General features: G+C 46.3%; 125 protein-coding genes, 1 rRNA gene and 1 pseudogene (1 of these 127 running past the window's edge). 78 read left to right on the forward strand and 49 right to left on the reverse strand.

Going from position 1 to position 112,655, the window contains the following annotated elements; all coding sequences use genetic code 11:
- Nucleotides 1-231 (reverse strand): 16S ribosomal RNA (locus L5L91_RS19060); the annotation flags it as partial.
- 563 nt (nt 232-794) lie between these two features.
- On the opposite strand from L5L91_RS19060, the gene L5L91_RS19065 reads away from it, so the two are divergent.
- A complete protein-coding gene (locus L5L91_RS19065) occupies nt 795-1,343 on the forward strand; it encodes a gamma carbonic anhydrase family protein (RefSeq protein ID WP_263237447.1) in 549 nt (182 codons plus the stop codon).
- 134 nt (nt 1,344-1,477) lie between these two features.
- Here the strand turns inward: L5L91_RS19065 and L5L91_RS19070 are convergent, their stop codons facing one another.
- Together L5L91_RS19070 and aroE are read right to left on the reverse strand one after the other, a co-directional pair.
- Nucleotides 1,478-1,753, reverse strand: coding sequence for a DUF1488 domain-containing protein (locus L5L91_RS19070; RefSeq protein WP_263237448.1), 276 nt, complete (start codon nt 1,751-1,753; stop codon nt 1,478-1,480).
- Between the two features lie 5 nt (nt 1,754-1,758).
- On the reverse strand, nt 1,759-2,607 hold the full coding sequence (aroE, locus tag L5L91_RS19075; RefSeq protein ID WP_263237475.1) for a shikimate dehydrogenase: 849 nt from the start codon (nt 2,605-2,607) through the stop codon (nt 1,759-1,761).
- Nucleotides 2,608-2,760: 153 nt separating this feature from the next.
- On the opposite strand from aroE, the gene L5L91_RS19080 reads away from it, so the two are divergent.
- A complete protein-coding gene (locus L5L91_RS19080) occupies nt 2,761-3,198 on the forward strand; it encodes a group II truncated hemoglobin (RefSeq protein ID WP_173248522.1) in 438 nt (145 codons plus the stop codon).
- A gap of 34 nt (nt 3,199-3,232) precedes the next feature.
- Here the strand turns inward: L5L91_RS19080 and hemF are convergent, their stop codons facing one another.
- The 10 genes from hemF to L5L91_RS19130 all read right to left on the reverse strand — a co-directional run bounded on the left by hemF (nt 3,233) and on the right by L5L91_RS19130 (nt 9,156).
- Entirely contained in the window at nt 3,233-4,141 is a 909-nt protein-coding gene (gene hemF / locus L5L91_RS19085; RefSeq protein WP_263201695.1) for an oxygen-dependent coproporphyrinogen oxidase, read from the reverse strand.
- 25 nt (nt 4,142-4,166) lie between these two features.
- Nucleotides 4,167-4,733 carry an L-threonylcarbamoyladenylate synthase gene (locus L5L91_RS19090; protein ID WP_263237449.1) on the reverse strand — a complete coding sequence of 189 codons (567 nt, stop codon included), beginning with the start codon at nt 4,731-4,733 and terminating at the stop codon, nt 4,167-4,169.
- Nucleotides 4,734-4,880: 147 nt separating this feature from the next.
- Nucleotides 4,881-5,444 carry a type I DNA topoisomerase gene (locus L5L91_RS19095; protein WP_263183825.1) on the reverse strand — a complete coding sequence of 188 codons (564 nt, stop codon included), beginning with the start codon at nt 5,442-5,444 and terminating at the stop codon, nt 4,881-4,883.
- Between the two features lie 241 nt (nt 5,445-5,685).
- Nucleotides 5,686-6,642, reverse strand: coding sequence for a tyrosine-type recombinase/integrase (locus L5L91_RS19100; RefSeq protein ID WP_263203912.1), 957 nt, complete (start codon nt 6,640-6,642; stop codon nt 5,686-5,688).
- A 35-nt stretch (nt 6,643-6,677) separates the two neighbouring features.
- A complete protein-coding gene (locus tag L5L91_RS19105; RefSeq protein WP_263203911.1) occupies nt 6,678-7,448 on the reverse strand; it encodes a DUF4875 domain-containing protein in 771 nt (256 codons plus the stop codon).
- Between the two features lie 61 nt (nt 7,449-7,509).
- Nucleotides 7,510-7,719 carry a hypothetical protein gene (locus L5L91_RS19110; RefSeq protein WP_263203909.1) on the reverse strand — a complete coding sequence of 70 codons (210 nt, stop codon included), beginning with the start codon at nt 7,717-7,719 and terminating at the stop codon, nt 7,510-7,512.
- Nucleotides 7,720-7,768: 49 nt separating this feature from the next.
- On the reverse strand, nt 7,769-7,945 hold the full coding sequence (locus L5L91_RS19115; RefSeq protein WP_317630184.1) for a S24 family peptidase: 177 nt from the start codon (nt 7,943-7,945) through the stop codon (nt 7,769-7,771).
- Complete coding sequence (locus tag L5L91_RS19120; RefSeq protein ID WP_263203908.1) at nt 7,938-8,228, reverse strand: hypothetical protein; 291 nt, start codon at nt 8,226-8,228, stop codon at nt 7,938-7,940. Before L5L91_RS19120 ends, L5L91_RS19115 begins: the two co-directional genes overlap by 8 nt.
- Nucleotide 8,229: 1 nt before the next feature.
- Nucleotides 8,230-8,526, reverse strand: a complete 297-nt coding sequence (locus L5L91_RS19125; RefSeq protein ID WP_263203907.1) for a hypothetical protein — start codon at nt 8,524-8,526, stop codon at nt 8,230-8,232.
- Between the two features lie 15 nt (nt 8,527-8,541).
- Nucleotides 8,542-9,156 (reverse strand): LexA family protein, encoded by a 615-nt coding sequence (locus L5L91_RS19130; RefSeq protein ID WP_263203905.1) that lies wholly within the window; start codon nt 9,154-9,156, stop codon nt 8,542-8,544.
- A 145-nt stretch (nt 9,157-9,301) separates the two neighbouring features.
- On the opposite strand from L5L91_RS19130, the gene L5L91_RS19135 reads away from it, so the two are divergent.
- The 11 genes from L5L91_RS19135 (at nt 9,302) to L5L91_RS19185 (ending at nt 14,708) form a co-directional block, all read left to right on the forward strand.
- Nucleotides 9,302-9,526: a helix-turn-helix domain-containing protein gene (locus L5L91_RS19135; protein WP_259579183.1), complete on the forward strand. Its 225-nt coding sequence runs from the start codon at nt 9,302-9,304 to the stop codon at nt 9,524-9,526.
- Nucleotides 9,523-9,768 carry a hypothetical protein gene (locus L5L91_RS19140; RefSeq protein WP_012197351.1) on the forward strand — a complete coding sequence of 82 codons (246 nt, stop codon included), beginning with the start codon at nt 9,523-9,525 and terminating at the stop codon, nt 9,766-9,768. The genes L5L91_RS19135 and L5L91_RS19140 overlap by 4 nt, the downstream gene beginning before the upstream one ends.
- Before the next feature lie 35 nt (nt 9,769-9,803).
- Entirely contained in the window at nt 9,804-9,971 is a 168-nt protein-coding gene (locus L5L91_RS19145; RefSeq protein WP_263203902.1) for a hypothetical protein, read from the forward strand.
- Nucleotides 9,972-10,052: 81 nt separating this feature from the next.
- A complete protein-coding gene (locus L5L91_RS19150) occupies nt 10,053-10,421 on the forward strand; it encodes a hypothetical protein (RefSeq protein ID WP_263203901.1) in 369 nt (122 codons plus the stop codon).
- 13 nt (nt 10,422-10,434) lie between these two features.
- Nucleotides 10,435-10,674, forward strand: a complete 240-nt coding sequence (locus L5L91_RS19155) for a hypothetical protein (protein ID WP_115407001.1) — start codon at nt 10,435-10,437, stop codon at nt 10,672-10,674.
- A gap of 2 nt (nt 10,675-10,676) precedes the next feature.
- Nucleotides 10,677-10,946 carry a hypothetical protein gene (locus L5L91_RS19160; RefSeq protein WP_115407002.1) on the forward strand — a complete coding sequence of 90 codons (270 nt, stop codon included), beginning with the start codon at nt 10,677-10,679 and terminating at the stop codon, nt 10,944-10,946.
- Nucleotides 10,943-11,170: a hypothetical protein gene (locus L5L91_RS19165; protein ID WP_263203899.1), complete on the forward strand. Its 228-nt coding sequence runs from the start codon at nt 10,943-10,945 to the stop codon at nt 11,168-11,170. The genes L5L91_RS19160 and L5L91_RS19165 overlap by 4 nt, the downstream gene beginning before the upstream one ends.
- Complete coding sequence (locus L5L91_RS19170; RefSeq protein WP_263203897.1) at nt 11,167-11,772, forward strand: 3'-5' exonuclease; 606 nt, start codon at nt 11,167-11,169, stop codon at nt 11,770-11,772. Before L5L91_RS19165 ends, L5L91_RS19170 begins: the two co-directional genes overlap by 4 nt.
- Nucleotides 11,772-12,053, forward strand: a complete 282-nt coding sequence (locus L5L91_RS19175) for a hypothetical protein (RefSeq protein ID WP_263203895.1) — start codon at nt 11,772-11,774, stop codon at nt 12,051-12,053. The genes L5L91_RS19170 and L5L91_RS19175 overlap by 1 nt, the downstream gene beginning before the upstream one ends.
- A 19-nt stretch (nt 12,054-12,072) precedes the next feature.
- Nucleotides 12,073-14,361 carry a replication endonuclease gene (locus L5L91_RS19180; RefSeq protein WP_263203892.1) on the forward strand — a complete coding sequence of 763 codons (2,289 nt, stop codon included), beginning with the start codon at nt 12,073-12,075 and terminating at the stop codon, nt 14,359-14,361.
- Nucleotides 14,358-14,708 (forward strand): adhesin biosynthesis transcription regulatory family protein, encoded by a 351-nt coding sequence (locus L5L91_RS19185; RefSeq protein WP_263203891.1) that lies wholly within the window; start codon nt 14,358-14,360, stop codon nt 14,706-14,708. Before L5L91_RS19180 ends, L5L91_RS19185 begins: the two co-directional genes overlap by 4 nt.
- Before the next feature lie 335 nt (nt 14,709-15,043).
- Here the strand turns inward: L5L91_RS19185 and L5L91_RS19190 are convergent, their stop codons facing one another.
- Nucleotides 15,044-16,090 carry a phage portal protein gene (locus tag L5L91_RS19190; protein WP_263203889.1) on the reverse strand — a complete coding sequence of 349 codons (1,047 nt, stop codon included), beginning with the start codon at nt 16,088-16,090 and terminating at the stop codon, nt 15,044-15,046.
- Complete coding sequence (locus L5L91_RS19195; RefSeq protein WP_411569180.1) at nt 16,090-17,859, reverse strand: terminase ATPase subunit family protein; 1,770 nt, start codon at nt 17,857-17,859, stop codon at nt 16,090-16,092. The genes L5L91_RS19190 and L5L91_RS19195 overlap by 1 nt, the downstream gene beginning before the upstream one ends.
- Nucleotides 17,860-18,012: 153 nt before the next feature.
- Between L5L91_RS19195 and L5L91_RS19200 the strand changes: the two genes are divergently transcribed.
- The 29 genes and pseudogenes from L5L91_RS19200 to L5L91_RS19335 all read left to right on the forward strand — a co-directional run bounded on the left by L5L91_RS19200 (nt 18,013) and on the right by L5L91_RS19335 (nt 38,589).
- The gene (locus tag L5L91_RS19200; protein WP_263203887.1) at nt 18,013-18,822 is read left to right on the forward strand and encodes a GPO family capsid scaffolding protein; all 810 of its coding nucleotides are present in this window, start codon (nt 18,013-18,015) and stop codon (nt 18,820-18,822) included.
- A gap of 9 nt (nt 18,823-18,831) precedes the next feature.
- The gene (locus L5L91_RS19205) at nt 18,832-19,836 is read left to right on the forward strand and encodes a phage major capsid protein, P2 family (protein WP_263203886.1); all 1,005 of its coding nucleotides are present in this window, start codon (nt 18,832-18,834) and stop codon (nt 19,834-19,836) included.
- 2 nt (nt 19,837-19,838) lie between these two features.
- Nucleotides 19,839-20,543, forward strand: coding sequence for a phage terminase small subunit (gene gpM / locus L5L91_RS19210; RefSeq protein WP_263203885.1), 705 nt, complete (start codon nt 19,839-19,841; stop codon nt 20,541-20,543).
- Between the two features lie 101 nt (nt 20,544-20,644).
- Nucleotides 20,645-21,106, forward strand: coding sequence for a head completion/stabilization protein (locus L5L91_RS19215; RefSeq protein ID WP_263203884.1), 462 nt, complete (start codon nt 20,645-20,647; stop codon nt 21,104-21,106).
- Nucleotides 21,106-21,324 carry a tail protein X gene (locus L5L91_RS19220; protein WP_263203883.1) on the forward strand — a complete coding sequence of 73 codons (219 nt, stop codon included), beginning with the start codon at nt 21,106-21,108 and terminating at the stop codon, nt 21,322-21,324. The genes L5L91_RS19215 and L5L91_RS19220 overlap by 1 nt, the downstream gene beginning before the upstream one ends.
- Nucleotides 21,325-21,326: 2 nt before the next feature.
- A complete protein-coding gene (locus L5L91_RS19225) occupies nt 21,327-21,704 on the forward strand; it encodes a putative holin (protein WP_012197334.1) in 378 nt (125 codons plus the stop codon).
- The gene (locus tag L5L91_RS19230) at nt 21,704-22,024 is read left to right on the forward strand and encodes a phage holin family protein (protein ID WP_263203882.1); all 321 of its coding nucleotides are present in this window, start codon (nt 21,704-21,706) and stop codon (nt 22,022-22,024) included. The genes L5L91_RS19225 and L5L91_RS19230 overlap by 1 nt, the downstream gene beginning before the upstream one ends.
- A gap of 5 nt (nt 22,025-22,029) precedes the next feature.
- Nucleotides 22,030-22,851 (forward strand): N-acetylmuramidase family protein, encoded by an 822-nt coding sequence (locus L5L91_RS19235; protein ID WP_263203881.1) that lies wholly within the window; start codon nt 22,030-22,032, stop codon nt 22,849-22,851.
- Entirely contained in the window at nt 22,835-23,305 is a 471-nt protein-coding gene (gene lysB, locus L5L91_RS19240; RefSeq protein ID WP_263203880.1) for an Rz-like lysis system protein LysB, read from the forward strand. Before L5L91_RS19235 ends, lysB begins: the two co-directional genes overlap by 17 nt.
- Nucleotides 23,205-23,438, forward strand: a pseudogene (gene lysC / locus L5L91_RS22755) (Rz1-like lysis system protein LysC); the annotation flags it as partial. The gene lysB and the pseudogene lysC, both read left to right, overlap by 101 nt.
- On the forward strand, nt 23,431-23,904 hold the full coding sequence (locus L5L91_RS19245; RefSeq protein ID WP_014358033.1) for a phage tail protein: 474 nt from the start codon (nt 23,431-23,433) through the stop codon (nt 23,902-23,904). The pseudogene lysC and the gene L5L91_RS19245, both read left to right, overlap by 8 nt.
- The gene (locus L5L91_RS19250) at nt 23,886-24,344 is read left to right on the forward strand and encodes a phage virion morphogenesis protein (protein ID WP_263203879.1); all 459 of its coding nucleotides are present in this window, start codon (nt 23,886-23,888) and stop codon (nt 24,342-24,344) included. The genes L5L91_RS19245 and L5L91_RS19250 overlap by 19 nt, the downstream gene beginning before the upstream one ends.
- A gap of 59 nt (nt 24,345-24,403) precedes the next feature.
- Nucleotides 24,404-25,030 carry a phage baseplate assembly protein V gene (locus L5L91_RS19255; RefSeq protein WP_263203877.1) on the forward strand — a complete coding sequence of 209 codons (627 nt, stop codon included), beginning with the start codon at nt 24,404-24,406 and terminating at the stop codon, nt 25,028-25,030.
- Nucleotides 25,027-25,383 (forward strand): GPW/gp25 family protein, encoded by a 357-nt coding sequence (locus L5L91_RS19260; protein ID WP_012197325.1) that lies wholly within the window; start codon nt 25,027-25,029, stop codon nt 25,381-25,383. Before L5L91_RS19255 ends, L5L91_RS19260 begins: the two co-directional genes overlap by 4 nt.
- Nucleotides 25,376-26,305 carry a baseplate J/gp47 family protein gene (locus tag L5L91_RS19265; RefSeq protein ID WP_259590708.1) on the forward strand — a complete coding sequence of 310 codons (930 nt, stop codon included), beginning with the start codon at nt 25,376-25,378 and terminating at the stop codon, nt 26,303-26,305. The genes L5L91_RS19260 and L5L91_RS19265 overlap by 8 nt, the downstream gene beginning before the upstream one ends.
- Complete coding sequence (locus L5L91_RS19270) at nt 26,298-27,050, forward strand: phage tail protein I (protein ID WP_263203875.1); 753 nt, start codon at nt 26,298-26,300, stop codon at nt 27,048-27,050. The genes L5L91_RS19265 and L5L91_RS19270 overlap by 8 nt, the downstream gene beginning before the upstream one ends.
- Nucleotides 27,050-27,580 (forward strand): hypothetical protein, encoded by a 531-nt coding sequence (locus L5L91_RS19275; RefSeq protein ID WP_263203873.1) that lies wholly within the window; start codon nt 27,050-27,052, stop codon nt 27,578-27,580. Before L5L91_RS19270 ends, L5L91_RS19275 begins: the two co-directional genes overlap by 1 nt.
- Nucleotides 27,581-27,582: 2 nt before the next feature.
- Nucleotides 27,583-28,815, forward strand: a complete 1,233-nt coding sequence (locus tag L5L91_RS19280) for a formylglycine-generating enzyme family protein (protein WP_263203871.1) — start codon at nt 27,583-27,585, stop codon at nt 28,813-28,815.
- Nucleotides 28,816-28,877: 62 nt separating this feature from the next.
- Nucleotides 28,878-29,234: a diversity-generating retroelement protein Avd gene (gene avd / locus L5L91_RS19285; RefSeq protein WP_263192448.1), complete on the forward strand. Its 357-nt coding sequence runs from the start codon at nt 28,878-28,880 to the stop codon at nt 29,232-29,234.
- On the forward strand, nt 29,231-30,508 hold the full coding sequence (locus L5L91_RS19290) for an RNA-directed DNA polymerase (protein WP_263203870.1): 1,278 nt from the start codon (nt 29,231-29,233) through the stop codon (nt 30,506-30,508). Before avd ends, L5L91_RS19290 begins: the two co-directional genes overlap by 4 nt.
- Nucleotides 30,501-30,785, forward strand: coding sequence for a hypothetical protein (locus L5L91_RS19295; protein WP_263203869.1), 285 nt, complete (start codon nt 30,501-30,503; stop codon nt 30,783-30,785). Before L5L91_RS19290 ends, L5L91_RS19295 begins: the two co-directional genes overlap by 8 nt.
- Nucleotides 30,786-30,900: 115 nt before the next feature.
- Nucleotides 30,901-32,073 (forward strand): phage tail sheath protein, encoded by a 1,173-nt coding sequence (locus L5L91_RS19300; RefSeq protein ID WP_263203919.1) that lies wholly within the window; start codon nt 30,901-30,903, stop codon nt 32,071-32,073.
- Nucleotides 32,074-32,082: 9 nt separating this feature from the next.
- A complete protein-coding gene (locus tag L5L91_RS19305) occupies nt 32,083-32,598 on the forward strand; it encodes a phage major tail tube protein (RefSeq protein WP_014358024.1) in 516 nt (171 codons plus the stop codon).
- Between the two features lie 136 nt (nt 32,599-32,734).
- Complete coding sequence (locus L5L91_RS19310) at nt 32,735-33,016, forward strand: phage tail assembly protein (RefSeq protein WP_012197317.1); 282 nt, start codon at nt 32,735-32,737, stop codon at nt 33,014-33,016.
- A gap of 26 nt (nt 33,017-33,042) precedes the next feature.
- The gene (locus tag L5L91_RS19315) at nt 33,043-33,171 is read left to right on the forward strand and encodes a GpE family phage tail protein (protein ID WP_012197316.1); all 129 of its coding nucleotides are present in this window, start codon (nt 33,043-33,045) and stop codon (nt 33,169-33,171) included.
- 8 nt (nt 33,172-33,179) lie between these two features.
- Entirely contained in the window at nt 33,180-36,536 is a 3,357-nt protein-coding gene (locus L5L91_RS19320) for a phage tail tape measure protein (protein WP_263203867.1), read from the forward strand.
- A 21-nt stretch (nt 36,537-36,557) separates the two neighbouring features.
- Nucleotides 36,558-37,001: a phage tail protein gene (locus L5L91_RS19325; RefSeq protein WP_263237476.1), complete on the forward strand. Its 444-nt coding sequence runs from the start codon at nt 36,558-36,560 to the stop codon at nt 36,999-37,001.
- Nucleotides 36,998-38,125, forward strand: a complete 1,128-nt coding sequence (locus L5L91_RS19330; RefSeq protein ID WP_263203863.1) for a phage late control D family protein — start codon at nt 36,998-37,000, stop codon at nt 38,123-38,125. Before L5L91_RS19325 ends, L5L91_RS19330 begins: the two co-directional genes overlap by 4 nt.
- Nucleotides 38,126-38,322: 197 nt before the next feature.
- Nucleotides 38,323-38,589 (forward strand): ogr/Delta-like zinc finger family protein, encoded by a 267-nt coding sequence (locus L5L91_RS19335; protein ID WP_263203861.1) that lies wholly within the window; start codon nt 38,323-38,325, stop codon nt 38,587-38,589.
- A gap of 172 nt (nt 38,590-38,761) precedes the next feature.
- Here L5L91_RS19335 and L5L91_RS19340 read toward each other — a convergent pair whose 3' ends face one another.
- The 3 genes from L5L91_RS19340 to L5L91_RS19350 form a co-directional block, all read right to left on the reverse strand.
- Nucleotides 38,762-39,235 carry a DUF494 family protein gene (locus tag L5L91_RS19340; protein ID WP_006083793.1) on the reverse strand — a complete coding sequence of 158 codons (474 nt, stop codon included), beginning with the start codon at nt 39,233-39,235 and terminating at the stop codon, nt 38,762-38,764.
- Between the two features lie 2 nt (nt 39,236-39,237).
- On the reverse strand, nt 39,238-40,254 hold the full coding sequence (dprA, locus tag L5L91_RS19345) for a DNA-processing protein DprA (RefSeq protein WP_212601774.1): 1,017 nt from the start codon (nt 40,252-40,254) through the stop codon (nt 39,238-39,240).
- Between the two features lie 83 nt (nt 40,255-40,337).
- The gene (locus tag L5L91_RS19350) at nt 40,338-41,468 is read right to left on the reverse strand and encodes a LysM peptidoglycan-binding domain-containing protein (RefSeq protein ID WP_131524499.1); all 1,131 of its coding nucleotides are present in this window, start codon (nt 41,466-41,468) and stop codon (nt 40,338-40,340) included.
- 125 nt (nt 41,469-41,593) lie between these two features.
- Between L5L91_RS19350 and def the strand changes: the two genes are divergently transcribed.
- From def to L5L91_RS19375, 5 genes are read left to right on the forward strand one after another with little or no spacing between them, the layout of a single operon-like run.
- Complete coding sequence (gene def, locus L5L91_RS19355) at nt 41,594-42,106, forward strand: peptide deformylase (RefSeq protein ID WP_217363072.1); 513 nt, start codon at nt 41,594-41,596, stop codon at nt 42,104-42,106.
- Nucleotides 42,107-42,114: 8 nt separating this feature from the next.
- On the forward strand, nt 42,115-43,071 hold the full coding sequence (gene fmt / locus L5L91_RS19360; protein ID WP_263183821.1) for a methionyl-tRNA formyltransferase: 957 nt from the start codon (nt 42,115-42,117) through the stop codon (nt 43,069-43,071).
- 2 nt (nt 43,072-43,073) lie between these two features.
- Entirely contained in the window at nt 43,074-44,360 is a 1,287-nt protein-coding gene (gene rsmB / locus L5L91_RS19365; protein WP_263183819.1) for a 16S rRNA (cytosine(967)-C(5))-methyltransferase RsmB, read from the forward strand.
- A 15-nt stretch (nt 44,361-44,375) separates the two neighbouring features.
- On the forward strand, nt 44,376-45,785 hold the full coding sequence (trkA, locus tag L5L91_RS19370) for a Trk system potassium transporter TrkA (protein ID WP_105250826.1): 1,410 nt from the start codon (nt 44,376-44,378) through the stop codon (nt 45,783-45,785).
- A 20-nt stretch (nt 45,786-45,805) separates the two neighbouring features.
- The gene (locus L5L91_RS19375; protein WP_263237450.1) at nt 45,806-47,248 is read left to right on the forward strand and encodes a TrkH family potassium uptake protein; all 1,443 of its coding nucleotides are present in this window, start codon (nt 45,806-45,808) and stop codon (nt 47,246-47,248) included.
- Between the two features lie 54 nt (nt 47,249-47,302).
- Here the strand turns inward: L5L91_RS19375 and hemG (L5L91_RS19380) are convergent, their stop codons facing one another.
- A complete protein-coding gene (gene hemG, locus L5L91_RS19380; RefSeq protein ID WP_105250824.1) occupies nt 47,303-47,857 on the reverse strand; it encodes a menaquinone-dependent protoporphyrinogen IX dehydrogenase in 555 nt (184 codons plus the stop codon).
- Between the two features lie 199 nt (nt 47,858-48,056).
- On the opposite strand from hemG (L5L91_RS19380), the gene L5L91_RS19385 reads away from it, so the two are divergent.
- A complete protein-coding gene (locus tag L5L91_RS19385) occupies nt 48,057-48,365 on the forward strand; it encodes an ArsR/SmtB family transcription factor (RefSeq protein ID WP_105250823.1) in 309 nt (102 codons plus the stop codon).
- 63 nt (nt 48,366-48,428) lie between these two features.
- Here the strand turns inward: L5L91_RS19385 and hemG (L5L91_RS19390) are convergent, their stop codons facing one another.
- The 4 genes from hemG (L5L91_RS19390) to pepQ all read right to left on the reverse strand — a co-directional run bounded on the left by hemG (L5L91_RS19390) (nt 48,429) and on the right by pepQ (nt 52,455).
- The gene (gene hemG, locus L5L91_RS19390; RefSeq protein WP_263164802.1) at nt 48,429-48,953 is read right to left on the reverse strand and encodes a menaquinone-dependent protoporphyrinogen IX dehydrogenase; all 525 of its coding nucleotides are present in this window, start codon (nt 48,951-48,953) and stop codon (nt 48,429-48,431) included.
- A 2-nt stretch (nt 48,954-48,955) separates the two neighbouring features.
- The gene (locus tag L5L91_RS19395) at nt 48,956-50,413 is read right to left on the reverse strand and encodes a TrkH family potassium uptake protein (RefSeq protein WP_105250821.1); all 1,458 of its coding nucleotides are present in this window, start codon (nt 50,411-50,413) and stop codon (nt 48,956-48,958) included.
- Nucleotides 50,414-50,490: 77 nt separating this feature from the next.
- Nucleotides 50,491-51,105 (reverse strand): YigZ family protein, encoded by a 615-nt coding sequence (locus tag L5L91_RS19400; RefSeq protein ID WP_263164804.1) that lies wholly within the window; start codon nt 51,103-51,105, stop codon nt 50,491-50,493.
- Between the two features lie 27 nt (nt 51,106-51,132).
- On the reverse strand, nt 51,133-52,455 hold the full coding sequence (gene pepQ, locus L5L91_RS19405) for a Xaa-Pro dipeptidase (RefSeq protein ID WP_131524504.1): 1,323 nt from the start codon (nt 52,453-52,455) through the stop codon (nt 51,133-51,135).
- A 477-nt stretch (nt 52,456-52,932) separates the two neighbouring features.
- Here pepQ and fadB point away from each other — a divergent pair, with 477 nt between their 5' ends.
- The 6 genes from fadB (at nt 52,933) to L5L91_RS19435 (ending at nt 62,029) form a co-directional block, all read left to right on the forward strand.
- Entirely contained in the window at nt 52,933-55,083 is a 2,151-nt protein-coding gene (fadB, locus tag L5L91_RS19410; RefSeq protein WP_263148664.1) for a fatty acid oxidation complex subunit alpha FadB, read from the forward strand.
- A 22-nt stretch (nt 55,084-55,105) separates the two neighbouring features.
- On the forward strand, nt 55,106-56,269 hold the full coding sequence (gene fadA / locus L5L91_RS19415; protein WP_006083808.1) for an acetyl-CoA C-acyltransferase FadA: 1,164 nt from the start codon (nt 55,106-55,108) through the stop codon (nt 56,267-56,269).
- 244 nt (nt 56,270-56,513) lie between these two features.
- Nucleotides 56,514-57,680: a diguanylate cyclase domain-containing protein gene (locus tag L5L91_RS19420; RefSeq protein ID WP_105250818.1), complete on the forward strand. Its 1,167-nt coding sequence runs from the start codon at nt 56,514-56,516 to the stop codon at nt 57,678-57,680.
- A 175-nt stretch (nt 57,681-57,855) separates the two neighbouring features.
- Nucleotides 57,856-58,101: a sulfurtransferase TusA gene (gene tusA, locus L5L91_RS19425; protein WP_168827595.1), complete on the forward strand. Its 246-nt coding sequence runs from the start codon at nt 57,856-57,858 to the stop codon at nt 58,099-58,101.
- A 48-nt stretch (nt 58,102-58,149) separates the two neighbouring features.
- On the forward strand, nt 58,150-58,596 hold the full coding sequence (locus tag L5L91_RS19430) for an MOSC domain-containing protein (RefSeq protein ID WP_263237451.1): 447 nt from the start codon (nt 58,150-58,152) through the stop codon (nt 58,594-58,596).
- A 244-nt stretch (nt 58,597-58,840) separates the two neighbouring features.
- Entirely contained in the window at nt 58,841-62,029 is a 3,189-nt protein-coding gene (locus L5L91_RS19435; RefSeq protein ID WP_263237453.1) for an amidohydrolase family protein, read from the forward strand.
- Nucleotides 62,030-62,199: 170 nt separating this feature from the next.
- Here the strand turns inward: L5L91_RS19435 and L5L91_RS19440 are convergent, their stop codons facing one another.
- A complete protein-coding gene (locus tag L5L91_RS19440) occupies nt 62,200-62,790 on the reverse strand; it encodes a DNA-3-methyladenine glycosylase I (RefSeq protein ID WP_263164809.1) in 591 nt (196 codons plus the stop codon).
- 117 nt (nt 62,791-62,907) lie between these two features.
- Between L5L91_RS19440 and glyQ the strand changes: the two genes are divergently transcribed.
- Together glyQ and glyS are read left to right on the forward strand one after the other, a co-directional pair.
- Nucleotides 62,908-63,813, forward strand: coding sequence for a glycine--tRNA ligase subunit alpha (glyQ, locus tag L5L91_RS19445; protein ID WP_219235734.1), 906 nt, complete (start codon nt 62,908-62,910; stop codon nt 63,811-63,813).
- 10 nt (nt 63,814-63,823) lie between these two features.
- Nucleotides 63,824-65,893: a glycine--tRNA ligase subunit beta gene (glyS, locus tag L5L91_RS19450; RefSeq protein ID WP_263196937.1), complete on the forward strand. Its 2,070-nt coding sequence runs from the start codon at nt 63,824-63,826 to the stop codon at nt 65,891-65,893.
- A 101-nt stretch (nt 65,894-65,994) separates the two neighbouring features.
- Here glyS and L5L91_RS19455 read toward each other — a convergent pair whose 3' ends face one another.
- Nucleotides 65,995-67,035, reverse strand: coding sequence for an HDOD domain-containing protein (locus L5L91_RS19455; RefSeq protein ID WP_263237455.1), 1,041 nt, complete (start codon nt 67,033-67,035; stop codon nt 65,995-65,997).
- Between the two features lie 333 nt (nt 67,036-67,368).
- On the opposite strand from L5L91_RS19455, the gene L5L91_RS19460 reads away from it, so the two are divergent.
- Nucleotides 67,369-68,289, forward strand: a complete 921-nt coding sequence (locus tag L5L91_RS19460) for a biotin-dependent carboxyltransferase family protein (RefSeq protein WP_263164813.1) — start codon at nt 67,369-67,371, stop codon at nt 68,287-68,289.
- 93 nt (nt 68,290-68,382) lie between these two features.
- On the opposite strand, the gene L5L91_RS19465 is transcribed toward L5L91_RS19460, so the two are convergent.
- The 4 genes from L5L91_RS19465 to L5L91_RS19480 are packed head-to-tail and all read right to left on the reverse strand — an operon-like array spanning nt 68,383 to nt 70,628.
- Complete coding sequence (locus L5L91_RS19465; protein ID WP_263164815.1) at nt 68,383-68,718, reverse strand: c-type cytochrome; 336 nt, start codon at nt 68,716-68,718, stop codon at nt 68,383-68,385.
- Nucleotides 68,715-69,098, reverse strand: a complete 384-nt coding sequence (locus L5L91_RS19470; RefSeq protein ID WP_263237456.1) for a cytochrome C — start codon at nt 69,096-69,098, stop codon at nt 68,715-68,717. The genes L5L91_RS19465 and L5L91_RS19470 overlap by 4 nt, the downstream gene beginning before the upstream one ends.
- Nucleotides 69,098-70,324, reverse strand: a complete 1,227-nt coding sequence (locus tag L5L91_RS19475) for a sulfite oxidase (protein WP_263237457.1) — start codon at nt 70,322-70,324, stop codon at nt 69,098-69,100. Before L5L91_RS19475 ends, L5L91_RS19470 begins: the two co-directional genes overlap by 1 nt.
- 1 nt (nt 70,325) lies before the next feature.
- Nucleotides 70,326-70,628: a c-type cytochrome gene (locus L5L91_RS19480; protein ID WP_006083821.1), complete on the reverse strand. Its 303-nt coding sequence runs from the start codon at nt 70,626-70,628 to the stop codon at nt 70,326-70,328.
- A 240-nt stretch (nt 70,629-70,868) separates the two neighbouring features.
- Between L5L91_RS19480 and L5L91_RS19485 the strand changes: the two genes are divergently transcribed.
- Complete coding sequence (locus L5L91_RS19485) at nt 70,869-71,531, forward strand: glutathione S-transferase family protein (protein WP_105250806.1); 663 nt, start codon at nt 70,869-70,871, stop codon at nt 71,529-71,531.
- A gap of 110 nt (nt 71,532-71,641) precedes the next feature.
- On the opposite strand, the gene gyrB is transcribed toward L5L91_RS19485, so the two are convergent.
- From gyrB to dnaA, 5 genes are read right to left on the reverse strand one after another with little or no spacing between them, the layout of a single operon-like run.
- Nucleotides 71,642-74,059, reverse strand: a complete 2,418-nt coding sequence (gene gyrB / locus L5L91_RS19490; RefSeq protein WP_105250805.1) for a DNA topoisomerase (ATP-hydrolyzing) subunit B — start codon at nt 74,057-74,059, stop codon at nt 71,642-71,644.
- Between the two features lie 16 nt (nt 74,060-74,075).
- Complete coding sequence (gene recF, locus L5L91_RS19495; protein ID WP_263237459.1) at nt 74,076-75,158, reverse strand: DNA replication/repair protein RecF; 1,083 nt, start codon at nt 75,156-75,158, stop codon at nt 74,076-74,078.
- Nucleotides 75,155-75,385: a hypothetical protein gene (locus L5L91_RS19500; RefSeq protein ID WP_147250508.1), complete on the reverse strand. Its 231-nt coding sequence runs from the start codon at nt 75,383-75,385 to the stop codon at nt 75,155-75,157. Before L5L91_RS19500 ends, recF begins: the two co-directional genes overlap by 4 nt.
- On the reverse strand, nt 75,360-76,460 hold the full coding sequence (dnaN, locus tag L5L91_RS19505) for a DNA polymerase III subunit beta (RefSeq protein WP_105250803.1): 1,101 nt from the start codon (nt 76,458-76,460) through the stop codon (nt 75,360-75,362). The genes L5L91_RS19500 and dnaN overlap by 26 nt, the downstream gene beginning before the upstream one ends.
- A 19-nt stretch (nt 76,461-76,479) precedes the next feature.
- Nucleotides 76,480-77,868: a chromosomal replication initiator protein DnaA gene (gene dnaA, locus L5L91_RS19510; RefSeq protein ID WP_006083826.1), complete on the reverse strand. Its 1,389-nt coding sequence runs from the start codon at nt 77,866-77,868 to the stop codon at nt 76,480-76,482.
- A gap of 445 nt (nt 77,869-78,313) precedes the next feature.
- Here dnaA and rpmH point away from each other — a divergent pair, with 445 nt between their 5' ends.
- From rpmH to L5L91_RS19540, 6 genes are all read left to right on the forward strand, one after another.
- Nucleotides 78,314-78,451 carry a 50S ribosomal protein L34 gene (gene rpmH / locus L5L91_RS19515; protein ID WP_006083827.1) on the forward strand — a complete coding sequence of 46 codons (138 nt, stop codon included), beginning with the start codon at nt 78,314-78,316 and terminating at the stop codon, nt 78,449-78,451.
- Nucleotides 78,452-78,466: 15 nt separating this feature from the next.
- A complete protein-coding gene (gene rnpA, locus L5L91_RS19520) occupies nt 78,467-78,823 on the forward strand; it encodes a ribonuclease P protein component (protein ID WP_105250802.1) in 357 nt (118 codons plus the stop codon).
- Entirely contained in the window at nt 78,790-79,044 is a 255-nt protein-coding gene (gene yidD / locus L5L91_RS19525) for a membrane protein insertion efficiency factor YidD (RefSeq protein ID WP_006083829.1), read from the forward strand. Before rnpA ends, yidD begins: the two co-directional genes overlap by 34 nt.
- Nucleotides 79,045-79,047: 3 nt before the next feature.
- Nucleotides 79,048-80,676, forward strand: coding sequence for a membrane protein insertase YidC (gene yidC, locus L5L91_RS19530; protein ID WP_105250801.1), 1,629 nt, complete (start codon nt 79,048-79,050; stop codon nt 80,674-80,676).
- Nucleotides 80,677-80,782: 106 nt separating this feature from the next.
- Entirely contained in the window at nt 80,783-82,144 is a 1,362-nt protein-coding gene (mnmE, locus tag L5L91_RS19535; protein ID WP_263164821.1) for a tRNA uridine-5-carboxymethylaminomethyl(34) synthesis GTPase MnmE, read from the forward strand.
- Between the two features lie 163 nt (nt 82,145-82,307).
- A complete protein-coding gene (locus L5L91_RS19540; RefSeq protein WP_052939453.1) occupies nt 82,308-83,477 on the forward strand; it encodes a site-specific integrase in 1,170 nt (389 codons plus the stop codon).
- Between the two features lie 84 nt (nt 83,478-83,561).
- On the opposite strand, the gene L5L91_RS19545 is transcribed toward L5L91_RS19540, so the two are convergent.
- The 4 genes from L5L91_RS19545 to L5L91_RS19560 form a co-directional block, all read right to left on the reverse strand.
- Nucleotides 83,562-83,711, reverse strand: a complete 150-nt coding sequence (locus L5L91_RS19545) for a hypothetical protein (RefSeq protein ID WP_023205121.1) — start codon at nt 83,709-83,711, stop codon at nt 83,562-83,564.
- A 178-nt stretch (nt 83,712-83,889) separates the two neighbouring features.
- Nucleotides 83,890-84,234 carry a helix-turn-helix transcriptional regulator gene (locus tag L5L91_RS19550; protein ID WP_000136520.1) on the reverse strand — a complete coding sequence of 115 codons (345 nt, stop codon included), beginning with the start codon at nt 84,232-84,234 and terminating at the stop codon, nt 83,890-83,892.
- A 57-nt stretch (nt 84,235-84,291) separates the two neighbouring features.
- Nucleotides 84,292-85,962, reverse strand: coding sequence for a DUF927 domain-containing protein (locus L5L91_RS19555; RefSeq protein WP_023205120.1), 1,671 nt, complete (start codon nt 85,960-85,962; stop codon nt 84,292-84,294).
- Between the two features lie 8 nt (nt 85,963-85,970).
- The gene (locus tag L5L91_RS19560; RefSeq protein WP_024146390.1) at nt 85,971-86,168 is read right to left on the reverse strand and encodes a helix-turn-helix transcriptional regulator; all 198 of its coding nucleotides are present in this window, start codon (nt 86,166-86,168) and stop codon (nt 85,971-85,973) included.
- 521 nt (nt 86,169-86,689) lie between these two features.
- Between L5L91_RS19560 and mobI the strand changes: the two genes are divergently transcribed.
- Nucleotides 86,690-87,274 (forward strand): conjugative transfer protein MobI(A/C), encoded by a 585-nt coding sequence (mobI, locus tag L5L91_RS19565; protein ID WP_023205119.1) that lies wholly within the window; start codon nt 86,690-86,692, stop codon nt 87,272-87,274.
- Between the two features lie 57 nt (nt 87,275-87,331).
- On the opposite strand, the gene L5L91_RS19570 is transcribed toward mobI, so the two are convergent.
- From L5L91_RS19570 to L5L91_RS19620, 11 genes are all read right to left on the reverse strand, one after another.
- Nucleotides 87,332-88,366, reverse strand: a complete 1,035-nt coding sequence (locus L5L91_RS19570) for a virulence RhuM family protein (protein WP_126493401.1) — start codon at nt 88,364-88,366, stop codon at nt 87,332-87,334.
- A 51-nt stretch (nt 88,367-88,417) separates the two neighbouring features.
- Nucleotides 88,418-91,480: a type I restriction endonuclease subunit R gene (locus tag L5L91_RS19575; RefSeq protein WP_263237462.1), complete on the reverse strand. Its 3,063-nt coding sequence runs from the start codon at nt 91,478-91,480 to the stop codon at nt 88,418-88,420.
- 15 nt (nt 91,481-91,495) lie between these two features.
- Entirely contained in the window at nt 91,496-92,602 is a 1,107-nt protein-coding gene (locus tag L5L91_RS19580) for a restriction endonuclease subunit S (RefSeq protein WP_263237463.1), read from the reverse strand.
- Nucleotides 92,599-94,101: a class I SAM-dependent DNA methyltransferase gene (locus tag L5L91_RS19585; RefSeq protein ID WP_248952846.1), complete on the reverse strand. Its 1,503-nt coding sequence runs from the start codon at nt 94,099-94,101 to the stop codon at nt 92,599-92,601. The genes L5L91_RS19580 and L5L91_RS19585 overlap by 4 nt, the downstream gene beginning before the upstream one ends.
- On the reverse strand, nt 94,098-95,597 hold the full coding sequence (locus L5L91_RS19590) for a class I SAM-dependent DNA methyltransferase (protein WP_248952847.1): 1,500 nt from the start codon (nt 95,595-95,597) through the stop codon (nt 94,098-94,100). Before L5L91_RS19590 ends, L5L91_RS19585 begins: the two co-directional genes overlap by 4 nt.
- 3 nt (nt 95,598-95,600) lie before the next feature.
- Complete coding sequence (locus L5L91_RS19595; protein WP_115164826.1) at nt 95,601-95,822, reverse strand: helix-turn-helix domain-containing protein; 222 nt, start codon at nt 95,820-95,822, stop codon at nt 95,601-95,603.
- A gap of 255 nt (nt 95,823-96,077) precedes the next feature.
- A complete protein-coding gene (locus L5L91_RS19600; RefSeq protein ID WP_259484064.1) occupies nt 96,078-96,704 on the reverse strand; it encodes a recombinase family protein in 627 nt (208 codons plus the stop codon).
- A 133-nt stretch (nt 96,705-96,837) separates the two neighbouring features.
- Complete coding sequence (locus L5L91_RS19605; protein ID WP_263237466.1) at nt 96,838-97,287, reverse strand: hypothetical protein; 450 nt, start codon at nt 97,285-97,287, stop codon at nt 96,838-96,840.
- A 125-nt stretch (nt 97,288-97,412) separates the two neighbouring features.
- On the reverse strand, nt 97,413-97,844 hold the full coding sequence (locus L5L91_RS19610) for a hypothetical protein (RefSeq protein ID WP_263237468.1): 432 nt from the start codon (nt 97,842-97,844) through the stop codon (nt 97,413-97,415).
- Complete coding sequence (locus L5L91_RS19615) at nt 97,841-98,683, reverse strand: hypothetical protein (RefSeq protein ID WP_263237469.1); 843 nt, start codon at nt 98,681-98,683, stop codon at nt 97,841-97,843. Before L5L91_RS19615 ends, L5L91_RS19610 begins: the two co-directional genes overlap by 4 nt.
- Before the next feature lie 388 nt (nt 98,684-99,071).
- On the reverse strand, nt 99,072-100,625 hold the full coding sequence (locus tag L5L91_RS19620) for an oligopeptide:H+ symporter (protein ID WP_263237470.1): 1,554 nt from the start codon (nt 100,623-100,625) through the stop codon (nt 99,072-99,074).
- 250 nt (nt 100,626-100,875) lie between these two features.
- Here L5L91_RS19620 and mioC point away from each other — a divergent pair, with 250 nt between their 5' ends.
- The 13 genes from mioC to atpD all read left to right on the forward strand — a co-directional run.
- Entirely contained in the window at nt 100,876-101,316 is a 441-nt protein-coding gene (gene mioC / locus L5L91_RS19625; protein ID WP_105250799.1) for an FMN-binding protein MioC, read from the forward strand.
- Nucleotides 101,317-101,755: 439 nt separating this feature from the next.
- Nucleotides 101,756-103,645: a tRNA uridine-5-carboxymethylaminomethyl(34) synthesis enzyme MnmG gene (gene mnmG / locus L5L91_RS19630; RefSeq protein WP_263142889.1), complete on the forward strand. Its 1,890-nt coding sequence runs from the start codon at nt 101,756-101,758 to the stop codon at nt 103,643-103,645.
- A gap of 117 nt (nt 103,646-103,762) precedes the next feature.
- On the forward strand, nt 103,763-104,383 hold the full coding sequence (gene rsmG / locus L5L91_RS19635) for a 16S rRNA (guanine(527)-N(7))-methyltransferase RsmG (protein ID WP_131524521.1): 621 nt from the start codon (nt 103,763-103,765) through the stop codon (nt 104,381-104,383).
- A gap of 73 nt (nt 104,384-104,456) precedes the next feature.
- Entirely contained in the window at nt 104,457-105,245 is a 789-nt protein-coding gene (locus L5L91_RS19640) for a ParA family protein (protein WP_105250796.1), read from the forward strand.
- A 9-nt stretch (nt 105,246-105,254) separates the two neighbouring features.
- Complete coding sequence (locus L5L91_RS19645) at nt 105,255-106,133, forward strand: ParB/RepB/Spo0J family partition protein (protein ID WP_263164825.1); 879 nt, start codon at nt 105,255-105,257, stop codon at nt 106,131-106,133.
- A 225-nt stretch (nt 106,134-106,358) separates the two neighbouring features.
- Nucleotides 106,359-106,742 carry an ATP synthase subunit I gene (locus tag L5L91_RS19650; RefSeq protein ID WP_105250794.1) on the forward strand — a complete coding sequence of 128 codons (384 nt, stop codon included), beginning with the start codon at nt 106,359-106,361 and terminating at the stop codon, nt 106,740-106,742.
- A 12-nt stretch (nt 106,743-106,754) separates the two neighbouring features.
- Nucleotides 106,755-107,549, forward strand: coding sequence for a F0F1 ATP synthase subunit A (gene atpB, locus L5L91_RS19655; protein ID WP_105250793.1), 795 nt, complete (start codon nt 106,755-106,757; stop codon nt 107,547-107,549).
- A gap of 64 nt (nt 107,550-107,613) precedes the next feature.
- Nucleotides 107,614-107,865 carry a F0F1 ATP synthase subunit C gene (gene atpE / locus L5L91_RS19660; protein ID WP_006083840.1) on the forward strand — a complete coding sequence of 84 codons (252 nt, stop codon included), beginning with the start codon at nt 107,614-107,616 and terminating at the stop codon, nt 107,863-107,865.
- 37 nt (nt 107,866-107,902) lie between these two features.
- Nucleotides 107,903-108,373 carry a F0F1 ATP synthase subunit B gene (gene atpF / locus L5L91_RS19665; protein ID WP_006083841.1) on the forward strand — a complete coding sequence of 157 codons (471 nt, stop codon included), beginning with the start codon at nt 107,903-107,905 and terminating at the stop codon, nt 108,371-108,373.
- Nucleotides 108,374-108,388: 15 nt separating this feature from the next.
- Nucleotides 108,389-108,922, forward strand: a complete 534-nt coding sequence (gene atpH / locus L5L91_RS19670) for a F0F1 ATP synthase subunit delta (RefSeq protein WP_006083842.1) — start codon at nt 108,389-108,391, stop codon at nt 108,920-108,922.
- Between the two features lie 14 nt (nt 108,923-108,936).
- Nucleotides 108,937-110,478 carry a F0F1 ATP synthase subunit alpha gene (gene atpA / locus L5L91_RS19675; RefSeq protein WP_168827626.1) on the forward strand — a complete coding sequence of 514 codons (1,542 nt, stop codon included), beginning with the start codon at nt 108,937-108,939 and terminating at the stop codon, nt 110,476-110,478.
- Nucleotides 110,479-110,528: 50 nt separating this feature from the next.
- Nucleotides 110,529-111,389: a F0F1 ATP synthase subunit gamma gene (gene atpG, locus L5L91_RS19680; protein ID WP_006084762.1), complete on the forward strand. Its 861-nt coding sequence runs from the start codon at nt 110,529-110,531 to the stop codon at nt 111,387-111,389.
- Nucleotides 111,390-111,424: 35 nt separating this feature from the next.
- A protein-coding gene (atpD, locus tag L5L91_RS19685) for a F0F1 ATP synthase subunit beta (protein WP_105250791.1) crosses the window boundary here: on the forward strand, nt 111,425-112,655 show its 5' portion. It continues 161 nt past the right edge of the window; the window shows 1,231 of its 1,392 coding nt (coding positions 1-1,231); the start codon lies at nt 111,425-111,427; its stop codon lies off the right edge, out of view.

Genomic DNA, 112,655 nt, shown 5'->3' on the forward strand with positions numbered 1-112,655 from the left:
TCATCCAATCGCGGAAGGCCCGAAGGTCCCCTCCTTTCCCCCGTAGGGCGTATGCGGTATTAGCAGTCGTTTCCAACTGTTATCCCCCTCGACTGGGCAGATCCCTAGGCATTACTCACCCGTCCGCCGCTCGCCGCCTCAGGAGTAAACTCCCTTGCGCTGCCGCTCGACTTGCATGTGTTAGGCCTGCCGCCAGCGTTCAATCTGAGCCATGATCAAACTCTTCAATTAAAGTTTTGTTGCTTCCGTCTTGCGACTTCAGCGGCTCAATGAATTCTGATTTTTTGTTTCTCGCACTCCCTATAAAAGAAGGTCTGAAACAAACTGTACATATTGCTATGAACACTCATTGTTACATTGATTTAAATTTTTGACTGCCAACCCGAAGGCTAAGCAGTTTCGATTAACTCAACACCTGTGAGTGCCCACACAGATTTCTTGTTTTATCTTGTTAAAGAGCGTTGACCACATACCGTTGCCGGCGGGTCGTGCTGATGCTTCATCAGCTCAGGGTCGTGCATTTTACGCATTTCCCGTTTCGCGTCAAGGAGTATTTTTCAACTTCTTGCTGCGCTTGAATTAAGTGCTTAAAAGCCACTCAATTCAACTTAACTCGTCAGCTGGCTTTCGCTGTCTGCCGTGTCAGTGGATGCGCATTATAGGGAGATTGAGAAAGTCCGCAACCCCTAAATTTAAGATAATTGTCATTTTCTCGCTGTTCGTTGGATATTTGACCTGACCCGCTAGTTTTTAACCTTTATAATGCTAAAAATCACTCAATTAGGGACTTTTCTATGTCAGGGCCACTCAGAACTTACCAAGGTATTCATCCTCAATTAGGCAATAGCGTGTATGTAGATGAAGCTTCGGTGCTTGTTGGCGATATTGCGTTAGATACTGATGCCAGTATTTGGCCTATGGTGGCGGCGCGTGGTGATGTTAACCATATTCGTATTGGTAAGCGCTCGAACGTCCAAGACGGTAGCATATTACATGTGACCCGTAAGTCAGCTTCTCGTCCCGATGGTCATCCACTGATTATTGGTGATGATGTGACTATTGGTCACAAGGCTATGCTTCACGGTTGCAAAGTCGGTAACCGAGTATTAGTGGGCATGGGTGCGATTATTCTCGACGGTGCGATTTTAGAAGATGATGTGATCTTAGGTGCGGGCTCTTTAGTGCCACCAGGCAAGGTATTACAGAGTGGCTATTTATATGTAGGGAGCCCAGTTAAGCAGGCTCGCCCATTAACGCCTGCCGAAATTGCCTTTTTGCCAGAATCAGCCGACAACTATGTCAGACTGAAAAACGAATACTTAGTTGAGTTACAAAACATCTAGTCACTTATAGTTAGTCGCTTACAGTTAATCGCTTAGCGTCACTATAGCTATATAAGAAAGGCGGCAAAGACTCATTCAGTCTCTGCCGCCTTTTGCTATTCGCTGATTCAGAAAACTATCTAAGTTCGATAAGTTTAGCCTAAGTGTACTGCCCCAAACTCATCAAACTCTTCGGCTTCAATTAAATCTTCAGCCATTTCTTCGGCATCAAATCTCACCGCATCAAACAATGCCAGCATAGCGGCGGCTTCATTGGCACTCGGCTGTTCAGAGAAATCATTCAGCTCGGCTAACTTATTCACACTGATATAGCACTTGATGTTCATCCCCTGTGACTGCGCGATAAAGCAGACTCGCTTGTAGGCGTCGTCCCAATATTGCAGTTCGGGAAAAAGAATACTTTGATTCATGCTTCCTACTTAGGCTCGGCCATTAGTTTATCCCTCAAAAGATTTAATACCACTTGAGTATCGGGCTCGATACCTCGCCATAGGGTAAAACTCTTAGCCGCTTGTCCGACTAACATGCCGAGCCCATCAATAACCTTAGCTGCACCTTGAGATAGCGCCCATTGGTTAAAAGCGGTGACCGAGGCGCCATACATCATGTCATAACAAACAGTTTGGGTGGTGATGATATGCGCTGGCAAAGTTGGCAACTCGCCCGCAAGACTCGCCGAAGTTGAATTGATGATGACATCGAACTCGCCCACAAGCTCATTCATTTCTACGGCGGTGACTCTATTTGCGAAAGCACCGTTATCCACCGAAGTAAAGATATCGACCAGAAGCTGTGCCTTAGTGTGAGTGCGATTACTGATGATCAGCTGCGCAATTCCCGCATTTAATAACGGCAGAATACAACCGCGCGCCGCACCACCAGCACCAATAAGTAACACGCGCTTATCTTGCAGGCTGCCTAAGTTAGCGATGAGATCGGCCACCAGCCCTAAACCATCGGTGTTATCACCGCGAATAGTGCCATCGGCCAATAAACTTAAGGTGTTTACCGCGCCAGCAAGCTTGGCCTCTGGGCTGAGACTGTCACACAGCGCAAAAGCTTGCTCCTTAAAAGGCACTGTCACATTCACGCCCTTGCCGCCCGCATTGAAAAACGCCGTCAGAGAGGCTTCAAAACCATCGACCGGAGCAAGAATGGCTTCATAGGTTAATAACTCTTGGGTGGGCGCGGCAAATTGTCCATGGATGAACGGCGATTTACTGTGGCTAATTGGATTGCCAAACACTGCGTATCTGTCTGTCATAGCGATATTAAATTTTAGGTTCAATGGCTTTGCAGTCTACCGCGCTTTTGAGCCTAGGCAAGACGAATTATGTTCAACTAAATTTCACGTTGGGTTTCACGCTATAATGCGCCATCGGCTCAATACTCTCTATTTTAGTGAACGACTATTCCAATGAACTGGCTTAAAAAGATTTTTAGCAAACACACTCCACCGCAGGATGATCGCGATCCGAGCCAATCTAACGCTTACGACTTAATCGGCGGCGAAAAAGTGATCCGCGCTATCACCAAATGTTTTTATCAGAAGATGGCAAGCTCTGCAGAAACGACAACACTGCTTGCTATTCATAGAGCGCCAATTGCGGAATCAGAGCAGAAGTTGTTCGAATTTTTAAGTGGTTGGCTCGGCGGGCCGCAGCTCTATCAGCAGAAATATGGTCATCCCGCATTGCGAGCACGGCACATGCATTTCGCCGTCGATGAGGCGATGCGGGATCAATGGCTGTTTTGTATGAAATTTGCGATTGAAGAAAACATTAATAAGCCAGAGCATCGAGCCGCCATCTTTGAGGCGATTTCAACTCTGGCCGATCATATGCGTAATCAATAACGTGGATATGGCATCTACTTTTTATGATTAACGGCTAAACCCAGTCGCGGGGTTTGAGGTAGTTATCATACAAATCTGCCTCTGGGCTTCCCGCCTCTGGTGTATAAGCATATTGCCAACGCACTAATGGCGGCATCGACATTAAGATAGACTCGGTACGTCCACCAGTCTGCAGACCAAACAACGTGCCTCTGTCGTAGACTAAGTTGAACTCAACATAACGACCACGACGATAGAGTTGGAACTGACGCTCACGCTCACCGAATTCAGTCTCTTTACGACGCTCGACAATCGGCGCATAGGCCGTTAAGAAGCCATTACCTACAGCTTGCATAAAGCTAAAGCTTTGCTCGAATCCTGCTTGATTCAAGTCATCGAAAAACAATCCACCCACGCCGCGGGTTTCATTACGATGCGGCAGGAAGAAATACTCATCGCACCATTTCTTATACTTGGGATAAACCTCATCCCCGAAAGGCGCGCAAATATCCTTAGAAGTCAGGTGCCACTCGCGCACATCTTCCTCGAAAGGATAATAAGGCGTTAAATCAAAGCCACCGCCAAACCACCACACGGGATCAGCACCCTCTTTTTGAGCAATAAAGAAGCGCACATTGGCGTGAGTCGTCGGGATATACGGATTATTAGGATGGATCACTAAAGACACACCCATAGCTTCAAAACTGCGACCCGCCAGTTCTGGGCGATGCGCCGTAGCTGACGCAGGCATAGCGGCGCCAGTCACATGGGAAAAGTTAACCCCAGCTTGCTCGAACACTGCACCTTGGGTTAATACTCGGCTCGTGCCACCACCGCCTTCGGCGCGGGTCCATGAATCGGCGGCAAACGTTGCTTGACCATCCAGCACCTGTAAACCAGCACAAATTCGGTTTTGTAGATCGATTAAAAACGCTTTTACCACTGCAACATCAGGCACACTCATATTGTTATCCTTATTATTGGTTTGCTCATTGTCCATTTCGTAAAATCTTACCGCTTCGCGCATCGATAATGGTCGAGGGCTGACCTTGCTCTCCGAGTTCACCTAATACGAGTGCATCAATTTTACCTGTAAAATCTGCGAGAATTTCATCGGCAGTTAATGCTGGCTCTTCACCCGCAAGGTTAGCGCTGGTCGACACTAAAGGTTTATTGAGCGCGCGGCACAGGGATTGCACTCCAGCATGGGCAGATACTCGCACTGCGATAGAGTCAAATTCACCACAGAGGTATTTTGAAACCTGCGCTTTGATTGGCATTACAAAGGTAAAAGGCCCCGGCCACTTGGAAAATGCAAACTCGAGCTGCTCAGCCGTTAATTGCGATTCATCAACATAAGCCAAAAGCTGCTGAAAATCACTGGCGACTAAGATCAGTCCCTTTTGCCATGGGCGCTGTTTTACAGCCAATAACTTTTGGATAGCAGTGTCATTATCTGGGTCGCAACCTAGGCCATAAACGGCCTCGGTTGGATAAGCGATAACACCACCGTTAAGCACAATATCTTTTATGTCAGATGGGTGCAGCTGCAACATCTTAGGATCACCTTTTGAGTATTGTCGATTTCAACAATCAAATTATTGGATAAATTCGAATACTGACCGCCCCATCAGCGGTCAGCCGAGGATTATACGCAAGCCACTTTCATCGGCCAAATATTAAGATGCAGGTCACACAATAAACTAAAGTGGTCTTTTGTATTTACAGCTTTTTTGCGGGCATTCTAAACGCATCCCAGCCGCACCTTTACGCTCGACTAAGATCCCAAAACCACAACTCGGGCAAGCTTCAGCAACCGGAGGATAATTCACAATAAACTTACACTTAGGGTAAGCACTGCAGGCATAAAAACTCTTTCCGAAGCGACTCGTTCTGTGCTCAAGCTTACCCGCTTTGCATTCAGGGCAAGGAATGTCAGGCTTGTCACTCGCTTGATCCTGTTTTTCAATATGCGTGCAGCTAGGGTATTGAGTGCAACCAATAAAGATCCCAAATCGACCAGATTTTACCGCCAGCTCGTGGCCGCATTCAGGACATACAGAACCTTCAATCACTTGAGTTTCAATGAATTCGTGTTGCACTAAGGGACGAGTGTAATTACAGCTAGGGTAATTATTACAGCCAATAAAACCGCCGTGCTTACTGTGTTTGACCGATAACTCGCTGCCACATTCAGGGCAAAGTTCGTATTCTTTTTCCAGTGCGTGTTCGTGGGCACTAAATAATTGTTCATCAATCTTAGACATAATCATTCACCACCTGTCGTAGCGCATTAGGATATCAAGCGCAGTGCCATCAAGGAATTTATGGCATCAAAAAAGGAGGTCTTAGCCTCTTATTAAACCATTTGGAGCATAAGTCATAAACACATGATTTTAGTCAATTTATTATTTATAACAGTGAGTTAATTTATTTTTTGCAAGCAACAAAACCAATCTAAATCAAAGTAAATCGAACTAACAAAAACCAATGTGGGCATTTTGTGGATCATGCTAAAGGATTAAAGCGCGTCGCTTCGAATAAATGGTCAGGTGCCAAATGAGCATAGCGCATCGTCATTTGAATCGAACCATGCCCAAGTATTTTTTGTAATGTGAGGATATTGCCACCGTTCATCACAAAGTGCGATGCAAACGTGTGGCGCAATACGTGACTAGCTTGGCTCTTAGGTAGCTCAATACCAGAAGATTTTAACACGGCAAGAAACGGCTTGTAGCAATCAGCAAACAAGCGGCCATTACCTATGGGTAGTTTTGCACGCAGCTCGCGTGTAATTGGAACTGTACGATTCTTGCCATTCTTGGTATCTATAAAATTAATACGGTCTTTTAATATCTGTGAGCTGGTAAGGTTCTGGGCCTCACTCCAACGCGCGCCAGTACTCAAGCAGATTTTTACAATCAGCCGCATATCACCAGAGAGTAAACTGAGCAGATGTTCAATTTGTGGCTTAGACAAAAATGTCATGTCTCTGGCAGGGGTTTTGACTAACGAAACCGATTTGAGAGGATGCTCGCCTGGGAATTCTCCAGCAGCAATAAGTACGCTGTATACCGAGTGCAGGCGCTCAAACTCCAGATTGGCTGTTTTAGGGGTGATCTTATCTAACCGCCGCGCCCGATAGTTTAAATAAAAGCTGGTGTTAACTTGTTGGCTTTGCGGGTTATCCATCAACTTACAAGTGGCAATTAACTTTTTACGGGTATTTTCACCCTCTTTTAAATTTTTGCCGTGTAAATGAAACCAACGCTCAATTAACTCCAGCAATGGGCGCCTGTCGATAGGCGCGTCGAGCCAGTCTTTATTATGGTGCTGCGACAATATGAACTTCTCATATTTTGTCGCTTCGGTTTTGGTCTCAAACGTGCGTCGATAACGTTTACCATTGCGGCCGGAGGGGCGAATATCAACACGGTAGCCGCCATCAACTTTAGTAATGCTCATTTAAAACCTTAACCTATTGGTGCAATTAGCCGCGACTACTGAGCTATATTTTCACGATAAATAAAAGGAATGACGATTTTATCTGGAGTGGTGCCAAACTTAGTTGCGAGAAAAGCTTTAAGGCGATCTTCGTTTAACAAACCATCTTCATCAAACCGTTCACGGTTATCAAGCCATGCTTTCCAAAAGGCCAATTGCTCATCTGTTAATTGCACATGTGAGGCTTCAACCTCCCATTTTTTCCCGTTGCAATCATTCCCAGTGATATCACAACCGTCAGGTGCGTATTTGACCATGGCTACACCTTGGCCGCGATTCGCAGCAAACGGGGCAACCTCAAGTATTACTCTCACATAATCAGCACCTGTTTGCTCTTGAAGATCTTTCGCGGCAGCTTTCGCGGTTTCAGCTCTATCTAATTGTGTTACTGCGGTCGGAGCCACAATACCCCAGCGTAAGCGCTTTCTGTCCTGCCAGCTGTTATCTTCCTCTGAAATGACTTCATAAGGATGCGCAACAGGTTTGGTCGCAGTGAGCGCTTGCTCTGCTGGCACTGTTGTAGCAGGAGCTTGCTCGATTGGCGCATTAACCACTGGCAGTTGTTCTGCTTGCACAGTTGCTGCACCAGGTGACGGTTTAGCTGGCTCCATAAATACTGCAAAGAGGAATAAGAAGACGATGGCACCAAGGCCATAGAATTTAAATACTTGCCCGCGAGTTGCTTTGCCAGCCCAAGAGGGGTTAAGTAACCCAATCACGCAAATAGTTGATGATGCTAAAAACAATAATGCTAGAACGGTATCCATTCGTTTAATTCCTCTTACTGCATATAAATACTACGGGTCGTTTGCGAGGCTAGTGTATTACTCACTTAATCGGTAAGCGCCCGCCGCTTGCTAAGCATTCTTCGATGGTTTTATATGGGGTATAGGTTTTGGTGCGCTTATAAGAGCGGCTGGATTTGTCGTGGCAAATGTCGTTTTTGCTCTTTTTTACATTGGGTTCGCTGGCATCTTCATTGGCGAAGCTGGCGGGGGCGAATAAATATAGCGTTAAGCAAACTACTATCCATTTCATCAATTAACTCCTTTTAATTACTTTGTAAAAACTCGCTATTTAAAAATCATTACAGCGCTTTACCTGTAAATACCACTTTGCCGACGATGGTGCAGTTACCATTAATCTCTACGAATTTATTTGGCCAGTCGGGGTTTAGGGCTTTGAGGTATTTTTTATTGCCATCGATGATCAGCTGCTTGAAGGTGGCTTGGTTTTCATTTTGATAAGGGGTGATGTCAAAGATACTTAATTACACCGATAATTAATCCAGTGCATGTCAGTACCGTTCCGAAAAGCCATAGCTTTAGGCTTATAAATTCTAGTTTGAGATCCGACAATGATTTTTTCACATCTTTCATATCAGTCTTTATTTCACCGATATCGCGTTTGATGTATTCAACATCGGATTCGAGCCTTGCGATTCTTTCTTCCATACCACCACCGCCCCCTGAGTGCTTACTCTGTTTATTCATATTATCAGAGTCAGAGAACAAATTGCTGACATTATTGGGATAATGTTTGTTCATCTCATCTCGCCTTTCGGTTCATTGATTCTTCGAGCTTTTTGACATTGATAAACTGCTGGCTGCCACAGTTCTCGCACATCACTACGTAGGATGAAAACACCCCGTATTCTTTTTGGTTATTCGCTTCGGGGTTAAACACATTCACATCATGGTCAATGGTGATCAACCCATGCTCATCACCCAAAATCAGCAGTTCACCTGTGCCACACAGATGGCAAGGGCGGCAACCTATGGTCTGATTGAAGAAATCAATCACTTCATCTCTTTTTGTACAGGCGTAATATTCAAAATTGCTCATGATTTATTCCTTTAATTATAAGGCTTTACCTGTGAATACCACTTTGCCAACGATGGTGCAGTTGCCATTGATAGGGACAAATTTATTAGGCCAGTCGGGGTTTAAGGCTTTGAGGTATTTTTTATTGCCATCGATTATTAGCTGCTTGAAGGTAGCTTGGTTTTCATCATCCAGGCGCGCCACTACATAGCTGCCGTTCTCCACCTGTGCGTCGGGGTCGACATAAATCAAATCGCCTTCTTCGAACCTTGGCAGCATGCTCTCGCCTTCCACCCTCACAATAAACGAGTGTTGACTGCATTTGATTGGGCAGGGGTAAAGCTCTACATCCAGTGGCGCCACTTCGTGAATATCTGTCCACACACCTGCCTGCACCATACTGATCAGCGGTAAATAGTTACCCGCACTGGCGACCACTGTCGCGTTGTCCATATCCCCCACACCAAAGCGTAAAAATTCTGGCGAGGTCTGTAAGGTTTCTGCTAACTGCTCAATATTTCGAGGGTTTTTAGTTATTCCCGCCTCTATTTTCTGCAATGCAGCTTGAGTAGTTAAAGCTTTTTCAGCGACTTGACGTTGACTCAAGCCGAGTTGAAGGCGTCTTTTTTTTATTCTTTCTGAAATATCCATGAATCCCCTAAAAAGATCAGTTACTTAAATAAAGAAAAAACATCTTATACAACTTTTATTCATTATTAAAACTTTTAGGACTGTTTACAAATGATTTAAACTCTGGCTTAATGACAACGTAAAGTAGTCAAGCGGAGTTAAAGTTATGAGTGCTATCGAGTCTGCAGTAAAAATAATCGGCGGCCAAACCAAGACGGCAAGGCAATTTAACATTAGACAGACGCATGTTTGGAAATGGATCCATGTCAACAAACAAGCCCCTGCCAAGTACATCAAGCGCATTGCGGCTCTGACCAATCATCAGGTCACGATTGAACAGTTGCTGGCTGACCATGAGCAAAACCATCAAGCCAAGGGAATGCAGCAATGACTGCTATCACCATTAGCGCAGACTTTGCGCCGTTTCTCTCACCTGAGCGTTATGCCGAGCGGATGGGCGTGGATTTATCCACGGTCAAAACCATGATGGATAACGGCCTATTACCTGTGTATCAGCCCGTTGCCCGCGGTAATCGCTATATCAACATGATTGGCGCGATAAAGCTGGCTGACGAAGTGTACGAAACCCAAAAGCGCACCGCCCCTTGGGCAACGCTTAACGGGATACGTTGAGCCTATTTGTTAAGCCTGTTTGTAAGGAGAAAGGGATGAATTATCGGCAAATAAAAGGCACCACGATTGAAGTACCAGATTGGGTACAAGTACCGGCTTTCGCTGAGTTTAGTGAAGCAAAATTGGAGAAGAGCCGGCGCGCGATTGCGTATCTACGCAGTAAGTATTTTGGGAATGAAGTTGGTAAACGAAAAACAGAGTAGCAGAAAAAACAAAGCCACAACCGCTGTAACGGTTATGGCTGATATCACTTAACTCTTTATCACTTAATGGGAACACACCACATGACACACCAAATGATGAAACAAAGCATAGCAGTAACTTCCCCTTTAATTCAAGCACCCGCCCTAATTTTGTCGGCGCTGACCACAGCGCAGGAGGCAAATGCCTTTATGAACCAATTTAATTTTGACCTTAACAATCATTACCACAGCAGCATGCGCCGCCTAATGGTGGATGTGCATACCCGCCATGGTGATGCGCTCGCGGTTGCTAACCCTGTCAGTGCTGCACGTTATCGCGGTATGGCCCAAGGGCTTGAGCGCGTTGCGCTATTGGTACTGAACGATTCAGTGCTGTACCACGCCTGTAGCGAACTGGTTGATGAACTTGAACGACTGCATGACGACATGATGGCCGAGCCAGAGCACTAGAGCGGGGGGAAGTATGAAATTAGCCAATGTCGAGTTAGCAGAAATCAGAGTTGTCTCGCTTTATGTGATCACCTGTTTCATGTGTGAAAAACAACTCCATTTAGCCGCGAGTGAAATTGATGCCAGCGTTGGTGATGCAGCAGCAATGGCAGCATCACAGGGCTGGCATAGCTACGAAACCAGCGATGAAAGCTGTTCTGTTGCCTGCCCAAGCTGCATTAAAGAAGCGCAGGAAAACGAAGGGGAGGATTAAGCATGTGTACGTTAGCCGCAGCAGAACGAATGTTAGCTACTGGCAAGTTTTACAGCGCCGGCACGTTAGCCGCCGAGTTAGGTATTTCGGCCGCGAGTGCGTCGGGCAAGTTATCGAACATTCGTTCTTCAAAAAAATATCAGTGCGTGGTGACGCCTTTGCCCAATCGCAAGGTCAAGGTTGTTGCCATTAACGGTAAGTCTGTTTCTAAACAATCGATGTGGGATTTAGTGCTGTTCAAACGGCCATTACCGCAGGGAGTGCACGCATGAGGCAGCAGAGCCAAATACTCGCCGAACTCGGCTCAGCACAGCGGCCTGTTTTTAATGGTCGCCACCCAGCAGGTTTGCGCAGTGACGGTTTGCCTTATGCCAGCCGCTGCAAGGTGAGCGATGCAAAACGTGCAGAACGCGCGCGGACTCGCCGCATTGAAGATATGGCGTTAGCCAAAGAACTGGGCATTAGCCTAGACGAATTACAAGAGGGAACGGTATGAAACAACCAACAGACAGTAATTTTGATAATTATAAATTTGCCTCATCAGTAGCAGCAGCAATGATGGCGGCGTGTTGGCTTGAGCATGATGCGGTGATCCTCGACACCGAAACTACGGGGCTTGAATGGGGTTGTGAGGTTGTGGAGATCAGCATCATCGAGGCGCGCACAGGGCTGATATTGATGAACACCTTAGTGCGCCCAATTAATCCTATCCCAGCCGAAGCGACGGCAATACACGGTATTACCAATGAAATGGTTGCCGATGCCCCGCTATTTTTTGATATTGCCATTAGTGTCGCGCAGATATTGAGCGGGCGCACCGTGATTGCGTATAACTCGGCATTTGATAAGAAAATGCTGTGCTCCTCTGCGGCCTATAGCTCTGGCGAGCCCCCCTATGTTAATAGCGATTTTCAGTGTGCCATGTTGGCGTATGCCCAGTACAAAGGCGATTGGAATCACGGCCATGGTGATTTTAAGTGGCATTCGTTAGTCAATGCTGCAAAGCAGCAGGGCATTGCGCTCGAAGGAACGGCGCACCGTGCGCTATATGACTGTCAGCTTACCCGCGAGCTAATACTAAAGATGGCGGCTGAGTAATGGCTAGAAAGTCGCACCGTTTCGCGCATTTGTTGCAGCACTTTCGAGCTAATCGGGTGGATTTATTGACCCGCCTGAGACAGTACCAAGAAGACCCTACAGAGCTAAGCCTAGCAAGATTAGCCGCGGTACTTGGCGCGCTTGAGTGCCTTTACTGGCAGGCGCTTGGCTGTGACGAAGTGTTATTAGCTAAAAAAATTGCACGTACTACCGAGGCGTCGGCAGCTTACACCACTGACGCTATTGGTTGTATCACTTGCATTTTTTCAGCAAAACACTGAGCTGGAGCCGTATTACTCAATGAGCGCGCGCACCATTTCTAATCCACTTCCTTTTAAGCGGCGTTTGCAACATTTGCCAACGCCGCTTGCTGATGACTTACTGGCAGCATTTGCTGTTGCAGCTGAGCGCTTGCCTGCCGCACCGGTGGATTTGTGGCAGGATGATGTTGTCGCTGGCGTGCGTGAAAAGGTTGATACCACTCGCTTGTATCAGCCTATTTTTGATAAACCTGCCGAGCGTTTTACCGCGGCAAAAGGCTTTGAAATGCTTGCGCCACTGTCATTCCATGTGCGCAATAAAGTACAAAATACCTATCAGCAACGTGTTAATAGTGGCGGCATTGCTGCTGGCTCGGCGTATTTACGCGAAACCATTAAAAAGTTAACAGTGGTTTGGCATAAATATCCATTTCATAAAATCTCGGGCATGAAGTTTGTTAAGCACTCAGCGCAGGAGCTTGATGATAATGAGGATTTGACCCCTGAAAGCCGCGCATTAGTTGCGGCCTCGCCATTTAGTGCATTTAGATTGTTGCGCCATCGCAAATCCACGGAACTTAAGCAGGTAGCCTCACAAATGGCTGACGCTTGCATGATGCAGGTTAAAGCGATTGCCGCTGCCGACCACAGTGACATGGCCTATTTTAACGCCTATGACGCTGCCGCCGAACTCTGCAAAACATGGAGCATCGAGCCGCCATACTGGCAAGCGGCACACATTGACCACATTAACGAAGCGGCTGAATGCGCAATATTGCGGATGACCTGCCCAAAATGGTGGGGCAAGAAGCTATTAAAACTGCGCGACCAGTGCTGTGAACACCTGTGCTTAGTGGCTGGCCTTGTTACCAAACAAACCCCCTTTATCAGCGATGAATGCTTTAGTGAGTGGCAGTCACAACAAAGAACTGCAATGCAGTGGCTTGAAAGCACCATGATTGAAAATGATGACGGGGTGATCTTACCGCTGATTGAAGCGGCGATGGCGGGCAACGCCAACCCGACAAACCGTGTCACAGAGCTGATAGTGCGTAACCGCGGCTTAGAAGAAATCGCCGATGCTGCGGGCATGATTGCGCTTGCAGTAACGCTTACTTGCCCGAGTAAATACCATTCCAATTCACATAAGTGGGATCTTGGCAACGCCAAGCGAGCACAGAAATACCTCGTTGATACCTTTGCCAAAATGCGCTCGGCATTGGGTTATCGCAACATTCCGTTTTTAGGGTTTCGTGTCGCTGAGCCGCATAAGGACTCGACGCCACACTGGCATATGGCGTGGGTGATTAAGCCTGAGCATGAAGCTGCAGTGAGAGCAATTATTACCAAGTACGCCTATCAGGTTGATGGCGATGAACCAGGTGCAGCACAGCACAGGCTAAAGATAGAACCCGTCAGAAAGGATGCGAACGGCAAAAGCGGCCTTGCTGGTTACTTTATCAAGTACTTGCTTAAAGGCATCCCCGGGGATCACATGCATGGCCAACAAGAGCTTGAACTGGAATCAGGCCAAACCATTGAGGCAGCATCCGCCCGCATAGCGGCATGGGCGAGTCGATATGGCATTCGGCAATACCAGTTTTATGGCGCTGAGTCGGTGCAGATATGGCGCGAATTGCGCCGGCTAAAAGTAGGCCCGCAATCGCCTGAGATTGAAGCGGTAAGGGCTGCAGCTTGTAGCTCGGATTGGAAAGGTTATGAAGAAGCGATGAAGCATGCACAGCTGTCACTCAATTATGAACTCACCCCTGAGGGCAACCAATACGGCGAAGTAACAAAGCGCGTTCAGGGCATTAACGGCATCGCTTTTGGTAAAAAGCGCTTAATCATCACCCGTGGCGAGCGCTGGAAATTGCGCAAAGCAACTGACGAAGAGCAAGACGCATACAAAGCACTTAAGCAACGCCGCAAAGATTTATTTACCGTTAATCGCGCCATGAATGCTGAAAGCCGCCTGTCCCGCAAAGAACTCAAAGACGCGATGCCGAAGTGGAGCATGTCGCTGTTGCCTTCGGCTTTTGGCTCTCCTTGGACTTGTAGGAATAACTGTACAGACCCTGTTTTGGAGGAGGTTGATAGCCGAATTATCAGGCACCTTGCGCAGGTGGGGATTACAGACCCAGTTAATATTGAGCGTTTACTGTTCGATGGTTGTCGGGTGATGGATGCTGACGGCGGTGAGTGGTGGGTTGATGATGGCCAACTGCGGAACGAACCGTATCGGTATCACGAAATTAGGGATCTTCCGCTTGATGAACTGGTCTCAGAAATGCAGTCGTGGGGAAAAACTATGGAGTATTCAGCATGAAAACACTGATTCAAGGTTGTGAGACTGCAGAACAGTTTGAAGTACTGCTTAAGCTGACTGGCATTACCAGTGAAAATAAAAAAAATGCGCTCCGCGCTCACTTAGTTGAAGGCTTGCCAGCAAAAAGAGCTTATGCCCGCTTTCATGTTACCCAGCAGCATTTTAGCCAGGCATTAAAACTACTAAACAAAAAAGCTGACTTGGCCATGCAGTACGCGGCGCTGCAAAAGAGTAAAGGTGAGCAGAACTTTGACGAGTTAAGGCGGCGGATCATTGAAGCAAAACAAAGCGGCGGATATCGTCCGATATTTGGCGGAAGCCATAGAAATCCACCTGGTGATGATTGATAAAACCACATTAGATAAGTGGTGTAAAAATAGAGATATAACGAGTGTGGGTTAGGAAAATGAGAGTTGGCATTCAATATATAGCGTTAAAGGATCTAGGGGATCGCTGAATGATCGCAATCGCGTTTTTTTGCGTTTTGGGTAGCAGGGTTTTATCAGTGAAAGCAGCGAGTGCTGGCGCGGTTTTTCGGGATCGCGTTTTTGCGTTTTTTTCATCCGATAAAGCGGGCAGGCGTGGCGTGGGTCTGACGGCGCGCGCTGGGTTAGAAGTGGGGGTAAATCGCAGGCAATAAAAAACCGCCCGAGGGCGGTTGATGGGAATGGGGTTCCGATAGTTACTTGGCTTCGGTTGCGACTGCCAGTTGGTAAGGCTTAAAGCGGACTATCTCTTCGCCTGCCCAGTCGTTGATGGCCAGTAGTGACTGGCGAATACAATCCAGTTCGTTAGCATCAAATACCTGTGCAGCCTTGCCGGCATCACCAAAGCCGCCGGTATTGTTGGGCACAATCCCCATGAGTTGAGGCGGTACGCGGTGCGATGCCAGCTGGTCGTCACGGCTGACGTTCTTAATACTCAAAAACTCATCATTCGCGGCAACTTCTGCCACTGGGATTAATTTGATCCCATCCTTATTGCCACCTGGTGCATGCAAAAACAAGTTGCGGAAATTGCCAGGGCCTTTGCTGTTTCTTAGGGATTCACGCAGCTTGTCGACATCTTTCTCGTTCACTGTTGAGTCAGTAAGGTACATGATAAATCCAGCGTGACTGCCGTTCTCGTAGTACCGACGCCTAAACAGTGTCGCACTCTCATTCAGCAATGACGAGTTCATGCTGGCCACATAGTCGGGAATGCCATAAACCTCTTGGTTTAAGTCTGGATCCTTTACGTGAAAAATTGATGATTCAGAAAACTCCATCTCTTCGTGAAAGTTAGGCACCCACCAAAATTGATTAGGTTTAACACCTACCCGCGTGTATTTAGCCGGCGAGGCTTGATACTTCAACGCGCCACCCAAGCGATTCTTAATGACCTGCACATAGGCATTATTAAAAACCAGATAATCGAGAACAATGGCGCTGAACTCGTACAGGCTAAGCTTAGGGTGTGGAATAAAACAACTTTTTAGAATATTGCGCTTTACCTGAATCGCGCTTGCATGATGCACAGAAGCACGATAAATGCGGCTAAGGCCAGTCAATGAAAGCGGCGGCTCGTAGTATTTACCGTTAGACATGGCCTCAAGATAGTCGAAGATCTCCCGTTGGCTCAGTACTGGCATGGGGTCGCCAAAGGTAAAGGTCTCAATTCGTTGCTCTTGCGGCCCTTGCTGCTCTTGCGGTTTGGCTGCCATGGTTCGAGCCTTTCTATATTTTGCCATTAGTCGTAAATCTCCAACGTCGATGTACTGGTGCCGCTGGTATCCAGTGGCTCATTGTAAAGCGCATGCATTGCCGCCCACGCGATATCTGCGTGGCTAATTTCTTCGCTGCGAGCGGATTCATAGGTAACTTGTTTGCCGTTGGCTGTCAGGGTTTTACGAATGCTCATAAATGCCTGGGCTAGGTCGGTCCAGCCTGCGTCATATTCCAAGCGGCCTTTACTGATCACGTCATAAGCCTTGATCACCATCTGACTTTTCAGCACAGGGTTGTAGAGGAATGGCGTGACTTGAGGGAAAAACTTCTTCACCAGTTGATACACTGCCTCACCCAGTCCCGTGGTATCGATGCCGATAAAGGTCACGTTGTATTTATTGCAGATATCCTGAATCGCTTTGGCCTGTGCCTCAAAGTCCATGCCGTTCCAACGGTGTTTCTCTATCACGCGGAACTTACCGCCTGGCACTGCAGGTGGGCAGATCACAATGCAACCGGCGCTATCACCTTTGCCGCCTTTATTCGGGTCGTAACCAATCCACACTTCACGGTGCGCCAGCGGTCTTGGTGCAAAAGGCTTGTAGTCTGTCCACACTTCCCACGAGTCAACCATGCAGCGCTGCATCATCACCATAGGAAACACCGACATAGTGTCGTCGATGAACTCACACATCAGCAGGTTTGCGTATTCGTCAGGGCTGTATTCTAAGTGAATTGTATCGGGGTCGAATAAGTTGCAACCTTTGCGGATAGCATCATCGACGGTGACCACTTGACGCCACTGGCCGTCTTCACACTTGCGGCCGCTCTCTAGGGCGCGATGGCTAACATCAATCTCAATGCGATCGGCTTTAGGGCGGCCACGGTTAAACAATGTGCCAGTCCAAAACGGGTAGGCGTCGTGGGTAATCGATGACGGGGTAGAGATATAGGTTTGGCGCCACTGCGCGTGCAGTGCCATACCTGAGGCGACCTTGCGGAACTCTTGGAACTTGTGGATCCAAAAGTACTCATCCAAATACAAGTTGCCGTGGTAAGACTGAGCTGTTCTGGCATTGGTGCCCAAAAAGTACAGAATGGCACCGTTGTGCAGCACAATCGGGTCGCCCTTAAGTTCAATGCCGGTGACATCCTTCACGAACTGAATGATGTACTGCTTAAAAACATGGGCCTGCGCTTTACTGGCCGACAAAAAGATTTGGTTACGGCCCGTTACTAGTGCATCAATAATGGCTTCATGGGCAAAAAAGTACGTCGCGCCAATTTGTCTCGACTTGAGAATATTGCGTATACGCTGGGTGAGTCCTGCTGTGTACCATTCCTTTTGATAGGCAAACATCGAGCCTTGGAACGCTTCAATCAGCTTTTCCAAATCCTCTTCGCTAACATGGTTCTTCACCGGCGGCTTTTTAGGTCCAGCATTGCGGTTTTGTACGTTCGGATTGAGGTCTGCCTCATTACCGCCATTGTGATAGCGAGTAATACGGGCAATGCGCTCCATCTGCCGACCGAGTAGGTCTATCTCCTTAAAATCCTTGCCGTCTTTATCCTCTTTATTGATGAGCTGCAGCATGCGCATTTCAAGCGCAGAGTCCACCCTGTCAATGGGTTTAGCATCTTCCCAAGCATCGCGTTTTTTCCAACTCGACACGGTACTTTCAGGCAGTTGTAAATGCTGGCTAATCTCGCGGACAGCCCAGCCTTGCCAAAAAAGATTTTTGGCATATTGGCGTTGATTCTTATCTATAGAGATTTGGGGATTCAGTTTCATGGCGCCAGTGTAAATAGCCCAATACCGAAAACCCTGCTGTTTAAGCGGTATCGGTTTCCTTATACCGCCCGAAGCCCTTGCCCATCATCGCCTTGCTCTTGACCATACAGGCAGCAGTTAACAGACCTAATTCAACCCCAAAGGGCGACCAAGATGGCTAAGAAATCGAAATTTTTCCGTGTATTTACTGAAGGACATACGACCGACGGCCGAGTCGTTGAGCGTCAGTGGATCATCGATATTGTAGAAACCTATAACACAGCAAAGTATGGCGCCCGCATTTGGATGGAGCATATCCGTGGCATGACGGCAGATAGCCCATTTAAAGCCTATGGTGATGTGAGTGCGGTAAAGGCTGAGGAAGTCGATGGCAAATTAACCCTGTTTGCGCAAATTGAGCCGACAGAAGAACTGATCGCCATGAATCAGAAAAAGCAAAAAATCTATACCAGTGTTGAAATCGACCCTGACTTTGCTAAAACCGGTAAATGTTATTTAACCGGCTTGGCAGTAACAGATTCTCCTGCATCCCTTGGTACTGAAATGCTGGCGTTCTCAGCAACCTGCAAAGACAGCCCACTCTCTTCACGCAAGCAGCGCCCCGAAAACCTGTTTACCTCTGCAGTGGAAGTGGATTTTGAATTTGAAGAGGTCAGTGACGAGCTAGGACTATTTGCCAAAGTCAAAGCGCTGCTCGGTAAAAATAAGGCAGAAGCCAAAACCGACTTTGCCGACGTGCATCAGGCTGTTGAAGAAATCGCCCAAGCCGTTGCTCATGCTGAAACGCAATTTGGCACCAAAGTCACTAAAGGCATGGAAGATTTGATTAAGTTGCAGACGGATTTTAATGAGCTCAGCACTCAATTCAATGCACTCAAGGCCCAGCTTGAAAAAGAAGAGCCAACAGGCCAACGACGTTCGCCCGCAACCGGTGGCGACAACAACATGAAAACCGATTGCTAAGGAGCAAACATGCGCAATATCACTCGTACACTTTTTAATGGCTACCTTTCACAGGTTGCCACGCTTAATAGCATCGAAACGGCAACAGCTAAATTCACCGTTGCGCCAAGCGTTCAGCAAACGTTAGAAACGCGAATGCAAGAAAGCTCGCAGTTCTTGACGATGATTAACGTTGTGCCGGTCACCGAAAAGTCAGGCGAAAAATTAGGCCTTGGCGTTAGCGGTACTATTGCCGGCACGACCGACACCACCCAAAGCGATCGCCAAGCCATTGACCCAACCGATTTAGATGCACTGGGTTATGACTGTACTCAAACCAACTTCGATACGGCGCTTCGTTACGCCAAAATCGATATGTGGGCCAAGTTCCCTGATTTTCAGGCGCGCATCCGTGATGCCATTCTGAAACAGCAGGCGCTCGACCGCATCATGATTGGCTTTAACGGCACTAGCCGCGCGGCTACCTCTAACCGTACCGCCAATCCATTACTGCAAGATGTAAACATCGGCTGGTTGAAAAAAATTCGCCAGCATGCACCACAGCGCCATATGGCAGAAGTGGTTGAAGGTTCAGGTAAAATTGTCATCGGCACCGATTACGCCAACCTCGATGCCTTGGTGTACGACATGGTGAACAACATGATTGACCCATGGCACCAAGACGATACTGAGCTAGTTGTGATTTGTGGCCGCAAGCTATTGGCTGATAAGTACTTCCCGATTATCAATAAAGACAACGCCCCAACCGAAGCTATGGCCGCTGACATGATCATCAGCCAAAAACGCATTGGTGGATTAGGCGCGGTGCGTGTGCCGCATTTCCCCGCTAACGCCTTGCTGGTGACGCGCCTGGATAACTTAAGCCTTTATTGGCAAGAAGGCGCTCGCCGTCGCAGTGTGATTGATAACCCTAAACGCGACCAAATTGAAAACTACGAATCATCAAACGATGCCTATGTCGTTGAAGATTATGGCTGCACTGCGTTTGCCGAAAACATTGAGATGGGAGCATAGCCATGACATCTCCCGCCCATAAACGCTTTCATGGTGTTTTGGCGGCAGCGCGGGGAACGGATTCCCCTTTAAGCGCTCGCTCCGAAAATACCTACGAGCTCATGCTTATGCAGCTTACCGAACATCGCCGCATCTTAAAAACGGTGCAGGCGCTCGCGCGTAAGCTGCAGGCCAAATCACAGTTCTTGCCAGAATATGATGCCTATATCGATGGCACCATTAAGGGTGACAGTGGCGTGCAGGATGAAGTATTCGTGACTGTGCTGCTGTGGCATATCGACGTTGGCAACATCGACCGCGCGATAGAACTGGCCGCATACGCGCTTAAGCATGATTTGGTGATGCCAGACCGTTTTGAGCGCAATCTGGCTTGCACCATTGCCGAAGAAATTGCCGAAACCGCCGCGCGCGTGATTGAAACCGAAACTCCAGTAAAAAGTGAGCAATTAAAGGCTGTGCTTGATCTCACGGCCGAGTGCGACATGTACGACGAAGCGCGCGCTAAGCTGCTGCGTCAAATGGGGCAAGCATTTGAAGCTGAAGGCGAGTTAACCGCTGCGCTCGACGCCTATCAACAAGCATTAGCCCTAAACGATAAAGTGGGTGTGAAGAAGTTTATCGAGAAAGTCACTCGTGATCTTAAGAACGCCGACAAACAAACAACCGAAAGCACTGAGCCCTCAGAAACACAAGGCAGTGCAGGTTAACCGAGCGACCCTCGCAACCCGTGCGGCGCTGGCCAAGTAGCGTTATCCAATTTCACTACTTAAGCCAGCCCACCGCACAACCTAGCCGCAAGCAGGTAAACATGAGTTTTATCGCCCCAGCCACTAGCGCAGCACCAAGCACGATTACCAACAGCCCGTTTTGGCCTGATTTTCAGTTAGCGACATTGCGCGATGCCATGCGCCTTGATGGCACAGTGACAAACGCCCGACTTGAGCACGCAGTCATCAATGCAGCACTGCAGACAAACAGTGATCTCAAGGATTGGCGTATCGGGCAGCAAATCTTGGGCTTTGACGGTTTAGAGCAGGTGCCTGCCGAGCAAATCAACGGTCAGAGCATCTATTTGCAATTGTATTTACGTGCGGTGTACTGCCTCACCAAAGCCAATCTCATTGAGCGTTATAGCGATTTTGATAGCACGGCCAAGGGGCTAAAGGCGGGTGAAGTGCTCGGCGAGAGTGTTGACGATCTGCGCCGTGATGCGCGTTTTGCTATTCGCGACATCTTAGGCGAAAGCCATGTCACGGTGGAACTGATTTAATGAGCAGCTTGCAGGCAGTTCGCAGCATAGAGGGCGATACCGTCGATAAGATTTGTTATCGATACCTTGGGGCAACGGGTGAGATTACTGAGCAAGTGATAGACGCTAACCCGCAGCTTGCCGCCATCGGCCCTATATTGCCAAACGGTACGCTGATACTTCTTCCTGTGCAGGTGGCCGCGCCGACACAGCCAAACTTTATTCAACTATGGGATTAATGATGAGCGAGCCAATTTCAGCGACATCAGCCACATCTGCAGTCGTCACCGCCAGCGTGCTTACATTAGTGCCTGGGGCTGAGCCTGCAGTCATGATCGGCGCGTTTACAGGTGCAGTGTTGTTCATTATTTCGAATGACGCAGCGGGGAATTATCAGCGTATCGGACTGTTTATTGTGTCATTTTTGGGCGGCGTACTGTGCGCCAACTGGGCCGCAAATGCCTTGAGTGCATTACTGCCAGATGCCTTGCAGGTTAATGTGGGTATGGCGGCGCTCATTTCATCCGCCTGTGTTGTGCGCATGCTGCAGTATTTTATGAAACTCACCAATAACCCAGAAAGTTGGCTTAATGCCCTGCGTGGGCTTAGGGGGAAATGATGCTGATTATCAATGCCATTATTTGCAGTTTGATTGTGTTGCGCCTGGCTTTGTTTGTACGAACAGGGCGGCATCGAATATTCATCAGTATTTGCGCCTATCTCATCACAGTCGCCGCAGGCATTGAGGTCATTCTCACTGTGTATGGCGTCGCCACAGCGCCAAGTTATGCTGAGATATTTTTAAAAGCCACGCTTTGCATCGCCATTTTCCAAGCGCAGGGCAATGTTGCGCATCTTCTGCAACCAAACTCGAAAAAAGTTGGTAGCAGGCTAGTGCGCATTCCCCGTGCACAAACATTCAAAACCAAACATAGGTAATCGAGATGACCCTAAAAAAAGGCAGCAATGGCACGGCAGTGCGTGATTTACAACAACGGCTCAATGCCGCTGGCGCGTCATTAACGGTAGATGGTTGGTTTGGTGATGCAACCCAAAAGGCCATCGAGCAATTCCAAGACAAGCAAGACTTACCGCGCACCGGCTACGCAGGGGTAAGAACGCTGGCATTACTCGCCGGCGAAAGCCGCAGCAAGTTTATTCAGCACTCACAATTAGCTGATGCTGCAATGGTGCTAGGCGTCTCGTTTGCCGCCATGGCCAGCGTGGCAGAAGTGGAATCCAACGGCTTTGGCTTTTTCGCCTGTGGTAGGCCCACGATTTTATTTGAGCGGCACGTATTTTATCGCGAGCTATTAGAGCAAGGCGCCGCAGCGGCAGAACTGGCAGAGAAATATCCGAATATTTGCAACCCAGCCCGTGGCGGTTACACCGGCGGCAGTGGTGAGTATCAGCGCTTTGCTATTGCGTACCAGCTTAATCCAGAGGCCGCGATTTGCGCCTGCAGCTGGGGTATGTTTCAGATAATGGGCTTTCATTGGCAAGCCTTGGGATATCCGTCCCAGCAGGCTTTCAAGCAAGCCATGGATATTTCAGAGGGGGAACAGCTCAAGGCCTTAGTTAAATTTATCGAGTCGGATCCTGTGCTGCATAAGGCACTCAAAGCGCGTAAATGGGCAGAATTTGCCAAGCGCTACAACGGTCCTGCTTACAAAGAAAATGACTACGACATTAAATTAGCGCGGGCGTACCAGCAGTTTGCTGCCGCGAGCAAGCCACAGAGTGCCGATAATGTTGTCGCTGCTTAGTCGGTTTATTAAGCCATTTGCAGGTTATTTACTTGTCGCCGCCATCGGGATTGCGCTCACTATGGCGGGCGTTATTTATCAGCAACAAGAGCGACTTAGTAAGTTGCAACAGACGCAAGGTTCAATGCTGCAATCGCTGACACAAACATCACAGTCCTATTTTGACTTAAAGCAGCTATCAGCCGAAAACCAGCAAGCGCAGGCAGAGCTGCGAACGCAGCTAGCCAGCGTGAAAAGCACGAGCCAATACCGAAAAAACAAAATTGAGGAGCTAAAAAGTGAACTTAGCGATGTTAAAGCCTGGGCTGATACTTTGTTGCCTGATGCTATTCGCCGGCTGCACCAGCGCCCCGCCATTAGTGGCAGTGCAGAGTACCGTCGTTGGTTGTCCACTCGTGATCCCTTGCCTATTGCCGGCGAGCAACCCCATCAACAACCAAGGGATAAGCAGTGAGCTCGATACCTGCGAAACGGCTTGGCATGACTGCGCCGCGCAAATCGATATGATCATTGAGTGCCAGAATAAACAGAAAGCTAAGCAGCAAGCCAAAGGCTTAAGCCAGACTGAAGGGAAACGCAATGAATAAACCGGCGCAGCTGCGTGAGCTGTTATCTAGCCACGTTCCCCACTTGCAACAAAATCCTGATTGCCTGCACGTCTTCATTGAGAACGGCAACATCATCGCCACCGGGGCGGGGCAAAACCTGAGTTTTGAGTATCAATTCAACTGCGTATTAATCGTGACAGACTACGCCGCCCATGCCGATACGCTCATCGTGCCGATTTTAGGTTGGCTTGCATCGCAGCAACCAGAGCTATTATTTAACCCGGACAAGCGCGAGTCAGGGTTTAAATTCAAAGCCGAAATCATTAATCACACCACTGCCGACATCGAAATTGTGCTGGCATTAACTGAGCGAGTAAAAGTTGTTGCGGGTGATGATATGCAGCTTGAAGTGACGCACTTACCTGAGCCCGTTTTCAATGACGAAGCGATTGATTGGACACTTTACACCAATGGAATTGAAGTGCCATGGCCACCGACGATTTAAACCGACTGAATGAGTTGTTTGACGGGCTAATACAACAATTATCCCCTGCTGCGCGCAAGCAACTAAGCCGCGATATTTCAAGGCGCTTACGAGCAAGCCAGGCGCAGAGGATTAAACAAAACAATGCCCCAGACGGCTCGGCGTTTGAGGCTAGAAAGCCCCAGCCTACGTGGGCGAAAAGGCTAGGGGCTATTAAACGAAAGCTGATGTTCCAGAAAATAATCAGACAAAAATACTTAAAGGCCGAGTATTCAGCATCAGCAGCCAGTGTTGGGTTTACGGGGTTTATTTCCCGCGTAGCGACCGAGCATCAATACGGGCTTAGAGGGCGGATAAACGAGCGGATATCGGCACAATATCCAAAGCGTGAATTATTGGGCTTTACTGCCAGCGAGCTCGATATGATCGAGGAGGCTGTCATTACCCATCTTGCGCTATAACTTCCCACATACCACCCAAACCGCTAGCGGCTAGTCATACAACTGGCAACCATAGCCGCATGAACACGACCGCCGCGATTACCGAACTTACACGCCGTATCGATAACCTTTTACGTATTGGCACCGTTGCCGAAGTAAAGGGCGATTCGTGCCGCGTAAAAACAGGCGAGTTACTTACCCAGTTTCGCCCCTTTTTTACTCGCCGTGCCGGCACGGCAAAAACCAGTTGGCGCCCTACCGTTGGCGAGCAAGTGATGTTGTTATCGCTTAGCGGCGATCTAACCAACGCTTACATTCTGCCCGCGCTTTATAGCGATGAAAACCCAGAGCCTGACGATAACAACAATCGTGAACGCACTGTTTATCCAGACGGCGCGGTGATTGAGTACGATCCAGATACAAGCGCGCTTAAAGTTACCGGTATCAAAACCGCCACTGTACAGGCGAGCGAGCGGGTGACTATCGATTGCCCAAATTCGGAGTTTACGGGCAATGTGTTGGTTAAGAAAAAACTCACTGTAGAACAGGGCGCGAAGGTTACTGGGGCGATTGAACATTCAGGCAAGCTGACCAATAACGGCGGTATAGCAATCACTGGCGGCGCTAATATCGACGGTATTAATTTTGGCACCCATAAACATGGCGGTGTCGATACCGGCTCGGGCACTTCAGGAGGCCCGCAATGAGCGCCAATGAAAAATGGCAAGGTATGAATCGCTTTACTGGCCAAAGCATTAGCGAGTCGCAGCATATCAGCCAAAGTATCCAGGACATATTAACCACGCCATTAGGTTCGCGCGTGATGCGTCGAGACTATGGTAGCGCAATTTTTGAACTTATCGACCAACCCCAAAGCGCCGCGATAAAGCTGCAGATTATGGCGGCGGCAGTTATCGCGCTAACCCGTTGGGAGCCGCGTATTCGCATTACTGAGATTGAAATTATCAGTGGCGGCAACGACGGCAAAGTGCAATTCAACTTAGTGACCGACCGCATCGACACTCAACGTGCCCAATTATTCGAGGCCACCTATGGCTGAGCTCATTGACCTTTCTAAAGTTCCTGTGCCTGACATTATCCAGCCGCTGAGCTTTGAGCAGCGCTTTGCTGCGCTCAAGCAATTACTGATTGATATCGACCCCAGCTATGAAGCTGTGGTGGCGTTAGAATCGGACCCTATTGCCAAATTACTGCAGGTATTTGCTTATCGTGAAATGCACTTGGTTGCGCAAATTAATGATGCCACTCGCGGTAATATTTTAGCCTCATCAACGGGTAATAATTTGATCGCGTTAGGCTCACGTTATGACCTAGCGCCATTAGTTATCCAAGCGGGCAATCCAACTGCAGTGCCGCCAATCCCTGAAATTTTAGAGGATGAACAATCCTTTAAGCGCCGCGTGCAAATGGCGTTTGATGGCTTAAATACGGCGGGCAGTATCGACGGTTATATCTTTTTTGCGCTGGGCGCCGATGGCCGCGTGGCTGATGCCAAAGCCGTGAGTCCTGAACCCTGTGAAATGGTGGTCACCATTCTATCTATCGAGGGTAATGGCACAGCTAATAATGAGCTTCTTATTAAGGTACGTGACGTCTTTGGTATGAGTGCCGACGGTTTATCACAGTCAAATACCCCTTCAAAAGTGCGGCCGCAGGGCGATAGAGTAACTATTCAGGGCTCTGGCATTGTTAATTACAGTGTGCAAGCCGTGTTACAGCTGTTGCCGGGGCCTGATTCGCAAGTGGTGTTAGCCGCTGCGAATCAAGCGTTAGCACTCTACCAAAAGGAGCAGCGCCGTTTGGGGGCTGATATTACCCGTTCAGGAATATTTAAAGCGCTGCACCAAAGTGGCGTCAATAACGTCAATCTGATTAGCCCATCAGCTGATATCACAGTGCTTGACCATCAAGCGGCCTATTGCACCAGCGTTAATATTTCGATTGGGGGCGTAGGTGAATAATTCGGTTTCATCGTTACTACCACCCAACGCATCCCAGCTTGAGCGCGATATTGAGCAAGTGATCGCCAGCTCGCTAGATTTGCCCCTGTCTATTGCTGACCTGTGGGACCCGTTTCGCTGTCCGTTGTCATTACTGCCTTGGCTAGCGTGGGCCTACTCAGTCGATCAGTGGGCGGACAGTTGGCCTGAAAGCGTTAAGCGCCAGGTGGTTAACGATGCTTTTGGTATCCATCGATTTAAAGGTACTCCATACGCGGTGCAACGGGCACTTAATAGCTTAGGCATTAAGACCAATATCCTCGAATGGTGGGAAAGCGCTGGCAGCAATGTGCGCGGCACCATGAAAGTGCTCGCGTTAGTTAACGACAATATCACTGACGAAAATGAAGGATTGATCACGGCCAAAATGCTCGCCATGGTGACCGAGGCGATCAGCAATTCTAAGCGCGGTTCGATCCATTTTGATGTTGAGCTCGGCATCTCATTCGAAGAGTCGCTTACTGTCGCGGCAGGCATTAGCCCTAGCGTGGGCATATCAGATATCGATGCCGATTCTAATGGCGTTCGCCCTGATAGTGTTATTGCCTTAGCTGGCATATTTGGCATCGAGCATCGTATTGACTGCATCGATACCAATTACCAGTTATCTCCTGTGCTACCTGACGAATTGTTATTTACCCACAAGCTTGCGGCGGTGTCGCATCAACTAATCATCTCTGAACACGAATTAACGGGAGTTGTGTAATGGCACTAACACTGCAATTTACTGAAGCTGGCCTTGCCGCTTGCTTGTCAGCAAAAGACAAAGGGATGAGAGCCGAGATCACTCACATGGCGTTTGGCTCAAACGCCTATACGCCCTCTAAAACCCAAACCAGCTTGAGCGCTGAAAAAGAGCGTATTGCCATTTCTGACTATCAAGATGGCGGTAAGAGTCTGCGGATGGCTGGCGTATTTGATGGCGCGCTAGAGTACGCCATCAAAGAGATAGGGTTTTACATTGGCACTACTTTGCTTGGCGTATACAGCGCACCAAATAAGACACTGGGCTACCGAACCCCAGCTGTAAAAGTCGTGCAGTGGTTTACGTTAAATATTGAGGCGCTGCCAACAGACAGCATCACAGTGGTAGTGGGCGCTGAAAACCTTAACCTGATTTTAGACAAAGAGTTTATCGCGGGCTGTACGGCATTTTTACAAAATGCGGCGGCAGTTATTAAAAATGCTCACTGGAACATGCAACTCAGTGAGCGCATTAGACAAGTAGAGGGATAATTATGAGCTCGATTGCTGAAGAAATTGCGGGGCTAAAAGTCGCGTCCGCAACACAAACTGCCGCATCACAGGCGTTATCGCAAGAAGTCGCTGGCAAGATGGCGGCTATCGATAAAAAAACCAATGACTCCATTGCTAAGGTTGAATCAACCTACGACCAAAAAGCGGCCGGACTGACCATTATCGCCACCGACGGCTACAAAAAAGCTATCGAGCACAATTCCGGCGGTCGCAATACCGTGGTGTACGACGCTCAGGGTAACCCTAACATTATGTGCGTTATCCCGCGCTTCAATATTGAAGACCTAGGGCTGGTTGGCTTAAACCTTGGCACTGGGGTTCACCCTGCGTTCCAAACTAACGGCGTACCCCGCGGCGAGATATTAATCGGCAAGTATTTGGCCTCAGCCGCCGCCAATGGTAGCGCAGTCATTGGTGGCGTACAGCCGCGCACATCCGTTAACTACGATGTAGCCAAAGAGCTGTGTACGCGCAAAGGCGCAAATTGGCACATGATGTCAGTGCATGAATGGGCAGCTATTGCGTTGTGGTCCCTTGCTAATGGAACTGTGCCGCGCGGCAACACAAACTATGGGCGCTCGCACGAGAAAAAATGGGAAACCGCGCGCCGCTCTGATAATGGTGCACCTGGGGACGTAAGCGGTACAGGTAGAACGGACACGGGCAAAGGGCCATCTACTTGGAATCATGACCATACAAATTTTGGTGTGTGTGATTTAGTGGGCAACGTTTGGGAATGGTTAGATCAATTTAAGCTAGACGATGGCCAGATTATTACCACGCTGGACAATAACCCTGCAGTGGCTGAAGCAAACTGGCACAAACACGCTGCTTATTTTGATTCACCTACTGATAACCAAACCGGCGCGGGCAGCGCTGGCGCGCCAATCCTCAGTAATGCGGTGACTAAGCGCAACGGTCCTATGAATGACGATTCAAACGATTACCCATACTTAACCGCCTCGCACTTTGCTGCCATCACTAAAGCAGTGAGCTACGTGCCTAACGAGCTATTGCGCAAGCTGTTAATTGAATCGGCCACCACATCAACGGTCGGGGGTTACATTTCCGCGAGAAACTACGGTGACCGGTTCCCTATCCGCGGTGGCTACTGGGGCGACGGCACGGACGCCGGGCTGGGTGCGCTCGGCTTGCTCTATCCGCGCTCGTTTGCGTACTACAGCGTCGGTTTCCGTCCAGCTTTCTTTGTGTAGTGAAGCCTGAATCTTTGTGTGCTGCGCGATAGCGCAGCTGTTCTCTTACTCTTGGAGGCAGATTGACCGCCTTACTTATTGAAGATAAATGCCGAGAAATGTTGTTGTACGGCTATCAAGCATTGAAGCAGTTTCCTAAACATGAAACACATGTACTGGGCGCTGAAATTCGTTTGTCTATGCTGCAATTGCAGCGTTTAGTTATCACAGCTTTTAAACGTTATCACAAAAAGACCACGCTCACCGATCTCGACATTGAGTTGGCCATTCTGAAGCGACAGGTTCGACTGGCAAAAGACTTGCGCTATGTCGATCTTAAAAAGTATCAGATATGGATAGAAAAACTCGTTGAGATAGGTCGCATGATAGGCGGTTGGATAAAGTCTGTTAAAACCAAACAACAGGCGATTGCATTATGAATATGCGGGACCGGTTCCCTATCCGCGGTGGCAACTGGAACAACGGCACGAACGCCGGACTGGGTGCGCTCAACTTGAACAATCCGCGCTCGAATGCGAACAACAACATCGGTTTCCGTCCAGCTCTTGATTACGCCAGAAGCAAACATCCTACGGGATGCTGCCAGTGCAACAATGAAAAGGATGCAGTCGCCTCAGCTATTGCTGAAACAAAAATTAAGCCGATTGATGCGTCAATAGGCTGCTCTTTTGAGCAAATTTACAGCTTTGAAAATATCTTGAATGCGGCTTACCAATGTCGCAGGGGTAAAACAAAAGCCAATGCAACACTGGCATTCTTCAATCATCTTGAAGAGAACGTTATTCAAATTCAAAACGAGTTAATGTGGGGTATGTATGAAATGTCGCCATACCATCACTTTTATGTCTTTGAGCCAAAGCGTAGATTAATCTCGGCGCCACATTTTAAAGACAGGGTGGTGCATCGTGCGATTTACAACATCATAGAGCCGCTTTTTGACCAGCAGTATATTCACGACTCTTACGCCTGCAGGCGCAATAAAGGGACGCATAAAGGCGCTGATAGAGCGCAGCTTTTTATCAAGCGTGTGGAGCAAAAACACGGCAAAGCTTATGCACTTAAGGCGGACATTAGTCGTTATTTTTCTAGCATTGATCACCACATTCTTAAATCGCTGCTTAATGCAAAAATACAATGTGAGCGCACCAAAGCGTTGCTGTTTTATATCATTGACAATAGCCCGAGTGATGCGCTCGGCGTAGGCATTCCTCTGGGTAATCTAACAAGCCAGATATTTGCCAACATCTATCTTAATGAGCTTGATAGATTTGTTAAGCACAATCTAAAGGCGAAAAACTACGTGCGCTATATGGATGACTTTGTCATCGTGCACCAGGATAAAACCAAGCTCCATGCGTGGAGGCATGAGATAGAAACATTTTTGCATCAACATCTCAGGCTCAAAACTAACAGTAAGACGCAAGTTTTTCCCATTTCAACCAGTCAAGGTAGAAGCTTAGATTTTCTGGGGTATCGAATTTACTCCGGCCATAGGCTATTAAGAAAGTGCAGCGTCAATCGAATAAAAGCCAAGCTAAAGCAGTTCCATAGGAAGTTTGGTGAAGGCGAGATCAATCTAGTGGAGATAAAGCAAACTATCCAATCATGGCTAGGACACGCAAGCCATGCCAATACTTACAACCTAAAAAAGGCTTTGCTTAGCAAGCCGTTCAGGAGAAACAGCAATGAATGAAAAATTCACTTATTTATTTAACGGCGTATCGCACACTGATGTGTCGCGTGAATACATGAACAACTTAGGCATGAGCACTGAGCAGGTTAATTCTGTGCTCGCTCAGCGTGACTTTGAATTGTCGCAAAACATCGAAAAACGTAAGGCTGCGTATCGAGAAGAGTCAGACCCGCTTTATATGGAGTGGCAATACGACCAAACGCCAGAAAGCGAGCAACATTGGCGCGATAAAGTGGTCGAGATCAAGCAGCGCTATCCTGTCGCTACTGATGAATGATCAGAGGTTTTTAGGTCAATAAACGACTCTTACCACTCAAACCAGTAGCACCGCTCCGGTGTGCTCTGCAAGCTTAGCCCTGCTTAGTTTTGCAAAACCCACAGCACCGGAGCTTATTATGGATTATCACCACGGGGTCCGCGTCATTGAAGTCAATGATGGCACCCGAACTATTCGTACAGTATCAACCTCAGTTATCGGCATTGTCTGCACCGCCAGCGATGCTGATGCAACACTATTCCCGCTAAACACCCCAGTATTGCTAACCAATGTTATGCAAGCCATTGGTAAAGCAGGCACCTTAGGTACGTTAAAACCCACGCTAGAAGCCATTGCCGCTCAAGTGAATACACTTACCGTTGTGGTACGTGTTGAGCAGGGGGCGGATGAAACAGCCACAACGGCGAATATTGTCGGCACTGTAACCCCACAAGGGCAGTATACCGGCCTTAAAGCATTGCTGGCTGCACAGTCATTATTGGGCGTTAAGCCTCGCATTGTTGGCACTCCAGGATTAGACACCTTGCCAGTTGCCACAGAACTTGCTGCGACGGCTAAAAAGCTGCGCGCCTTTGCCTATATCAGCGCCTATGGCTGCGCCACCAAAGAAGAAGCCGTGGCTTACCGTGAAAACTTTGGCGATCGTGAAGTGATGATCATTTGGCCTGAGTTTGTTGCCTTTGATACCGTTGCCGCCGCAAGTGTAAACGCGACAGCGACCGCTCGCGCATTAGGTTTACGCGCACGTATCGACAAAGAAGTCGGTTGGCACAAAACCCTATCGAACGTCACCGTTAGCGGTGTTACCGGTTTAAGCAAACCCGTGTACTGGGACTTGCAGGATCCTTCTACTGATGCTGGCTACCTAAACAGCAACGACATTACCACCTTGATTAACCAATCAGGTTTCCGTTTTTGGGGCTCGCGTACCTGTTCGGAAGATCCCTTATTCCAGTTTGAAAACTACACCCGCACCGCACAAGTGTTGGCTGACACCATTGCTGACGCACACATGTGGGCCGTTGATAAGCCAATGACCCCCACATTGGTTAAAGACATCATTGAAGGTATTAACGCTAAGTTCCGCGAGCTGAAAGGCCTTGGCTATATCGTCGATGGACAAGCCTGGTACAGCGAAGACGTTAACGACGTCAGCACGATTAAGGCCGGTAAGTTGTATATCGATTACGACTATACCCCAGTGCCTCCGTTGGAAGATTTAACCTTCCGTCAAAAAATTACCGACCGTTATTTGGTCGACTTCGCGTCCGCAGTCGCTGCGGCCTAAGGATAACCCATGGCTTTACCAAGAAAACTCAAGCACCTGAACCTATTCGGTGATGGTCAAAACTGGATAGGTGTGGCGGAAGAATTTACCCCCGCCAAACTAAGCCGCAAATTTGAAAAATACCGTGGCGGCGGCATGCCAGGTGCGGCTGATATCGATATGGGGCTGGATGATGATGCCTTAGGTGTCGAATTCACCTTAGGCGGCTATGAAGCCCAGCTCGTTAAGCAGATGTCGGCCAGCAAGATTGACGGTGTTCAGCTGCGTTTTGCGGGTTCATTCCAGCGCGACGACACCGGTGAAGTGCAAGCCGTCGAAATCGTATGCCGTGGCCGTTACAAAGAGCTTGATCGCGGCAGTTACAAAACCGGCGACAACAGCCAAACCAAAGCCACTATGACGTGCACTTACTACAAAGAAACGGCAGGCGGCGAAGTGCTTGTTGAAGTTGATACCGTTAACGGCATTGAGATCATCAATGGCGTCGACATGATGGCAGAACACCGCAAAGCCATCGGGTTATAACTCGGGCTTAAAGCGTCAATACCAATTTTAGCCCGCAATACATAGCCGTATGCGGGCATTTTTTAATTAGACGGCACCGGGCATCCTGCCCTCTAGCCGCATTCAGGTCATCCTGACCATAACAGAGAGTCTAATCATGTCAGAAACAACTCATAAAACCGTCACTTTAGATAACGCTATTACTCGTGGCAAAGAAGAGATCACCGCCATTCAACTGCGCAAACCTAAAACGGGTGAACTGCGCGGCCTCAATGTAGTGGATATTCTCAACATGGATGTAAATGCCATGTCGAATTTACTGCCGCGTATCAGCTCACCCGTACTCACTAAAGAAGAAGTGCAAGACCTTGCACCAGAAGACTTTGTGCAGCTAGCGGGAGAAGTCACCAGTTTTTTGATCCCAAAGAAAATGCGCTAGCCCTCCCAAGCTGCGTAGATGACACCATGGCAGACATTGCCATGGTGTTCCACTGGCCGCCCAGTGAAATGTACGCCATGGAGATTAATGAGTTAATGCGTTGGCACGAGAAAGCCATATCCCGCTGGAACCTGCAACACCCCCCATCAAAGTGAGGCCATGAATGTCAAAAAAACTTGAGTTAAAACTGCTGTTGGATATGGTCGATAAGGTCACTGGCCCACTTAAAAAAATCCGCGAAGCCAGCGGCGGCGTCTCGGGGGAGCTGAAAGCCACGCGCGATAAACTCAAAGAGCTCAATAAACAGTCTCATCAGATTGATGGTTTTAAAAAACAGCAAAAGGCCATGCAAAGCACCACATCGACCCTAGTAGATGCGCAGGCAAAAGTGAAGCTGATGCAGGCACAAATGAAAGCATTAGGTGGCGAAGCCTCCAACAAGATGCGCACTGACTTTAGAAAGGCTAATGAAGCGGTGCGGGATTTAAGCCAAACCCTTGAAAAGCAGCGCACAGGGCTAGGAGAACACAGGCAAAAACTACGCGACTCAGGTATCGATACCGGCAAACTCGGCGATGCCCAAAAACAGCTTAAAGAAAAAATAGCGCAAACAACCGATGTCATGGAGCTACAACGCAAAAAGCTAGATGCGGTTTCTCGGCAACAAAAGAAACTTGATGATGCCAGCGCAAGTTATAAGAAAACCAAAGCGCTGCAGGGCGATCTTGCCGGAAAAGGCGCTGGCATGGTGGCAACGGGTGCGGCTATTGGTGCCGCCTCGGCAATTCCTATCATTGAATTTTCAAAAGCCGAAACAGCTGCAACAGACCTTAGGGTCGCGATGATGGGTACGGGCGGCGTTGTGCGCAAAGAATTTGCCGAAATCAATGCACTGGCCAATCAGCTCGGCAACAAACTCCCGGGCACCACTGCCGACTTCCAAAATATGATGACCACCCTTGTCAAGCAAGGGATGTCACCAAAAGCAATTTTAGGCGGGCTAGGCGAAGCGTCTGCATTTTTAGCAGTGCAAGTGAAAATGCCGTTTAACGAGGCGGCAGAGTTTGCGGCTAAATTGCAGGATTCCACTGGCACAGCCGAAAAGGACATGATGAGCCTGATGGACACGATCCAGCGTATGGACGGTCTTGGCGTTACAACAGACAATATGTCGCAAAGCTTTTCTAAGATGAGCTCTGCATTGCCAATTTTGAGGAAGACAGGGCTAGAGGCTGTAAAACTGCTGAGTCCGCTGACCGTCATGGCCGACCAGGCGAACATAGCTGGGGAGGTGGCGGGTAACGCCTATGCCAAAGTATTTAGGCTCTCAATGGATAAGTCAAAAGTCGGCATAGCAAACCAAATGCTAGAGGATAGGGGCATTAAGCTCGATTTTACCGACGGCAAAGGCGAGTTTGCTGGGCTAGACAACCTTTTCAAACAGTTAGAGAAAATAAAAGGGTTGAGCACCGAAGACCGCCTACCCATTCTAAGCTCAATATTCGGTAACGATGGCGATACCTTGCAAGTGCTTAACCTTATGACCGATAAAGGCATTGCAGGCTACCGCGAAACCGCCGCAAAGATGGAAGCGCAGGCATCACTGCAACTCAGGGTGAATGAGCAATTAAATACCCTGACCAACCTATGGGATGCCGCCACAGGCACTTTTACCAACGCGCTTGTTAACGTGGGCGAAGCGGTTGCACCAGAGCTGAAGCAGTTGGTTAACTGGCTGAGCGAAATGGCCGAAAAACTCGGCACATGGATAAAAGCCAACCCCGAACTCACTGGAACCCTATTTAAAGTCGCTATGGGCGTGGGGGCGCTAGCCGTTGCCGGCGGTACGCTGACGTTAATGCTCGCAGGCATCTTAGGGCCAATCGCCTTGCTCAAGTACAGTACATCTGTGCTGGGCATTAATTTGATGGGGTTATTATCCCCAACAGAAAAACAAGGTAGTGCCTTTGGCAGACTATCGAAAAGCGTGACGGGGGTGATAGGTAAAGCCACTAACTTTAAAGGCGCATGGGCAGGTATCGGTGCGCTATGGAAACAAAGCGATCCTAAAAATACCTTGCCAGCTTTTAAACAAGTTGCTGCAACACTCGACCGATGGAATGGCTCATTAAAGCGCATTGGGCCACGCTTTTTGCAGGCTAGAGCTGCAACGGTGGCATTCGCTAAAGCGCAGTGGCTAGCCGTCGTCTCGGGCTCAAAACTGGCAGCGGTCAATGCAGGGAAAGCTATCAAATCGACTGCAAGCGGCATACAGAGTTCCACTGCGGCAATGCGGGCTTATGTCCAAACTCATGGCAAAGTGGGCACTTTGTTGAATGGCTTTAAAGCCAGCGCGCGAGGAATTGGCCGCGTACTACTTACCAGTGTCACGTCACCGCTTCGCCTCGTTGGGCAAACGCTGCTATTTGTTGGCCGCGCCGCCTTACTTAACCCCATTGGCCTACTGGTCACTGCCATCGGTTTGGGTGCGTTGGCCGTTTATAAGTATTGGCAACCCATCAAAGCATTTTTTGTTGGCTTTTGGCAGGGGCTGCAAGAAGGGCTTGCGCCCGTAGCGGAAGCGCTTGGCCCTGCGTTCGTCGCATTTGGTAGCGCATTAGCCCCACTCAAACCCATTTGGGACGGCATCGCCAGCGTGCTCGGTACTGTTTGGAAATGGGTAACAGAGTTACTTACCCCGATTAACGCCACCGCCGCCGAGCTTGATAATGCCACCGGCGCAGGTAAGCGCTTTGGTTTATGGCTGGCTGACATCATTAATTTCTTCCCGCAAGTCATCGGCAATTTTATGAGCTTTGGCGCCAACATTATGGACGGTGTAATAAACGGCGTCGTGAGTAAAGTTGGCGCACTGAAAGAGGCTATATTCGGTGCCGCCAATGGCGCTATTGATAGTTTTAAAGACATGCTCGGCATTGCTTCACCCAGCAAAGTATTTGCGGTAATGGGCGACCAAACCATGCAGGGCTTAACCGTTGGCATTAGTAGAACCCAGCAGGAGCCGCTAGCAGAGGTTAATAAACTTAGTAAACAACTGGCAGGCACTGCCTTTGTGCTGGGTATTTCTGCTCTTCCTGCCGCCGCCATGCCAAATTTGCAGGCAATACCAGACCAAACCCGCACCATTCGGGATGAATACCAAGGCGCTGATTATTCGGTGCCGGATGCAATCCGTTTGGTAAAAGAGGGCGAGCTGCCTGCCAGAAAAGCGAAGAGTGACGACTTAACGCATAACGGCAGCGACTTAGCGCATAACGATAACAACTTAACGCATAGTGCAGCGCCAGATCGATTAAGCGCTGGCAGTGCCTTTGCGCAGCGCCAAGCGCCGCAACCTCAAACCGTTCACATCGATGCGGGTATCCATGCACCCATTACCATCCACACTACCACCAATATGGATGCGCAGGATGTCGCGCGCCTAGTCGCCATCGAACTAGAAAAGCGTGACCGCGCTCAGCAGGCACGCCTTCGCAGCAGCCTTAAGGACCTGAACTAACATGAGTCAAATATTATGATGATGACACTCGGTTTTTTTTTATTTAGCAGGCTAACTGTGCCATACCAATCATCGCAGCATGACATGGTATGGCGTCACCCAACCAACAGCCGCGTGGGGGCGCGGCCATCGGCGCAGTTCTTAGGGGTTGGTGATGAAACGCTAACGCTATCTGGTGTGCTAATGCCCGAAATAACGGGTGGAGAGCTAAGCCTTGAGGCGCTGCGTAAAATGGCCGACACAGGTAAAGCCTATCCACTTATCGAAGGGCGCGGCACTGTGACAGGTTTTTTCGTGATCGAGAAAATCAGCAAAGGCCGCAGCGAGTTTTTTAGTGACGGCGCAGCGAGGAAGATTGAATTTACGATTGAGCTAAAACGGGTGGATGAAAAAAACACTAGCCTCATCGCTAACGAGAACCTCATCGGCATGGGTATCAGCAAGTTGATAAGGAAATTTTTGTGAACCTACTCGCGCAGTTTAACCCGCTGGCATCGAGCGACCAGCCCACGCCAGACTATCAAATATTGGTCAATGGCAAAGACATCAGCCCCAAAATGAAAACGCGGCTTATGTCGCTGCGCCTGACTGATAATCGCGGTTTTGAGGCCGACACCGTCGAAGTGCAACTTGATGATGCAGATGGTGAGCTGGCCATGCCACCTAAAGGCGCAACCATGCAAGTGCGTATTGGTTGGAAGGGTAGCGCACTGGTTGATAAAGGCACGTATACCATTGACGAACTTGAGCACAGCGGCCCGCCAGACGCCATAACCATCCGAGGCAAATCCGCCGATATGCGTGGCACCTTGCAACAAAGCCGTGAGCAAAGTTTTCATAAACAAAGCGTGAGCAGCATTATCGATGTCATCGCAGCGCGGCATCAGCTCAAGGCTAAAATCAGCGATAACTTGAAAATGGAGTTTATCGATCACATAGACCAAGCCAACGAGTCCGATGCTAATTTTCTAAGCCGCCTTGCCGAACAGTTTGATGCCATCGCGACGGTAAAAAATGGCAACCTGTTATTTTTACAGGCGGGTTTAGCCCACAACGCCAGCGGCATCGCGCTCGACCGTGTAGACATTACCCGCCAGTCAGGCGACAGCCATCACTTTGGCGTAGCCGATCGCGATGCTTACTCAGGCGTTGTGGCCTATTGGCAAAACGATAAAGCCGCCAAGCGACAAACCGTTAAAGCTAAAAAGCCAACTGAAGCGAAACCGAGTGATGTAAAGGTGATTGTTGGCGAAAAGGAGATCATGGTTGGCAGTAACGACAACGTTAAAACCTTGCGACACACCTATGCCAACAAGCAGAACGCTGAGCGCGCAGCGCGTGCCATGTGGGACAAACTGCAACGCGGCGTGGCTACCTTCACCATCACCTTAGCCATGGGGCGACCGGAGCTATTCCCTGAGCTGCCAGTTAACGTCAGTGGTTTTAAACCGCAAATAGATAACAGTGACTGGCTACTCACCCGCGTTGAGCACAACATCACCGACACGGGTTACACCACAGGGATAGAGCTAGAAGTTAAAAACAGCGAAGTGGCCGAGGTGGCCGGTGGCGAAGATGGGGAAGATTAACCGCCAAATGTATCAAGCACAGACGCCAATAACTATGTTGGCCACAGCGGAAGGTCAAAATTTTGCAAAGACACACAATATGTTGTGTATATAACCCTATAGCCACCCTTTAGAATGGTTGTACGCAGTAACAATAAGGAGTTAACCATGACCTCGCACAAACCATATAAAACCAACACCCATAAAGAGGCTGTGTAATGGGTTGCGGTGCAGGCATGACCTGCCCACATTGCGACAGCCGCGCGCTACAGCGCCGAACTCGCGCTATCACGCCACTCACCCGTGAGAAAACCTACCGCTGTAATAACGACGAATGTGGTCACATATTCGTTAGTATTGAAGAAATCCAGCGCACCGTAGTACCGCCACGCATTCGCCGTGAAGGGATAAACCTGCAAATGAGCAGAATATCCAAACCACAACTAGAGCCAAGCCGAACAGAAGCTAGCCCAGCTCAGCGATAACCAGCAGCGCCAAAACAAAAGCCCACATCAAAGTGGGCTTTTTGTTGTCAAAAACAACACTGCGGACAATATGTGGCAAAGCTTCTTTAAAAGACCATAAAAAACATAATCTTAAAGCATCAAAAAAGGAGGTCTTAGCCTCCTTTCTCTCATAATTCATCTTTCACAACAATTAAGAATGCAGTCGGCCTTCGGGCTGTTCGAAGATTAAATCTTCCATTTGCTCATAAGCGGACTCATGGCCAGGAGCATTAAACAGCACCATTAAGATAACCCATTTGAGATCTTCTAAAATCAGGGTTGGTTCATCCAACTCCATAACTCTATCGATCACCATTTCACGGGTTTCGACATTCAGCACTTTAACTTGCTCTAAAAACAGCAAGAAACCGCGGGATTCCACATCCAGCTTGTCCATTTCGTCCTTTGTATAGATACGAAACGAATGCTGATCGTGATTACAAAGATAAGGTTTATCCCCTTCTTGTAATTCAGCTAAGCGCTCTAACCAAGTTAACGCTTTTAAAATCTCGGATTGATGAAATCCGGCACGAGTGAGTTCCTTGGTTAACTCGTCTTCATCAACTAGTAGTTCAACTTCACTGTGAACATAGTTTTCAAATAGATACATGAGGATATCAAACATGGCTAGCTCCTCTTTACTCTGACGTAACCACCGGGTACTGCTATTACCCAACCTTGCAACTCAAGTTCAAGCATTTGTTCTAACACCAGATCTATCGTTTTTCCACTATGTTCAACGACTGCATCAATTGATGTAGTTTCATAACCTACACTAGCTAACAGAGACGAAAATGGCAAATTACAAATCTCGCCCTGCTGTATATGGTGGCATAACTTCAATTCTTCAAGGTGGAAAGCGGTTAAACTTGCCAACTCTTCCACTATATCGGCAGCAGTTTCCACAAGCTTTGCTCCATCACGTAATAAATCATGACAGCCTTGATGGTAACCACCTAAGATTGAGCCCGGAACGGCAAACACCTCACGCCCTTGTTCCATCGCCAACCTAGCAGTGATTAAAGAGCCGCTTTTGCGACAGGCTTCAACCACAAGTGTCCCTAAAGATAGACCGCTAATAATGCGATTTCGTTTCGGAAAATTACCCGCAAAGGGACCAGTATCGGGCCAAAACTCGCTAAGTATACAGCCTTGCTGCTGAATATCATGATAAAGCTGTCGATGTTTTCGTGGATAAATGATCTCTATGCCCGTTCCTAGTACGGCAATAGTGCGCCCTTGATGGTCAACACAGGCTTTATGGGCCGCCCCATCAATCCCCATCGCCATGCCACTACAGATACCAAATCCCATTGAGGACATCTCAGCAGCCAGCTGATAAGCGACCTGCAATCCGCCTGGAGAAGCATTACGACTGCCAACAATCGCAAGATAAGGAAGGGCTAACGCCTCTAAGCAACCTTTAACGAACAGGACGGCGGGTGGATCTGAGAGTTGTTTTAATAATGGTGGATAAAGCGGATCAGAGAAACAAAGCAGATGATGATCGGCGGCTTGCTGTTGCCATTCGAGGGCGACATCCACTTTTTGATAATCAATAACAAGGCTATGGAGCAGATGATCAGATAAAGGTAGCGCTTGTCTCTCATGCTCTAACCTTTGTCTGAGGTCGTCCACTTCCATGTGCGTTAATAATTGTTGGATCCGAGCGGGTCCTAGCCCAGATACAGCACAAACAACTAACCAATCGACCAAATTTTCAGAGATTATAGACCTCTTAAGGCTAAAGATTCAGGGGCGATTAACTTATCGTCAACACGAACAGGCCGCTCAGTGGAGACAATCAAACCTAAGCTCGCCTTATCAAACACTTTAAACACTAACAACTTACCATGATAAACATCCGGCATCTTAACTGCACGATCCGAAGAGACTGACGCCATTAGGTTATCATAGGCAGTACGTTCAATTGCAGGAACCGGCATACCATCATTGTTGATAACAATAACCTCCCCATCACGGTAAATAGAAAATACCACCCCAGGCTCGACGCCATCCTGAGTGCCTTTATCTAAGTACACGACATTCAACTTACCCGCTTCACGCAAATTTGATTCTGTTGCTAACACTAAAGCTGGTATCTTTAATTCCGCAGGTTTAGGAGTAAAGTAAGCTGACATCAAGGAATCACTTTCCATCGGCAATACTCTGAAGCCCGCTTTGGTTTCGCGAAAGCTCGTTAGCAACTTAATTTTTGAAACCTTACCAGACTCAATCACTTGCCCAGTAGACGACAAAATGGCTTCTTGTCCTAACGCTTCGCCTGACTCTTTATTGAAAAACTCGCGACCGCGTTCGTAAATACCATATTTTTGGTTTATTGGCAGTTCAGCATCAATATAAATCACATCACCCACAATATGGTGACGCGATGGACTTTCACCTGCCAGCACCATAGGTTGCTCAGTAAGCCAGTGAGTCTCGACGACCCGATTCTGCACTAAATATTGTTCAATCAAGGCTAAATCAACGGCTGGAATAGCATTACTCTTAGCAATGACACGTCCCTCGGGACTCTTTCTTACATGGGGTTTAGCACTATCAACAGTAGCACCATTACGCACAAGGCGGGGCTGACCATCAATAAATACCAGAGTGAGTTGATCGCCAGGGTAAATAAGGTGGGGATTAGCAATTTGTGGGTTTACATCCCAAAGACTTGGCCATTTCCATGGGTCATTCAGAAACGCGGCGGAGATATCCCAAAGAGTATCGCCCTTTTTCACTACATATGACTCAGGATGCCCCGCCTTAAGCGTCAGGGTATCTGCGGCAACAAACGTGCAATTGAATGTCATTAACGCGAGTAAAATTAACCGTTTCATGGGTATTTCCATGTTGTTTAACTCTTAGTTTGAGCTTTTACTGTTATTGGTAGGCACTAAAGATTAAAATTAACTCATTAGCATCAGTCAGTATAACTAACTGGCAGAGATTTGACAGACTTGTTAAGAGTTTATGTATGACACTATTAAAAGTATTACAATTCCCTGACGAAAGATTACGAACACAAGCCACACCCATCACAGAGTTTAATGCCGAGCTGCAGACTCAAATTGATGATATGTTCGAAACCATGTACCAAGAAAAAGGTATCGGTCTGGCCGCGACCCAAGTTGATTACCATAAACAACTTATTGTCATGGACTTACAGGATGAAGTCGAACGACCTAAAGTGTTTATCAATCCCGAAATTATCACCAGCAGCGGTGACTTCTGTAATGAAGAAGGTTGCCTGTCGGTTCCGGGGATTTACGCCAAAGTCGATCGCGCCGAATTTGTCACGGTAAAAGCCTTAGACAGGCACGGTAACGAATTTATAGTTGAGGCCGATGAGCTATTTGCCATTTGTATTCAACACGAAATGGATCACCTCAAAGGCAAATTGTTTGTCGATTATTTGTCGCCGCTAAAACGTCAGCGGATCAAACAAAAACTTGAAAAAGCGGCCCGATTGGACGCCAAAGAAGCATAGGATCAGATTTGAAACCACTCAACATCATCTTTGCCGGAACACCGGATTTTGCCGCTCGCCACTTACAAGCACTTTTAAACTCACACCACAATGTGATTGGCGTTTACACTCAGCCCGATAGACCCGCTGGCCGCGGCAAGAAACTGACCGCCAGCCCAGTAAAAGAACTCGCTATCGCCAATAGTATTCCAGTGTTTCAACCCGGCTCATTACGTAAAGAACCCGCGCAACAAGAACTTGCCGCACTCAACGCCGATATCATGGTGGTCGTCGCTTACGGTCTGATCTTGCCAAAAGTCGTATTAGATACACCGCGTTTAGGTTGTATTAACGTTCATGGTTCTATTTTGCCACGCTGGCGCGGTGCAGCACCGATCCAACGCGCACTTTGGGCCGGCGACAAAGAAACTGGCGTAACCGTTATGCAGATGGATGTGGGTTTAGATACTGGTGACATGCTGCTTAAAACCTATCTGCCGATCGAAGATAACGACACGTCAGCCAGCCTTTACGAGAAACTGGCAGAACAAGGTCCCGTTGCCCTATTGCAAGCACTCGAAGGTTTGGAAAATGGCACCTTAGCCGCTGAAAAACAAGATGAAGCCTTAGCAAACTACGCAGAAAAACTCAGCAAAGAAGAAGCCAGACTCGACTGGAATAAATCCGCTAAACAGTTATGGCAAGAAGTCCGCGCCTTTAATCCTTGGCCTGTGAGTTACTTTGAGCACCAAGGTAACACTATTAAAGTGTGGCAAACTCAAGTCAGCGAAACCACCAGCACAGCCGCTCCAGGCACTATTATCAGCGCCAGCAAAAAAGGCATAGACGTCGCCACCGCTGATGGTGTGTTAACCCTGCTGAGTATGCAGCTTCCGGGGAAAAAGCCACTCAATGTTGCCGATATTCTCAATGCTCGAGGTGAATGGTTTAGCCCGAATACTCGCCTCGCAAACGAGGCACAATAATCATGAACTTGCGCGCGCTAGCTGCGAAAGCCATCTTCGAAGTATTAGAAAAAGGCGTGTCACTGTCAGTGGCATTGCCTGATCAACAAAAACATCTTGCCAGTGGCAAAGATAAAGCCCTACTTGCCGAGATCTGCTACGGCGTGATGCGCACTCTGCCGCAAATAGAAAAACGCATCAGTGAATGCCTAGCGAAACCACTCAAAGGTAAGCAAAGGATTATCCACCAGCTACTGATCGTAGGTTGCTATCAACTGTACTTCACTCGTATTCCAAGCCACGCCGCAATTTCAGAAACCGCCGAAGCCTGTCGCCAATTAAAATTTGAAGGCATGGTCAAAGTGGTTAATGGTGTACTGCGCAATATTCAGCGCCAGCTATCGCCACTAAGTACTGGATCAGATACCTTAAGCTATAACACACCCGCTTGGTTAATTAAGCGCTTAAAAGAAGCCTATCCCGAGCAATGGCAAGACATCATTCAACAAAGCCATGAACGCCCGCCCATGTGGCTGCGTAACAATCGCTTATCCCAGAGCCGTGCCGAATACCTCGCAGCCCTAGCCGAAATCGACATTGAAGCGAGCGAAGGCAGCAGTGCCGATGCCATTCTCCTAGCGCATCCAAAGGATGTCGCCACACTGCCACACTTTCATGAAGGTGCAGCATCAGTGCAAGATGGCGCGGCACAATGGGCGGCGACCTTACTAGCCCCGCAAGCGAATGAATTAATACTCGATGCCTGCGCGGCACCCGGTGGCAAAAGTTGTCACTTACTCGAACTTGAGCCGAGTATCAAATTAGTGGCTGTTGATTTTGATGCCAAACGCCTTGAGCGTGTGCAACAGAACCTTGACCGCTTATCATTAAAAGCGGAGCTTATCCATGGTGATGCGGCCAACATAGACTCATGGTGGCAAGGCGGACAATTTGATCGTATCTTACTGGACGCGCCTTGCTCAGCCACGGGAGTTATCCGCCGCCATCCCGATATTAAATGGTTGCGAAAAAACCATGACATCGAAGAGTTGGCTGAACTACAACAGCAAATTCTCGATCATTGCTGGAAGTGGCTAAAACCCGGTGGCACGCTTCTTTATGCCACTTGTTCGATTTTACCGCAGGAAAACCGCGACCAGATCAGTGCGTTTTTAGATAGAACGGTAGATGCTAAGCTAGACACACTTGCCCAGCAAAATTCGCCACAGGATATAGGTTGGCAAATCACGCCAGGACAAGACAATATGGATGGGTTTTATTATGCCCGTTTATTGAAAGCGACTGATTAGGAAGTAAGCAAGGCCATGAAAATTATCATATTAGGTGCGGGTCAAGTTGGGGGAACCTTGGCCGAAAATTTGGTGGGTGAGAACAATGACATCACCATTGTCGATTATGACAAATCCAGATTACGCGCCCTGCAAGATAAATATGACCTTCGCGTCGTAGCGGGCCATGCCGCTCACCCTGATGTGCTCAGAGAAGCAGGCGCAGAAGATGCCGACATGCTTATCGCCGTAACCAATAGTGATGAATGCAATATGGCTGCCTGCCAGATTGCCTATACCCTTTTTGGTACGCCGACTAAAATTGCCCGTATCCGCTCAGAACCGTATTTGGCGATGCGCGATAAACTCTTTATCGACAGTGAAACCAAAAATAGCGATGGTCGCCCCCGCGGCGGCTTCGTGATCGATGAATTAATCGCCCCTGAACAGTTAGTGACCGCTTACATCCAGCGACTCGTAGAATATCCAGGCGCATTGCAAGTACTTGAATTTGCTGAAGGCCGGTTGAGCCTAGTGGCTGTTCGAGCCTATTACGGCGGCCCTCTGGTGGGGAATGCATTAGCGGCACTTCGCGAACACATGCCCAATATTGATACCCGGGTCGCGGCGATCTTCCGCCAAGGCCGCGCTATTATGCCTCGCGGAACGACCATTATCGAAGCCGATGATGAAGTCTTCTTCGTTGCAGACAGTCGCCATATTCGCGCTGTCATGAGCGAAATGCAAAAGCTCGATAACTCCTACCGCAACATTATGATCGCCGGTGGCGGTAACATAGGCCTAGGCTTAGCAAAACGCCTTGAGCGCACCCACTCGGTCAAACTGATTGAGCATAAATTAGAACGTGCAGAAGCCTTATCGGAGCAGCTGGAAAATACCACAGTGTTCTGCGGTGATGCCTCAGATCAAGAATTACTGCTCGAAGAACACATAGACCAAACCGACGTATTTATTGCGGTCACCAATGACGACGAAGCCAATATTATGTCCGCCCTGCTAGCAAAACGTATGGGCGCGAAAAAGGTCATGGTGCTTATTCAACGCGAAGCCTATGTGGATATAGTGCAAGAAGCCAACATCGATATTGCTATCTCACCACAACAAGCGACGATTTCGGCACTATTAACTCATATTCGTCAGGGTGATATCTGTAACGTTTACTCTCTACGTCGTGGGGCGGCCGAGGCAATTGAAGCCATTGCCCACGGAGATGCCAGTACTTCTAAAGTCGTTGGCAAAGCCATTGGTGATATTAAGTTGCCACCGGGGACAACGATTGGTGCCATTGTCCGCAATGATGAAGTGCTGATGGCCCACGACAAAACCGTGATAGAGCAAGGGGATCACGTGATCTTGTTCTTAGTGAATAAAAAGTTTGTCGGCGAAGTCGAGAAGCTTTTCCAACCAAGTGCTTTCTTCTTCTAAGAACCTTAGTAAGCCAACTTATGCTGAACTTTAGACCGCTATTGTTTATTTTAGGGCTGTTTTTGTCCATGCTGACAGCTTTCATGCTGATCCCACTGCTCCTCGCCGCATACAAAGGTGAGGAAACTGTGGGCTCTTTTATGGTGTCGGCATTAGTCACAGGCATTAGCTCAAGCCTGTGTTTACACAATGGCCAAAGCAAAAGCATTAACCTCAATATCCGCGATATGTTCCTGCTAACCAGCCTAACGTGGTTGATCGTAAGCCTATTCGCGGCCATGCCATTTACCCTTTATCACGGTATTGGTTATACCGACGCCTTCTTTGAAACCATGTCCGGCATCACGACCACAGGTTCTACTGTACTCTCAGGGTTGGATACTATGGATCACAGTATCTTAATCTGGCGCTCTTTATTGCAATGGCTAGGTGGGATTGGTTTTATCGTAATGGCGGTGGCGATTCTACCCTTCTTAAACGTCGGCGGGATGCGGCTATTCCGCACTGAATCATCCGATTGGAGCGATAAAGCAGTACCTCGCACCCAAAGTATGGCTAAGCATTTATTTTTTATATATATTTTACTAACGAGTATCTGCTGTGTTGCCTATCATCTGGCGGGAATGACTTGGTTTCAGGCCATCAATCATGCAATGACCACCCTCTCGACTGGTGGCTACTCGACCTCAGATAGCTCAATGGCGGCGTTCTCCAACTCTGCACACTGGGTTGGGATTTTCTTTATGGCAGCAGGTGGTTTGCCACTTCTCATGTTTGTACAAACCATACAGCAAAGGGATCTACGGATTTGGAACGATGCTCAGGTCAAAGGCTTCTTATTTTTCCTCACCTTTGTATCTTGTTCTATTGGCTTCTGGCTGTGGCAAACCCGCGACATTGAGCTTCTAGATGCACTGCGTTTATCCAGCTTTAACGTGGTATCGGTAGTCACCACTACAGGTTATGGCTTAACGGACTACGGTGCTTGGGGCGCCTTTGCCAATATCGCCTTCCTGTTTTTAATGTTTGTCGGTAGTTGCTCTGGCTCCACTTCGGGCGGGATTAAGATCTTCCGTTTTCAAATTGCTGGGGCCATTATGCGCGAGCAATTGAAACAGCAATGTCATCCAAACGGTATCTTTAGGGAACGTTACAACAACCGCATCATCAGTGATGATATCGTGCGCTCTCTGATCACTTTCGTACTGCTGTTTGTGATGGTGATTGTAGGCTTGTCAGTGATTTTAGTGCTCACGGGTCTCGATCCTATGACCAGTTTCACGGGCGCGATTACGGCAGTCACTAACGTTGGCCCTGGTTTAGGCCCGATTATTGGCCCTGTAGGTAACTTCTCAACGCTACCCGATGTCGCTAAATGGGCGTTGTCACTCGGCATGCTCCTCGGTCGTTTAGAAATCTTAACCGTGGCGGTGTTGTTCCACCCGAGTTTCTGGAAGTACTAATTCAGTAGAGATTGAATACTAAAAAGGCGCTTAACTTGTTAAGCGCCTTTTTTATTAAGCAGTTGCAGTAACGTCAGCTAATTCCAACAGATGATCAGCATAGACTTTCACATCTGCCCAGTCGGTATAATCGATAACTGACTTAGGATCAGTTGGGCCTTTAGTCATCTTCATAATCAACTGAATCGCCAATCTGTCATACCAAGGCCATGAAGGATAATCCACTTTGCCCGCAATAATTTTAAGATCAGCAGGCGTCCATGGAGATAACGCAATGAACTTTTGCAGATATTTATTATTTGCAGGGATACGTTTTTCAGGATTTCTCGCCACAACATTGACGCAGAAAAAACTGTTTGGCAATGCGCCCAGAGCCTGTGCATGCTGCTCAATAAATTGAAATACGCTCTTATCATAGGTGCCATAAAGCACGCAGGCACCTAAGGCAACGACATCATAATCAGGCCAATTAATACAAGTCGCAGCAGCACTGTTGATATCGATGAGGTCAACCTTAGCGTCACGAAATCTTAATTGCTCGGCAATTGCACTGGCAATCTTGGCCGTATGGCCACCACGGGTAAAATAAAGTACGAGGACGCGTGTCATAGGCAATTTCCGATCCACTGAGTAATACCACCATTGTGGCAAGGTTACGTTAAATAAACCTCTGATAGGATCACAAATCAGTCGTATCTCATATTCTGAGATGCAAAAATTGAGATCTGCATTGCCGAGCAGTATGATTGCGTAAACACATGTGTTCAATTAGAATTATCTAATCAAAAGCGATAAAGTGAGTGACCTTATGCAAAATGATATAGATGTAGATGCAATGGTAACTAATGCGGAAAGTGCGGCTAAATGGCTCAAGGCCATAGCGAACCCTTATCGCCTAATGATTTTATGTCTATTACTAGACAAAGAGTTGAGCGTAACCGAGCTCAACGCCACAGTGCCATTAAGCCAGTCGGCCCTATCCCAGCATTTAGCCGTATTACGCGCAGAAGATCTCGTGGATACCCGTAAGAGCTCGCAGATTGTTTACTATAAACTCAAGAACGAGCAAGTCACCCAAGTGATTTCAATTCTGCATAGCCGCTACTGCGCGGCCTAACACTGCAAAATTAGCCTAAATTTAAGCCCTAACCTCTTGCAAGTGATTAGGGCTTAATGGTTTTTAATGTTGGCTAAAACGGTGACCGAAGGCATCGACTTTTACCCAATCGGTAAACTCAAAAGTGCCAGTGATATCCGTTGGCCCTTTAGTCAACCACATGATAAAACGTATCATGGTCCGGTCGAAGAAACCGTATTTAGGGTAATCAATCTTGCCCGCAAACACTTCTAACAGCTGGGGTTGCCACAGTGAAAGCTTGAGAAACTTTTGCATATAAGGATTGGTTTCAGGCGTATTTTTTAAGGGTTTGCGCGCCACTACGTTAACGGTAAAAAAACCATTAATCTTAGTATCTAGCACAGCATGGTGGCGATTCACATACTGATAAAGCTCTGGTCTATGCTTACCATAGCGAATACTGGCACCAATCAGCACTTTATCAAAATCCACTAAGCTCAACGCTTCCGCCTGCTCTAATGTGGCGAGCGAAACCTGCTCTCCCGCCTGTTCAGAAATCGACTTCATTTTTTGGCAAATTGCCAATGTTTGGCCATCTATCGTCGAATAGATTATTAACGTCTGCATGATTAATTCTTCCAAAAAGTTGGCGTAAACAAAATCAGTAAGGTAAATACTTCGAGGCGACCAAACAGCATAGCCACGACCAATACCCACTTGGCTCCATCACCAATACTGGCATAATTGCTCGCTACCTCACCTAAACCTGGGCCTAAGTTGTTTAAGCATGCCGCCGTAGCACTAAAAGCCGTAATATCATCTAATCCCATCGCCATGAGTGCAAGCATACAAATCACAAACACCAGCGCATAGGCAGAAAAGAATCCCCAAACAGCATCAACCACACGGTCGGGTAAGGCTTTAGAGCCAATCCTAATCGAAAACATTGCCTTAGGGTGAACAAGTCGTTTCAATTCACGTGAACCCTGTAGCAGCAGTAAAATTACTCGAATGACCTTAATCCCACCCGCAGTTGAGCCACCACAACCACCGATAAAACTCGAAAACATTAATAGTATGGGTAAAAATAATGGCCACAGATGGAAGCTATCAGTGCCAAATCCAGCCGTAGTGGCAACTGAGACAGCCTGAAATAAAGCATGATCTAAGGTTTCTTCTGGCGAATCATAAATACCAGAACGATAAAGCGTGAAGAAACAAATCGCTGTGAGAATAAGTTGAATCGCCACCAGCATCTTAAATTCAGCATCTTTAAAATAGACTCTAACGTTAATCCCACGTCGTGAGAATGCCGCAAAATGCACGCTAAAGTTAACCGCAGAAACAATTAAAAAGAACACACAAATAAGATTAATAGTAGGACTATCGAAATAGCCCATACTGGCATCGTGGGTCGAAAAACCTCCGATGGCTATGGTCGAAAATGAATGACAAATGGCGTCAAAAATACTCATGCCCGCCCACCAATAAGCCGTCGCGCAGGAAATCGTTAGCAGTAAATAGATATACCACAGTGCTTTAGCGGTTTCGGCTATCCGCGGGGTCATCTTACTGTCTTTCACTGGCCCCGGAATTTCTGCGCGATAAAGCTGCATTCCTCCCACTCCGAGCACAGGTAAAATAGCCACAGCGAGCACAATAATCCCCATGCCGCCAAGCCATTGCAGCATATGGCGGTAAAACAAAATGGCCTTAGGTAAAAAATCGAGCCCGACAATGACAGTGGCTCCGGTGGTGGTTAACGCAGAAAAAGATTCAAAGAAGCTGTCTGTCCAGCTTAAGTCTGGCTGACTCGAAAAGATAAACGGCAAGGCACCAATAGAACCCAGTACAGTCCAGAACAGCACGACAATCAGGAAGCCCTCTCGCGTACGCAATTCTTCTTTGCAGTGGCGGTTCGGATACCAGAGCCAAAAACCAATAAATAGGCTAACAAAAAATGCCTGCATAAACGCCGTGCCGCCGCCATCGTTATACCAAACAGCGATCAGTGCTGGTGGCAGCATAGTGATTGAAAATAAACCAATCAGCAGGCCTATGATTCTAATTATGGTTTTATATTGCATTACGCGAGTTCAATTATTCCATTGGCTGTAAAGGTATTTTCAGCATTTGGGCTATTTTGGCATAATTTACGCAGGCATCACAGATCAAACTCGGGCCTCAAACTTCCTTGACTCAGTGTCGCCAGCGACTCACAAAGCCATACCTGTTGCTCTCGCCCTATCTCAAACACAATATCGACCGCTGCGGCAAATTGCTTATCGATGATCACGGCATCCACTTGCTGTAATAGATGCTCGACATCGCGCAGCTGCGCATAATCACAATGCAACTTGGCGGGATACCGTAACTGTTTGAGTCGCGTCGGTAATTGAATCAAGCCTTGCCTTAAGCCCGACGTATAAGCCCGAACGAGTCCACCTACGCCTAACTTAGTACCGCCATAGTAACGCACGACAACGGCGCCAACTTCGCCAATATGTGCCCCTTGCAACACAGCTAACATAGGGCGACCTGCACTGCCAGCAGGCTCACCGTCATCACTCGAACCAATCAAGACGCTATCATCCGGTGCGCCAGCAACAAAAGCTGAGCAATAGTGGCTTGCGCCGGGATAGTCACGCTTGATGTCAGTAAGTACTAACTTTAATTTATCGACACTATCGCAATGAAAGAGAAAAGAGATAAAGCGACTATGCTTTATCTCTTCTTCAATGACGATTTCATCACAGGGAACGTTATAACTTTCGAGCACGAATTCGCCCTAATCTATTTTCAAACATCAATCGGCTAAGCCGAGCTCACGGGTCATATTCTCGTTTCTATCTTGATGCACTATGACGTTATCTTCGATACGAATACCGCCAAAAGGCCTTAACTCATCAATCGTTTGCCAGTTAATCTGTTGGCCACGACTATCTTGTTTAAGCTCATTGAGCAAAGTATCTATGATGTATAATCCAGGTTCCATGGTCAGCACTTGGTTTGGCGCTAAAATGCGGGTGCAACGTAGGAATGGATGGGCCTCGGGTGCCGCGATATGGGTACCGCGCTCATCGTGGGAGAAGCCACCCACATCATGTACTTGTAAACCTAACATGTGGCCTAAACCATGGGGGAAGAAAGCACTGGTAATGCCTTGATCAACCAAACCTTGGGCATCACCCGTGGCTAAATCAAAATCCAATAGCATTTGCGCGACTTTAGCGTGAGTCGCTAAGTGTAAATCAGGATAACGAACGCCAGGGCGCATCATGTCGATAAGCTCCAGCTGCGCCTTATTCATCGCAGCGATCAACTCATCGAAACGATTCTTCTCAAATGCATAGGTTCTAGTGATATCAGACGCATAGCCAAAGTAACTCGCGCCCGCATCAATAAGAAAAGACAAACGTTTCGCAGGGCTTTGATGCTCAAGCGCGGTGTAATGCAAAATCGCCGCATTTTGATTAAGAGCGATAATATTGCCGTAGGGCACTTCATTTTCGCTCTGGCCCACGGCAGATAAATAATGCTGTTGGATCTCGAACTCACTCGCACCGTTATAAAACGCATTTTTAGCAGCCAAATGTCCCTGCACCGCAATTTGGTTGGCGCGGCGCATACATTCCAGCTCATATTCAGTTTTAGTGGTTCTGTGGTAATGCAAATAGCTCATCACAGCATCAGGATTGCGACTGGTAAAACCCAGCACTTCGGCTACATCTAAATGCTCGCCCAAATAAGCCCAATTAACAGTGTCTTTGGGCAACAGTTCAGCGACCTTATCGGCCTTAGTTAACAGCTTAATATCAAAATGCTCGGTCCAGAACATATCCGGCACATCGGATACTTTGTGCCAAAAATCCACAGGACGATAAAAAATCAGCTGCGGCTTATCGCGACCATTGACGACTAACCAGCAATTCGGATTATCCAACACTGGCAACCATGCCTTGAAGTGCGGGTTTGCTTTAAAGGGATAATTGATATCATCCAAAAACATCCGATGCGGCTGACCCGAATGGATCACTAAACCAGACAAGGCTTCTCGAGACAAAATCTCTGCGACTCGGCGGTTTAACTCGGCAATATGGGCACGATAGTGATGAGCCAACTGATCCATTTGTCATCTCCTGCAATGAATAAAAGTTAATATTATGAGCCAAATTTGCCCACATAATCTTAATCTGATCATGAACAACAGATTCAACAGTCACTCAATCTAAAATACATGGCTGCTGAATAAAGAACATTAAAGCGATAACATCATGATTATTTTTAATAATTCTATTCAACCCTAGCATGGCTACAGCGTTTAAACGTCTAAGGAAAACAGCCACAAAGACCTATTTATCTGCAAAGTGATTTAACGCATTCTAGGTGTTCTACACTCTGTGCAGTGTATCACAAAGGTGAAAAATCACTCTAGCCGACAAGAAATTAAACAGTCGTTTAAATTGGGTGTTGTAATTTATCGAATTTCGAAGCACACTGGCACACAACTGGTCAAATGATGGCCGAAGCTGCTGTGAGATAGAGAGTCGTACTAGCACCAACACATAATGGTGGGTATCACTTTTAAGCCAAAAGGAAGCAAGCAATGATCTACCAAAGTCCTACAATTCAAGTTGAGTTACTCGAGGATAATATTGCCAAGCTGTGCTTTAACGCACCCGGTTCGGTGAACAAATTCGACAGAGAAACCCTCGCTTCGCTCGATGCCGCATTAGACAGCATCAAGCAAAATTCCAATATCAAAGCGTTAGTGCTGACCTCAAGTAAAGATACCTTTATTGTGGGTGCCGACATTACCGAATTTTTAGGCCTATTCGCACAAGATGACGCCGTACTGCTCTCTTGGGTTGAACAAGCCAACGCTGTCTTCAACAAACTCGAAGACTTACCTTTCCCAACCGCATCTGCAATCAAAGGCTTTGCCTTAGGTGGCGGCTGTGAAACCATTCTGGCAACGGATTTTCGTATCGCAGATACCACAGCCAAAATCGGTTTACCTGAAACTAAACTCGGCATCATCCCAGGCTTTGGCGGCACAGTTCGTCTGCCACGTGTGATTGGTGCAGATAACGCACTTGAATGGATCACCACTGGTAACGACCAACGCGCTGAAGATGCACTGAAAGTCGGTGCTGTGGATGCTGTGGTTGCGCCAGAAGCATTAGAAGCGGCTGCGATTCAAATGCTCAAAGATGCTGTTGCTGAAAAGCTCGATTGGCAAGCGCGTCGTAACCGCAAGCTGTCTGCCCTAACGCTGCCAAAACTCGAAGCTATGATGTCATTCACCACTGCTAAAGGCATGGTGTTTGCTGTTGCGGGTAAACACTACCCAGCACCAATGGCCGCAGTAAGCGTGATTGAGCAAGCATCGACTAAAGGCCGCACCGAAGCACTGCAAATCGAGCATCAAGCCTTTATCAAACTGGCTAAAACTGACGTTGCTAAAGCGCTTATCGGTATCTTCCTTAATGATCAATTCGTTAAAGGCAAAGCGAAAAAAGCGGGTAAATTAGCCAAAGAAGTGAAAAACGCTGCCGTATTAGGTGCTGGCATTATGGGCGGCGGTATCGCCTACCAAAGCGCCAGCAAAGGCACACCGATTGTCATGAAAGACATTGCCCAGCCAGCATTAGATTTAGGCCTCAATGAAGCCGCCAAACTGCTGTCTGCCCAAGTTGCTCGTGGTCGTTCAACGCCAGAAAAAATGGCCAAAGTGCTGAACAACATCACGCCTTCATTAGATTATGCTGCGCTCAAACACAGTGATGTCGTCGTTGAAGCCGTTGTTGAACATCCAAAAATTAAAGCACAGGTTTTAGCCGAAGTTGAAGGCTATGTGAGTGAAGATGCAATTATCGCGTCAAACACCTCAACGATTTCAATCAACTTGCTCGCTAAGAGCATGAAGAAACCTGAGCGTTTCTGCGGTATGCATTTCTTCAACCCAGTGCACAAAATGCCGTTGGTCGAAGTTATCCGTGGTGAGCACAGTTCTGAAGAAACCATCGCCTCTGTTGTGGCTTACGCCAGCAAAATGGGCAAAACCCCAATCGTGGTAAACGATTGCCCAGGCTTCTTCGTTAACCGCGTACTCTTCCCTTACTTTGCAGGCTTTAACGGCTTACTTGCCGAAGGTGGCGACTTTGCTGCAATCGACAAAGTAATGGAAAAACAATTCGGTTGGCCAATGGGCCCTGCTTACCTGCTCGACGTAGTGGGTTTAGACACAGGTCATCACGCCCAAGCCGTTATGGCTGAAGGTTTCCCTGATCGCATGGGTAAATCAGGCACTGATGCGATTGATGTGATGTTTGAGAACAAACGTCTTGGCCAGAAAAATGGCAAAGGTTTCTATGTCTATTCAGTCGATAGCCGTGGTAAACCGAAGAAAGATGTCGATCCAACGAGCTACGGCCTATTGAAAGATGCCTTTGGCGAGTTAAAAACCTTTGAAGCCGATGACATTATTGCCCGTACAATGATCCCTATGATCATCGAAACCGTGCGCTGTTTAGAAGAAGGTATTGTCGCATCACCTGCCGAAGCGGATATGGGCCTAGTTTATGGCTTAGGTTTCCCACCATTCAGAGGCGGCGTGTTCCGTTACTTGGATACCATGGGTGTAGCAAACTTTGTAGCCTTAGCAGACAAATATGCTCACTTGGGCGGTCTGTATCAAGTCACAGATGCGATGCGTACATTAGCAGCCAATAACGGTAGCTACTACCAAGCCTAATTAGCGGGAAAGGAATTTAATCATGAAACAAGCTGTTATCGTAGACTGCATCCGTACTCCGATGGGCCGCTCAAAGGCTGGCGTATTTCGTAATGTACGTGCAGAAACTCTGTCTGCCGAATTGATGAAAGGTCTGTTGCTGCGTAATCCGCAACTCGACCCAAACCTGATTGAAGACGTGATTTGGGGTTGTGTGCAACAAACCCTAGAGCAAGGCTTCAACATTGCCCGTAATGCTTCACTATTAGCCGGCATTCCAAAGACAGCTGGCGCTGTGACGGTTAACCGCCTATGTGGTTCGTCAATGGATGCTATCCATCAAGCAGCGCGTGCGATTATGACTGGCATGGGCGACACCTTTATTATTGGTGGCGTAGAGCACATGGGCCATGTACCTATGAGCCATGGTGTCGACTTCCACCCTGGTCTTGCTAATAACGTGGCAAAAGCCTCTGGCATGATGGGGTTAACGGCTGAAATGCTGGGTAAATTGCACGGTATTACCCGTGAGCAGCAAGATGCTTTTGCGGTACGTTCTCATCAACGCGCTTATGCAGCCACAGTTGAAGGCCGTTTTGCTAAGGAAATCTATGGCATTGAAGGTCACGATGCTAACGGTGCCTTAATTAAAGTCCTCCAAGACGAAGTGATCCGCCCAGAAACCACAATGGAATCTCTAGCAGCACTGCGTCCGGTATTTGATCCAGTCAACGGTACTGTCACTGCGGGTACTTCTTCTGCACTATCTGATGGCGCTTCAGCCATGTTAATCATGGAAGAATCTAAAGCGCGCGCACTTGGCTTACCAATTCGTGCACGTATTCGCTCTATGGCGGTTGCGGGTTGTGATGCGGCTATCATGGGTTACGGCCCAGTGCCAGCCACGCAAAAAGCGCTGGCTCGTGCCGGTATCACAGTTGCCGATTTAGATGTGATTGAACTGAACGAAGCATTTGCAGCTCAGTCTTTACCTTGTGTAAAAGATTTAGGCTTAGCGGATGTGGTTGACGACAAAATCAACCTCAACGGCGGTGCGATTGCATTAGGTCACCCACTGGGTTGTTCAGGTGCGCGTATCTCTACGACGCTGATCAACTTGATGGAAGACAAAGACGCGACCTTAGGTTTAGCGACCATGTGTATTGGTTTAGGCCAAGGTATCGCCACTGTGTTCGAACGTGTTTAATTCGTTAATCGAATAATTATCAAAGCCGGAACTTGTTCCGGTTTTTTTTATGCCAAATATTCTGCCATCGTAAATATTAATATTTCTCATTTCTTCTGCTGTTCATTTGAAAATCAGTCCGTTATCGACTTAACTACAAGGGCATTACTGGCTATTGTGGACGACAACAGGCAAGCAATCATCAGCCAAATCTAGGCAGTGTAGTGCAAGGATGCAATTCGTTGTTTTACCAGAGGAATGCCTGATGCTACAAACGGAACAGACACTTTTCGAACAAATGCGGATCACTGAGCTGGAGATCGAGTCTCGTAAAGCGCTCTTCTCTTTTACTGGGGGAGATGTAAAGGCCCTGCAATCCTTTAAGCCTATCATCGAAGAAAACATCGATAAAATCGTCGATGACTTTTACGGCTTACAAACCAGTGTGTCAGAAATTGCGCTCTTGATTGGAGACTCAGACACCCTTGCCCGCCTGCGTACCGCACAGAGAAGATATGTGCTTGATTTATTTAATGGTGTTTATGATCTTGAGTACGTAAACAATCGCCTACGGATTGGTTTAGTCCATAAACGCATTGGTGTTGAGCCCAAACTTTACCTGTCTGCGGTACACACACTCAAGGAGTTGATCTATGCAGTGATCAACGGCTCAGTACAAGATGTACGTCAAGCCGAACGTATTCGAGCCGCAATTGATAAACTCGTGCTGTTTGATGTCACACTAGTATTCGATACTTATATTCGCAGCTTAGTCTCCGAGATTGAGAACGCTAAAGATAAGGCTGAGAAATATGCCCAAAGCATGGAAAGCAAAGTCAAAGAGCGGACCCAGCAGTTAGAAGAACTCTCGCAAACCGATCCCTTAACAGGTTTGCTCAACGTAAGGCACTTACAAGAAACCGCAACTCGCATACTCAGAGCAGCCCAAAGACGCGCCGAGCCAGTATGTGTCATCTACTTAGATGTAGATGATTTTAAATTATTTAATGACACTCAAGGCCATAGATCAGGTGATGAAGTACTTTGTGCTGTCGCAAAAGCGATTAAAGAAACCACTCGTGCTGAAGATCATTGTTTTCGATATGGTGGAGATGAGTTCTGTATCATCATGCCTAATTGTCGTGAGGAACAAGCTCGCGAGAATTTCATCACTCGGTTTAATCAAAAAATAAAACTCAGTCTAAACAATATTTCCTTAAGCTTTGGCATTACAGATACTGGCCCCTATGAATATGAAGAAGCCAATAGCTTAATTCATAAAGCCGATCAAAAAATGTATAGCTACAAACGGGCGTCCAAATTGCAGCAACAAACTATGGCAGCTGCAAATGATTTAGCACCAGAGAATAGTACAGCTGTCATCCATCCAATCTCTCAATCTCAAAGCGCTGCTGATAAAGCCGTTGAGTAATGTTAATTATCATAAGCCATAAGTTTGTTCCACGTGGAACATTTTATCTCTAGCTTTGGTAACGACAAAAAGCACACCAATCAAACCACATCACAAATTAAGACCACCAACTTGGTTTATCATGGGGGCTGGAGTAACATTAGCTAATTCTGCTTAACCGTTCAGTAGAGGTAATATGAACGACGCTTTCTCAACCGCACAGCATAGGCTCGATGCAATAGGCTTACGTTGCCCAGAACCTGTAATGATGGTGCGTAAAACGGTAAGACAAATGGCTGCAGGCGAGACACTACTGATCATTGCCGATGACCCTGCAACGACACGCGATATTCCAAGCTTCTGTGAGTTTATGGATCACACCCTTATCGCCAGCGAAACGGCTCAGACGCCATACCAATATTTGATCAAAAAAGGACTTTAAGTCGTATCGTTTTAGCGACTTAATCATTAAAAAAGGATGTGAGGGACTATGCCAAAACTGCTGGCAATTGCCTATAAAACTGTAAAGCGCGGCCCAATGAATGAGGTTCTCTGTGCCAATGTCACCCAGTTAAATGGTGTAGAGAAAGATGTATTTGGTCGTCCTGGCAAACGCCAAGTCACTGTGCTTTCCAAACTACAATGGCAACAAGCCTGTCGTGCTATCGAGGCAGAATTGCCTTGGACGACTCGCAGAGTAAATCTGCTCGTTGATGGTCTAGTATTTAGCAGTGCAGATGTTGGTAAACATTTACAAATTGGTGAGTTACTACTTGAAATTACAGGTGAGACCGATCCTTGTAAAAAAATGGAAATTGCACATGTTGGTTTAGAAGCCGCACTCACCCCAGATTGGCGAGGAGGTGTAACATGCAGGGTATTAAATGATGCCATGATCCACCTAGGTGATGAGATAGCAATTTTCTTTCCTAGCTAATCCAATCAGCCTATCTCAGCTAGTTCTCCATACTCCTCTATAAATAGAACCAAATAACTTGGTTCTATTTCTGTTGTCCCAATCCTAATATAAATATCAGCTTTCTAGCTCGAACATCAATTGAAACAGTATTTACGTTTTCCTTCCTATCTATTTATGCGATAACTACACCAAGTATTAACAAAACTTTATCTTGTGATTAATACCGATCATGTAGCCCATAAGAACGATAACAGGAAGTGACATGTTTAACTCTAAACTTACCCCGCTTTATATTGCCCTCACTCTTGGGATGAATACCCTCGCAGTTAACGCCACAGAAACGAAAGAATCGACTTGGAATGTTAACGCTCCAGCGAATGCTCCCTTAGTGCAAGTCAAAGTTGATGTTAATGAAGGCACTTGGATGAACTTAAGTGTCAGTCCAGATGGTAAGCATATCGTCTTCGACTTACTCGGTGACATCTACCAAATTCCAGTAACAGGCGGTGAAGCTAAGCCATTAGCCCAAGGCATAGCTTGGCAGATGCAGCCCGTCTATAGCCCTGATGGCAAGCACATTGCTTTTACGTCCGATGGTGATGGTGGTGATAACATTTGGATTATGGATGCTGATGGTAAAAACCCAAGAACAGTTACCCAAGAAACCTTCAGGCTGCTAAACAGTCCAGCTTGGAGCCCAGACTCCCAGTATCTGGTTGCCCGTAAGCACTTTACCGCCAGTCGTAGTTTGGGTGCGGGCGAAGTGTGGCTATACCACGTTGCGGGTGGTGAAGGCGTTAAATTGACCGAGCGTCCTAATGATGAGAAAGATTTAGGTGAACCCGCGTATTCACCCGATGGTCGCTATATCTACTTTAGCCAAGATGACACGCCGGGTAAAACATTCCATTACTCAAAGGATTCGGTCAACGGTATCTACAAAATAAAACGCTACGATACTCAAACTGGTGAGATTGAAGTATTAATCGAAGGCACGGGTGGTGCAATTCGGCCAACGCCGAGCCCAGACGGCACTAAGCTCGCCTATATTAAGCGCGATGATTTTCAGTCATCACTCTACCTACTCGACCTTAAGTCGGGAGAGACGACTAAACTGTTTGGCGAACTTGACCGTGATATGCAAGAGACTTGGGCCATTCATGGCGTCTATCCAACAATGGCATGGACACAAGATAACAAGGATATTTTCTTCTGGGCTAAGGGAAAAATTAATCGTCTGAATGTTGCCAATAAAACACTCACAGATATCCCCTTTAGTGTAAAAACTGAGTTAGCCATACAACCCTCGGTGCGCTTTAAGCAAGATATCGATAAAGACGTTTTCGATGTAAAAATGCTACGTATGGCGCAAGTCTCACCGGATGGTAGCAAAGTCGCCTTCGAAGCACTGGGGAAAATTTGGTTAAAATCCTTACCCGATGGCAGAATGTCGCGCTTAACTGATCTAGACAAAAATATTGCAGAACTTTATCCCCAATGGTCGCGCGATGGTAAAAATATTGTTTTCACCACTTGGAATGACCAAGACCAAGGCACAGTACAAGTGATTAGCGCCAAAGGTGGCAAACCTAAGCAGCTAACATCTGAACCAGGAAAGTATGTCGAACCCACCTTTTCACCCAATGGTGAACTCGTAGTGTATCGTAAAACTCAAGGCGGTAACCTCACACCAAGAACTTGGTCGCAGGAGCCCGGGCTATATAAAGTCGATATTAAAGGTAAACAAAATAGCAAGATCAGTACCGATGGCTATCAAGCTCAATTCGGTGCCAATGCCGATCGCATCTTTTTTATGAATAGCAGCGAAGATGAAACGCCGCAGTTATCATCCATCAACTTAGACGGCTTCGATAAGCGGGTTCATTACAGCAGCAAACATGCAACTGAATTTAGGGTTTCACCCGATGGTGAGCAACTCGCCTTTGCTGAACGCTTTAAAGTTTGGGTAACACCTTTTGCTAAACACGGCGAGACAGTTGAGATTGGCCCCAATGCCAGCAACCTACCTGTAAGCCAATTGAGTGCCCGTGCGGGCGAAAGTATCAGTTGGAACAGTAAAAGCGACCAACTCTATTGGACTCTTGGCCCCGAGTTGTACCAAGCCAAGGTTGACACTCAATATCGCGACAAAGATGAAAAGGCACAACCAAGCATTATCGATTTAGGCTTTACCGAAAAGGCCGATGTTCCACGTGGAACAATCGCCTTCATCGGTGGCAAAGTGATTACGATGGAAAATGACCAAGTGATTGATAATGGTGTGGTCATAGTTAAAGACAATCATATTGTCGCCGTAGGCGATGCCAATGTTGCGATTCCTAAGGATGCGCAGATCATCGACATCAAAGGCAAATCCATTATGCCAGGACTATTCGATGCCCATGCCCATGGACCGCAAGCAGATGATGAAATTGTGCCACAACAGAACTGGGCGCTGTATTCAGGCTTATCCTTGGGTGTCACCACGATTCACGATCCCTCGAATGACACCACAGAAATCTTTGCCGCATCTGAGCAACAAAAAGCAGGTAATATTGTTGGCCCACGAATATTCTCCACCGGCACCATACTTTATGGTGCCAATGCGCCTGGCTACACATCGCACATAGACTCACTAGATGATGCCAAATTCCATCTTGAACGCCTGAAAAAAGTTGGAGCCTTTAGCGTAAAAAGCTATAACCAACCGCGCCGCAATCAGAGACAGCAAGTCATAGCCGCAGCACGTGAACTCGAAATGATGGTCGTGCCTGAAGGTGGCAGCTTGCTGCAACATAATTTAAGCATGGTCGCCGATGGACATACTACGATTGAGCACTCACTCCCCGTTGGTTCAATCTATAACGATATCAAACAGTTTTGGAGCCAGACTCAAGTTGGTTACACGCCAACCTTAGTGGTTGCCTATGGTGGTATTTCTGGTGAAAACTACTGGTATGATAAAACCGATGTGTGGGCACATCCACGCCTATCCATGTATGTGCCAGCCGATATTTTACAAGCAAGATCAATGCGACGCCCCCATGCACCAGAGAGCCACTACAATCATTTCAATGTTGCTAAGGTTGCTAACGAGCTCAATAAGTTAGGGGTTCACCCAAATATTGGCGCCCACGGTCAACGTGAAGGTTTAGCGGCACATTGGGAAATGTGGATGTTTGCCCAAGGCGGCATGAGCAATATGGAAGTGTTGAAAACGGCCACCATTAATCCAGCGACGACCTTTAGCATGGAGCAGCAACTCGGTTCTATCAAAGAAGGTAAGCTCGCAGACTTGATCGTTATTGATGGTGATCCATTAGCCGACATTCGCGTCACCGACAGAGTCACTCATACTATGGTCAATGGTAAGTTATTTGATGCAGAGACTATGAAGGAACTTAATGGGGATAAAGAACAGCGTAAGCCGTTTTTCTTTGAGAAACTCTAAGGGCAACTTTCAAGTCTAGGAGAATAGCTTTCCTGTTGAGACCGTTTAAGTTTAACAAGATGAGTTCCAGCGAAGCTCAAAAAGCATGTTCCACGTGGAACATGCTTTTTTGTATTTGGATACTCTACAAGAGTTTTCTTTAATATCAGTCAGCCCAACGATTAATGATTCTAGTGGCTATGCTCAGCACAGGAATCGACACAGGCCTGATAAGCAACACACTCGACAAGATGATCGTTCACCATACCCACCGCCTGCATAAAGGCATAACAAATGGTTGGGCCGACAAAATTGAATCCGAGTTTCTTCAACGCTTTTGACATGGCTTCAGATTCTGGTGTTTGTGCCGAAACCTGCGACATTGCCCTAATCTGATTAACTATGGGTTTACCGCCCACAAAACTCCATAAAAATGCAGAGAAATCCTTCCCATCGGCAGTATAGGCTAAATAACCTTTGGCATTCTTGATGATAGAATTCACCTTCAAGCGGTTGCGCACTATACCGGGATTCAACATGAGCTCCTCCACTTTCGCCTCATCAAAAGTCGCAATAATCTCAGGTTCAAAATTAGCAAAGGCCTGTTCATAATTTTGTTGCTTCTTCAGGATAGTTATCCAAGATAATCCGGCCTGTTGACCATCTAAACACAACTTAGCAAACAGCTCCTTTGGATCATAAACAGGTCGCCCCCACACTTTGTCGTGATACTCACGATACAAGGGATCATCACTTACCCAGCCACAGCGGATCTCTTCCATGGTATATAACCTTATTGTTTTAATTAAGAAGGTAAAAAATAACCTACATAAGCAGATATCTACAAGGTATAATCGAACCCATTTTCTATTCAGGCTGACGGCAGTAGACAAGTAGACATGACGACAAAACACGACGTAAAAACATTTCAGGGTTTCATTCTCACCCTGCAGGAATATTGGGCACAGCAAGGCTGTGCAATTGTTCAACCTTTAGATATGGAAGTCGGCGCGGGTACATTCCACCCACAAACTTTCCTACGTTCTTTAGGGCCTGAACCTATGAGCAGTGCCTATGTGCAGCCATCGCGCCGCCCTACGGATGGTCGTTACGGTGAAAACCCTAACCGTCTGCAGCACTACTACCAATTCCAAGTCGTGTTGAAGCCTTCTCCTGACAATATTCAAGAGCTGTATTTAGGCTCACTGCAAGCACTGGGTATTGATACTCAAATCCACGATATCCGCTTTGTGGAAGATAACTGGGAATCACCAACACTAGGTGCTTGGGGCTTAGGCTGGGAAGTTTGGCTTAATGGTATGGAAGTGACTCAGTTTACGTACTTCCAACAGGTTGGCGGCATCGAATGCAGCCCAGTCACAGGTGAAATCACCTATGGCCTAGAGCGTCTGGCCATGTATATCCAAGGCGTAGATAGTGTTTATGATCTCGTATGGACCGATGGTCCACTGGGCCGCATCACCTATGGTGATGTGTTCCATCAAAATGAAGTCGAGCAATCGACCTATAACTTCGAGCACGCCGATGTGGACTTTATGTTCACCCTGTTCGATCAGTGCGAAAAAATGTGTCAGCATTTATTGTCGCTAGAAAAACCTTTACCTCTGCCCGCATACGAGCAAGTGATGAAAGCCTCACACGCCTTCAACCTGCTCGATGCCCGCCATGCCATTTCAGTTACCGAGCGCCAACGCTACATCTTACGCGTTCGTACTATGGCGAAAGCGGTCGCTGAATCTTATTATCAGGCACGCGAAGCGCTTGGCTTCCCAATGTGTAAGTAGAGGTAAAAACATGAATTTTGAAAACTTACTCATAGAGTTAGGCACGGAAGAATTACCACCTAAGTCACTACGTAAACTGGCTGAATCCTTTTTAGCTAACTTTACTGAAGAACTCACCAAAGCCGATTTAGCGTTCAGCTCAGCCGTTTGGTACGCAGCGCCACGTCGTCTGGCAATTAACGTCACTGAACTTGCCCTTGCACAAGCTGACAAAGTGGTTGAAAAACGCGGCCCCGCCGTGAGTTCAGCATTTGATGCTGAAGGCAAACCGACGAAAGCCGCTGAAGGTTGGGCACGTGGTAATGGTATTACTGTTGAACAAGCCGAACGTTTAGTTACAGATAAAGGCGAATGGTTAGTCCATAACGCCAAAGTTGAAGGCGTCGAAACCAAAAGTTTGATCGCTGCTATGGCTCAACGTGCACTCGATAAATTGCCCATTCCTAAGCCAATGCGCTGGGGCAATAATAAAACCCAATTTATTCGCCCTGTGCACACCGCGACTATGTTGTTAGGCAGTGAGTTGATTGAAGGTGAATTGCTGGGTATCAAATCGGCACGCACTGTTCGCGGTCACCGCTTTATGGGACTCAAGCAGTTTGAATTAGCCCATGCAGATCACTACCTTGCCGACCTAAAAGAAAAAGGCAAAGTCATCGCCGATTACGAAAGCCGTAAAGCGTTAATTAAAGCCGATGCCGAAAAAGCTGCCGCTAAGATTGGTGGCACAGCCGATATCGAAGATAGCCTGCTTGAAGAGGTCACCTCTTTGGTTGAATGGCCTGTGGTATTGACCGCTAGCTTCGAAGAAAAATTCTTAAGTGTACCGTCTGAAGCTTTGGTCTATACCATGAAAGGCGACCAAAAATACTTCCCAGTCTTTGATAATGCAGGCAAGTTACTGCCAAACTTTATCTTTGTGGCCAATATAGAATCTAAAGATCCCGCGCAAATTATCTCAGGTAACGAGAAAGTCGTTCGCCCACGTCTTGCCGACGCCGAGTTCTTTTTTAATACCGATAAAAAACACACGCTGGAATCGCGTTTACCTAGCCTAGAAACCGTCCTGTTCCAACAGCAGCTCGGTACCTTAAAAGACAAAGTGAATCGTATTTCTGCTCTAGCCGCCTTTATTGCCGGACAAACTGGCGCGAATGCGGTTGATGCAGCCCGTGCAGGTTTGTTATCTAAAACCGATTTGATGACCAATATGGTGATGGAGTTTACCGACACTCAAGGCACTATGGGCATGCACTACGCCCGCCTCGATGGTGAAACCGAAGCCGTTGCGGTTGCAATGGAAGAGCAATACAAGCCTAAGTTCTCTGGCGATACAGTGCCTAGTGCTGGCGTATCTTGCGCAGTCGCATTAGCAGATAAGCTCGATACTTTAGTCGGTATCTTTGGTATTGGCCAAGCACCAAAAGGCGCAGCCGATCCCTTTGCCCTACGCCGTGCCGCCATTGGTGTGCTGCGTATTATCGTAGAGAACAAACTGCCACTGGACTTAGTAACGCTGATTGCTAAAGCTCAGGAGCTCCACGGTACTAACTTAAGCAACGCCAATGCAAGCGACGAAGTGTTAGAGTTCTTAATGGCTCGCTTCCGCGCTTGGTATCAAGATAAAGGCATTGGTGTTGATGTGATCTTAGCCGTGCTAGCACGTCGCCCAACACGCCCAGCTGATTTTGATAGTCGTATCAATGCGGTATCACACTTTAGAAGCCTAGAAGCTTCTGGCGCACTTGCAGCAGCGAACAAACGGGTATCCAACATTCTGGCTAAGATTGAAGGCGCTTTACCAACAACCATCAATGCAAGTTTGTTGACCGAAGCCGCAGAGCAAGCATTGGCGGCCAAGTTGAACGAGCTGCAACCACAGTTGGCACCTTTGTTTGCCAATGCAGATTACCAACAGGCCTTAACTTTGTTAGCTGCCCTACGTGAAAGCGTGGATCAGTTCTTCGAAGATGTAATGGTTATGGCGGATGATGAAGCTTTGAAAAACAATCGTTTAGCATTGTTGAATAATCTACGCGAGCAGTTCCTGCACGTAGCAGATATATCACTACTGCAATAACGATACTAAGGTTTATAAAATTATCGCTTTATAAAAAACGCGCTTCATAGCGCGTTTTTTATTGTCCTGATTTCTTATACCAAACGTATTAAATTGCCCAATCAAAACTGCGTCAGTTTTTGATGTAAGCCATCAAATTGAGTTTGATCTAAGTTAACTTGCTGCAGTAAATTCGCCAGTATCTCAGGGGACAATTGCCCTGCTTGATGCAGCATAGAAATCTCGCTAATCACATTCGCCCGCCACACCACAGCGGCGAGCCCCGCTTGCGGGCGCGAGTTTACACTGGCGAGCTTGTCTAATTCTGTTTCAAAGGTATTGGGTAACTGCCAATACTTAGCAAGCAATGAACTCAAGGTTAACGATTTCGTCGTCATCACTTGTCTAAATAATCCAGAATTAGGCTGTTCTCCCGGCTCTGCCTGTACAAATGCATCGAGAAGCATTTTAAAAATGGCCAACTTGCCGACATCGTGTAATAAGCCCAATAAAAAAGCCGTATCTTGATCTTCATCGCTTAACTCACTGGCAAGAAAAGCAACCTGCATCGAATGGCGCCAAATTTCAGCCCCAAAACGACGGAAATAGATTGGTTTAATATCCAACATTTCACGCACTAAACAAGTAGTGACAAATTTTCTCAACTGTTCGCGGCCAAGCTGTACCAAAGCCTGCTGTAAACTGGTGATATCCCTATCGCTACGTTTAAACGCGGGAGAATTACACAGCTTAAGCACCTCCACACTCAATAAAGGATCTCGCTCAATAAGCGCTAATAGATCCTTAATATCAAACTGAGGATCGGCCAGCATACGATCTAATTCCAATACCTTTGACGGCAGCTTTAACACTTTCTCGGCGATCACTTGTGGCGATGCCAAGGCCTGCTCTATCTCCGCCATGACTCTACGTTCAAGATTATTCGCTACACCGCCAGTGTCCTTAACCCGTGTCGGAAATAACAAACTATAAAAGAGTGCAGATAAATCGACAGATACCACGCTAATGTCTTCGAGAGGTTTAGCAGGCTTTCGCGCAGGTTCAAGCGACTTACCTAAGTCCGTCGTTGAAAAACTTTTGGGTCTCTCAACGGTCGCCGTATCGCGAATATTAAAGAGTTTATTAAAAAGTGATTTAATCAAGAAGCATCAACCTGTCATTATAAATAATTGTTAAAAAGTCAGTTAAATATTGCCCATCATAAATCCATTTTGATCAGCTCAAGCCGTGTATTAAGACATTGTAGACAGGCTAATACTTAGCTTAAGTGTAACATATTCAATTCATTTCGGACTTCTTCTATCCCACCATTACTGCTTTTACAAAGACAATCTTGGTTACAAGTTGAAACCTCAAAAAACTTACATTTCAGCATCATTTAACTGACAATACGCCTACCATTCCTAAAGGGATACATATTTTGTCTCCCTTTAATTGATTAACAATCTACTCGCGAGCTAACAACGGAAAATTTGATGATCGAGGTAATAAAAGCGGGTGCACTAACCACAGTTCAAGATATCGGACGCATGGGATATCGACATTTAGGCGTAACCCAAGCTGGTGCCTTAGATAGACCTGCACTGTGTTTAGCAAACCGCCTACTCTCAAATCCAGACAATACACCCGTACTGGAATTGACCTTCGGACAATCGATTTTTTTGTTTAAACGCGATGCTTGGATTGCCTTAACGGGTGCCGATTTCGATGCCCGCATAGACAATAAACCCATAGTTTGCGGCTGGCGCTACTCCATTAAGGCAGGACAAAAACTCAGTCTTAGAGGGGGAAATAAAGGCATGCGTGCCTATGTTGCGGTTGACGGCGGCGTTAAAGTGCCGTTAGTGATGGATTCTGCTGCAACTGATTTAACCTCAGGTATCGGTGGATTTCATGGCCGCGCATTAGAAGCTGGCGATAACCTGACCTTAGGTTCCGCTCATCCACTAAGAAGGCAAGTTGGCGCAATTCAAAAAAGTTGGAATGGGCATATTCGCGCACTCGCAACAAAGCACACCCAAGCCTTCTCGTTGAAATCTCAGCAAATATTCTGGCAAACACAGTGGCAACTTTCAGCTGAAAGTGATCGTGCGAGTGCAATACTCAAAGGTGATACGTTAACATTGGCGAAGCCATTCCCTGTACAATCACACACAGTCACCCCCGGAGTGGTTCAAGTCTCCGCTTCAGGGCAACCACTCGTGTTACTTGCCGATGCGCAGACCACCAGCAGTCATCCGCAAATAGCCGTAATTATTGAAGCCGATCTTTGGAAGCTTGCCCAAACTCGCCCAGGGCAGACAGTTAAATTCGAATTGGTTGACGATGAACAAGCGGCAACGGCGCAAGCGGAATGGCATGACTACTTCTACCGACTACAACGTAGCCTAGGTTAACGAACCACTGCATAATCAAATCTACAAAATATCACCCCGTATTCCCTACTAAACCCTATATCGGTTTAATTCAAATAACACACTATGCTCGTGCTAATTCGCACTTAGGTTCGGTGTAACTTGCTGGCTATAAAACAGCGCCACATCTTGTAATTGCTCAGAGCTTAACGCGCTGACTTGTGATTGCATCAAAGGTTCGAGTCGTAAACCGGTTTTAAAATCGACGAGCTGTTTATTAAGATAAGCTAATTTTTGTCCCTTTAAGTTTGGGAATTGCTTGGCCATAGCGATCACCGCATTGCCATGGCATGACTCACACTGTGCTGTAGCCAATGCCTGACCTCGCTCTATATCTGCTTGATAAACCTCTCCATTAACCTCTGTGGATAAGCCACATAGCGCAATCAAACTTATGATAATCGCTTTCATTTTGGTTCCTTAGGGAAAGGGTTAACTAGCACAGGCTGCAGGTTCGGTTCTAAAGGTAGACGTCTGAAGATCGTCATATCCATTTCAGCCTGCCCATAATGAGTGCTTAGATAACTCAAGGTGGGCTCCCAAGTATCCGACAAGTCCCATAAACCCTGAGTGTCTATCATCCACTGCAAAGTCTCTTTCCAAAAGGCTTTATCGCCGTGGTTTTGCACGACTATCATACTGGTATGGCAGGCATTACATTGATAGTTCACTAACTCCCAGCTAGGAGCCATGATCAAACCCGATTTAGGGTCCACTGGATACTCAGCGGCTAGCGAAATACTGGATGCCACTAGCCCAAGCAATATCAGTTTATTGATATGCGACTTCATCACACCACCCTAACGGCAATACGGTGGCAGCCGTTAAACATATATCCCTTAGGATTCCATTGCGGTTGTACGACAGGCTGACTATCACCTTCACTATCGGTCGCTTTGGCCCAGATTTCATAATAACCCTGCGACGGTAATTGCAATTCAATCTTCCATTGCTGCCATGCTGTTATGTTTTTAGGTTTTTCTAATTCAGCGGCAAACCAACGGGTGCCATAATCGTAACTGACTTCCACCTTAACCACTTCCCGCAATCCCGCCCAAGCATGACCTGCGATAGTCATCTTTTGACCCACAGCTAATTCGGTTCCAGATTGGGGTTGAGTGATCAATGACTTCACTATCATTTCTTCAATGATTTTATAGTCTTTATCATCAACAGACTCACCTGGCGCTATCGGATATTTAGGGAGTTGATACGCTGGTGCTTCCATTTTATGTCCATCATGAACTTTATTACGCACACTGATCCCCGTCGCCGCTTTTTGCGAAACGGAGCCCGGCCGTCCACCAAACACAATACGTAAGGGATATCCATGTAGATAAGGAATGTCCTCACCATTCATCGACCATGCAATAAGCCCAAGCTCTTCAAGCGCCGCCTTTATTGGTACGCCGCGTGAAATCGCCTCACCTTTGCCGCTCAAATGCCGATCAACACCGTGATGGCCTGTGTAAACAGCATCAGATTTAATACCGCAATCCTTAAGCACATCACTCACTAAGACACCTGTCCACTCGGAGCAAAATACGCCGGCATTATTCCACTGATTACCCTTAGTTCTAGGAAAAAAGCCAGAGCGACTATTACCGCCACATTCAATCAGCAACTGCAATGTGTAATGCTTAAAGCGACGCTTAAGTTCATCAATTGTGTAGGTTTTTGGGGTGATTACAGACTCACCATCCACTTGAAAAGTCCAAGTTTTAGCATCTAACGCCTTAAAGTCAGGCACTATGCCATTCCAACGGATAAACGAGGCATCTGCAGGCGTCACGGCAGGAGCGAGCTTATGCTCCGGCGGAAACGCATTCAGTGGATGAGTGTTTAACACTTTGAAATAACTCGGTAAGTCATCTGCCTTAGTCCAAGTTAATGCTGATATATCCAGAGGAGTGACGGCTGCGGGAAGCTGTTCGGCAAATACCCACTTAACGGGTAAAGCTGATAACACAGACGTCGCTACCGCACCTTTAATAAAAACCCGACGATTAAGATCCATGTTATTTATCCTTTCCGAGGTAAAAGTAATCCGCCATCAGCTGCATATCAGCCTCAGTCAAGAGTTGGGCGACTTTAGTCATAGTGGGATCTTGGCGATTCCCCGCCTTAAAGGCTCGCAGTTGCTTCAATAGGTATTCTGAGTTTTGCCATCCGATATTAGGAATATGCTCAAAACGACTCACACCGGACTCGCCATGACAGGCCTTACACATATTCAATAACTTATTTGCCTCATCGGCGTTTGCCACCGCCGATAGCATAAAAATCAGTGCACTTACGGGGTAAATCACTCGCTGCCACATCCATTTATCTCGCCAATTAGCCTTTATCTCGACAGAATCCATCGAGCAAAGTAATTAAGATATGGTTAAATTATCTCAATGCTGTGGGTCGTTTAAATTCAATAAAAGTGACTCGTAAGCTCAAGAGAAATGACGCGTATTAGCGGATGTAGAAAGGGTAAAATATTCATTAGTCATAGGTGAAATGAGTCCATATAGTAGCTTTGCAGAAACACTCGGCATTTCACTCAAGGACAAACAATGGATCTTTATATTGGCAATAAAAACTACTCTAGCTGGTCACTGCGGGCTTGGTTTATGGCCGCAAAATCTGGCGTGCAGTTCAACGAAGTATTACTGCAACTCGATACCGACAGCTTCTATCAGCAACTCAAAGCCATTTCGCCGACTTTAAAAGTACCGACATTAGTCGATGGTGACATTACGGTATGGGATTCACTTTCGATTTGCGAATATCTCAACGACACCTATCTTGCAGGTAGCGCATGGCCGCAAGATCCTAAACAAAAAGCCAAGGCCAGATCGATTGCCAGTGAAATGCATTCAGGCTTTAATGCCGTGCGTAACGCTCTACCAATGAACATACGCGCGAGGCGCTATGTTGAGCTCACTGATGCGGTCCGCAAAGACATTGAGCGCATCGATGCGATTTGGTCAGCACAAATGGCCGAGTTTGCCCCATCACATGCGGAAGGTACTTGGTTATTTGGCCAATGGTCGATTGCCGACATGATGTTTGCCCCTGTGGTTATGCGTTTTCTTACCTACGATATTGAAGTCTCGCAGGCAAGCCGTGCCTATATGCAGCATGTGATCAGCTGTCCGGAAATGCAGGCGTGGATTAATGCGGCTAAAGCAGAGACTGAAATTGTTGCAGCGGATGAAGCGGGTATTGATCGATAAAGAGATAAATCATAGAGATAAAAAAGGGAAAGCCTTGGCTTTCCCTTAATCATTCAAGTACTAACGCGAGTCTTAACACGCATTACACGTCTAATATTATACATCTAGCATTAAACGTCTAAGTTAGCCACGTTCAATGCGTTCGCTTCGATGAACTCACGACGAGGTTCAACTTGATCACCCATCAAACAAGTGAACAACTGATCGGCACCCACAGCATCATCGATCGTGACTTGCAACATACGGCGTGATTCAGGATCCATTGTAGTTTCCCACAATTGCTCAGGGTTCATCTCACCCAATCCTTTATAACGTTGAATGTATAAGCCGCGTTTGGCTTCAGAAATCGTCCAATCTAGCGCTTCGAGGAAGCTGCCGACTTCTTTAACACGATCGCCGCGTTGTACATAGCCGCCTTCTTCAATCATGCCATCTAACGCCGCACCTAACTTACCGATACGTTGATAATCGCTTGATTGGAAGAAGTCATAAGTAAACAGATAGTTAGTATCGATACCGTGCTTACGAATGGTGATCTTAGGCAGATACACTTTACGCTCAGGATCGAGAATCGGCTCAGCAGAATACAGTACACCGCTGTTTTCCATTTCCACCAGCTCATGGATAAAGGCATCGATCCACTCTTTCATCTTGCCTTCATCGGCCAACATATCGTTGGTGATCATTGGGTGGTAAAGCATACGGTTAGTAATGTGCGTTGGATAGCGCTGCTCTAAACGGGCCACAATGGCTTCCACTTCACGATACTGAGTCACTAAACGCTCTAACGGCTCACCTGACATACCAATCGCACCTTGCGTTGGATACACAACAGTGCCATCCAATGCTTGAGTCGTGAGGTATTGAGTCAATGCTGGCTCATCTTTCAAATACTGTTCTTGCTTGCCCTTTTTCACTTTAAATAAAGGCGGTTGAGCAATATACACATAACCACGTTCAATCAATTCAGGCATTTGACGGAAGAAGAAGGTCAACAGCAAAGTACGAATGTGCGAGCCGTCGACGTCAGCATCCGTCATGATGATGATGTTGTGATAACGGGTTTTATCTGGGTTATATTCGTCGCGACCAATACCACAGCCAAGTGCCGTGATCAGTGTGGCCACTTCTTGAGAAGACAACATCTTATCGAAGCGGGCCTTCTCAACGTTTAGAATTTTACCTTTCAGTGGCAAAATCGCTTGGTTCTTACGGTTACGTCCCTGCTTAGCACTACCGCCAGCAGAGTCACCTTCCACTATGTAAATTTCTGAAAGACCAGGATCTTTTTCTTGGCAATCGGCCAGCTTACCTGGCAAACCACCTAAATCGAGTGCGCCTTTACGACGGGTCATTTCACGAGCTTTACGCGCCGCTTCACGGGCACGGGCAGCATCGACAATCTTACCGACGATCAACTTCGCATCAGCTGGGTTTTCCAGCAGATAATCGTTCAGCTTCTCACCCATGGTTTGTTCAACCGCGGTTTTCACTTCACTAGAAACCAGTTTGTCTTTGGTTTGCGAGCTGAACTTTGGATCTGGCACTTTAACAGAGATAACGGCAGTCAAGCCTTCGCGGGCATCGTCGCCAGTCGCGCTGGTTTTGCCTTTCTTGTTATAACCTTCGTTTTCCATGTAGCTGTTGAGGTTACGTGTCAACGCACTACGGAAACCGACTAAGTGAGTACCACCATCACGCTGTGGGATGTTGTTGGTAAAACAGAAAATATTTTCCTGATAACCGTCATTCCACTGCATAGCCACTTCAACGGTAATGCCATCTTCACGTTCTTGCATAAAGTGGAATACATCTTTGTTGACTGGCGTTTTATTACGGTTCAGGTAATCGACGAATGCGCTAATCCCGCCTTCGTATTTGAAAAATTCATTTTTATTGTCGCGTTCATCAACCAGACGAATACCCACGCCTGAGTTAAGGAAAGACAGTTCACGCACACGCTTTGCCAGAATTTCAAAGTGAAACTCAACATCGCTGAAGGTATCTTCACTTGGCCAAAAACGGATTTCAGTACCGGTTTTGGTTGCATCACCAATCTCTTTGATCGGCGCATCAGGCACACCGTGAGTATAAAACTGCTCGTATACTTTGCCAGCACGACGAATGGTCATTTGCAGCTTTTTAGATAAAGCGTTTACAACCGATACACCCACGCCGTGGAGACCGCCAGACACTTTATAGGAGTTATCGTCGAACTTACCGCCGGCATGCAATACCGTCATAATAACTTCTGCCGCCGATACGCCTTCTTCCTCATGGATAGAGACCGGAATACCACGGCCGTCATCCTTAACAGAAACCGAACCATCTACATGGATAGTAATCGTAATATCGCTACAGTGGCCGGCTAAGGCTTCATCGATAGAGTTATCGACTACTTCGAACACCATATGATGTAGACCCGTACCGTCGTCGGTGTCACCAATATACATCCCAGGTCTCTTACGTACTGCATCAAGGCCCTTAAGGACCTTAATACTCGAAGAATCGTAACTATTCTCTGACATATTATTCTCTCAATGGTTATTCAATTACCGTTACACGTCCCTGTTCCACATGAAACATCCTACTGGGAGGCGTGTGTAACGAATCGACTATTGCAGCAGGATCAATGGCGGTCACAAAAACTTGTGCTCCGGTATCCGTTAACTGCTTAAGCAATAGCTGCCTATGCTGTGCATCCAACTCGGACGGAAGATCGTCCACAAGATAAATACTGTTTTTATCTATTTGTTGTTTGAGCAACTTTCCCTGTGCAATACGCAGTGCACAGACTAATAATTTCAATTGACCACGGGACAGGGCATCCTGCGCCGGCAAAGTGCCTACACGAAGTCTAAGGTCAGCTTTATGGGGACCGCTGACGGTATGACCTGTGGCCAAATCTCTGGAATATTGGTTTTCGAGTAGTTCTGCAAAATCCGTTTTACTATCCCAGCCGCGCGTAAATGAAACCTTCACATCTACACTCGGTAAAAACTCCCCGATTATACCCTTAAGTAGCTCATTTAACGAGTCTACATAATGGTTTCGTATTTCGGTGACCTGCTCGGCATAGCGCACAAACTCTTGATCCCAAAATTGAATATGACTGTAAGCCGAACCGTTTCTAAGCAATTGATTTCTTTGCTTAAGAACGCGACGAACATTCGTCCAAGCGCCATAAAACTGTGGGTCAGCATGAAATGCGCCCCAATCGATAAATTGTCGACGGGATTTTGGGCCTTCAAACAGTAAAGAAAAGCTTTCAGGTGTGATCACTTGAATAGGTAAAGCTTCGGCTAAGGTCGACAGACGTTTGACTTTTTCGCCGTCGATTTTCACTTCCGTCTCACCATTGCGAAATCGGCGTAAACCAATTTTACTGTCACCGCGCGCTAAATTTAAAGTCGCAAAGAGCGTTAATTTATCGTCATCGTGATTAATCACTCGTTGGGATAAATGACTGCGAAACGAGCGCCCCATACCGAGGAAATAAATGGCTTCTAAAATACTGGTTTTTCCGCTGCCATTTTGACCATAAATCACGTTAATCCCAGATGCTGGGATTAACTGTGCAAACTGAATGTTGCGAAACGCTTCGATATTGAGACGGGTCAGGCTCATGCATTACTCATTAAGCCGCGTAAACGGCGTAGGCAAGGATTCATAGCACTTAACGAGCAACTCAATCGCTGCCACAGGCTAAGACTATCGGTAAATGAGTGAAGGAATGGCCAATGCTGTGCATTAAACACTGTGCCGCCGTTAAGCGGCATAGACATCAAAGACAGAGGTACAGACACGGGTAACGTAAAAATCGATGGTTTATAAGCGCATCGGCATAACCACATACATGGAATCTTCTTCCAAATGGTTTTCGATTAGGGCGCTGGAGTTACCATCAATGAGTGTGATACGCACATCATCGGACTTAAGGTTGTTGAGCACGTCCAGTAAGTAACTGACGTTAAAACCAATTTCTAGGGCCTGATTGTTGTATTCCACATCGATGATTTCTTCCGCTTCTTCCTGTTCAGGGTTATTAGCGGTGATCTTGAGCAGACCATTTTCGAGTTGAATACGCACACCACGGAATTTTTCATTGGATAAAATAGAAGCCCGCGTCAGCGCTTGCTTCAGGTGATTACGACTCGCAATCACAATTTTATCACCGCCCTTTGGCAATACACGGCGATAATCAGGGAAGCGACCATCGACTAATTTACTGGTAAATACTGTGTTAGCCGTAGTAGCACGAATAGCATTATCACCAATAGCAATGGTGATATCGAGATCGTCAGACTCCAATAAGCGCGCCATTTCAATTACGCCTTTACGGGGCACAATGACTTGTTTTTCCGGTAATTGTGCTTCAATCGTACGATGACTTAAGGCTAAACGATGACCGTCGGTCGCTATCGCACGCAAAACATTACCTTCTGTTTCAAACAATAATCCGTTGAGGTAATAGCGTACATCTTGGTTAGCCATCGAAAACTGCGTCGAGTCGATAATTGACTTCAACACGCCCTGCTTCAAGCTAAATTCAATCTCAGCTTGGAAGGCTTCAACGTTAGGGTATTCTTCTGCGGGCAAAGTCGCTAAGGAAAAACGGCTACGGCCTGAGCGCAGCAACCATTTATTATCTTGTTGTTCGACTTTCAGTTCGCTTTGTTCTGGCAAAGACTTAACAATATCGAGCAGTTTCTTCGCTGGAACCGTAGTACGACCTTCTTCGATATCACCGTGAACCACAGCTTGGCCCACGAGTTCGACTTCTAAATCTGTACCAGTCAGCTTAAGTGAGTGACCACTTACTTCTACAAGGAGGTTAGACAAAATGGGCAAGTTATGGCGTCTTTCTACCGCACCACACACCAATTGCAACGGCTTTAATAGGGCATCCCTATCAATTGAGAATTTCATCGTGTCCAAATTCCTTGTTTTAAGAAGATAAGGTTCTAATCAAATTAGCATAATCTTCTTTAATGTCGTGGCTCTCTTCCCGTAGCTGAGCAATCTTACGACAGGCATGCAACACTGTGGTGTGATCTCTACCACCAAAAGCATCACCAATTTCCGGCAAGCTTTGGTTAGTTAATTCTTTGGATAACGCCATTGCCACTTGCCTTGGGCGCGCGACACTGCGTGAACGACGCTTAGACAACATATCAGCCATCTTGATCTTGTAGTATTCAGCTACGGTTTTCTGAATATTGTCTATAGTGACTAATTTTTCTTGAAGTGCCAAGAGGTCACGTAAGGCTTCACGAACAAAATCAATAGTAATTGGCCGACCCGTGAAGTTAGCGTTGGCGATAACACGGTTTAATGCCCCTTCTAGCTCGCGTACGTTTGAACGTAAACGCTTAGCAATAAAGAAAGCCACTTCATCGGGCAAGTTAATGCCGCTCTCTTGAGCTTTACGCATCAAGATCGCTACGCGGGTCTCTAACTCTGGTGGCTCAATAGCCACAGTTAAACCCCAACCGAAACGCGATTTCAATCTGTCTTCAACACCGTCGATCTCTTTTGGATAACGATCTGAAGTCAAAATAATTTGGTGATTCCCTTCAAGTAACGCATTGAAGGTATGAAAGAATTCTTCTTGGGATCTGTCTTTATTGGCAAAAAATTGAATATCATCAATAAACAAGGCATCGACGCTACGGTAGTAACGTTTAAATTCTTCGATCGCATTGTTTTGCAGCGCTTTAACCATGTCCTGGACAAAACGCTCGGAATGCATGTAAACCACTTTGGCATTAGGATTATTTTTAATGATCCCGTTACCGACAGCGTGCAACAAGTGAGTCTTACCTAGACCTGTTCCGCCATATAAAAATAGTGGGTTATAAGCACCACCCGGATTTTCAGCCACTTGTAACGCCGCAGCCTTACCTAATTGGTTAGACTTACCTTCTACGAAGTTATCAAACTGGTAGCTCGGATTAATGTTACTGCGGTGATTCGCGTTCGCCATAGGCTCGGCTTGGACATTAAACGTCGTGCCTACCGTCGCTTTAGTTTGGGTATTCGCTACACGAGTTGGCGCAATCGGTGCTGGAACACTAGGCTTTTTCGCCGAAGGACGACTACCTATATCGAAACGCAATTTAGGCGCGTCGCTACCCATTTGCTCAGTAAAGAACTGATTAATGATATTGATGTACTTATCTCTGACCCAATCAAGCACGAAGCGGTTGGGCGCATAAAGCACCAGAGTATCTCCATCCATTTCGGCTTGTAACGGTCTGATCCACATACTGAACTGCTGAGCAGAAAGCTCATCTTGCAGTCGTCCGATACATTGTTGCCAAAGTGAAACAGCCACTTAGTTATCCCCAAAAGATCATCAAAAAAGAGGTGTATTCTATAGCGAGATCTCAAGGATCGCTATCCTTAAAAAATATTTATCCCCAGCGAGATCATTCTATGTGGATATCCTCGATCATCAAAGATCCAAAACGATCCTTTTATTCAGCACTAACCGCAAATCCTGCTTTATTAAGCGATCCACATTGATCTATAATGGCGCCCCTTCGATCGGCTCGAAGATCCCCTGCACTACTACATGTAGTGTCCGTACACAGAGTTATCCACATCTTATGGTGTATTCTGGGGGTTGATCTAAGGATACGCTGGCAGAAATAAAGCACTTACTTACTTTCGTTGTTGACGTGACTAAGTATTGTGATTACAATTCGGCCTCTTTTTTGCCCTTACCTCTATCCTAGAGATAAGGATATGTTCACTAATAACAAAGACGGATTGCCATCATGAGTAAACGTACTTTTCAACCTAGCAACCTGAAGCGCAAGCGTTCTCACGGCTTCCGCGCTCGTATGGCTACTGTAGGCGGCCGTAAGGTGCTTGCACGTCGTCGTGCGAAAGGTCGCGCTCGTTTATCTGCTTAATAAGTGGGTAACTAGTTGACTAGCTATACCTTTTCGCGGGAGTTACGTTTGTTAACTCCCGCGCAATTTAAATCTGTATTTTCCAATCCCATCAAAGCATCTTCTGCTGAAATTACCTTGCTCGCTATTCCTAACACGGAACAACATCCGCGTATGGGCCTTACTGTTGCTAAACGCTATGTAAAACGCGCCAATCAACGTAACCGTATTAAGCGCGTGATCAGAGATAGTTTTCGCTTGAATCAACACGACATTCCTCATCTTGATATTGTTGTGCTTGTCAGAAATGGCGTGATGGAAATGGAAAACGCTGAAATCAACAAATTGATAGAAAAGCTATGGCGCAAACTCAGTCGCCGCTACAATGGCTAGCGACCACGTTAATTCGTGGCTATCAAGTATTCATAAGCCCTATACTGGGCCCTCGATGCCGTTTCAATCCCACCTGCTCTCACTACGCTATTGAAGCAATAAAAGTGCATGGAACCGCGAAAGGTTGTTGGTTTGCATTGAAACGCATATTAAAATGTCACCCTTTACATCCCGGCGGTAGTGATCCCGTCCCCCCTAAAAATGATAGGTGTAATAAATAGGCTATGGAATCTCAACGCAATATATTGCTCATAGGACTACTGTTTGTCAGCTTTTTGCTGTGGCAACAGTGGCAAGCAGACAAAGCTCCTAAACCCGTTGCAACCGAATCGTCCTTAGTGGCGAACGCGGCAAGCTCGCACAGTGCCGATGTTCCAGAAGCTGATACAGGTGTTCCTGCTGCAGCAGTTACTGCAAACAGCAAACTGATTACGGTAAAAACAGATCAGTTAGACATTCAGATCAATCCAGTGGGTGGTGACATCGTTTTTGCTGCGTTAGTTTCGCACAAAAAAGAACTAGAGAAAGATCAACCATTCGTATTGCTTGAGCAAACGAATGATTTCACTTATATCGCTCAAAGTGGCCTAATTGGTCGCGATGGTATTGATAGCAGCGCAAAAGGCCGTGCCGCATTTAGCACAACGGCAACTGAATATACCTTAGCCGAAGGCCAAGATACCTTAGAAGTACCGTTAACTTATATCGCTGACAATGGTGTGACTTACACTAAAGTGTTCGTATTCCATCGCGGTAAGTTCAACATAGATGTTGACTATAAAATCAACAACACTTCAGCAGCACCACTGCAAGTTCAGATGTATGGTCAGATTAAACAAACGATCAAGCCATCTGAAAGCAGCATGATGATGCCTACCTATCGTGGTGGTGCGTTCTCAACGAATGATGTGCGCTATGAAAAATACAACTTTGACGACATGGCCAAAAGTAACCTGAACCAAGCCACTTTAGGCGGTTGGGCAGCCATGTTACAACACTATTTCGTTTCAGCTTGGGTGCCACCCGCAACTGACAGCAACACCATTTTTTCTAGTGTCAGTGCTGGCGGTTTAGCTAATATTGGTTTCCGCGGCGCGGTATACGATATTGCACCTGGTGCCAGCCAAGAAATTAGCTCACAGTTCTATGTTGGTCCTAAGGATCAAGCAGCACTGTCAGCGATTTCTGAAACCTTAAATCTAGTGGTTGATTACGGTTTCTTATGGTGGTTAGCGGTTCCTATTCACTGGCTATTGATGTTCTATCAATCATTCGTCGGTAACTGGGGTGTGGCAATTATTCTGATAACATTAACCGTTCGTGGTTTACTGTTCCCGCTGACAAAGGCGCAGTACACCTCAATGGCGAAGATGCGTAATCTGCAACCTAAGCTAACAGATTTGAAAGAACGCTTTGGTGATGACCGTCAAAAGATGGGTCAAGCCATGATGGAACTGTATAAGAAAGAAAAAGTTAACCCTATGGGTGGCTGTTTACCTATTATTTTACAGATGCCAATCTTCATTGCCTTATACTGGGTATTGCTAGAAAGCTTCGAATTACGTCATGCACCATTTATGCTGTGGATCCACGATTTATCGGTACAAGATCCTTACTACATACTGCCGCTGCTGATGGGCGTCTCTATGTTTGTAATGCAGAAGATGCAACCAATTGCGCCGACAATGGATCCAATGCAAGTGAAAATGATGCAATGGATGCCAGTAATCTTTACCGTATTCTTCCTGTGGTTCCCATCAGGTCTAGTACTGTACTGGTTAGTAGGTAACATAGTTGCCATCACGCAGCAGAAGATTATTTATGCAGGTCTTGAGAAAAAAGGCTTAAAATAAGCCCTACCTTTAGCAAAGCATAAAGTGAAAATAATACTAAAGGCGGCTTAATTAGCCGCCTTTTCCTTTACATGATTTGATAGATATTAGTTTGGTGGGTATTTCCGTGACAACTGACACTATCGTGGCTCAAGCCACCGCGCCCGGACGTGGCGGCGTTGGCATCATCCGAATTTCAGGCAACAAGGCCAGTGATGTCGCTATGGCCGTATTGGGTCATCTTCCTAAAACGAGATATGCCGATTATTGCGACTTTAAAAGTGCAACAGGCCAAGTAATCGACCAAGGCATAGCGCTGTTTTTTAAAGGCCCCAATTCCTTTACTGGCGAAGATGTATTAGAGCTTCAAGGCCACGGCGGCCAAATCGTTCTAGACATGCTGATCAAACGTGTAATGGAAGTCGGTGGTATTCGAATAGCCAAACCCGGTGAGTTCAGCGAACAAGCCTTTATGAACGACAAGCTAGACTTAACCCAAGCCGAAGCGATTGCCGATCTTATCGATGCCACCAGTGAGCAAGCGGCTAAAAGCGCGCTGCAATCACTCCAGGGTGAATTTTCTAAGGAAGTCCATGAGCTGGTGGATCAAGTCACTAACCTACGTTTATATGTAGAAGCTGCGATTGATTTCCCCGATGAAGAAGTCGACTTTTTAAGTGATGGCAAAATTGCCAATGCACTCTACAAAATCATCGACAAACTTGACCTAGTGCAAGCCAGTGCTAAACAAGGTTCTATCATCCGCGAAGGCATGAAAGTCGTGATCGCGGGTCGTCCTAACGCCGGAAAATCCAGCTTATTAAACGCCTTAGCCGGTAAAGAATCGGCTATTGTTACCGAAATTGCTGGTACAACACGGGATGTATTACGTGAGCACATCCACTTAGATGGCATGCCGCTGCACATTATAGATACCGCAGGCCTACGTGATACGACAGATACCGTTGAACAAATTGGTATAGAACGCGCGTGGAATGAAATAAACAGTGCCGATCGGGTGTTATTTATGGTGGATGGCACCACCACTGCCGCCGTTAATCCCCATGATATTTGGCCTGACTTTATCGATCGCCTGCCCTCAAATTTAGGTGTAACAGTGATCCGCAATAAAGCCGATCTTACTGGCGAAGACTTAATGATGACAGAGGAACAAGGTTATAGTGTTTACCGGATCTCGGCTAAAACGGGCTTAGGTGTTGAACAGTTAAAGCAGCATTTAAAATCACTCATGGGCTACCAGAGTAACCTCGAAGGTGGCTTTATCGCCCGGCGTCGTCACTTAGAAGCCCTAGAACTCGCCGCAAGCCATCTGCAATTGGGTAAAGAACAATTAGAAGTTTATCTAGCAGGAGAGCTGCTGGCAGAAGAGTTACGCATGTGCCAATTAGCACTATCAGAAATCACTGGCCGCTTCACCTCAGATGATCTCTTAGGCAAAATTTTTAGCTCTTTCTGTATCGGGAAGTAAAATAGTAAAACGTATCAAACCAAATCAAAACAACATTATGATTTTAAAATAATTTTGTTTTACTTGGTGGGAAGTGATTTGAAGGGTTTTGTCGATTCTTGCTCCGCATGTGCTCCGAAGATAAATTCTGGAGCACATGCGGAGCACAAGATGAGAAAAACCTATGAAAATCAATATACAAAAGCGAGAACCAGATAAGAATGGCCTGCGCCCCATCAGGCTTGTGTACTATTACGGCTCAAAGACCTCGGAAGACGGTTCAAGGGCTCAAAAGCGCTCTTACGAGCCGCTGAATCTGTTCCTCTACAACAAGCCAAAAAACGCAGTTGAGCGCGAGCACAATAAAACCACATTGCAAAAAGCTGAGGCCATTCGAGCCAAGCGTCTACTGGAAATGGAATCAGCCAAACACGGCTTAGATGACCGCACAAAACTCAATGCCAGCTTCTTTGACTACTTCGACCAAATTACAGCGAGTAAAGCATCCGGTAGCAAATCCAACTACTCAATTTGGGTTTCTGCGGGCATCCATCTCCACCGTTATCACCGCCACGCAGAACTCACTTTTGAACAGGTAGATAAATACTTCTTGGAAGGGTTCCGCCATTACCTACAGCATGAGGCAATGACAAAATCAGATACCGGCCTCTCCAGGAATACCGCCTGTAGCTACTTCAATAAAATTCGGGCAGCACTCAACCAAGCGCAACGAGACCGAATCATCAGAGATAACCCTGTTGAACAAGTCAAATCCATCAAAGCAGAGAGGACACAGCGCACTTATCTCACTCTGGATGAGGTAAAGGCCCTTACCAAGGCAGAATGCCGTTACGATGTACTACGGAGAGCATTTCTGTTCTCCTGCACTACGGGTCTACGCTGGTCAGACATTCATAAACTGGTGTGGAGTGAAATTGAACTATTTGCTCAAGGGCACTACCGAATAATCTTTTCCCAGATAAAGCTCAAAAACTCAGGCAATGGCCTGCAATATCTCGACTTACCGGATTCAGCAGTACGTTTGCTCAACTTGGAAAACAGGGGAAAACCGACAGAACGGGTTTTTAAGGGCTTACGTTACGACAGCTATAGCAACGTCGCGCTAGTGCAGTGGGCTGTACGTGCCGGGATCACCAAACACGTGACCTTTCATGCAGGCCGCCACACCTTTGCAGTAAACCAACTTGCCCGAGGGCTAGACATCTATTCCCTTTCCAGATTGCTTGGCCACAGCGAACTCAGAACGACAGAAATCTACGCAGATATTCTGGAAACCCGGCGCACAGAGGCCATGCGGACCTTTCCAGATATCTTCGATGAGTCATCAGACTAAGAGCATTATTACGACCAAACGACGACATCTTTATAAACAAAAGGGCACCTCGACAGTGCCCTCCAAATCAACCAAATAAGATCGTTAGTTTTTACAGCCGTTCTTATCACATGTGATTTTCTCGTGGGAATTAACCCAGTGATCGGCATTTTTCTTCGTATCAGTGCCGCCGCCAGTGGTGCCGCCTTTAGCACCGCTGTGTACTACACCGGTTGGGGTATGTTTAACAGACATATTGACCGTCCCTAGCTAATGATGTGTTTTTAAAAGCGCATTCGCACGCACATTAAGACCTAGTCATTAAAGCCTGAGCTGTCAATTCGACGAGTAACCGTTACATGTCACAGTTAAAGAACGTGACATGTAACGTATATAACCATTCCTATTTATTTTCAAAAAGTTAAGCATCAACCTAATATCTCCGGCCATACAATTTTCGGTTAGCAACTAGATGATCAGCAGCGGCTTTATCAATCTCATCAGAAGACGCCACACGATTACTCTGCAACCAAGCCAAGATATCTGCTCGCCTGAAGAACACCCGATTACCATTAGGTTTGAAGAATGGGATCTTGCGTTCATGGGTCAGCCGGTACAAAGTGCTTTTCTTTAACCCCGTCAGCTCAGCACATTCCTCAACTGTGAGGATTTCCTTTGTTGTGTCAGGACGTTGCTCGTTTTTGATATGATCGGTAATCAGTTTTTTAAGCAATGACATATCCATCAGCATGCGCTGAAGCATCTCTTTTTCAGTCATGTTGATACTCCTACCTCAGAATCAAACAGGGAAAAGTGGGAAAGTGGGATATTTGAATTATTCATCATCGACTTGCTCCATCTTCAGCATTGCTTGCCTCACCCTGTCAGGCCAAAGGGCAAAAAAACGATAGTAGCGACCGCTCATCTTTAGCTTATAGGTACCACGGCTGCGTTCATTACTTTCAAGACATTGACGGCGGAAGAGCAGCTCAACATCACGCATATAATGAGTTGGCAAATTTAAGCCTTTCAAAAATTCATCTTTGTGGATGAGCCAAAGCTCCTCACCATCGATAAACCGTCGATATCCTATGCTTGTTGGCCTATATACATCGCCTTCTTTAGCAAGTCGTTTGTCCCACTTAGCGAGAACACCGCCAATCTTTTGTAGTAAGCTATATTCCTCAAGATTCATTAAATGACCGCGACTTCCCAACCAAACCCGATATAAGCTGTGCACTGCTTGCTCTGATTCGTCCTCACTCCAATTAACCAGAAAGTTACGAGAGGCAAGCTGCAAGGCCACTAAAATCAGCGCAAAACGCCGGGTGACTCGCTGCACCTGTGAGGATGAATCCGGCAGTAGCCAGCTATCAACAATGCGCTGTAATTCCTTTGGCACGTATTGATTAAGATCCACTACATCAGTCGTGATCAATTCGATGAATGATCTCAGCAATGATCCGTACGTTCTCGCACTTGCAGACTTCAGATGATCAATGGCCTTTTGAGGTGTGGAAAAGCTGTGAAGATCATTCAGCACCCCATGCTGACCAATTACCGGAAGTTCAATCAAACGAACTTCTTGCCCGGCCATCGGGCTACGACCCAAACTTTCAAATATCTCTGAGAGCCACTTTTCACCTGAACTTAATACCAGCACACGCCAATGCTCAGATTCAGCAAGCTTGCCGGTTTTATCTGCCCGCAATTTCCCAGCACCATTAAAAATTTGATACAAACAGGTATCGATATCTTCCGCTTTGGCCATGCCAATTTCATCAAGCGGTAAAACTAGGTCGTGATGTTCACTTGCGACAGCAGCAATACCATTGGCAGTGCCACTCCAACTTTTCATGAAGTCAGAACCACCACAGACACTTGCACACACTTGGAGAAGTGCGGTTTTACCATCAGCAGAATTGGAAACAATATGAATACCGCCATTCTCCAAACCGGCGGGTTTTAACAGTGGTCCTGTAAGGGCACAGCCAATAGCGAAAATTAAATATGGGTTACCACGACAAAAACGCCCGACTTCTTGTCGCCAATCGTCCAAAGATCCTTTTTGCTGAAAATTTGGGGCAACACGCGGAGATAGATATAGATACGGTTCATCACTCCTACCAGAAATCCAACTGGGCGTAACAAATACCTCACGATGCCAACCAGTCCTTTCCACTATGGTTGCAGTACTCGCTTTGCGCGATTCTTGAACTAAATATTGTTGAATCAGTTTCCACGTATCGATGCCAGTTTCTATCCAAAAACCGCTGTCTAATAACCGCTCTCGAATTAACATAGACTGGCTACCATTCAATATCTTCATCAAAAATACCTCCTGGACAGAACAGCCATCCAGATTGAGCCACTCGCACAACACGCCACTACTCCGAATTCGGTCATCACTACGCACTCTAAAAAGAACGCAAATTGGATCGGAAATTTTCCGTTCTTCACCATCCTGTATGCGGAATAAACCATTATTACGTAGTTCAAGCTGCATTTTTCCTCCTACAAACATTGCATCCAAGCCAATACCTCGCTGTGTCGGAAACGGACTGATCGGCCATGATCATTGAGTTTGATTGGTGAAGGAAATTTTCCACTTTGAACATAACGTCGCAGTGTTGCTGGTGATATTTGAGTGAGAGAACACACCTCTCGATATGTGAGTAGTCTTTCGTCAGTGGTGGGTATAACTTGATTCATAATGCCTCCTGAAAATTATTGAACCTTCATGCAGCATCATCCTAAAAATCAGTTACTAAGCAGACCGCTGGAACTGCCCTTTTGGGGAACTTCAATAATAAATTTCAACACGCTGATATTTAATGACATTTATTCAATATATAGATAAAAAACAGCCTCTGAGCAGCAAAAAGCTAAGCCACCAATGAGTTGCTCGACATTACCGTATCAATTTGTGCGCCAGTGAAAAAACTTTCACATGTGAAAGCTTAGAGACCTGACGATTTACACTAAACAAAGCTAGGTCCCCCATAAAAAGTGGAATCGTTTGGATTAGGTCTTTTGAGGAAGATAGCAGTTGTATGGAATAAACCTGTCCAGGTCCCCCATTAGATAATTATCTGGATAGGAATTGGCTAGGTCTTCTGGCTAAGTCGCCATAACAAAAGACCTAGGTGCCCAAAAAGGGCATGAAGGCAGGCGATGGATTAGGTCACACGACAATAGACTGACTCTGTATCAACAACACAGAGGATCATCCAATGACAGACCCATTTACAGTTTTGAATAAACAAATTGCTGCTTGGAATACTTTTGTCTCAAGCGATGACAAGAAGATAGATCACGACGAGGCAATGCTTTTCACCCGTTCAACATCGCAGCAATATCTGAATTACATACATAAGTCTGTTGAGCTAGAACAATTGCGCTATTACTACATTGCACAACGGGTTGCTGAGTTGTATTGGCAGCACAACAAGGCTCACCGCGGCAAAAATACTCCCGGCTACCCCGGACATTACGGCTGTAGAGTGCGACTTCGCGATCGAAAATTTGAAATGTATTGGTTCTATAACGAATTCACGCGCAAAAAGGGAACTGAGGGCTATAACATCATCAGCCATTATTTGTCTCGTGGCGATCAATATCGCTATCTACGATCAACCTTTTCGCTAGCTCAAGACTGGGAAAAACCTGTAATTGAGGCAGTTGAGGACGCTTTTGCCATCATCCGCAGAGCCAACTCAAATCTAATGCGGGTTAGACAACTGTGCCGTTGGAATGACACCAATCTATTCAAAATGGCAGGCGATATCGATGATTTTAAGATGGATAATCCTTTATAATTATGATCTTAAAACACAGCCCTTAACTCATTAGAGATCAGGGCTGTGTGATAGCGGCTATTTGTCTTTTTTGAGTATGGCTTTGAGTGCTGCAATATTAGCCCGCGCGCCTTCGGCTTCTTTTAAACGGCGGCGCTGCTGGGCAAAACGGTCAAACTCCAATTTCGCTTTGTCATCAGCGTCTTTCTTGGAGATTTTTCCTGCACCGTTTAATACATCTCTATCGTTAAAACTCAAGAACTGATCAAGCTTATCGGCCCAGTCCTGCAAGAATACCTGCTTACGGCGTAATGCTTGGTCTTCGGCAAAATCGAGCCACATATTGACGATACGATTGAGCTCTTTGATTTCGTCTTCATGCATATAATTCTTGGCAATGGTGACGTCTGTCTTGCGTACTTCATCACCTTTATAGCTGGTTAGGCCCATATCCGGTTTACTGGCGTCGACTCGGTTGGCGATAAGCTCAGCGGCAGTCATTTGCGTACAGGCATAATGCAACTTGTTCTGGATGGTTTGAAAGAAGCGGTTGGTCTCTTGGTTAGATGGCTCGTAATCAGCAGCCATGGTAAAGATTTCTTTCACCCGCAGATAAACGCGACGCTCACTGGCGCGGATATCACGAATGCGTTCCAGCATTTCATCAAAGTAATCTGGCACAGCAGAATAGCCAACGGGCGGATTTTTCAGGCGCTCGTCATCCATGACGAAGCCTTTGATCAGGTACTCTTGCAACATTCTGGTTGCCCATTGCCGAAACTGGGTGCCACGTGTTGAGCGAACTCGGTATCCTACCGCAAGAATAACCGGAAGACTGTAGTGACGAATGCTTCGCCTTACTTCTCTGCCGCCTTCCAGTTGAACTTGTAAGTAATCCTTACAAGTTGAAATTTGCTCAAGCTCTTCTTCAGAATAGACAGCTTTTACGTGTTGGGTGATCGCTTGAGAGCTAACTTGATACAGCTCAGCCATTGCAGCCTGAGAAAGCCACAAGGTGTCTGATTCAAAACGACACTCGACGCGAGTTTGACCGTCAACACTGGTGAATAAAACAAACTCGCCTTGAGGGGCTTGGGGAATGTTATCAGTCATACAATTAGCCTTCTTACATCATAGTGTTGCGATAATCACTAAAATACCGCATCAATAATGCTCTTCTATGTACCCGTAAGCCTTTTGGAACAACTCTTTGTCTTTGCCCAAACCAAACTGAGCCAACGTTAACAACAGCGCTTTTTGAATCTCTCTAGGACCACTGTTAGAGTTTTGCCAACCTTCAAAACGAGTAGCGTTGACGATTTTGTCGATTTTCTCAACTACATCACCGATTAACTTGGGCGTGGTTTCAGGGCGAGTTTCCAAGAAAAGCTTGGTTAAGGCCTGTTTGTTGTCTTCTTCGGTGACAACATGGTCTCCGGTTTCGCGCTCAGCTTGAACCGTGTCTTTAGCTGCATCTAACAGGCCTTTTAACCAGTCGATGGCTTTGATGACACCGGCTTCGTAGTCTTGGCGCAGTTTTTCTAAGCGTTCACCTAACTCAACAAACTTCGGGTCGTTGCTGCCACGCAGGCGGCCCATCAAGTCAATTTCGAGGCGCTTCGCGCGCTGCTCTTGTTCTTTATCCGTTAGCGTAAAAATGGCGTGCTCATCCATGATCAGCTCGTCGATATCGTCGCGAATGCGATTGATGTCGGTATGCTCGTGGATCATCTTGATAGTTTCAGGACCAAGCGCAGCCCACACTAACGCCCCTGTTTGGCCGACAGGCCGCACCGATTCATAAATCTGGGCCAACCACTTATAGTCTTTGCGGTACGGAGTTAAGAAGATGTCAGGGTTAATGGCCGACCAAAGTTTGGCTAATACGCCAAAGCTCGCGGCAAACTCATCACGTGTTGCATTGGTTGGCAAGCATTCTTGCGCCGCCATGATGCCTTCGAAGCCTTCTAGGGTACGGTCAACGCCAGGGAAGAAGGATAAACACTTCTCTAGCTGGGCCGGTAATAACTCTTTAAAAGCCTCAATGCCCTCCACCACGCCGTCAATTTCTTCAGGGTTGTAGGCTAACGCAGTGCGTAGGTTTTCAAACACGCCGAGGTAATCGATGATCAAGCCCATATCTTTACGCACTTCGTCCGTTTCGTACAGACGGTTAGTGCGGCACATAGCCTGTAACAGGGTGTGATCGCGCAGTGGTTTATCTAAGTACATGCAGTAACAAATTGGCGCATCAAAACCTGTAAGCAACTTCGCCGTGACAATAATCAGTTGTAACGGGTGTTTTGGATCTTTAAAACTTTCTATCAAATCTTTCTGGGTTTGCTCTTCGGCGTCAATCTGCTGCCAACGTTCAAAGTCCAACTGCTGAATTGGCAATTCCAACTCGTCATGCCATTTGCGCCAATCTTTGTTGAGCTTGTCTTTTTTACCGCCTTCTTCGACTTTTACCGGTGCTTGGTCAACGTTCATCACCACTTCAACGGCATCAAAGCCGAGCTTTTCACCCAGCAAGTAGTACATTTGCACGCAGGCATCGCGGTCGTATACCACCACCATGCCTTTCATCTTTTTAGGCTTCACGTGGTCGGTAAAGTGCTTGGCTATATCGGAACTTACTGCGGCCATGCGTTTCGGGGCTTTTAGCATTACCGCTAACTTACCGGCGCGTTTTGAGAGCGCAGCCTTTTCTTCGTCGTCCAAGTTGTTTTCTTTGGCAAGATTTTCGAATTCTTCGTTAATAGCATCCCTATCTACCCGCAACTCAGCTAAACGGGGTTCGAACTTAACCGGGTTGGTGGCACCATCGCGGATCGACTGTTTATAGCAGTAGCGATTCATATAGCGACCGGGGTCTTCCTCGGCGCCGAATAGCTTAAATGTGTTACGGTCAATGCCTGAAATAGGCGTACCGGTTAACCCATAAAAGTGCGCTTGCGGCAGCGCCCAGCGCATCTTATCCCCCAAACCACCTTCCTGCGTGCGGTGGGCTTCGTCCACCAACACAATAATATTATCGCGATTGTTGAGGCCGTTAGGGTTACTGTCGTCGATCTCAACATCTTTAAACTTAAAGATGGTGGTAATTAAAATGCCACGGCTGTCTTGCTCGATGTGTTGGCCGAGCTTTTTGCAGCTTTGTACCTTGATAAGATTTTTAACGTCGGCACCACCAAAGGTTTCGCTAATTTGCGTGTCTAGATCACGCCGGTCAACCACAATCAATACGGTGGGGTTTTTAAGCGTATTGTCACCACGCAACATTTTGGCAGCGTAGAGCATCAATAAGGATTTACCGGAACCTTGGAAATGCCAGATCAGACCTTTTTTGGGGTAGCCTTTGCGCACACGCTCGACAATCTGTTTCGCCGCTTCAAACTGTGGGTAACGCGGCAGAATTTTAATGCGCTTGGGTGGGGTGTTTTTACCAGTTTTAACGGTTGAAAACAGTGCGAAAGATTCCAGCAGCTGCAATAAGGTTTGTGGGTTTAGCAAGCCCTCACAGCTATCCAGTACCGATGCCAAGCCGGGCAAAATGTCATCGCGCAGGTCGGTATTGTGCCAAGGCCCCCAGTCTTTTACCCGGGCGTTGATAGCACCGTAGGCAAAGGTTTTGCCTTCACTGGCAAAACAAAGCAAGTTAGGCACAAAGTAAGGTTCAACGTTGTGCCAGTAGTGCTTTTCACCGCCCATAAAATCAGCTGCGCCATCTTGCCAGGTCACACTCGGGCGAGTGGCACTTTTAACTTCCCCTACCACAAGAGGGATACCGTTCACATAGAGCACAAGATCAAAATAAACTTCGGTTGCCGCGATATAGTGCACCTGCCGCGCCACCACAAAGCGGTTGTTACTGAGATTGTCGAAATCAATCAGGTTGATAGTGATATGGTCGCCATTTTCGCCGAACGGCAAGGTCTTCTCGGCCATTAACCATTCATGAAAATTCTCATTGGCTTTTACCAAACCAGTGTGGCGCGCTTCCAGTACCACACCACGCAGCTTATAAATCACCTCATCGGCATAATCCGGCTGTTTGGCGATATCGGGGTTTAACGAACACAACGCGTCTTTGAGCCATTCATCGACAAAGATATCCTGCGCTTTTTTCGGCAGGCTCTCACCGTGGCAGTAAGTCCACTTTACACCGCTTAACCCTTTTAAGCGGTCGATCATTCCATTTTCTGTGACGGTTTGTTCGTTAAACATGACAATTTCCAAAAGTTAGTCCATATTCAGCAAGCAACTTTGCACCGCTCTTATAGCTTTTACCCGCTGTTTAATCTCTATTATTGTTTGGTTTTGATTTTCCAAAACGGCGGTCACCCTAGCAACTTTCTCAGGTGTTAACTCCGGCAGCTCCCACTTTTTTAAATCAATTCCAGAAATATTGGGAAACGTAGAGCCGGCCCCTTTTGCTTGCTCAAAAATAGCATCTTTTAAGTATTCTAAAATATGATAAATATACCTCTGGTTTATATAGGGCTTTCGCGAGGAAATAGCGGCTAGACCACGGCCAATACAATATTTTTGATCCGCTATATTCATTCTCCCTGTCGTACTTCCACGAACGCAAAACAACACGCTCCCAATAGGAGCTTCACGAGTTATTTGATTCGTGTATTGAACAGGAGTAGGGCTCACTTCTCCAAACTCTGTAGGCCCGTTTAGTAATGGCAACATTGAATCACTTGGATTTGCGAAGCAGTTAGCTCCTTTTGGAGACTGCCCCATAATCACATCTGCAATATCAGATAGCCTTATTTTTCTTCCTTCTACACTAAAAAACTCTGAACGCATTCGATATATTAGTCGCTCAGCAGTTTCCAAAGCATCGATAGCTAACCCCAAGGCAAACTCTGAATTCTCAAAAATATCAACAAGAGCTTCCTTTTTATCCAAAGCTAAAACATCAAATTTTTGTAATTCTTTAAACTTTGTTCTTGGGGATAACGATCCACTTGATGTGGATATTGCATGATTCCAAAAATCGTTTGATTGAACCAAGAATGGAAGGAGCCTTTCAGTGGTACTACTAGCCTTGCCCTCTAACACTATAATGTCACCCGAACAAATCCCATCAAACTCAGCAATAGCAGCCTTTTTCAAGTAAGGACGGCGTTTGCCAAACAGGATATGCCCTTTTTTAAACACACGGGTAAAGCTTGGGTTGTCTTCGGCAATCATTCCCCAGCGTTTTATTTTGAGTGAGCCAAAATCCAAGTGCTCTAAACCAATGTAACGCTCATAGCCATCGGCTATTGGGTCTTTGGTGGTGAGTTTTACTTCGCGGCAAATATCACCAAATTTAACGGTTTGCTTATCACTCATTGCTGCACTTCTCCACCGTTAACTTCAAAACCAAGCTCTTTTAGGCTTTTGAATAACTTATTGGTCTGTTTTTTCAATTGCACACGGCTAACTTTCCATGCCTCGATGGCATGTTCAATATTGTGCACTTCGCCATCATTTTGTGCCTGCACATAGAGAGGTATCGATAGGTTGTAGAGGTTCTCTTTAAGGGTATCAATATCGACCAACGCGGTAATATCGCTTTGCTTATTGGGTTCAAAGTACGCCTCGCACAGTACGGCCAAATCCTCATCAGACAAGCGACTGTGGGCACGCTCGCGGGTAACGTGTTCCACGCCATTGATAAACAACACCTTGTTTTTGCGCTCAGACGGTTTATTGCAATTAAGCACCACCACGCAGGATTCCATCGGCGAGTTGTAAAACAGGTTTGGCCCAAGGCCAATCACCGCTTCGATAATGTCCGACTCAATCACTTGTTTACGAATGCTTTGCTCAGAATCGCGAAACAACACGCCATGTGGCCAGAGCATAGCGGCGCGGCCAGTGTCAGGTTTCAGACTTTTGATGATGTGGGTGTAAAACGCATAGTCGGCGCAGCCTTGCGGCGGTACGCCATAGAGGTTGCGGCCGTATGGGTCGGCGGCAAACTTATCGCGGTTCCACTTTTTAATCGAATATGGAGGGTTAGCGAATATCACATCAAACTGCTTAAGCTGATCGTTTTCAATAAACTTAGGCTCAGCCAGGGTATCGCCGCGCAGCACATCGAACTCTTCAATGTCGTGCAGGAACATGTTCATACGGGCTATAGCGGAGGTAAGCAGGTTAACCTCTTGACCGTGTAAATGTACAGAACGCCACTCTTTACCTTGAGAACGGAGATCCATTACCGCATTAAGCAGCATACCGCCGGTGCCGCAGGTTGGGTCGTAAGCCGATTCACCGGGTTTTAAACCCATAATGCGTGTCATTAAATGCACGACGGTACGGTTGGTATAAAACTCGGCGGCGGTGTGGCCAGAATCGTCGGCGAATTTTTTGATTAGGTATTCGTAGGCCTCACCCAGATCATCCTGAGCAACCGATTTAATCCCCAGCGGGATTTTACTGAAATGCTCAATAAGATCAGATAGCAGATAATCAGGTAGACGCTCTTTATTGGTCCACTGGGCATCACCAAACACGCCATGTAAACGCGGGTTGTTGGCTTCAATTAAACGCAGTGCGTTTTGAATGGCCTCTCCAATGTTCTTGCTGGTGTGGCGCACCTTTTCCCAACTGGCTTCTTTAGGAATATCAAAACGGTGGAACATCGGCATAGCTGCGTATTCAGAATCGCCTTCATGGATCTCCAATGCTTCGGTGTATTCTTCCAAATACACATCCGATAGGCGCTTATAAAATAGCAGCGGAAAGATGTACTGCTTGTAGTCTGAGGCGTCGATTTGGCCGCGTAATAGCTCGGCCGCGCCCCAGAGTAAATCCTCTAATTTTTTCTTATTTAATGCGCTCATATCTCAAACCCTTCTTGGATAAGCAGGGCCTCTAGTTCATTCTCTGCTTGCTCTAATGCGACCAGCTTTTGCTGGAAGTCTTTTAGCGCCTCTTCCACTGTGATGGTTTCTTCTTCAAGCGGTTTTTGTACATAACGTGCAATATTTAAATTGAAGTCGTTTTCTTCAATTTCACTATGGGGAACCCAACGCGCAACACCTTCGATGTCATCAGCTTCAGGGCCTTTGGTGCGCATCTGCCGATAAATCTCATAAATGTCGTCCGCTTGGGTTTCTGACAAGGTATTTTGTGCCCGGCCTTTGGTAAAAATCTCTTCAGCATTGATGATCAGCACGTGATCTTGGTGAGCTAAAGGCCTTTGTTTGCGCAGCACTAAAATACAAGCCGGAATACCGGTGCCATAAAACAGGTTAGAAGCAACGCCGATGACAGCGACAATTCGGTTTTCTTTGAGTAAATTCTCGCGAATTTTACCTTCAGCACCACCACGGAATAGCACCCCGTGTGGCAATACCACCGCCATGCGACCACTCTCGTTCAAAGATGCAAACATATGTTGCACCCAAGCAAAATCGCCGTTGGTTTTTGGGGCTAAACCATATTTAGCCCTGCCATAAGGGTCAGCACTCCAGTTGTCATATCCCCACTCTTTCAAACTAAATGGCGGGTTGGCAATAACACAATCAAAGGTTTCTAGACGGTCATGCTTGAGGAATTTAGGTTCTCGCAGCGTATCGCCACGGACAATGTCAAAATCTTCCTGGCCGTGCAGAAAGAGGTTCATACGAGCAATAGCTTCTGTGGTCAGATTCTTTTCCTGGCCTTTGATTTTTAGCAGGCGTGGATCACCGCCGTTCTCTTTAACGTGGTGGATGGTTTCCAGCAGCATGCCACCAGTACCACACGCAGGGTCATAAACGCCTTCACCGGCTTGCGGATCAAGAATATTAACCATCAAGCGAACAATAGTGCGAGGAGTGTAAAACTCCCCCGCCTTTTTGTTGGCCTTGTCAGCAAAGCGTTTAATCAGATATTCGTATGCCCGGCCCATGTCGTCGTTGCGAACGGACGCAACACCAAGATTTACCTTGTTGAAATGGTTGAGCAAGGTAGCAAGCAGTTCATCAGATAAACGTTCTTTGTTGGTCCAACTGGCATCACCGAAGATTCCATGTAGTTTGGGATTAGCCATTTCGATACCACGAAAAGCATCTTTTAATGTCTGGCCGATGTCTTTGGTCTCAGAAAATACATCTCTCCAATGACAATATTCAGGAATTTGGATGCGATGGAACATATCGCCTTTGGCGAGCTCAGCGTCACCCACTTGCTCCATTGCTTCGAGATATTCTTCGTCGTACACATCGCAGATACGTTTGAAAAAGAGGATCGGAAAAATATAGGTTTTGTAGTCTGAAGCATCGATAGGCCCGGTAATGATATGGGCTGCGTGCCAAAGGTGTGCTTCGAGGTCTTTGATGTTAATTAGGGTCATTGTTTACTCATTTCCTACGGATTCCGCAGGCGATTTTTCTAGCAGTTCTTGTATGTTGCAGTTAAATAAATCACACAGCTTATCTAGTGCGTCTAGGTCCACTTTTAGCGCGGTTTCCTTATAAAGTAGTGTGATGGTGGTGCGGCTTAGGCCTGTTTCTCGCATCACATCGCTAATACGCATTTTATGTTCGCCCATTAAACGGGCAAGGTGACAGCGGATCATGCTTTCTCCACGAGAGTATTCACATATTTGCGTTTTATTACATTGAAAAGTTCAATCACAACATATTGATTGAAGTATGATTTTTAACCATTAAAACTTAGGGTAGTCACTACAGCTTACCCTATCACGATTATGATTTTTCTCAACTTATTTGAGTTGAAATGTAATTTTTTAGGGTAATGAGAACAGATTATCAGTGTGAGGATTTTGAATTGCCGTAATCAAGACAAAACGATACGGCAGGAAGTCTTTCAATTACAGCTCTATACTACTGATATTCTTTGATATAGTAGCAATCAAGTGACGAGAGCACCCCAACATATCCTGAATGTCACTATAGCTATGCCCAGTATTCAATAGGCTAGCTATGTGCTGATGCCGTTTCAGGTCTGGCTGACGTCCATTGTATTTTCCATCGGATTTAGCTTTTGCAATCCCCTGTGATTGACGACGTCGCCGGTCATCATAATCTTTGCGGGCAACGGCGGCGAGCATATCCAACATCATGGCATTAACCGCCTGTAAAATAGCGCCGGTAAAGTCAGTTTCGCTATGTTGTTGTAAAGCAAGCCAACTGGTGGGAAGTTCCGGTGAAACAATAGCTAGGCGTTTGCTGGCCAGCTTTTGTTTCAACGTATCCCAATCACTTTGCTTGAGCCGCGCCAGGCGGTCGATCTGTTCAACTAGCACAATGTCACCCTCGCCTGACTCGGCAATCAAACGCATCAACTCAGGTCGGTGCAACGTTGCACCAGAAACATTCTCAATATAAAAAGCGGCGATTCGCTGGCCATGCTGAGCAGCAAACTGGATAAGGGATTCTCGCGCCCGTTCAGCATTTTGTTCTTTGGTTGATGCGCGAAGGTAAGCTCGAATGAACATCTTGATCTCCACAGTCTGTTATAAGTGGTGCTTTATCTCTGGTCTGCTTTAGGTGGTTCTGTTAGTTGTAAAACCAGTCTGATGGCTAGTTCCGTTGATGTGTACTCAAAAGGAACCAGCTAAGGGCCAAAAATCAGTCATTAAACCCAATATGGTTTCGGTAGTCGTAATCAAAGCTATCAGGAATGCCAATACCAGTACCTAAATGCCCACGTTTATCTATATCTATTGAGGTGTAATCACCATAGAACTCTGAATCGTACTTACGACTTTTCACCTTTCTACGATTCTTTATTGGATAATTACTATTTAAATCAATTGGATATTTAAAAAATGCAACCACTATATATCCAATCCAAAGCGCCAAAGACATTTGCCAACAGAGATAAGTCAGTGCACACCAAAAAGGAACGGCTAGCCACCATCTGCGTTGGATAAATGCGAAAGCTTTAAAACACCAAATAGCTAATGGCAAACCTGCAAGCAATAATCCCCATCCAGAGTCTTGAGCCAGCATCAATCCGAGTAGCAGAACACCAAGCAACATTATATTTACTAAATCATTTTTGAGATTTTGAATCATGTTTCCCCTTCCACTCTTCGGCTTGAGTTTTGCCTTGACATGACAATTTCTGGTTGGCTCTATAGCTGTAAAGACACCAGAAGGTGACCAAACTAAAAAATAGGAATAGCCCAAGCATTCCCCACTCAAATGCAGTCATCACAACCTCCGCTCACTCGAATATCCAGTCCTTGCACACTGAATAACTTGGAAAACATAAAATCAGTCATTTCATCGAGTTCAGATGGTTCATATTCAGGCACGGTAAGGGGCATACCGAAATACTGAAGGTTCCGGTAGGATGATGGCTCGAAAATGCCCTGCGGATAGCGGTCTAACGTGTTGAAAGCCTGATTTAGTCTGAGATCAACAATCCAACCGCCAGGAAGCTCTATCCAGCTATGGGGATAGACTAGTTCTCCCGTGATCTTGCATTTGACACATCCCACTCTAGGCTGATGAAACACCGAATTTCTCGTCAATATATGGCTAATCAGGTAGGTAAGAATTACTGGGTCCGTTTGGACTTCATCCATCGCCAAAACAATATTGTCTAGCTCCTGATATTCACTTTTCATAATGCAGGCTCCTTAAACAGCAGTTGTTCCCCTTGCTCATACAACACTGGATATGGGAGAGATTGGCCATTCTTAACCACATGGTTTGGTGGGTAATAGATCACCATCCACGATGGCAATGCAGCACTGACGGCTCTATAAAACTCATCAACTGGAAAGTCTTTTGCGCCTGACTGGCGGAAAACAAAGCGAGAATAGTTCTTCAGGTGATTAGCAGCGATGTTATAGCTTTCTGATTCACCATCTTTAATGTAGAGCGGGCTCTTCCAGAGATAAGGAGTCGTAATGTTGTAAGCAACCACACATTGACCAATACCGCATCCATGCTCAGCACTTTCAACAGACCAAAGAATCATGGGATGACCATCAATTTCCGGCGTTTCTACATTACTCAGTTTAGTGACATTCAACGCCATATCATCGGCCACATGCTGGATAGCCTGGTCGACAAGATGCACGTATTTCTCATAAGCCTGAGATTCTGAAGTAGCAGCAGATGCGGGCATCCATCCCATTAGACTTGGTCTAGCCGAGGGATTGTCTGGTGTCATCATTATATCGGTAGCGTTAAACGCGAACGTCTGCGTACCAGAAAGACGCCTAAGAGGATCATCAAATGAAGTCGTTAGCCTGGCGAGATCAAGCAATGGAACCAACATCCCCTTACTATAAGAGTGGGTACCATCATGGGAATCTCTCAAATCCAAATCGTAGATGCCCCCGGCTAGCGCTAGATTTAAAGCCCGAGATTCATCTTGAGCATAATGACGGGGTCCGGTTACGCAACCAGACAAGGACACACATAAAGCGATTAATGATAAAGATGGGTATTTTTTCATGATTACCTCCTGCTTTATAAAGATTCGCATGGAGGCAGAAAAACGCAAGCTATTTTGATAAATAATTATTAAAAATCAATAGTTTGTACTGATAGTGCAAACTTCAAAATGGGTAACAATAGCAGTTTATATTCTTTTCCCACTTTCCCAGATATCCCACTTTAAAAATATTGAGAATCCCCTAGAATAGATACTTCCATGACAAAACCCGACAAATGAGTTGCACTCCACATGTGCGCCAATAGCTTTCTAACACTTTGAGTGTTTTTACATTTTTAGTTTCTGTATCGGAAAATAACTAACCTTAATATTATTTCCAGATAAATCAGCCCATACAATATGGGCTGATTTTTTATCTACAACCGAATATTTCCACTCATCGACTAACTCATGATTCGACGTGGCGGTAATGATCTTGCATTTGATAGGATCTTGCATAAAGCGCAAACATCAATGCCGCCAAGATGGCAAAACCAGCAAAGAAAAACATCTGAAATGCGGTAATACTGATCCCCGTCTGGGCAATTTGTTCCGTCACTACCGGACTTTTCACACTGACGTTCGCCAGTAACACCCATAAGTTACCGACGGTCACCGATAAGGTCCAAAAACTCATGATAGTGCCTTTCATGGCTTTAGGCGCTTGGCTATAAGCAAACTCTAGCCCAGTGGCAGAGACTAATACTTCACCAAAGGTGAGCAAAGCATAGGGCACAATCTGCCAAAATATTGATAATGCCGAGCCGCCATCCATCACCAATTGAATGCTACCAACGACTATCCAACTCACGCCCGTGATGGCAATCCCAGCCCCCATTTTACGCAAGGCAGTTAACTTTATCCCCATGCGCTCAATCGCCGGATATAACACAAAGTTATTAAATGGGATCAATAACATAACTAATAATGGGTTTAAAGCTTGCATCATGGCGGGTTCAAACCATTCCGGTTTAGACATGTCATTGGCTTGCAGTATCCAAGTGGACGCTTTCTGATCGAACAAAGACCAAAAGGGAGTCACTAACGCAAATAAGATTAAGATCCGTAGCACCGAACGCACCCCATCAACGGCGATATCCGGATGGATCCCCCTAGCGCGTTCGAGTTGCAATGAAGCCCCTGCGCCAACAAATCCCATTACTAGCACTAACGCACAACACAAACCAGCAACGATACCTAAGGTTGGAATATTCACTAAAGCATACGCTGCAGAAATTATCCCAGCTAAAGCTAACACTAAACCTATGTTGGCTTGACCAGCGATTTTAGTGAGCAATGCGGTACGAATAACGGGTAAAAAACCATGGGGATTTTTCGGTTCAGGTGGCATATGTACATAACGTTTGCGGCCTAACCAGAAGAACACAGTTGCAATAAACATTAAGATACCAGGGATCCCAAATGCGACCGCAGCACCATAATATTTCAATAGTAATGGCATCGATAACGAGGCGAAGAAGGAGCCAAAGTTAATCGTAAAATAAAACAGATCAAACGCTTTCTGCGCCAATGTTTTATTGGTTTGATCAAATTGATCACCCATAAAGGAAGAAACCAAGGGCTTAATCCCACCCGATCCGAGCGCAATTAAAAATAATCCCGTATAAAACCCTTGAATACTGTGTTCAAAAATAGCGAGAAACGCATGACCAACACAATAAATTAAACTTAACCATAAGATAGTATTGTATTTACCGAAAAAACGATCGGCAATCCAACCACCGAGTAACGGGAAAAAGTACACTCCAATGACAAAGGAATGGAACACATCCTTAGCCATAGTTCCGCGCAGTTCTTCTGGAATAGACAACAAAAGTGCTGTCATCAAGAATGGGGTAAGAATATTCCGCATACCGTAAAAGCTAAAACGTTCACAAGCTTCACTGGCTATGATGTAAGGAATTTGCCGTGGCCACTGGGGCGCATTTACGGGTGTTGTCATGGATCATCCTATTATAATTATTTGATTTTAAATGAAATTAACTTTTTAAATATATTAATTATGTATCAAGAAGCTAAAGGTAACATGTAAGCGAAGCCAACCTTATATAAAGGATGCAAAAACTGCAAAAATCACATATTGCTTCTGTGGTCCTATCCACATTTCCTTTATGATGAACATAATAATAGCCATTCAGCTATCTATTTAATTAAAATTAGTTTTAAAAACAACAACACACTGAGAAATCATAATGGCAAAGATTGAAGTAATCGTTGGTACAACATTGGGCAGTGCAGAGTATGTTGCCGACGAAATGATGGCCCAATTAACGGAGCAAGGACACCAAGTTCAAGTTCATTTAACCCCAACATTGTGCGAAATAGACACCCATGCACTGTGGATTATCGTGTCATCAACTCATGGAGCAGGTGATCTTCCAGATAATATTCAGCCTTTTTTCAACGAAATTACCGAGCAAAAACCGGATCTCAGCCAAGTAAACTTTGCCTTATGTGCAATTGGTGACTCAAGTTACGATACCTTTTGCCAAGGCCCAGAAAAATTAATTTCGGCCATTCAAGACTGCGATGCAAAAGCCTTTGTGGATAAGATCCAGATCGATGTACAGCTTGATCCTGTGCCGGAAGACCCAGCCCTTGCATGGTTAGCACAATGGCAACAGGACATTTAAGATCGCTTATTGGATAAGGTCCCGATCTATGTACAGTTTAGATCCTATTTATCCACAATTTACTTATTTAAAGTATAAACATGTGGATAAGCTATTATTTAGATCTGATCAACCTCTGTACTATTCACAGTCCGATCTGCTTAATGATCCGCCTTGTGGATAAGTAGGCGATCTATCCCCATGTTTAATGACATTAGATCGCGATCAGATCACAGGATCAAGATCGCGCTAATTAATGATTTATATAATGAATTTGGGTTATGCACAGAAAAACGCGATCCTAATAGTAAACATAATAAGAAGATCTATATAAAGATCTTAAGATCTATTAGTCCGGATCATCTCGATCGAACAGCGTAAAATGATCATTCACCTAAGACGAAGCAAATGCTAAAATGCTCGGCTCGTACTGAGTCTCTTAGCAATTGAAGGTAGTGGCATGCATTTTCATGAACGGTTTGATGTTATTGTTGTTGGTGGTGGTCATGCCGGAACTGAAGCCGCGTTGGCAGCAGCAAGAATGGGATCAAAAACATTATTACTAACGCACAATATCGATACGTTAGGACAAATGTCATGTAATCCAGCGATCGGTGGCATAGGCAAAGGCCATTTAGTGAAAGAAATTGACGCCTTAGGTGGTGCAATGGCAATCGCAACCGATTATGCAGGGATCCAATTTAGAACCTTAAATTCAAGTAAAGGCCCAGCAGTACGAGCAACACGAGCACAAGCTGACCGTGCACTGTATCGTCAAAAAATCCAAAATATATTACAAAACCAACCTAACTTACGTATTTTCCAACAAGCCGTAGATGACTTAATTGTTGAAAATCATCAAGTAGTTGGTGTAGTTACCCAAATGGGTTTAGCTTTTGAATCTCCAGCTGTTGTATTAACAACAGGTACATTCTTAAGCGGCAAAATTCATATAGGCTTAGAAAACTACAGCGGTGGTCGTGCAGGCGATCCACCAGCGATTGCTTTAGCAAATCGATTACGTGAATTACCGATCCGAGTCGGACGTTTAAAAACAGGTACACCGCCACGTATCGATGCAAACACGATCGATTTTTCTCTAATGGCTGAACAGAAAGGCGATTCTCCGTTACCTGTCATGTCATTTATGGGGGATGTCAGTCATCATCCAAAACAAATATCTTGCTGGATCACTCACACAAATGAAAAAACCCATGAAATTATTCGTGGTGGTTTAGACAGAAGCCCTATGTATTCAGGCGTCATCGAAGGTATTGGTCCACGTTATTGTCCATCGATTGAAGACAAGATCCACCGCTTTGCGGATAAATCTTCGCATCAGATCTTCATCGAACCAGAAGGTTTAAATACCAATGAGATCTATCCTAACGGGATCTCTACTAGCTTACCTTTTGATGTACAGTTGAATTTAGTACGTTCGATCAAAGGCATGGAAAACGCAGAAATCATGCGTCCAGGTTATGCGATCGAATATGATTATTTCGATCCGAGAGATCTGAAAAACTCATTAGAAACCAAAGCGATCAACGGTTTATTCTTCGCAGGCCAAATAAACGGCACTACAGGTTATGAAGAAGCTGGTGCTCAAGGTTTATTAGCAGGCATGAATGCCTCACTGCAAGTACAAGGCAAAGAAGCCTGGTGTCCACGCCGTGACGAAGCATATCTTGGAGTACTAGTTGACGATTTATCAACTCTGGGTACCAAAGAACCATATCGCATGTTTACTAGCCGTGCCGAATACCGTTTGTTACTCCGTGAAGATAATGCTGATATTCGCTTAACGGCAAAAGGTCGCGAATTAGGTTTAGTTGACGATACTCGCTGGGCGGCATTTAGTGAGAAGTTAGAATCGATCGAACTTGAGTTACAACGTTTGCGCGCCCAATGGGTGCATCCAAATTCACCTTTGATCCATGCGTTAAATCCACACTTGAATACGCCGATCTCTCGCGAAGCATCATTTGAAGAATTACTGCGTCGTCCAGAAATGGATTACAGCAAGTTGATGCAGATCGAAGGTTTTGGTCCTGGGCTTGAAGATCCACAGGCGGCTGAGCAAGTTCAGATCCAAGTTAAATATTCTGGTTATATTCAACGTCAGCAGGAAGAGATCAACAAAGCTGTGCGTAATGAGAACACTGGTTTACCTTTGACGCTCGATTACAAAGAAGTACCGGGCTTATCGAACGAGGTGATTGCTAAGTTAAATAACCATAAACCAGAAACCATAGGCCAAGCCTCACGGATCTCTGGTATTACGCCTGCGGCTATTTCAATTTTGTTGGTTCACCTCAAAAAGCGTGGCTTATTACGTAAGAGTGCGTAAAAGCTAGCTTAATCGCTGCTTAGGTCATAGAAGGGAAGCATTCAGGCTTCCCTTCATCGTTTTCGGGCTTCATAATAGCCTTCGCGTTCATAATCGTATCTTTGTTGAGGTTGCTCAGTGTTATCTGCCCAGTTAGAGGCTTATTTAGCCGAAATTAATTTGCCCGCAACCGTCGAGCAGAAAAAACAACTAATTGATTTTGTTGGTATGCTCAACAAATGGAATAAAGCCTATAACCTGACATCGGTGAGAGATCCCGAAGCTATGCTGATCCGTCATATCATGGACAGTTTAGTGGTTTCAAAACATCTGCAAGGTGAACGTTTTATCGATGTAGGCACTGGACCAGGTTTACCAGGGATCCCGTTAGCCATTATGAATCCCGATAAACAATTTGTGTTATTGGACAGCTTAGGTAAACGTATTCGTTTTCAAAAACAAGTGTCCTTTGAATTAGGCATACATAACATCAGTTCAGTTGAAAGCCGTGTAGAAGCGTATCAACCGGAGGATAAATTCGACGGTGTATTAAGTCGTGCATTTGCCTCAATCCAAGATATGCTGACTTGGTGCCATCATCTCCCCGCCGAACATGGACAGTTTTATGCACTTAAAGGCCAGTTGAATGATGAAGAGATGCAACATATTCCAAGTGGATTTGTGGTGAAAGAAGTTATCGAGCTTAAGGTGCCTAAACTCGATGAAAAAAGACATTTATTGAAGATAATCAAAGAATAACAGGCTTAAAAGTGATAAATAAATCATTTATAAGCAAGGGCAATAAACCAGCATTTACATACAGGGTGATATTGTGGGTAAAGTGATTGCCGTGGCTAACCAGAAAGGTGGCGTAGGAAAAACAACTACTTGCGTTAACCTCGCCGCTTCGTTAGCAGCAACAAAACGTAAAGTATTATTGATCGATCTCGATCCTCAAGGTAATGCCACCATGGGGAGCGGTGTCGATAAGTATGACGTAGCTAATACAGCCTATGAATTATTGGTTGAAGAAAAATCCTTCGACGAGATCGTCATTAAAAACACTGCGGGTAAGTATGATTTGATCGCCAGTAATGGCGATGTCACTGCGGCAGAAATCAAATTGATGGAGTTTTTTGCCCGAGAGATCCGTTTGCGTAACGCGCTCGCACCGATCAAAGATCAATACGATTATATCTTTATCGACTGCCCTCCTTCATTGAACATGTTGACCGTAAACGCTATGTCAGCGGCCGACTCTGTACTCGTGCCTATGCAGTGTGAATATTACGCCCTCGAAGGCTTAACAGCGCTGATTGATACCATCACTAAGCTTGCTGCTATGGTTAATCCTGGACTTGGCATCGAAGGCATTTTACGTACTATGTATGATCCGCGTAATCGTTTGTCTAATGATGTGTCCGATCAGCTAAAACAACATTTTGGTGACAAAGTCTATCGTACCGTTATCCCACGTAATGTGAGACTAGCAGAAGCACCAAGTTTTGGAGCGCCTGCTATGTATTACGATAAATCGAGTGCTGGCGCTAAGGCGTATCTAGCGCTTGCGGGTGAAATGATCCGTCGTTCAGAACAACAAACTCAGGCTAAGCAAGCGTAAAGGATCACCATGACGTTGAAAAAAAGAGGATTAGGCAAAGGGTTAGATGCCCTACTGAGTAACAGTCATGCCGCCAGTAAAAAACACACTGACGAAGCTGATGTTATCGATAAAAAAGAAGAGCTTATCCATCTCGATTTAGACTTATTACAGCCAGGTAAGTATCAACCTCGTAAAGACATGTCCCCCGAAGCGTTGGAAGAACTGGCACACTCTATCCGCAATCAAGGCATTATTCAGCCTATCGTTGTGAGACAAGTGACGAATAACATGTATGAGATCATTGCGGGTGAACGTCGTTGGCGTGCTGCGCAACTTGCTGGCTTGAATAAAATCCCCTGCATTGTAAAGCAAGTAGCTGATGAAGCCGCTGTTGCTATTGCTTTGATTGAAAACATCCAGCGTGAAGACTTAAATGCCATGGAAGAAGCCATTGCATTGCAACGTTTAATGCAAGAGTTTGAACTGACTCACCAACAGGTTGCCGATGTTGTGGGAAAATCCAGAGCGAGTGTATCTAACTTGTTACGTTTAAACGGCTTAAATGAGCCAGTTAAGCGTCTACTCGAGTATGGCGACATTGATATGGGTCATGCTCGCGCTTTGTTGGCAATTGAGGGAGAAGAACAAACAAATCTTGCGAGATTAGTGGCCGCTAAGGAATTAACCGTTCGCGAAACTGAACGATTAATTAATCAAACCTTAAATCCGCCTAAACAAGCCGAAACTACGACTAAAGATCAAGATGTTTGTCGTTTAGAGCAGCAGTTAATTGAAAGATTAGGTGCCAAGGTTTCGATCGCTCATAGCAGTAAGGGCACGGGTAAAATTGTAATTAACTATCAGAATCTGGCTGAATTAGACGGAATTCTTAGTAAAATTCATTAATGTCTGTAGATTAACAGTTTTTAATGTAAATTTGTGACAGATGCTAATCTTACATTTTAACTCGTTTGGCGCGAGATCACGTTAAAAGTGTTGTTTTTCCTTATCTCAAAGTTGCAATGAAGGCGTGAAAAGGTATACTTTCGCAAGCTTTTTGTGCATCGACATAAATACGGGTATTTGTCATCCGGTCATCGAAACAAAAAGTATGAATGCGGAGAGGATGAATTGAGTAAGGTTTTAGCGCGTCGTGGCCGGTGGTCAGCCTATAAATTGGTGATGATGCAGGCGGCGGTCGCTGGGGGTGCTTCAATTCTCTTTTTCGCCGTGTGGGGAGTTCAGTTTGGCTATTCTGCATTAGCAGGTGGTTCAATCGCTGTGCTCCCTAATTTTGTATTCGCAACCCTCGCTTTCTCCCACACGGGAGCAAGTTCAGCTGCAAAAGTCATAAAGACTTTTTACTGGGGGGAAGCGGTAAAGTTGCTGTTAACCATCGCAATGTTTTCGTTTGTGTTTATCAATCTTAAGGTCGCTTTTATGCCGCTTTTTGTTTGTTATGTGCTGACGCTAATCGTGCATTGGACAGCTCCTTTATACTTCAAGCAAAGTTAAGTGGGATGAATCATGGCTGCAACTGGTGAAGCGTTAACACCGCAGGGCTATATCCAACATCACCTTACCAACTTAAGTGTTGGTGAAGGCTTTTGGACATGGCACATTGATTCGTTGTTCTTTTCGGTTGGTCTTGGTGTTCTGTTCCTGTGGATTTTCCGCAGCGTTGGTAAAAAAGCGACTTCCGGTGTTCCTGGCAAACTGCAATGTTTTGTTGAGATTATCGTCGAGTTCGTAAATAACAGCGTGAAAGAAAGTTTTCATGGTCGCAATGCTCTGATCGCGCCTTTAGCTCTGACCATTTTTGTATGGGTATTCATGATGAACTTCATGGATATGATCCCTGTAGATTGGCTGCCTCACGCAGCAAGTTTAATGGGTATTCCCTATCTAAAAGCGGTTCCGACGACTGACGTTAACATTACCTTTAGCTTAGCTATTGGTGTGTTCGTGCTGATTATTTTTTACAGCATTAAGGTCAAAGGTGTGTCTGGGTTTGTTAAAGAATTGACACTACAGCCCTTTAACCATAAGGCAATGATACCCGTCAACCTCCTATTAGAGACTGTTACTTTGATTGCTAAGCCAATTTCATTGGCATTGCGACTCTTTGGTAACTTGTACGCAGGTGAGTTGATCTTCATCCTTATTGCGCTGATGTATGGTACCAACTTGTTATTATCTACCCTAGGTGTGACTCTGCAACTGGGCTGGTTAATATTCCACATTTTGGTTATCACGCTGCAGGCGTTTATCTTCATGATGTTGACCATTGTTTATTTAAGCATGGCGCATGAAGATCATTAAGGATTGCTGAAGAAATTTTAAACTAAATCATCAACTAATATAGATTTAGATACTGGAGATACAGATGGAAACGATTTTAGGCATGACAGCTATCGCTGTTGCTCTGCTGATTGGTATGGGTGCTCTTGGTACTGCAATCGGTTTCGGCTTATTAGGCGGTAAGTTCTTGGAAGGCGCTGCGCGTCAACCAGAAATGGCTCCTATGCTACAAGTTAAAATGTTCATCGTAGCGGGTCTTCTTGACGCCGTAACTATGATCGGTGTTGGTATCGCATTATTTATGCTATTTACCAACCCACTGGGTGCAATGCTGTAAAAAACGCTTCTGTCTTAACTCTAAATAGGAGGCTGTTGTGAATTTCAACGCTACCCTAATCGGTCAGACGGTCGCCTTTATCATCTTCGTGTGGTTTTGCATGAAGTTTGTATGGCCCCCTTTGATGAATGCCATCGAAGAGCGCCAAAAAAGGATTGCTGACGGTCTAGCTGATGCTGATCGTGCGGTAAAAGACCTGGAGTTGGCACAAGCGAAAGCGACTGACCAACTAAAAGAAGCCAAGGTAACGGCTAATGAAATTATTGAGCAAGCTAACAAGCGTAAAGCTCAAATAGTTGAAGAAGCCAAAACCGAAGCAGACGCTGAGCGTGCTAAAATCATCGCTCAGGGTAAAGCAGAAATTGAAGCTGAACGTAATCGCGTCAAAGAGGATCTGCGTAAGCAGGTTGCTACTCTTGCCATCATGGGTGCTGAGAAGATCCTTGAGCGTTCTATTGATCCAGCCGCCCACAGTGACATAGTTAATAAACTAGTCGCTGAAATTTGATAAGGGAGTTGAGTTATGGCTGAATTAACCACCATCGCTCGCCCTTACGCAAAGGCAGCTTTTGACTTTGCTATTGAACAAGATGCAGTGGATTCTTGGGCTGAAATGCTCACGTTTGCCGCATTGGTGAGTGAAAACGAAACCATGCAACCACTGTTAGCTGGCTCTTTAGCCAGCACTAAGCTCGCAGCACTCTTTATTAGTGTGTGTGGTGAGCAAGTCAATGTGCAAGGTCAGAACCTGATAAAGGTAATGGCTGAAAACGGTCGCTTAAAGGTGCTACCTGCTGTATCTCAGTTATTTACTGAATACCGTAATGAGTGGGCAAAAGAAGTAGAAGCTGATGTGGTTTCTGCAACTGAGCTGAGCTCTGAACAACAACAGCAGATTAGTATTTCTTTAGAGAAACGTCTCGCACGCAAAGTTAAGCTGAATTGTAGCACTGACGCCGCGCTCATCGCCGGTGTAATAATTAAGACAGGAGACCTAGTCATCGATGGCTCGGTCCGCGGTAAGTTATCGCGTCTGTCTGATAAGCTGCAGTCGTAATTGGGAGTTTGAGCATGCAACTGAATTCCACTGAAATCAGCGATCTGATTAAGCAGCGGATCGAGCAGTTCGAAGTCGTTAGCGAATCTCGTAACGAAGGTACTATCGTTGCGGTAAGTGACGGCATCATCCGCATCCACGGCCTAGCCGACGTGATGCAAGGTGAGATGATCGAACTGCCTGGTAACCGTTTTGCAATCGCGTTGAACCTTGAACGTGATTCTGTCGGTGCCGTAGTAATGGGTCCTTATGCTGATTTAGCAGAAGGCGTAAAAGTGAAAACGACTGGCCGTATTCTGGAAGTTCCAGTTGGCCGCGGTCTTCTTGGCCGCGTTGTTAACACTCTAGGTGAGCCAATTGACGGTAAAGGACCTATCGATAACGATGGTTTCTCGCCAATTGAAGTTATCGCACCAGGTGTTATTGAACGTCAGTCTGTTGATCAACCAGTTCAAACTGGTTATAAAGCCGTTGATGCCATGATCCCAATCGGTCGTGGTCAACGTGAATTGATCATTGGCGACCGTCAAACTGGTAAAACAGCAATGGCGATCGACGCAATCATCAACCAGAAAAATTCTGGCATTAAATGTGTGTACGTCGCGATTGGCCAAAAGGCTTCTACTATCGCTAACGTAGTACGCAAGCTAGAAGAACACGGTGCTTTAGCTAACACTATCGTTGTTGTTGCAACTGCTTCTGAAGCCGCTGCTCTACAATACTTAGCGCCATATTCTGGTTGTTCTATGGGTGAATACTTCCGTGACCGCGGTGAAGATTCTTTGATCGTATACGATGATTTGTCTAAGCAAGCAGTTGCTTATCGTCAAATTTCGTTACTGCTCAAGCGTCCACCTGGCCGTGAAGCTTACCCAGGTGACGTATTCTATCTACACTCACGTTTATTAGAGCGTGCATCACGCGTTAACGCGATTTATGTAGAGAAGTTCACTAAAGGTGCAGTAACTGGCAAAACTGGTTCTTTAACCGCGCTGCCGATTATTGAAACGCAAGCGGGTGACGTTTCTGCATTCGTACCGACCAACGTAATTTCTATTACCGATGGTCAGATCTTCCTTGAGACCGATCTGTTTAACTCTGGCCTACGTCCAGCGGTTAACCCAGGTATTTCTGTTTCTCGTGTTGGTGGTGCGGCTCAGACTAAGATCATCAAGAAACTGTCTGGTGGTATTCGTACCGCACTAGCACAGTATCGTGAGCTTGCTGCGTTCTCGCAATTTGCATCTGATCTTGACGATGCAACACGTGCTCAGCTTGAGCATGGTGTGCGTGTTACCGAACTGATGAAGCAAAAGCAATATGCTCCTATGAGCGTAGCCGCTCAAGCTGTGTCTATTTTCTCAGCTGAAAAAGGTTACCTGAAGAGTGTTGAGCTGAATAAGGTCGGTAATTTCGAAGCCGCTCTGCTCTCGTTCATGAACAGCGAGCATGCTCCTTTAATGAAGCTTATCAATGATACTGGCGATTATAGCGCTGATATCGAAGCTGAATTAAAAGCTGGCCTCGACAAGTTCGTAGCAACCCAAACCTGGTAACAATGATAGAGGTGTCTTAAGACACCTCAGGTCCAGATTGGAGAGTAGAGATGGCCGGCGCTAAAGAGATTAAAACCAAGATCGCGAGTGTGAAAAACACTCAGAAGATCACGTCCGCCATGGAAATGGTGGCAGCCAGCAAAATGCGCAGAGCGCAGGAACGCATGGCTGCGAGCCGTCCATATGCGGAAAGCATGCGTAAGGTGATCGGTCACGTCGCGCAAGGTTCTCTCGAGTATAAACACCCCTATTTGGAGGTGAGAGAGGCTAAGCGGGTTGGTTACATTGTTGTAGCAACCGACCGTGGCCTTTGTGGTGGTCTGAACGTTAACCTTTTCAAAAAGGTTATTGCAGACGTGAAAAGCTGGAAAGCCCAAGGTGCAGAATTTGAATTTTGCCCTATCGGTGCACGTAGTGTGCAGTTTTTCAAAAACTTCGGTGGACAAGTGTCTGCTCACGCTTCAGGTTTAGGCGATGCTCCAAAGCTCGCTGACTTGATCGGGACAGTCGGTGTCATGCTAGAAGCTTACAACGAAGGCAAGCTGGATCGTCTGTACGTGGTATTTAACAAATTTGTGAATACTATGACGCAGACTCCTGTGATCGAGCAGCTGCTACCTTTGCCTAAATCAGAAGATGATGAAACTGCTCATCGTTGGGATTATATCTACGAGCCAGATCCAAAAGCACTTTTGGATACTTTATTGGTCCGTTATGTAGAATCTCAGGTTTACCAAGGTGTTGTTGAAAACATTGCCTCTGAACAAGCTGCCCGTATGGTGGCAATGAAGTCGGCAACAGACAACGCGGGTGAGCTTATCAACGACTTGCAACTGGTCTATAACAAGGCCCGTCAGGCTGCGATTACGCAGGAACTGTCGGAAATTGTTTCTGGTGCCTCTGCGGTTTAGGTTAGGTAACGAATACAAGTTTTAGAGGATTAATCATGAGCACAGGTACTGTTGTCCAAGTGATTGGCGCGGTTGTGGACGTAGAGTTCCCACAAGATGCCGTACCTCAAGTATATGACGCTCTGAAAATCGTAGGTGAAGGCCCGTGTAATGGTTTGGTGCTGGAAGTTCAGCAACAGCTAGGTGGTGGTGTAGTTCGTACCATCGCTATGGGTTCTTCTGACGGTCTGCGTCGTGGTCTTGAAGTAGTAAACTCAGGTTCACCTATTACTGTTCCTGTTGGTACCGCCACTCTTGGCCGTATCATGAACGTATTAGGCGAGCCTATTGATGAAGCGGGTCCAATCGGTGAAGAAGAGCGTTATGTTATTCACCGTACAGCTCCTTCATACGAAGATCAATCAAGCTCTACTGAACTGTTAGAGACTGGCATCAAGGTTATCGACCTTGTTTGTCCATTCGCTAAGGGCGGTAAAGTCGGTTTGTTCGGTGGTGCGGGTGTTGGTAAAACAGTTAACATGATGGAACTGATTAACAACATCGCTAAAGCCCACTCGGGTCTTTCTGTATTCGCCGGTGTAGGTGAACGTACTCGTGAAGGTAACGACTTCTACTACGAGATGAAAGATTCTGGCGTTCTCGACAAAGTGGCCATGGTTTATGGTCAGATGAACGAGCCTCCAGGTAACCGTTTGCGTGTTGCACTGTCTGGTCTGACTATGGCAGAGAAGTTCCGTGACGAAGGTCGTGACGTACTGTTGTTCGTTGACAACATCTATCGTTATACCTTAGCCGGTACTGAAGTATCTGCACTGTTAGGTCGTATGCCTTCTGCGGTAGGTTATCAACCAACATTGGCTGAAGAGATGGGCGTTCTGCAAGAGCGTATCACTTCCACTAAGACGGGTTCTATTACTTCTGTACAAGCGGTATACGTACCTGCGGATGACTTGACCGATCCGTCACCAGCAACAACCTTCGCTCACTTAGATGCGACTGTTGTACTGTCACGTCAAATTGCTTCTCTGGGTATTTACCCAGCGGTTGACCCATTGGATTCGACTTCACGTCAATTAGATCCATTGGTTGTTGGCCAAGAGCATTATGACGTTGCTAACGGCGTGCAAACTGTACTGCAACGTTACAAAGAGCTGAAAGACATTATTGCGATTCTGGGTATGGACGAATTGTCTGATGAAGACAAGACTGTCGTATTCCGTGCTCGTAAGATTGAGCGTTTCTTATCTCAGCCTTTCTTCGTAGCAG

It is taken from the genome of Shewanella sp. SM55 (genome assembly GCF_025654025.1).
Taxonomy (GTDB): domain Bacteria; phylum Pseudomonadota; class Gammaproteobacteria; order Enterobacterales; family Shewanellaceae; genus Shewanella; species Shewanella oncorhynchi.

Excerpts from the sequence above, each read along its gene's own strand:
- L5L91_RS19065 (WP_263237447.1), top strand. The coding sequence starts at position 795 with ATGTCAGGGCCACTCAGAACTTACCAAGGTATTCATCCTCAATTAGGC.
- L5L91_RS19070 (WP_263237448.1), bottom strand. The coding sequence starts at position 1,753 with ATGAATCAAAGTATTCTTTTTCCCGAACTGCAATATTGGGACGACGCC.
- aroE (WP_263237475.1), bottom strand. The coding sequence starts at position 2,607 with ATGACAGACAGATACGCAGTGTTTGGCAATCCAATTAGCCACAGTAAA.
- L5L91_RS19080 (WP_173248522.1), top strand. The coding sequence starts at position 2,761 with ATGAACTGGCTTAAAAAGATTTTTAGCAAACACACTCCACCGCAGGAT.
- hemF (WP_263201695.1), bottom strand. The coding sequence starts at position 4,141 with ATGAGTGTGCCTGATGTTGCAGTGGTAAAAGCGTTTTTAATCGATCTA.
- L5L91_RS19090 (WP_263237449.1), bottom strand. The coding sequence starts at position 4,733 with ATGTTGCAGCTGCACCCATCTGACATAAAAGATATTGTGCTTAACGGT.
- L5L91_RS19095 (WP_263183825.1), bottom strand. The coding sequence starts at position 5,444 with ATGTCTAAGATTGATGAACAATTATTTAGTGCCCACGAACACGCACTG.
- L5L91_RS19100 (WP_263203912.1), bottom strand. The coding sequence starts at position 6,642 with ATGAGCATTACTAAAGTTGATGGCGGCTACCGTGTTGATATTCGCCCC.
- L5L91_RS19105 (WP_263203911.1), bottom strand. The coding sequence starts at position 7,448 with ATGGATACCGTTCTAGCATTATTGTTTTTAGCATCATCAACTATTTGC.
- L5L91_RS19110 (WP_263203909.1), bottom strand. The coding sequence starts at position 7,719 with ATGAAATGGATAGTAGTTTGCTTAACGCTATATTTATTCGCCCCCGCC.
- L5L91_RS19120 (WP_263203908.1), bottom strand. The coding sequence starts at position 8,228 with ATGAACAAACATTATCCCAATAATGTCAGCAATTTGTTCTCTGACTCT.
- L5L91_RS19125 (WP_263203907.1), bottom strand. The coding sequence starts at position 8,526 with ATGAGCAATTTTGAATATTACGCCTGTACAAAAAGAGATGAAGTGATT.
- L5L91_RS19130 (WP_263203905.1), bottom strand. The coding sequence starts at position 9,156 with ATGGATATTTCAGAAAGAATAAAAAAAAGACGCCTTCAACTCGGCTTG.
- L5L91_RS19135 (WP_259579183.1), top strand. The coding sequence starts at position 9,302 with ATGAGTGCTATCGAGTCTGCAGTAAAAATAATCGGCGGCCAAACCAAG.
- L5L91_RS19140 (WP_012197351.1), top strand. The coding sequence starts at position 9,523 with ATGACTGCTATCACCATTAGCGCAGACTTTGCGCCGTTTCTCTCACCT.
- L5L91_RS19145 (WP_263203902.1), top strand. The coding sequence starts at position 9,804 with ATGAATTATCGGCAAATAAAAGGCACCACGATTGAAGTACCAGATTGG.
- L5L91_RS19150 (WP_263203901.1), top strand. The coding sequence starts at position 10,053 with ATGACACACCAAATGATGAAACAAAGCATAGCAGTAACTTCCCCTTTA.
- L5L91_RS19155 (WP_115407001.1), top strand. The coding sequence starts at position 10,435 with ATGAAATTAGCCAATGTCGAGTTAGCAGAAATCAGAGTTGTCTCGCTT.
- L5L91_RS19160 (WP_115407002.1), top strand. The coding sequence starts at position 10,677 with ATGTGTACGTTAGCCGCAGCAGAACGAATGTTAGCTACTGGCAAGTTT.
- L5L91_RS19165 (WP_263203899.1), top strand. The coding sequence starts at position 10,943 with ATGAGGCAGCAGAGCCAAATACTCGCCGAACTCGGCTCAGCACAGCGG.
- L5L91_RS19170 (WP_263203897.1), top strand. The coding sequence starts at position 11,167 with ATGAAACAACCAACAGACAGTAATTTTGATAATTATAAATTTGCCTCA.
- L5L91_RS19175 (WP_263203895.1), top strand. The coding sequence starts at position 11,772 with ATGGCTAGAAAGTCGCACCGTTTCGCGCATTTGTTGCAGCACTTTCGA.
- L5L91_RS19180 (WP_263203892.1), top strand. The coding sequence starts at position 12,073 with ATGAGCGCGCGCACCATTTCTAATCCACTTCCTTTTAAGCGGCGTTTG.
- L5L91_RS19185 (WP_263203891.1), top strand. The coding sequence starts at position 14,358 with ATGAAAACACTGATTCAAGGTTGTGAGACTGCAGAACAGTTTGAAGTA.
- L5L91_RS19190 (WP_263203889.1), bottom strand. The coding sequence starts at position 16,090 with ATGGCAAAATATAGAAAGGCTCGAACCATGGCAGCCAAACCGCAAGAG.
- L5L91_RS19195 (WP_411569180.1), bottom strand. The coding sequence starts at position 17,859 with ATGAAACTGAATCCCCAAATCTCTATAGATAAGAATCAACGCCAATAT.
- L5L91_RS19200 (WP_263203887.1), top strand. The coding sequence starts at position 18,013 with ATGGCTAAGAAATCGAAATTTTTCCGTGTATTTACTGAAGGACATACG.
- L5L91_RS19205 (WP_263203886.1), top strand. The coding sequence starts at position 18,832 with ATGCGCAATATCACTCGTACACTTTTTAATGGCTACCTTTCACAGGTT.
- gpM (WP_263203885.1), top strand. The coding sequence starts at position 19,839 with ATGACATCTCCCGCCCATAAACGCTTTCATGGTGTTTTGGCGGCAGCG.
- L5L91_RS19215 (WP_263203884.1), top strand. The coding sequence starts at position 20,645 with ATGAGTTTTATCGCCCCAGCCACTAGCGCAGCACCAAGCACGATTACC.
- L5L91_RS19220 (WP_263203883.1), top strand. The coding sequence starts at position 21,106 with ATGAGCAGCTTGCAGGCAGTTCGCAGCATAGAGGGCGATACCGTCGAT.
- L5L91_RS19225 (WP_012197334.1), top strand. The coding sequence starts at position 21,327 with ATGAGCGAGCCAATTTCAGCGACATCAGCCACATCTGCAGTCGTCACC.
- L5L91_RS19230 (WP_263203882.1), top strand. The coding sequence starts at position 21,704 with ATGCTGATTATCAATGCCATTATTTGCAGTTTGATTGTGTTGCGCCTG.
- L5L91_RS19235 (WP_263203881.1), top strand. The coding sequence starts at position 22,030 with ATGACCCTAAAAAAAGGCAGCAATGGCACGGCAGTGCGTGATTTACAA.
- lysB (WP_263203880.1), top strand. The coding sequence starts at position 22,835 with ATGTTGTCGCTGCTTAGTCGGTTTATTAAGCCATTTGCAGGTTATTTA.
- L5L91_RS19245 (WP_014358033.1), top strand. The coding sequence starts at position 23,431 with ATGAATAAACCGGCGCAGCTGCGTGAGCTGTTATCTAGCCACGTTCCC.
- L5L91_RS19250 (WP_263203879.1), top strand. The coding sequence starts at position 23,886 with ATGGCCACCGACGATTTAAACCGACTGAATGAGTTGTTTGACGGGCTA.
- L5L91_RS19255 (WP_263203877.1), top strand. The coding sequence starts at position 24,404 with ATGAACACGACCGCCGCGATTACCGAACTTACACGCCGTATCGATAAC.
- L5L91_RS19260 (WP_012197325.1), top strand. The coding sequence starts at position 25,027 with ATGAGCGCCAATGAAAAATGGCAAGGTATGAATCGCTTTACTGGCCAA.
- L5L91_RS19265 (WP_259590708.1), top strand. The coding sequence starts at position 25,376 with ATGGCTGAGCTCATTGACCTTTCTAAAGTTCCTGTGCCTGACATTATC.
- L5L91_RS19275 (WP_263203873.1), top strand. The coding sequence starts at position 27,050 with ATGGCACTAACACTGCAATTTACTGAAGCTGGCCTTGCCGCTTGCTTG.
- L5L91_RS19280 (WP_263203871.1), top strand. The coding sequence starts at position 27,583 with ATGAGCTCGATTGCTGAAGAAATTGCGGGGCTAAAAGTCGCGTCCGCA.
- L5L91_RS19290 (WP_263203870.1), top strand. The coding sequence starts at position 29,231 with ATGAATATGCGGGACCGGTTCCCTATCCGCGGTGGCAACTGGAACAAC.
- L5L91_RS19295 (WP_263203869.1), top strand. The coding sequence starts at position 30,501 with ATGAATGAAAAATTCACTTATTTATTTAACGGCGTATCGCACACTGAT.
- L5L91_RS19305 (WP_014358024.1), top strand. The coding sequence starts at position 32,083 with ATGGCTTTACCAAGAAAACTCAAGCACCTGAACCTATTCGGTGATGGT.
- L5L91_RS19310 (WP_012197317.1), top strand. The coding sequence starts at position 32,735 with ATGTCAGAAACAACTCATAAAACCGTCACTTTAGATAACGCTATTACT.
- L5L91_RS19315 (WP_012197316.1), top strand. The coding sequence starts at position 33,043 with ATGGCAGACATTGCCATGGTGTTCCACTGGCCGCCCAGTGAAATGTAC.
- L5L91_RS19320 (WP_263203867.1), top strand. The coding sequence starts at position 33,180 with ATGTCAAAAAAACTTGAGTTAAAACTGCTGTTGGATATGGTCGATAAG.
- L5L91_RS19325 (WP_263237476.1), top strand. The coding sequence starts at position 36,558 with ATGACACTCGGTTTTTTTTTATTTAGCAGGCTAACTGTGCCATACCAA.
- L5L91_RS19335 (WP_263203861.1), top strand. The coding sequence starts at position 38,323 with ATGGGTTGCGGTGCAGGCATGACCTGCCCACATTGCGACAGCCGCGCG.
- L5L91_RS19340 (WP_006083793.1), bottom strand. The coding sequence starts at position 39,235 with ATGTTTGATATCCTCATGTATCTATTTGAAAACTATGTTCACAGTGAA.
- dprA (WP_212601774.1), bottom strand. The coding sequence starts at position 40,254 with ATGGAAGTGGACGACCTCAGACAAAGGTTAGAGCATGAGAGACAAGCG.
- L5L91_RS19350 (WP_131524499.1), bottom strand. The coding sequence starts at position 41,468 with ATGGAAATACCCATGAAACGGTTAATTTTACTCGCGTTAATGACATTC.
- def (WP_217363072.1), top strand. The coding sequence starts at position 41,594 with ATGACACTATTAAAAGTATTACAATTCCCTGACGAAAGATTACGAACA.
- rsmB (WP_263183819.1), top strand. The coding sequence starts at position 43,074 with ATGAACTTGCGCGCGCTAGCTGCGAAAGCCATCTTCGAAGTATTAGAA.
- trkA (WP_105250826.1), top strand. The coding sequence starts at position 44,376 with ATGAAAATTATCATATTAGGTGCGGGTCAAGTTGGGGGAACCTTGGCC.
- L5L91_RS19375 (WP_263237450.1), top strand. The coding sequence starts at position 45,806 with ATGCTGAACTTTAGACCGCTATTGTTTATTTTAGGGCTGTTTTTGTCC.
- hemG (WP_105250824.1), bottom strand. The coding sequence starts at position 47,857 with ATGACACGCGTCCTCGTACTTTATTTTACCCGTGGTGGCCATACGGCC.
- L5L91_RS19385 (WP_105250823.1), top strand. The coding sequence starts at position 48,057 with ATGCAAAATGATATAGATGTAGATGCAATGGTAACTAATGCGGAAAGT.
- hemG (WP_263164802.1), bottom strand. The coding sequence starts at position 48,953 with ATGCAGACGTTAATAATCTATTCGACGATAGATGGCCAAACATTGGCA.
- L5L91_RS19395 (WP_105250821.1), bottom strand. The coding sequence starts at position 50,413 with ATGCAATATAAAACCATAATTAGAATCATAGGCCTGCTGATTGGTTTA.
- pepQ (WP_131524504.1), bottom strand. The coding sequence starts at position 52,455 with ATGGATCAGTTGGCTCATCACTATCGTGCCCATATTGCCGAGTTAAAC.
- fadB (WP_263148664.1), top strand. The coding sequence starts at position 52,933 with ATGATCTACCAAAGTCCTACAATTCAAGTTGAGTTACTCGAGGATAAT.
- fadA (WP_006083808.1), top strand. The coding sequence starts at position 55,106 with ATGAAACAAGCTGTTATCGTAGACTGCATCCGTACTCCGATGGGCCGC.
- L5L91_RS19420 (WP_105250818.1), top strand. The coding sequence starts at position 56,514 with ATGCTACAAACGGAACAGACACTTTTCGAACAAATGCGGATCACTGAG.
- tusA (WP_168827595.1), top strand. The coding sequence starts at position 57,856 with ATGAACGACGCTTTCTCAACCGCACAGCATAGGCTCGATGCAATAGGC.
- L5L91_RS19430 (WP_263237451.1), top strand. The coding sequence starts at position 58,150 with ATGCCAAAACTGCTGGCAATTGCCTATAAAACTGTAAAGCGCGGCCCA.
- L5L91_RS19435 (WP_263237453.1), top strand. The coding sequence starts at position 58,841 with ATGTTTAACTCTAAACTTACCCCGCTTTATATTGCCCTCACTCTTGGG.
- L5L91_RS19440 (WP_263164809.1), bottom strand. The coding sequence starts at position 62,790 with ATGGAAGAGATCCGCTGTGGCTGGGTAAGTGATGATCCCTTGTATCGT.
- glyQ (WP_219235734.1), top strand. The coding sequence starts at position 62,908 with ATGACGACAAAACACGACGTAAAAACATTTCAGGGTTTCATTCTCACC.
- glyS (WP_263196937.1), top strand. The coding sequence starts at position 63,824 with ATGAATTTTGAAAACTTACTCATAGAGTTAGGCACGGAAGAATTACCA.
- L5L91_RS19460 (WP_263164813.1), top strand. The coding sequence starts at position 67,369 with ATGATCGAGGTAATAAAAGCGGGTGCACTAACCACAGTTCAAGATATC.
- L5L91_RS19465 (WP_263164815.1), bottom strand. The coding sequence starts at position 68,718 with ATGAAAGCGATTATCATAAGTTTGATTGCGCTATGTGGCTTATCCACA.
- L5L91_RS19470 (WP_263237456.1), bottom strand. The coding sequence starts at position 69,098 with ATGAAGTCGCATATCAATAAACTGATATTGCTTGGGCTAGTGGCATCC.
- L5L91_RS19475 (WP_263237457.1), bottom strand. The coding sequence starts at position 70,324 with ATGGATCTTAATCGTCGGGTTTTTATTAAAGGTGCGGTAGCGACGTCT.
- L5L91_RS19480 (WP_006083821.1), bottom strand. The coding sequence starts at position 70,628 with ATGTGGCAGCGAGTGATTTACCCCGTAAGTGCACTGATTTTTATGCTA.
- L5L91_RS19485 (WP_105250806.1), top strand. The coding sequence starts at position 70,869 with ATGGATCTTTATATTGGCAATAAAAACTACTCTAGCTGGTCACTGCGG.
- gyrB (WP_105250805.1), bottom strand. The coding sequence starts at position 74,059 with ATGTCAGAGAATAGTTACGATTCTTCGAGTATTAAGGTCCTTAAGGGC.
- recF (WP_263237459.1), bottom strand. The coding sequence starts at position 75,158 with ATGAGCCTGACCCGTCTCAATATCGAAGCGTTTCGCAACATTCAGTTT.
- L5L91_RS19500 (WP_147250508.1), bottom strand. The coding sequence starts at position 75,385 with ATGTGGTTATGCCGATGCGCTTATAAACCATCGATTTTTACGTTACCC.
- dnaN (WP_105250803.1), bottom strand. The coding sequence starts at position 76,460 with ATGAAATTCTCAATTGATAGGGATGCCCTATTAAAGCCGTTGCAATTG.
- rpmH (WP_006083827.1), top strand. The coding sequence starts at position 78,314 with ATGAGTAAACGTACTTTTCAACCTAGCAACCTGAAGCGCAAGCGTTCT.
- yidD (WP_006083829.1), top strand. The coding sequence starts at position 78,790 with ATGGCGCAAACTCAGTCGCCGCTACAATGGCTAGCGACCACGTTAATT.
- yidC (WP_105250801.1), top strand. The coding sequence starts at position 79,048 with ATGGAATCTCAACGCAATATATTGCTCATAGGACTACTGTTTGTCAGC.
- L5L91_RS19540 (WP_052939453.1), top strand. The coding sequence starts at position 82,308 with ATGAAAATCAATATACAAAAGCGAGAACCAGATAAGAATGGCCTGCGC.
- L5L91_RS19545 (WP_023205121.1), bottom strand. The coding sequence starts at position 83,711 with ATGTCTGTTAAACATACCCCAACCGGTGTAGTACACAGCGGTGCTAAA.
- L5L91_RS19550 (WP_000136520.1), bottom strand. The coding sequence starts at position 84,234 with ATGACTGAAAAAGAGATGCTTCAGCGCATGCTGATGGATATGTCATTG.
- L5L91_RS19555 (WP_023205120.1), bottom strand. The coding sequence starts at position 85,962 with ATGCAGCTTGAACTACGTAATAATGGTTTATTCCGCATACAGGATGGT.
- L5L91_RS19560 (WP_024146390.1), bottom strand. The coding sequence starts at position 86,168 with ATGAATCAAGTTATACCCACCACTGACGAAAGACTACTCACATATCGA.
- mobI (WP_023205119.1), top strand. The coding sequence starts at position 86,690 with ATGACAGACCCATTTACAGTTTTGAATAAACAAATTGCTGCTTGGAAT.
- L5L91_RS19570 (WP_126493401.1), bottom strand. The coding sequence starts at position 88,366 with ATGACTGATAACATTCCCCAAGCCCCTCAAGGCGAGTTTGTTTTATTC.
- L5L91_RS19575 (WP_263237462.1), bottom strand. The coding sequence starts at position 91,480 with ATGTTTAACGAACAAACCGTCACAGAAAATGGAATGATCGACCGCTTA.
- L5L91_RS19580 (WP_263237463.1), bottom strand. The coding sequence starts at position 92,602 with ATGAGTGATAAGCAAACCGTTAAATTTGGTGATATTTGCCGCGAAGTA.
- L5L91_RS19585 (WP_248952846.1), bottom strand. The coding sequence starts at position 94,101 with ATGAGCGCATTAAATAAGAAAAAATTAGAGGATTTACTCTGGGGCGCG.
- L5L91_RS19590 (WP_248952847.1), bottom strand. The coding sequence starts at position 95,597 with ATGACCCTAATTAACATCAAAGACCTCGAAGCACACCTTTGGCACGCA.
- L5L91_RS19595 (WP_115164826.1), bottom strand. The coding sequence starts at position 95,822 with ATGATCCGCTGTCACCTTGCCCGTTTAATGGGCGAACATAAAATGCGT.
- L5L91_RS19600 (WP_259484064.1), bottom strand. The coding sequence starts at position 96,704 with ATGTTCATTCGAGCTTACCTTCGCGCATCAACCAAAGAACAAAATGCT.
- L5L91_RS19605 (WP_263237466.1), bottom strand. The coding sequence starts at position 97,287 with ATGATTCAAAATCTCAAAAATGATTTAGTAAATATAATGTTGCTTGGT.
- L5L91_RS19610 (WP_263237468.1), bottom strand. The coding sequence starts at position 97,844 with ATGAAAAGTGAATATCAGGAGCTAGACAATATTGTTTTGGCGATGGAT.
- L5L91_RS19615 (WP_263237469.1), bottom strand. The coding sequence starts at position 98,683 with ATGAAAAAATACCCATCTTTATCATTAATCGCTTTATGTGTGTCCTTG.
- L5L91_RS19620 (WP_263237470.1), bottom strand. The coding sequence starts at position 100,625 with ATGACAACACCCGTAAATGCGCCCCAGTGGCCACGGCAAATTCCTTAC.
- mioC (WP_105250799.1), top strand. The coding sequence starts at position 100,876 with ATGGCAAAGATTGAAGTAATCGTTGGTACAACATTGGGCAGTGCAGAG.
- mnmG (WP_263142889.1), top strand. The coding sequence starts at position 101,756 with ATGCATTTTCATGAACGGTTTGATGTTATTGTTGTTGGTGGTGGTCAT.
- L5L91_RS19645 (WP_263164825.1), top strand. The coding sequence starts at position 105,255 with ATGACGTTGAAAAAAAGAGGATTAGGCAAAGGGTTAGATGCCCTACTG.
- atpB (WP_105250793.1), top strand. The coding sequence starts at position 106,755 with ATGGCTGCAACTGGTGAAGCGTTAACACCGCAGGGCTATATCCAACAT.
- atpE (WP_006083840.1), top strand. The coding sequence starts at position 107,614 with ATGGAAACGATTTTAGGCATGACAGCTATCGCTGTTGCTCTGCTGATT.
- atpH (WP_006083842.1), top strand. The coding sequence starts at position 108,389 with ATGGCTGAATTAACCACCATCGCTCGCCCTTACGCAAAGGCAGCTTTT.
- atpA (WP_168827626.1), top strand. The coding sequence starts at position 108,937 with ATGCAACTGAATTCCACTGAAATCAGCGATCTGATTAAGCAGCGGATC.
- atpG (WP_006084762.1), top strand. The coding sequence starts at position 110,529 with ATGGCCGGCGCTAAAGAGATTAAAACCAAGATCGCGAGTGTGAAAAAC.